The organism is Neobacillus fumarioli NBRC 102428, from assembly GCF_001591485.1.
GTDB classification, from domain to species: domain Bacteria; phylum Bacillota; class Bacilli; order Bacillales; family Cytobacillaceae; genus Neobacillus; species Neobacillus fumarioli.
In genome coordinates, this window is sequence record NZ_BCUZ01000003.1 from 1 (window position 1) to 89,249 (window position 89,249).

Below are 89,249 nucleotides of genomic sequence, written 5' to 3' on the forward strand. Positions count from 1 at the left end.
CCCCTTTTGTTTTCCTATTGAATTAAGTTGACCCCATGATACACAAAGCGAAATCTAATTTTGTTAAAATCGCTCCTAGCAACACCTATTTTTTGAATTTTGTGCTGAGAATTATTAAGGGTTACGGCTTGTCCTGTCACATAAAATCATACGGGCTAACGTTTTCCATCCCAATCATCGGATCAACCAACATCAGTTCTTCCTCGTAAGAAAGCCCGCTTTCGGTTATTTCTGCTTTAAAGGCTGCTGTTTGTGGCGGAATGGCTGCTTGAAGTTTTTCACATAATGTGGTTTGTCTTGAAAGCTCGTCCGCTCTTTCAACCCCCATCCTCAAGGCATCTTCTTCGCCGCATAGGATTAAGGATTGTTTACTTCTTGTGATGGCCGTATAAATTAAGTTCCTCCTTAGCATCCGATAATAGCTTCTCGTGACGGGAAAGAGCACGATCGGGAATTCGCTACCCTGGGATTTATGAACAGAACAACAATATGCATGGGTAATTTGATTTAAATCCTGTCTTGTATACTCGACCTCATTACCTTCAAAGGAAATATAAATCATATCTTGCTTTTCTGTATTTTCCTTCGCATAGATGATGGAGATGATTTCACCGATATCACCGTTAAATACGTTGTTTTCCGGCTGATTTACGAGCTGAAGCACTTTATCACCGATGCGGTATTTTACATCACCAAACGTAATTTCTTTTCTCTTGCCGTCTGGATTCGGATTAAAAATTTCCTGAAGCAAGACATTTAACCGGTCAATTCCGGCAGGACCCCTGTACATCGGTGCCAGTACCTGAAAATCCTTGGCGGAATAACCTTTGTTCTTCGCGTTTAAGGCAATTTTCTCCACCACTTCCGCAACTTGTGCCGTCGTACATCGGATAAAAGAACGATCAGCCTGCTTCTTTGTAACATCCGCCGGCAGCTTTCCGTGTTTAATTTCATGTGCCAAATCAATGATAGAAGATCCTTCTGCCTGCCGGTAAATATCGGTCAGTCGGACAGTTGGTATCCGTTCCGACCTCAGCAAGTCTTTCAGCACCTGTCCGGGACCGACAGATGGAAGCTGGTCCTCATCTCCAACCAGAATGACTTGTATCTCTTCCGGCAAAGCTTTAAACAGTTGATTGGCAAGCCAAATATCCAGCATTGATGTTTCATCGACAATTAAAATTTTCCCTTCTAATGGACTGGCATCATCCCGCTCGAAGCCCTCTGTGCCATTAAATCCAAGCAGGCGGTGGATCGTCACAGCCGGCAGCCCGGTAGATTCGCTCATTCGTTTAGCTGCCCTTCCTGTAGGAGCCGCCAGCAAAATTGGAAAAGGCTCATCTTTTTTTCGATAGTCTTGCGGATTTAAAGAGCAGCCATGAAGTTCAGCATAAAGCTCAACAATCCCTTTGATAACAGTTGTTTTTCCGGTACCAGGCCCTCCTGTTAAAATCAGCATTGGCGACATTAATGCCGTCTGAATCGCTTCTCTTTGGGTAGGGGCGTATTGAACGCCAAGCCGTTCCTCAAGACTTCCCAGGGCAAGAAGAAATTCCGACTCAGGAAATTGTTCCTGATACTGCGTCTGTTTCAAGATCCGCTGGATACTTGTTACAAGCCCTTTTTCAGCAAAAAATAACGACGGCAAATAAATCCGCTGTTCCTCTCCGATTATTTTTCCCTCTTCTTCAAGCTTGATAAGTTCATTCGATATATCTGTATACTCAATGACATCCCGCTTATTTTCTTCAAGAAGTGCTTTTACCTGTTCAAGTAAATCTTTCGCCTGCAAAAAAACATGCCCTGTTTGCAAACATTCATTCTCCAATGTATAAAGGCAGGCTGCTTTAATCCGGTCAGGATGATTTCCTGTGATCCCAAGCTGATATCCAAGCTCATCCGCCCGGACAAAGCCAATTCCTTCAATATCTTCAACAAGCTGGTACGGATTTTTTTGAATAATATCCAACGTTTCTTCTTTATATACTTGATAAATCCGCATTGACAGCTGCGGGCCGAAACCATATTGATTTAAGGCAATCATTACCTGCTCAAGGCCCTGGTGCTCCATTAATGTATCATAAAGGAGCTTTGCTTTATCAGGAGGGAGCTTCGGAACAGAATCAAGCAGTGACGGCTGATTGAGAATTTTGGAAATCGCATTTTCCCCCAGCGTTTCCACAATGCTTTCAGCTGTTTTCTTGCCGATTCCTTTAAACATTTCACCAGATAAATAAGCAATGATCCCCTGCTTGGTTTGCGGCATATCCTTGCGAAAATGATCTGCCTGAAATTGCATGCCGAACTTTGGATGTTCCGTAAAGCGGCCATAAAATATGTATGTTTCTTGTTCATGAATCCGCGGAAAATAACCTGTTATGACCGCTTCTTTATCTTGAAACTGATCATTCGTTTCATCCACCCGAAGTTTTAACACGGTATAAAGGTTTTGTTCATTATGGAAAATCGTCACAATCGGCCTACCTTTGATAAACTTGCCCTGTTCGGAAAATAAATCAAGTGATTCTTGTTTTTCCATCTTGCCCCCTCCTTTCATCTAATAAAATGAAAATCCTATTGTTTCGTTTCGATTAATTGTTTCGCATGTCCGGCTAATAAATGATCCGGCTGAATATCCAATGCTTTTTGAAACATTTCGAGTGCTTTTTCTGCATTTTCTTTGAACGCATAGGAAACGCCCAAATTATAATAGGCATCTGCGTGATTTGGCTCAATTTCCAGGCATTTTTCCAATTGGACCATTGCTTCATCAATGAAGTCAAGCTGGGCAAGAACTAAGCCATATTGAAACCGGGCTTCCGCATCCTTCTCGTTCAGTTCCACACTGCGCTGTAAATAGGGAAGAGCCAATTTACCCTGACCAAGGTTGACGAAGGTCATTGCCAGCATAAAATAATTGTCGCTGGTATCCAGTCCTTTTTTCATCGCAGTTTCAAACATTGTTTTAGCATTCTCGTAATCCTCACTTTTGTAATAAAGGTTCCCAGCGCTATAATAAGCTGCCGCTGCGTTCTCATCTAGCTCCATTGCTTTCTTATAGAATTTTAATGCTTTCTCATGATCTCCAAGCGCGGCAAGCACATTACCAAAATTGATAAAGCCAACCGAATCATTCGGATTTTCATTTATCGCATCATGAAAAGCCTTTGCCGCCTCTTCCAGATTCCCTTCCTGCATATATTGAATACCTATTTGGTTTTTATCCATCATTTCAACTCCGATCTACTAAAAATTATACCATATTTGTACAAAAATCCCCGACTCCGAAAGCGGAATCAGGGATAAAATCATCCGACATATGTCAAACGTTCGCCATTTTTATACACTTCATCAATCGTGCCGCCGCCAAGGCATTCTTCGCCATTGTAAAAAACAGCGGACTGGCCTGGCGTGACAGCGCGGATTGGTTCGTGGAAAAACACTTGGCATCGTTCGCCTTCCAAAAGACGAACCGTTACTTTATGGTCTTCCTGACGGTAGCGGAATTTTGCCGTACAATCAAATTCCGTCGGTTTCGGCCGGTTGGAAACCCAGCTGACATTCGTGGCAATAATTGCATCAGAATAGAGTTTCTCATTATGGAACCCTTGGCCGACATATAGAACGTTTCGTTTTAAATCCTTGCCGATGGCAAACCAAGGTTCACCGGCTCCGCCGATTCCAAGTCCATGGCGCTGGCCGATCGTATGATACATTAATCCTTCATGGCGGCCTTTTATCTCTCCTTCAAATGTTTCCATATTGCCCGGCTGAGCCGGCAGGTATTGACTTAAGAATTCCTTGAAATTTCGCTCTCCGATAAAGCAAATTCCTGTACTGTCTTTCTTTCCTGCCGTTGCAAGGTTTGCCTGTTTGGCAATTTCCCTAACCTTTGCTTTTTCCAAGTGGCCGATCGGGAACATGACTTTACTTAACTGCTCCTGGGTTAATTGGTTTAAGAAATAGGTTTGGTCCTTGTTTTCATCAATGCCGCGGAGCATTTTATATTCCCCGTCACGATACACAACTCTGGCATAATGACCAGTCGCCAAGTAATCTGCTCCCAAACTCATCGCATGCTCCAAAAAAGCCTTGAACTTGATTTCTTTGTTACACATCACATCCGGATTTGGCGTCCTACCTGCTTTATATTCTTCCAAAAAGTAAGTAAACACCTTGTCCCAATATTGCTTTTCAAAATTCACTGCATAATAAGGGATGCCGATTTGGTTACAGACACGAATGACATCATTATAATCCTCCGTCGCGGTGCAAACACCATTGTCATCTGTATCATCCCAGTTTTTCATGAAAATGCCGATGACATCGTAACCTTGCTGCTTCAACAACAGCGCTGCAACAGATGAATCCACCCCGCCGGACATGCCGACAACAACGCGCGTATTTTTAGGATCTTTTTGTTCCATTTGTTTCACCTCTCTTTTTTCAAGGATCATGAATTTATTTTTTCAGACGCGAGACAACTTTTGCTGTCTCCTCTGCTGTTTTTATAATTTCTTCAGCTGTTGTGCTGAAGCCAAAGCTTAAGCGAATGGAATTCGTCAACCGCTCTGATTCTTTGCCAAACATTGCCACAAGAACATGGGAAGGCTCAATCGAACCTGCTGTACAGGCCGATCCGCTTGATACAGCAATTCCTCCCAAATCAAGATTCACAAGCATTGCTTCTACGTTTGTTCCTGGGAAACTTAAGTTTAATATATGCGGCAAGGAATTTTCAAGCGATCCGTTTATCGCAAACTCTACGCTTAGCTCCTGCAGCCTTTGTACCATCATCTTTTTAAAGTTGATGAATTTTTCTCTTTTTTCATCCCGTTCTTTGTTGGCAATTACTACTGCTTCGTGAAATCCAGCAATGGAAGCAACGTTTTCAGTTCCGGCCCGGCGCTTTCTCTCCTGCTCGCCGCCAAATAAACGCGGTGCAAGTTTAACGTCGGATCGTACATAAAGAAAGCCTGTCCCTTTTGGACCGTTAATTTTGTGAGCTGAAACGGATAACAGATCAATGAAGCATTCATCCACATCCATGTTTTCAATCCCATATGCTTGTACTGCATCCGTATGGAATTTCGCCTGATGATTTTTAAGGAGCTCGCCAATTTCTTTAATCGGTTGCAAAGTTCCAACTTCATTATTGCCATACATGACCGATACAAGAATGGTGTCGTCTCTTAATGCTGCCTCAAGGTCACTGACAGAAATTCTCCCCGTTTCGTCAACCGGCAAATACGTCACTTCAAAGCCGAGCTGTTCTAATTTTTGACAAGCATGAAGGACAGCATGGTGCTCGACTGCCGTTGTGATCACATGCTTTCCAAATTGCTGATAGTTTTCGGCCACGCCGAATAACGCCATATTATCCGCTTCTGTTCCGCCGCTGGTAAAAATAATCTCGTTAACCTTCGCCCCAATGCTTTTCGCCATTACTTCCCTGGCCAAATCAAGCTCGCGGCGTGCTTCCCTGCCAAAGGAATGAATGCTGGAAGGATTTCCAGGGACGGAACGCATAACTTCGAGCATCCTTTCAATAACCTTTGGATGCATCGGAGAGGTTGCAGCGTGGTCGAGATAGATTCTTTCCATCATGACACCTCTAGTCCAAAAAATTCTCTATTAATACCTTTAACATTAAATATAAAACATATAACCTTCCGGCTTAGTGTCTTCACTGTGGCTTGCTAAATCCTCTAATGTTGTATTATCCAGCACATCCTTAATAGCATCTCGGATACGGATCCACAGCTCCCGTTTTGCCGGCTCTTCATCCTCTATCCCTTCAACAGGAGTAATCGGCCCTTCAAGCACACGAATTACATCCCCGGCGGTAATTTTTGAAGGGTCATTTGATAAAATATAACCGCCGTATGCACCCCTGATGCTTTTTACTAATCCAGCATTTCTTAAAGGTGAGATTAATTGCTCCAAATAATGTTCTGATAAATCATTGGCTTGGGCAATTGCTTTTAGCGAAGTTGGACCTTCACCATAATTTTTTGCAAGCTCAATCATAATCGTCAGGCCATAACGGCCTTTTGTCGATATTTTCAAACTGATGCACCTCTATTCATTCAATCCTTTTATTATACCAAACATTGAAATGTCGTTCCACAATCCTTTTACGGCCGCTTTGTTCTTTATAAATTCTCAGTAATTTGATAGGCGTTGTTATTATACCATATTGCCATGAACCTGATATGATAAACCATTAAAAAGGGAAGGTAATCAGTCCTTCCCTTCTAATCTTATTCGCTTATAATGATCACAGATGAAACAGCATCAGCGGTCTTCTTATTATTTTGAATTAATTCCGCTGTAACATATGCAGTCCGTTTTCCCATTCTTTCTACTCTTGCCTCAACCATAACTTCTCCTTGCATAACAGGCCGATGAAAGGTTATATGTAAATCAATTGTCGTAAAGGATTGTTTATTGCTTATTTTTGAAGCAATTGCATAAGCCATCATAATATCAGCAGCTGACGAAACAAAACCGCCCATAGCAACTCCAATCCCATTTATAAATTGATCGTCAACCTTCCAGATTCCCCTGGCTGTCCCATCATAAGCTTCTATTACTTTGATCTGCATCGTTAGATCACAATTTGGCGGATTGGCCCCTTTTGTCACAACTTCCATTAAGTCGAATTTCTTGTTCTTATTCTCCATTTAACAAAATCCCTTCATTAAGACTTTTCAGACGGCCATGTAAAAACATGTAATCGCTCCTTCATAACTGTCAGGGCATCATTCATCATGCCATCCAGTAATTCCTTCACAGATGGCAAATCGTCTATCAGACCGGCAATTTGACCGCTGTTCATAAAACCATTATTTTCATCTCCAAGCAAAGCCCCGTTTATATGATAATCCTCCGATGTCATCTGACGATATTGCTCGGCAGATAAACCTTGTTGTTCTAAATCGATAATTTGCTTAGCATAGGGTGATTTTAATACCCGCCGTACTTGACCTACAGAGCGTCCCAAAATAACGGTCTCGTTATCTCCTGCCTCTATCAATCTATTTTTATACACTGAATGAAAAGGAGCTTCCTTGGTAGCAATTAATCGCGTCCCCAATTGTACCCCTGATGCTCCAAGCATCAAGGCAGCTGCCAAACCGTGCCCGTCCCCAATTCCCCCTGCGGCTACAACGGGAATTGAGACATGTTTACAAATTTGCGGGATCAACGTAAATGTAGTCAACTCTAAATTTGAGTTAATACCTGCTGCTTCAAATCCTTCCGCTACTAAAATATCTGCCCCCGCCTCCTCTGCCTTTTTGGCATGTTTGACGGATGCGACGATTGCGATTACTTTTATGCTATGTTCATGAAGCAAATCAATATAAGGTGCTGGGTTACCTGCAGACAGTGATACGACCGGAACCTTATGCCGAATCACGAGTTGAATCAATTCTTCAGTGTATGGGCTTACATTAATAGGTATATTAATCGCAAAAGGATATACAGTCATTTCTTTTGTTTCTGTTATAATAGTTTCTACCTGGTTTGGGCTCATGGTTCCGCACCCAATGGTTCCTAGTCCGCCCGCATTTGATACTGCAGCAGCCAGCTGGGCATTGCTGATATTTCCCATTCCCCCTTGGATGATCGGATATTTGATTGAAAGCAATTCATTTACTAAGCTCATTCTTAGCTTCCCCTTTCAAGGATTCTGCACAACATCCATTTACAACAAAGCAGCTCTTCTCATACCAGAAGAAAAGCTGCTTCATTTTACTGAACCATAAACGGATGGTACTGGGCATCGTATGTTTCATCTTTTTTGCAAATATCATTGTCTTCCTTAAAAATACTTTCAAAGAATCGGCTGGCGGGTTCAGCAAGAACACGGTAGTATTGGTTAAATAAGCTGGCTGCCAGAGTACCGTTCCAGTTATCCGGCAGAAAATCTTTAGGAAGACCAGGATCTATAAACAGAAATTTCCGATATTCATGGACAAGCTTTGTGCGCTCAACAAAACACTCTGCATCAGACATTTCACCGCGGCGGATAATTTCTTGGTTCGCAATGAACTGCTTAGAGTATTTGATAATAAATTCCTCATATTTCTCCACAACTTCATCCAGCTGCCAGCTTTTCTTAACCAAGGTTTGATGATCTTTAGGACCTATATATTCAGATACAAAATAGTCAACATAATCGCTTATATTGTATTTTTCAATCAGCAGTTCCATTTCTTTCTCCAAATTATTTGGCGAAATCCAGCATGCATTTGAAAAGCTGCCGAAGCCACTCCACAACAGTTCCTTTCTCAGCTCATCCCGAATGGATCTTTTTTCTTCTGGAATGGTATACATTAAAATTCGCCATTTGCCGTCCCATTCATTTGGATTTAATTTAAAAATACGTTTTCCCGCTTCTTCAATCCGGCTGACTCCAAGTTTCGTAAGATAATAATAACTGCGGTTTTCTTTCTTTTCAGATTGTAGCCATCCTTGTTTTACCATTCGGGAAACAGCGACCCGAACAGCCTGCTCATTATGTCCAAATTCCTTTAACAGACGAATTAAACTGCCAATCCAAATTTTATTACCATAATGATAGATATAATCTCCGTAAATGGTAAAAATCATGGAGCGCGTATTTCCAGCCATGATATTCACCTCCATTCCACCTTCATATTACACAATTTGTACGAACGTCTTTTTTATTATATCGATTATTTTAAAAAAGGCAATGTTATTTTCCTTTAAATTGCGGGGCTCTCCGTTCACTGAACGCCTCTAATGCTTCTAACCGATCCTCCGTCGGAATCGTTAGTTCATAAGCTTTTGCTTCAATTTCAAGTCCTGTTTGCAGGTCCGTGTTCATTCCTCTTGTAATGGCATATTTAGCCTGCCTAATGGCTACCGGCCCATTTTTCATCATCTTTGCTGCAAATTCTTGGCAAGCTATTAACAATTGTTCACGAGGGACAACCTTAAGAACGATTCCTAGCTTACATGCTTCTTCAGCAGATATTTTTTCCGCTGTAAAAATTAGCTCCTTTGCTTTTGTTTCTCCAATTAATCGCGGCAGACGCTGTGTTCCGCCAGCACCTGGAATAATAGCCCAGCTTGTTTCAGTTAATCCCATCATGACTCCCTCAGCGGCAATTGCAAAATCACACGCTAAAAGCCATTCAAAGCCTCCTCCAAGAGCGTAACCATTAACAGCTGCAATCGTCGGCTGCGGAAGCAAAGCAATACTGTTAAACACCTCGCGAATTGCTTTTACATTTCTTCTAACCTCTGTTTCATTCAGTGTTCTTCTTTCTTTTAAATCCGCACCTGCGCTGAATGCCTTTTCACCGGCACCGGTAAAAATGACGACATGAACATCAGAATGTAAGGAAATGTTGTTTACAACCTCTTGAAGTTCACACAGTGTTTCATAATTAAAACAATTTAGGACCTCCGGACGGTTGACCGTCACATATCCGATATGATTTTCTATATGAAATAACACATTTGCCATCTAACATCATCCCCCATATTTGTTTAGAAAAGCTCAAGTGCCTTGGTCAGCCTGCTTGCTTCTCCGAATAATCCTTGTAGGCATGCGACGAGCTGGAGCAGGAGCACATAACGTAAGGCTAGGCCGCTTGCGCTGGACAATTCTCGAAGCCAAAATTTACTTTACTTTTAAAAAACCCCTAAATAGCAAGCTATTTAGGGCTTTTATGCTAATTGTCAATATTTTCGATGATTGCAGCTATTCCCTGCCCGACACCAATACACATGGTCGCAAGCCCGTATTGAACATTTCGTTTTTTCATTTCGTGAACAAGGGTGGTTAAAATTCTTGCTCCGCTGGCACCGAGCGGATGTCCAAAGGCAATTGCCCCGCCGTTTACGTTTACCTTTTCTTGGTCCATCCCAAGTTGTTTGATACATTCAATGGACTGAGATGCAAAGGCTTCATTTAATTCAACTAATCCGATTTTCTCAATCGTGAGATTTGCTCTTGTAAACGCTTTTCTTGTTGCGTAAATCGGACCAAGACCCATAACAGAAGGTTCCAAGCCGGCAACTGCACCAACAACATATTTTGCCATCGGCTTTAATCCAAGCTCATTAGCTTTATCGGAACTCATTAATAACAATGCGGAAGCCCCGTCATTAACTCCCGAAGCATTTCCGGCCGTAACCGTACCGCCTTCAAAAATCGGTTTTAGTTTTGCCAGCTTTTCCAAAGTAGTATCCGGGCGTGGGTGCTCATCCTTTGTTACCACAATCTCATTCCCTTTCCGGTCATTAAAACGGACAGGAACCATTTCATTGGCAAATCGTTCATTCTCTATTGCTTTTTTTGCCCGCATTTGACTCTGGAACGCGAACAAGTCTTGTTCTTCGCGTGTAATTGAATAACGCTTAGCAACATTCTCGGCCGTTTGCGGCATCGATTCTGCCCCAAACATGGCTTCCAATTTCTTATTGGTAAAGCGCCAGCCGATTGTTGTATCATGAAGTTCCATTGAACCTCTGGGAAAATCAACTTCAGGCTTGGCCATAACGTAAGGAGCCCTTGTCATGCTCTCGGTTCCGCCTGCGATATAAATATCACCTTCACCAACTGCTATCGCTCTTGCGGCATAAATCACCGCATCAAGACCGGAACCGCACAGGCGGTTAATCGTTGTTCCGCTCACTGTAACAGGCAGGCCGGCAAGAAGTGCCGACATTCTGGCTACATTTCGATTATCCTCTCCCGCCTGGTTGGCATTGCCAAATACCACATCTTCAATTTGCTCCGGAGGCAATTGAGGATTGCGGTCAAGCAACGCTTTAATGACAATCGCACCCAGGTCATCAGGACGGACGCTTTTTAAAGCCCCTTTATACTTTCCAATAGGAGTTCGAACGGCATCAACTATTACTACTTCTCTCATTTTTTCACCAACTCTTCTTTTTTGCTATAATCATAGACTCCCTTGCCAACTTTGCGGCCTAATCTTCCTGCTCGGACATATTGCTCTAATAACGGTGCCGGCCGATATTTCTCTCCTAATTTTTCATGTAAATACCGTAAATTGTTTAAACGGGCATCCAGTCCAACTAGATCAACCAATTCAAACGGTCCCATTGGGAAATTTAAGCCAAGTTTAATTGCCTTATCAATATCTTCAGGCGTACCAAGACCTTCCTGCAACATATAAAAAGCTTCATTACCAATTAAGCAGCTAATCCGGCTTGTTACAAAACCAGGAAATTCATTGATGACCACTGTTTCTTTCCCCATTTTCCGGGCCACATTTGTAATGGTTTCCGCGGTTTCATCACTCGTTTCCAAACCACGAACAATTTCCACAAGCGGCATCTTATGAACCGGATTAAAGAAGTGCATCGCAATGGTACGATCAGCCCGATGACCGTAAGAGGCAATTTCTGTAGGACTCATCGTCGATGTATTCGTTGCAAAAATGCAATGCGCCGGCGCATACTTCTCCATTGTTTCAAATACTTGCTTTTTGATTTCAGCCTTTTCCGGTACGGCCTCAATAATCAAATCGGCATCTGCACAAGCTTTCGGTAGATCCGTTAAATAGCATAAATTGTCTTTTGCCTGCCGGAGTTGCTCAGGCGAAATTTTCCCCCGCTCAAGCCCTTTGGCAAAAAGGGAATTCAGTTCGTTTCTTGCACTCTCCAGTGCTGTTTCATTTACATCTACCAATGTAACTGAAAATCCGCCAATTACCCCGACATACGCAATTCCACGTCCCATTACCCCGGAACCGACAACAACGATATTTCTCATTTATATACCATTCCTTTCCAGTATAAAGAAGTACGAATGAGAAAGCTTTGTCTCATTCGCACAAATGGGATTTTAAACTCCTAGTGGATTTAATGGACGACTTCCATAGTAAGAAATAATACTCTTCGTTTCCGTATAAAGATCCAAGGTTTCAATGCAAAGTTCACGGCCGAAACCAGATTGTTTATAGCCCCCGAATGGTGTACCCGGGAAAGCTGAAAACGGACAGTTCACCATTACAATCCCTGCTTGAATTTGGTTGGCAATACGAGTGGCACGGGCTCCGTCCTTCGTCCATACAGCCGACCCCAAGCCATACTCAGTATCATTTGCAAGTTGAATCGCTTCTTTTTCATCCTTAAATTTCATGACTACTACAACTGGGCCAAAGATTTCTTCCTTTACAACGGTCATGTTATGATGAACATCAGCAATAACAGTCGGCTCATACCAGAATCCACCTTCGTAGCCATCTACTTTAGCAGGCTTGCCTCCCGTTAAAATGGTAGCACCTTCCTCGATGGCTGATTTTACATAACCGTCGATGACATCCAACTGGGCTTGGTCAATAATTGCCCCTACATGGGTACCCTTATCAAAAGGATTGCCGAGAACAAGCTTTTTCGTCTTTTCAACAAATTTGCTGACGAATTCATCATAAATATCTTCGTGTACATATAAACGAGAACGTGCTTCACAAGATTGTCCGCTATTGTAGAAAATGCCGAATAACGAGCCATCAATTGCTGCATCAATATCTGCATCTTCAAATACAAGGTTAGGTGACTTACCGCCAAGTTCAAGTGTTACCCGCTTCAAAGTATCAGATGCTTTTCTCATAATATCTTTGCCGATCGGGGTGGAACCAGTGAAGGCAACTTTATCTACCTTCGGATGCTCCACGAGGTAATTCCCAACTTCAGAACCGGAACCTGGAACAATATTGACAACCCCGGCAGGAACACCTGCTTCTAAGCAGATTTCCCCTAGAATGATAGCAGTTAAAGGGGTCAGACTGGCAGGTTTCACAACAACCGAGCAGCCGGCAGCAATGGCAGGCGCAATTTTCCAGGCTGCCATCATAAGCGGATAGTTCCATGGTATGATTTGTGCACAGACACCGACAGCTTCTTTTTCCGTATAATTGTGGAACTGGCCAGGCACATTGTTTACAACACCCCGGTGTCCGACAATTGCAGCAGCATAAAATTCAAAATCCTCAATTGCTTGTGTCACTTGTCCTTGGGCTGCCGCTAATGTTTTTCCAGTATCCAAGATTTCAAGTTCTACAAGTTCGTTAAAACGGGAGCGCATAATAGCCGCGATTTTATTTAATACTTGTGAACGGCGGCCAACAGGATATTTGCGCCATTTACCATGATCAAATGATGCGCGTGCAGCAAGTACAGCTTTTTCAGCATCTTCTTGAGATGCTTTAGCCACTTCTGCCACCAATTCTCCAGTAGCGGGATTATAGGTTTTAATGGTTTGCCCATTTGAACTTTCTACTTTTTCGCCATTAATGATTAAATGATAGAAATCTCTTTTTAATGAAATTGGATTGCTCGTTTGTACTGTCATCCCATGAACCTCCTATTATTTTCCGATAAATATAGGTTTTCTTTTTTCTATAAATGCCTGAACACCTTCACGGTGATCTCTTGAGAGCCCGGCAATTCTTTGCCCCTGAGCTTCTTCTTCTAAATAATCGGTGAAGGATAAGTTTCTGGCTGCTTTCATCGTCCGTTTTATTAACCCAACAGCTTTTGTTGGCATGGCGGCAATCCGATCAACGAATTGTTGAACTTCCGTCTCAAAGTGATCGGCCGGATACACTTTGGTTGCCAATCCAAGAGATAATGCTTGATCAGCAGGAATTTTTTCGCCTAATACAGATATTTCCAGCGCTTTTGCTTCTCCTACTAATCTAGTAAGAAAATAACTGTTACCCGAATCCGGAATTAACCCGATGTGGACAAAAGCATTAAGAAAGCTTGCTCGGTCTGATAACAGACGAAAATCACAGGCTAGCGCAAGACTAAACCCGGCACCGGCAGCTACCCCATTGACAGCAGCGATAATCGGTTTCTCACACTGATAAATTTGCTTCATCATCGGTGCATATTGTTTTCTTAATACTTCACCATGATCCATACTTTCATCTACTTCAGAAAGGTTCTGGCCGGAACAGAATCCTCTCCCGGCCCCCGTAATCACAATTGCTCTTACATCTTCAGATAAGGATGCATTTTTAATCGCATGAGTTATTTCATGATTCATTTGGGAAATGAAGGCATTTAAGGTATCGGGCCTGTTTAGAGTAATCCAGGCAGCACCGTTTTTTATCGAATAAATGATTGTTTCATACATATGGTTATCTCCCTTTAAATTCCGGCTTGCGTTTTTCGATAAATGCGGTCATTCCTTCTTTTTGGTCTTCAGATGCAAACAATAAGTAGAAGTTTTTCCGTTCATATTGCATTCCTTCATAAAGCGAATAATCAACGGCTTTATTAACTGCATCTTTAATTAAGCGAATCGCAAGCGGTGCTTGACGAGCAATTTGTTTTGCCATCTTCAGTGTTTCTTCCATTAGAAGTTCTGGTGAAACAATCCGGCTGATCAAGCCGTGCTGTATCGCTGTTTCAGCTGGAATCCGGCTACCGCTCCATAACCATTCAAGTGCTTTTGTCCTGCCGACAATTTTGGTCAATCTCTGCGTGCCGCCGGCTCCCGGCATTACCCCAAGATTCACCTCGGGAAAGGCAAATTCTGTACCGCTAGCTGCAATAAGCAAGTCACAATTTAGGGCCAATTCAAATCCGCCGCCAAAAACGAATCCTTTCACAGCACCAATCAATGGCTTTTTAATCAGTGACAAACGATCCCAATCGGCAAATTGATTTAACAGTTCTAGTCTGATGGGGTTATCTGCAGCCATTTCATCAATATCAGCTCCTGCCGAGAAGGCACGCCCTTTACCGGATAAGACAATGACCCGCACCTCTTCATTCCGGTCAAAAGATTCTGCTACATCAACGATTTCCCCTACCATTTGGCGGTTCAATGCATTGTATTGGGCGGGTCTGTTTAACTCAATTAAAGCAACCCCGTCATCATGGGAAACTTCAATAAATTCATACGATTTCATTCATCGTCTTCCCCGATCATTAAGGTTACAAGCTTTCCGGCAAATTTCATTAAATCTTTTCCAGAAGCCTTTCCTTCTTCGGATCGCATCCCTTTTTGTAAATCTTCAAGGCTGTCATAACGCATTTCACACATTAAATAGTATGGAGGTTCTGTACCCATTGGTGTTCCTGTGAATTTTGTAACTTTTATTTCACGCAATCCAGGGATTTTTTTCGTAATCGGTACATGAACGTTATAATAGTGTTCGTCAAATGCCGCCTTGTCTTCCGGTTGTTTATATAATGCGATTAATTTAGCCATTGTTTACTCTCCTCACTTTTTTACATTAATGTTGAAATAGGTTTCATTGCTTCAAATGGATTTTTACAGTTTTTACAATATAAAATACTCCGGCATGCTGTAGGTCCAAAAATATTTTCCATTGTCACATATGTTGAACCGCAGTAAGGGCAATCCACATGCCAGGATCCATCTGTGTCCATTAAACGGGGAGGCGGAGCAATACCAAATGCCTTCAATCCGCTTCTGCCTGCTTCAGATATACGATCTGATGTCCATGACGGATGATAGATGAATTCTACCTTGACCTCTTCTACTTCTTTAATGGCCTCGACTGTTGTTTCGATATTTTTCTTAATAAGGTCAAGAGCAGGGCAGCCAAGAAAGGTTGGAAGAATTTTAATATTCACTACCCTTCCTTGAACGTTGATTTCCTCAACCATTCCAAGGTCGATAATACTCACTGTATTTATTTCGGGATCGTGAACTTCTTTTAAAACCTCTAACACTTTCTCTTCTAGTGAATGGATCGTCATTTGCATGATGTCACCCCTTTCGTGTTATTACCAAGTAGCTGCCGGATCCAGACGATAGACTTCAGAAAGAGTTGCGATGGCTGATTCTAAATCTTCCGTATGTTCAAAGTTACGTCCATTTGCTTCTGTTCTAGAGGGAATCTCTGGAATTGGCAGATGAATAGATTCAAAAACCGGCTTCATCTGAGCTTTCCATCTTTGAACAAGAACTTTTTCTTCTTCGATTAAACCCAACCTGACAATCTGTTCCCCATCAGCGCCTAATGAGAACACATCACCGAAATCTTTCATCACTCGGTCAACAGCTGACTGCATTCTTTCTCTTGCTTCTTCTGTCGAATTAAACAGTTGGATAAACCATGTTTTCCAATGAAGTAAATGGTAATATAATTCGATATTTATTTTTAAAGCTACTTTTGCAAGCGGGTCATACGAACTGTTTTTCAATGATTCAATTTTTACTTTCTTTGCTGCTGTGTAAAAATAATTTCTAACAACGGCATAGGCCCAATCAAATTTCGGAACATTCATATAATCGCCTTCACCATTCGGCCTCTCTACTAAAATACAATTCTTTCGTTCCTTTGCCGGACGTAAATGGGCTAATGAATCAGCACTGCCTAATCCTAATTCCTCCAACAATTGATAGAACATCGCAGCATGACCCATGCTGTCCTGACTAATGGATGATGAAGCAACATCCTCTTCAATATGTGGTGCCAACCCAAGCCATTCAGACCCTCTAAAGGAATAAAGAAAGTCATCGTCAGCCAATTGAAATAATAAACTTACGACCGCTTCTTTATTTTCAGGGGCGGTTGTTAGATTTAATTCAGTCATGTTTGGTGCCTCCTGACCATGAAAGGATTTCTTTTTCATCAAACATTTTCTGCTGGTAATAACGCCATTTCTTCTTCAAATAACCGTAACCTTTTGTTTCCCGATATTCTTTATTATCCAACCGCTTTAGCATTACCTTCTCTTCTCTCGTCAACCCTTGAATGTGCTCCCGCTGAACTACCCAAATATCTGCTACCGGCTCTCGGCGCATGAAGTTTTCTTGTGCCATAATCATAGCCATCTCAGCATTTGGTGCCAACAAACTAAATTGATGCTGAAAGGGTGAAGAAGGTGTCCGTTTACTGAAAACTTCAAATTCATGGTAAAAAGTTTTCTTCTGTTCCATTTTAAACCTTCTCCTTTTCGTTAAATTGCTGCCGCACTTAAGGCTTCACGTACCCATGCATTCGTTTCGTATGATACTCTGCGCAGGTTTAAGCGTGCTTGTGAACGTGGCCCATTGTTCATGATAATTTGTTTGAATTTACTCCAATCCGGCTGCTGATAAATCCATACTTTTTGTTCTTCGTCAAACCGTAATGTCGGGTCAGGAATCGTTAAACCTAATGACAAGATGCGCGGAACATATTTAGTAAAAAAGCTTTGTCTTAACTCTTCATTCGTACTGGTCCGGATCTTGTACTTAATCGTTATGTCCTGTTTACTTGAACCGGTTGTGTCACTGTTTGCTGGACCAAAAAACATCAGAAGAGCTTCCCACCATTCATTCAAGGATTCTTGAAGCATTTGTCTTTGTTCTTCTGTACCTTCTGCAAGTGCCATAATAATCGATTCTCCGTGATGCGCGTGGAAAACTTCTTCAGCACATATCCGGTGTAGTGCTCTTGAATATGGTCCATAAGAGCTATTTAGCATATTTGTCTGTGTGATAATTGCTGCACCATCGACAAGCCAGCCGATTAATCCAGCATCTGCCCAAGTTTTGGCAGGCATATGGAATACATTATGAAACTTTAATTTTCCGGTAAATAAGTCTTGCATAAGATCATCACGATCTTTCCCATACGGCTTTAACAAATCCTCTGCAACGCGAAGGAGCAATTGACCATGGCCCATTTCATCCTGAACTTTTGCCATGATTCCGAGTTTCCGTCTTAATGATGGAGCTTTCGGCACCCATTCTTTTTCAGGCAGTGCACCCATTATTTCACTGATGCCATGCATAGAGATTAATTTGATCAACGCTATACGATATTCCTCTGGCATCCAATCATCTGCTTCAATCTTGTCACCGGCTTCGATTCTTGCCATAAATTGTTCTAACTGTTCATGTTCTTCTAACTCTTTTTCAAGAATGCTCATATTGATACCACCTTTACATAATATAACGTTTATTTAACGTTATTATATTTCATTGTTATATTGATAGCAAGAATATTCTCTCATTTCCTTTTATAAGCAATTTTACCTATGTCTTGCATTACTCATTAATGTATAACAAAAATCGTAGCGCTTACATTTTAAACGACTGTTTCAGCATTTCTTCTATCAACAATACGTTTGGCTTTTCCCTCAGAACGGGGAAGGCTGCCTGGTTGATTAATAATCGTATCCATTGTCACCAAACAGTTTGATTTCATTTGGTGTTGGATGTTTCGTTTTAATTTCTGGATCATTGGATGCCCTAAATCTTGGGCAATTTCTCGATAAAGCAGATTGTCAATTTCAACATGAAGTTCAACATTGTCCAGGCTTCCCTTTTTTGTCAAGTGTATTTGATAATTTGGCACTAGTCCTTCAATTTGTAATAGGACCCGTTCAATTTCTGAAGGGAAAACGTTTACACCACGAATAATAAGCATATCATCTGTGCGCCCTTTCAAGCGCGACATTCTAGTATGTGTCCTGCCACACACGCACTTTTCACGAGTAATAGAAGCTATATCTCCTGTCCGGTAACGAATGATTGGTAGCGCTTCCTTCGTTAAGCTTGTAAATACCAGTTCACCATCCTGACCTTCTTCAACAGGCTCTAAGGTATCAGGGTTCAAAACTTCTACGTAAAAGTGATCCTCTGCAATATGCAAACCGTTTTGGGCTTCATGGCACTCTATGGCAACACCTGGTCCCATCACTTCGCTTAAACCATAAATGTCAATTGCTTTTATATCCAGTTTCCGTTCTAAAGTTGCCCTCATTTCCTCCGTCCATGGTTCAGCCCCAAAAATTCCGTATTCAAGGCTTGTTTCCCTTGGATCCATCCCCATCTTTTCCATCTGTTCAATAATATTCAAAATATAGGATGGAGTTCCGCATATGCCTCTTGGCTTAAAATCATTGATGATCGTGATTTGTCTTTCTGTATTGCCTCCTGAAATTGGAACAGTCACTACCCCCAGTTCCTCTGCCCCGTAATGAAGACCGAGCCCGCCGGTAAATAAACCATAACCATAAGCATTGTGGAATATATCCCCTTTCCTTCCACCTGCTGTGACAATGCCGCGTGCCACGATCTTTGCCCAATTTTTTATATCGTTTTTGGTATAGCCGACTACTGTTGGTTTGCCGCTTGTTCCCGATGACCCATGAACTCTGTTTACTTCATCCATTGGAACCGCAAATAAGCCAAATGGATATTGGTCACGCAAATCCTTTTTCTTTGTAAAAGGAAGTTTTCTTACATCATCTAATGATTGGATATCATCTGGTGTTATGCCTTGTTCAGCAAATTTTTCTTTATAAAACGGCACCTTTTCATACACTCTTTTTACCGTCTGCTGCAATCGAGCCAATTGTAGTTTTTCAAGCTCGGGCCGGCTCATTGTTTCTATTTCCGGATGGTACATTTTCTTCTACCTCCTTATATATAACATTAATTTAACGATTGTTTTAATTTAGTAATACAATTATAGATTAATACCACCTATTCTCTATGTCAATATTGTTGGTTGAATTTTTTTATAATTCAAAGAAAAAAAGCCAGGTAAAAAGCCTGGCAAAAATTATATTATTTAAATTGCACTTTTGTGATCGGTCTTCGTATCAAGTTTCACAACATCTTTAAATTTTATAACAGAAATCGTTATTAATAATGCTAAAACAAGCAGGCATGCTAAAATACTTACACGGTTTTGGCCGTCAAGAACAAAAGCAGTTAAAATAATGATTAAAAATACTAACGTAGCTCCGGTCACATACGGGAATCCCCATAGTTTAAAGCTAGGTTTTTTTGTATAGGAATGGCGGAGCTTTAACTGTGCAGAGCATATGCCAGTCCAAACTAATGAGACAACAAATCCAGGTACAGCCATTAGGACTCGAAACACTTGATCTTGTGCAATAAAGGCAACCATTGATCCGAGAGTAAGTATAACTGCGGTTAATAATAAACTTGTTGTTGGGACACCTTTTTTTGATACATACCCGAATGATTTTGGTGCCTCCCCTTCTGTGGCTAAAGAATGAAGCATTCTTGTACATCCATAAATACCTGAGTTTGCTGCTGATAAAACCGCTGTTATCAGTATAAAATTCATGATATGGGCAGATCCATGCAGACCGACCGTTGATAATACCTGAACAAATGGGCTTGCTTGATTGCTGATCTCGTTCCAAGGAATTAAACCACAAATAATAAAGATTGGGAGTGTGTAGAAAAGAACGATCCTTAGAATGAAGCTTTTAATTACTTTTGGCAAAATACTCTCAGCATTTTCTGTTTCAGTCACGGTGATCCCAATTAATTCTGAGCCTCCATATGAAAACATGACAATTAATAAAGCTGGAAAGATTGACAACCAACCTTTTGGAAAAATCCCACCATGATTTATATAGTTTTGCAGATATCCGGATTTTTCCGATGGGATGATCCCAAACAGAATACACGCCCCCAATACGATAAATACGATAATCATCAAAATTTTCACGCCTGCAAACCAAAACTCAAATTCCCCATAATTTTTGACATTCAAGATGTTAATACCGATAACAAACGCCGCGCACGCTAAACTAAGCACCCACAGCGGAACAGACGGGAGCCAGTACTGTAAAAAACTCCCGGCGACAACCACCTCTATAACACATACAGAAAGCCACATAAAGCAATACATCCAACCCATTACAAATGAGGCCCGTCTGCCGAACGCCTTTTGCACAAAGCCTTTTATATTTGTGTTCGGATAGACACTTGCCATCTCGGCAATTGCCCCCATCACAACTAGAAGGAATAATCCAGCCAATATATACGAGAAAATGACACCTGGTCCGGCTATTGAAACCGTTTCCGCACTTCCTTTAAAAATTCCTGTGCCAATCGCTCCCCCCATTGCCATCAAACTGATATGCCTTGGGAGCAGTCTCTTTTGCAGCCGTGTATTATTTGAATTCATCCATTCCACCCGCATTCGTATCATTTATGGAACATACTTTGACATCATACTATTTTGATTCCTAATTAGATGATTGCTGGTATTAAGCAAGTTCAATTGGCCATAATTTTGGGTTTTCAATTAGCTTTTTGAAATAGTTTGTAAAGGCAACAGCAGTTGCTCCGTCGGCTACACGATGATCAAAGGACATTGACATTGTCATGATGGAGCGGATACAAATCTCATCATTTTCCATTACGACAGGTATTTTTTTCGTTTTATGAAAGGCAATCAACCCCGTTTCCGGATAATTGATGATCGGAGTTGCGCCGATGCTGCCCAATGGACCGACGTTGCTAATCGTAAATGTTCCGTGTCTCATTTCATTCGGCTCCAATTTGCCTTCTTGTGCCTTTTTCGTCAGCATTTTGAGCTTTGCATGAATTTGGCGCACAGATAATCGATCCGCTTGATGGATTACGGGAACTATTAATCCTTCTTCTGTATCAACAGCGATGCCAATATTGTATTCCTTCTCTAAATAAATAACTTCATTTTCTTCATCAAGTTTTGCATTAAATACAGGGAACTGCTTTAATGCAAGTGTAATCGCCTTAATAAAGAAAGCTGCTGCCGAAATATGAATATCCATTTCTTTCAACTCATTTCGATAGGCTAATAGTTCTGTTAAATCGGCTTCTTCAAAATGAGTCACATGTGGAATGGTATAAAGAGACTGTGTCATCTTTTTAGCAATCTGCTTACGTCTTCCCCTGAAAGGAATGACCTCCGGCTTTTGGTGCTCCTGTATTAACTCATTTCGTCCCTTTCTCGGTCTGCGCTCCAGTTCAAATTCTGCTGTTTCTTTAGGACTGCTACTCTTGGATTCAGACGGTTCCGCTGGAAGCTCAGTCTGGTCTCGATTTTTCACATAATCGTATACATCTTTTACTGTTATTCTTCCATGGGGACCTGTACCGGTAATTTTCTCGATGTCCACAGCAAATTCACGTGCAATTTTCCGGGTATAAGGGGCCGCCATGATGAAGCGTTTTTCTCTAGGTTGTATTTCAGCAGCCATTTGTTCAGGTTCTTTATTCCCTATTTGACTAGTGATTTCTTGGGCGGGTTCAAATACGGGCTCTTCCGCTTTGTCATCACTTGTTTCCAATACAAGCAATGTGGTACCAACAGACACCATGCTGCCGTGATCAACCACAATATCCTTGACTTTTCCAGAAACAGGAGAAGGAATTTCTGCTACCATTTTATCAGTTTGTATTTCAACAAGTGGTTGATCGACCTGAACCACATCCCCCTCCTTGACAAAATAATGGATGACTTCTCCTTCTGTCATGCCTTCGCCAATATCATGCAATTTAACCTCAACCATTAGGATCCCCCCTAAAAATGGACTACTTTTTCAATTGCTTTCATGACCCTCTCCGGTGTCGGAAGGTATTGCTCCTCCAATGAGAAAAATGGGACAGGAACATCAAAACCTGTTACACGTTCAATTGGAGATTTCAAATATAAAAATGACGTATCGTTAATGATCGAAATAATGTCATTTCCTAATCCACCTGTTTGATGAGCTTCATGGACAATAACGGCGCGTCCTGTTTTTTGAACAGATTCGGTAATTATATCTTTATCAATCGGATACAATGTCCTTAAATCAATCACATCACATGTGATCCCCTGTTTCTTGGCCTGCTCAGCTGCCCGCAATGCTACTGAAACCATTGCCCCCCATGCAATCAAGGTCACATCATTTCCATCTTGCAGTTTCTTCCCTTTTCCGATTTCTACTGTGTATTTTCCTTCCGGAACCGCTTCCCGGCTTGCACGGTAAATTCTCATTGACTCCATAAATAAAACAGGATCCGGGTCTTCAATAGCCGCAATCAAGAGACCTTTGGCATCGTAAGCAGAAGACGGACAAACAACTTTTATTCCCGGCATATGGGTAAACAATGCTTCTACACTGTCTGAATGTATTTCTGGCGCACGAATGCCTGCGCCATATGGTGCCCGGATCACCATCGGAACAGTGAAACTACCCATCGTTCTCATCCGGATCCGGGATACATGGGTCATAATTTGTTCATATGCAGGATAGATAAACCCTAAAAATTGAATTTCAACCACCGGTTTGAAACCATTTACTGCCAGACCAATTGATGTGCCGACAATCCCAGCCTCACTTAACGGTGTATCGATGACCCGGTCTTCCCCAAATTGTTTCTGTAGACCTTCAGTCGCTCGGAATACACCGCCGTTTTTGCCAACATCTTCACCCAGCACTAGAACGCGCTCATCCTCTTCCAGCATTGTCCGCAGTCCATCCGTTACAGCCTGCACAAGCGTTAATTGATTTGTTTTGGTGGAGTTAACGATTGCTTTTTCTATCATCATCTGGCTTCCCTCCCAATTAATTGAAGGTATTGTTCCTTTTGCTGGGAAATTGTCCAAGTTGGTTTTTCAAATACATGATCAAATAAATCGTTCACATTTGGTTTAGGGTAATTTTCCATTTCCTTAACTGCTTGTTCTACCTCAGCGGCAATTTCATTTGTTATTTTCTGAACCCATTCTTCCTTCCAAATTCCGTTTGATTTCATATACCTTTCAACTCGAAGAAGAGGATCCCTTGTTTCTCTAATTACCTCACTTTCCGATTGATCACGGTATTTAGTGGGGTCATCTGATGTTGTATGTGCACCATATCTCCATGTCACGGCCTCAATTAATGTCGATCCTCCTCCGTGACGCGCGAATTTAAGCGCCTCCAACACTTGAAAATAAACAGCAAATATATCATTTCCATCAATTCGAAAGCCTGGCATATTATAGGCAAGAGCCTTTTGTGCTATTGTTTCAGAATTCATTTGTTTTTCAATCGGCACAGAAATCGCAAAACGATTATTTTGATTGAAGTAGACTACCGGGGCTTTAAATACACTGGCAAAATTTAAACCTTCGTGGAAATCGCCCTCTGATGTCGCACCATCACCAAAATAGGCAATGGCTGCATTTTTTGTACCTTTTCTCTTTTCTGCCAGTGCCGCTCCTGCCGCATGTGGTATTTGCGTGGCAATAGGAACAGCAGGTGGAAAAATCTTTTTCCCTTTCTCCGGTACACATCCTTCTAGACGTCCATTCCAATAAAGAAATATTCTCGACATGCCTGCTCCAAATGTTAAAGCAGCACCATGGTCGCGATAGGTGGGAAAGAGCCAATCATCCTTTTCAAGCGCTAGGGCACTTCCTACCTGTGACGCCTCCTGTCCCTCAAATGGCGCATATGTCCCGAGTCTTCCCTGCCTCTGTAAACTAATTGCTTTACGGTCAAACGTCCGAATCCGAATCATGTGATAATAAAATTTCTTAACCAATTCCTCCGTTATTGCCTTTCTATAATTCTCGTTTACTAGATTTCCGTTCTCATCAACAATTTGCAAAATTGGAAATTCAAGTTTCATACCATTCACCTCATCTATTGGAAGTCGGATTCATTTTAATGACCAATATCCCATTTAGGACGTTTCGCATGGGAGAAAAAACTATTTAACCTTTTACCATCCTCTATCCGTTTTTCACATAAACGATTAGCAGCCTGAACAGTTGTAATATCATCTAACTCTGCCTGTCTATAAACCTCTAATAAGGAGAAATAAATAGATTCAGTCTTCTTCAACACCCGCTCTTTGTTATAGCCGTAAAGTTCATCCGCTACTTGGATTAACCCGCCGGCATTTACAATATAGTCAGGGGCGTATAAAATTCCTTTTTGCTTCAACATTTCCCCGTGCTTTTCTGTAAGCAACTGATTATTAGCTGAACCAACGATTGCTTTTACCTTTAATTGTTCGATCGTTACATCATTGATGATTCCGCCTAAAGCACATGGAACAAAGACATCAGCTTTTACGGTATATACATCATCCCCGGATACAACCTTTACATTTCTTCCTAATTGTTTGGCTCGTTCTTGAATGAAGGCAATAGATTGCGGATTGATATCGTTTACAAAAAGATCAGCACCTGATTCAAGTAATTGTTCGGCTACTTTAAAACCTACTTTCCCTAACCCTTGGATGATATACGTTTTACCTGCCAACTCTTCACTTCCGAAAATTGTTTTATTGGTTGCTTTTAATCCATAAATGACGCCAAGTGCAGTTGGAATCGATGAATCTCCGCTGCCGCCGTAAGCTTCTGGAATTCCTACGATACATTTTGTTTCCCTTGACGCATGGACAAAGTCTTCAGTTGAAGTCCCCATATCTGTGCCAGTATAAAAACGGCCATTTAGAGAATCAACAAATTGACCAAAAGCTCTGAACATAGCTTGAGTTTTGTCTGTTAAAGGATTGCCGATGATGACCGCTTTTCCACCGCCAAAGTCGACATCGGCTGCGGCACATTTGTATGTCATGCCCTTCGAAAGTCTTAATACATCTTCCAACGCCTCATCGAATGAAGCATATGGATACATTCTGCAACCGCCCAACGCAGGACCAAGGGTAGTATTATGAATAGCAATAATTGATTTAAGTCCTGTATTGGGATCATTACAAAAAACGATTTGTTCATGTTCATGTATTTTTTCCAAAATAGTTGTTTGTATAGAAGTAGCTTTTTCCTTTAATGTGTTCATCACTAAGCCTCCGCTTCATTATTTTAGATAGCGCTTTCACGATCATCAGCCGTTCATATGCATAGCCAGATGATTTCTTGAATACAAAAAAATAATAACTATAACACTTATTGAACTAGCGTGAAAATTATGTTTATAATAGTATGATAGTAAAAAATGAAAGCGATTTATATACCATATTGCATAATTTTTAAGTTCCAATTATACATTTTGAATAAGTTTCAAATGAAAAAACTTCATTTTTTATAGGAGGTCATTCAATGGATCAAATTGATATTTGTCTTCTGAAACTCCTTCAAGAGAATGCCCGTATGACCATCAGCGAATTGTCTAAGAGATTATCGCTTAGCCGTCCAAGTGTTACGGAGCGATTAAACAGACTGCAGGAAAAAGGAATTATTGATGGGTTTAGTGCACGGATTTGCCCGAAGAAAATTGGCCGGGATGTGGTCGTTTATATCCAATTAAGTGAAATCAAAATGTGTTCTTATACGGATTTTGAGGAGTGGATTAAAAAAGACCCGGATATAGTGGAGTGTCATCGGTTAACTGGGCCTGTCAGTTACTTGCTAAAAGCTGCCGTTGCCGGTATGGATCATTTAAGCAGCCTGATTGATCGACTGACACCATACGGGAATGTCAATACGTCCATTGTTTTATCATCCCCCATTTCGTTTCGCTGTATTACGCCGCATACCAATGAACCTTGCCTAAAGGCTATGGAATAAGACATGCTACTAATTGGAAAACTCTTGTGCCATTGGAACCTCACGCTTAGCTTTCGTATAAGTCGTCCGTTACTTATGTTGCCAAGACATTTTATAGTCTAAATTTCTAATAAAATATTCAAAATAATAGAATGGTAGAAATGAGACCTATTGTTCTTAAGTGTGTTTTTGCTGGCATAAATGATATGATAGAAAACAGATATTTCTTTGGAGGATTGTTTATGCAGCAAAAACCATTGGCCTATCGGATGCGTCCGCGTACAATAGAAGAGATCGTCGGTCAAGAGCATCTTGTCGGTGAAGGAAAAATTATTTCCAGAATGGTCAAGGCGTGTCAACTGACTTCCATGATTCTCTATGGCCCTCCCGGCATTGGCAAAACATCCATCGCCAGTGCGATTGCCGGAAGCACCAAATATGCATTTAGAACCCTTAATGCCGTCACCCATAATAAGAAGGATATGGAAATTGTCGCCGCTGAAGCGAAAATGTCAGGAAAAGTGATTCTTCTCCTGGATGAGGTCCACCGATTAGATAAAGCCAAGCAGGATTTTTTATTACCATATCTCGAAAATGGAATGATCGTGTTAATCGGAGCGACAACGAGCAACCCTTATCACGCTATCAATCCCGCTATCCGCAGCCGCTGTCAAATTTTCGAACTAAAACCATTAACGCCTGAGGAGGTTACGCAAGCTCTAAAACGCGCTTTGAAGGATGAGGAACGGGGTTTAGGAAAGTTAAAAATTGAGATTTCCCAAGAGGCTTTACTTCACTTTGCACGAGGGGCAGGTGGTGATGTGAGGAGTTCTTTAAACGCCCTGGAGCTGGCGGTATTGTCAACCGATCCCGATAAAGAAGGAGTTATTCATATTACTTTAGCAGCGGCGGAAGAATGCATGCAAAAGAAAAGTATACCTGCTGACAAGGATGGCGATGCTCATTATGATGTGATATCAGCCTTCCAAAAATCAATCCGGGGTAGCGATGTAAATGCAGCCCTGCACTATTTGGCGAGGCTCATCGAAGCAGGAGATTTGCCAAGTATTAGCCGCCGCCTGATTGTCATTGCCTATGAAGACATCGGACTAGCCAACCCTCAGGCAGGACCACGAACATTGGCGGCGATCGAAACAGCGGAACGGCTTGGCTTTCCGGAAGGACGTATCCCACTCGCAAATGCCGTGATTGAATTATGTCTCTCGCCTAAATCGAATTCCGCCATTACTGCCATCGACGCGGCTCTCGCCGACATCCAAAAAGGAATCATTGGAGAAGTGCCGGATCACTTGAAAGACGCCCATTATAAAGGAGCCAAAGAGCTTGGGAGGGGAATCGGATATTTGTATCCCCACAATTACGAAAACGGCTGGGTACCGCAAGACTATTTGCCAAACAAACTGAAACACAAACAATACTACCAGCCGAAAAAAACCGGGAAATTCGAGCAGGCACTCGCAGCCGTATATGAGAAACTAACACGGAAACATTAAAAAACGGTGTCAGGCACCATGTGAAAAATTCACATGGTGCCTGACACCGTTAAGTTTTATGCCGCAACATCCCGTTTCTTGAAAACAATGTAAGAAAGAGTTTGAAAAGTAACAAAATATATGACAAGCATGGCAATAGAAAACGGCAGTGTCATTCCATCAACAAGTGGTGTTCCTTCGATATACTGCTTTAAATCCGTATTGGCAAACAAACTATATTTTGCCCAGGAATATTTTAAAGCGAGCAACGCTGTGAACTGATCTCCGGTGAATAGTAAGAACAGCGAGAGTCCAATCGCCAGTGAGCTATTCCGGAAAACGGTTGAAATCATGAACGCCATTGTTACCAACATAATCATTTTAATCGAGTTCAACCCATAATAGATAAGGAGATGAACGACAATATTTTGCTCGGTAACCTTGCCATTATAATAATCTAAGTATGGAACAGTCCTTTCCGGCGGTCCAAAAAGGATCATTCCCAAGACAGTTGAACAAACAAACAGCACCGCCAGCATAAAGAAGGCACATAATAAAACTGTTAAATATTTTGATGTCAGGATCTTTGTCCGGCTGATCGGCCGAATCAAAAGCAGCTTAACGGTCCCCCAATTAAATTCACTGGCAACAATTCCAGCCGCAATAATGATCGTGAATAATCCTGTTAATATAATTAATTCCGATGCATCTTTTACAAATGACCAAACATGGTATTTCGTTTCTTTAGGTGGTAAATTGTGTTGAATTCGATAGTTATTAATGGCCATTTCTTTTTTAAAAAATTGTTTTTCTACTTTGGAATGACTTTGCTGCAATTGCCTATTTAACGCGTCATTTTCTTCCTTCAGTGTTTCTGTCCAATTTTTCTCAACCGTTATCGTTCCGCTTGTCTGATATTTTGTAAAAATGCCAAGCACCGTCACCCCTATAACTAGGATGGTAATCATTACATACGTTCCCGGGCGTTTGAAAATTTTTATCCATTCATTTTTGATTAAGTTAACCATGTGCTGCCCCCCTTTGAATATTCAGACATAATGATATAATTTAAGTGCTACAACTTTCGCCATTGATGCAAAAAAAGGTTTTCATTCCCCTTTCATCTTACGGGCAATAAAATCTTAATTACCAGAGTGATTTTATCTCTCCTAATGTAATAAAACCCCATCCAAGTATAGATGAGGTCTTATCCTAACTAGTTTTCATCCTTCACACGAGTAATCTTAATATCCTTCAACAATTCCCGAACAACATAGCTTGCCATGATTAGGCCGCATGTTGATGGGACGAATGCATTGGATGAAGGCGGCATTTTTGCTTTTCGAATCTCAGCCTGTTCATTACCAACTACTTTGCGGACATCCTCGCGAATCACAATCGGGCTTTCATCAGAAAAGACGACCGGAATACCTTTTCTAATTCCATCTTTTCGAAGTTTAGCTCGGATGACCTTTGCAATCGGGTCTGTATGTGTTTTTGAAATATCGGCGATTTGGAAGCGGGTCGGGTCCATTTTATTGGCCGCTCCCATACTTGAAATAATCGGGATATTTCTTTTCAAACATTCTTTCATCAAATGAACTTTATAAATAATCGTATCAGAGGCGTCAACAAAGAAATCGATTTTGTGGCTGAAAATTTCTTCATAGGTTTCTTCCGTGTAAAACATTTTAAGCGGAATTACTTCACAATCGGGATTAATATCTTTAATCCGCGCTGCCATAATATCGACTTTTGGCTGGCCAATAGTTGAGAGCAGTGCAACAAGTTGCCGATTCACATTGGTAATATCAACATCGTCTTTATCAATCAAGATCAACCGTCCGACTCCAGAGCGGGCAAGAGCTTCCGCAGCAAATGAGCCGACACCGCCAATCCCTAAAACAGCGACCGTGCTGTTTTTCATGATATCAAGACCTTCTTTCCCTATTGCAAGCTCATTACGAGAAAATTGATGCAGCATTGATGTTCCTCCAAATTTAAATTTCACATAGTACTATCATATCACGTTAAAAAATATATCATACTTTGACCTTTAATATATAAGAAAAACCCCCAACCAGGGGGCAATGAATGCAAAAATATAGAGAGTCCCAATGATGCCGTCGCTTTTTAATCCCTTGTTTTGATCCCGCATTCAGCAGGTGGGTGTCCTATTTCGGATGTTGTAAGTCCCCGGGCTCGTCAAAGAGCAGGGCATTTACGCAATCAGAAAACTCCGGACTCCCGAGTAAATAATGTTCGGTCAAAACTTAAGGTGATTCAACGTACATCTCAGGACTCTCTTTAACTTACGTTCATCATAGCATATTTGGAAAACGGCTTCAAGGTGAAAGGACTATTTTCTATTATTTCGTAACCTTTAATGACAAATGCAATTCTTCCAATTGAGCATCCGAAACTTCACCTGGTGCATCCGTTAACAGACAGCTAGCACTTGCTGTTTTTGGAAAAGCAATCGTATCTCTCAGGTTAGAACTTCCGGCTAAAAGCATGACTAAACGGTCAAGGCCGATGGCGATACCGCCATGTGGCGGTGTGCCATATTCAAATGCATTCATCAGAAATCCAAATTGCTCCCTAGCCTGTTCTGGTGTGAATCCAAGAACGTTGAACATTTTCTCTTGAATATTACGTTCGAATATCCTTAAGGAGCCGCCGCCAAGCTCATACCCATTCAACACGATGTCATAGGCTTGGGCCCGTACTTTTGACGGATCCGAATCGAGCAGCGGTAAATCTTCCCGAACCGGCATTGTAAATGGATGATGGGCAGCATAATAACGACCTTCTTCTTCATCGTATTCAAGGAGCGGCCAGTCTGTAATCCATAAGAAATGGAATAAGCTTTGGTCAATCAAATTCAATTCTTTACCAAGTTTAAGCCTAAGAGCTCCTAAGGAATCGGCAACAACACTCTTCTTGTCAGCGACAAACAGCAACAAGTCCCCTTCTGTCGCTTCAAGGGTTGCTTTTATTGCTGCGCCTTCCTCTTCTGAGAAGAATTTCGCGATCGGGCCTTTTAAGCCGTCTGTCTCCACTTTTAACCATGCAAGACCTTTAGCGCCGTATCGTGCAGCAAACTCACCCAGAGCATCAATATCCTTGCGGGAGTACTTATCCGCACTGCCTTTCACATTAATGGCTTTTACTTGGCCTCCGTTTGCAACTGCACTTGAAAAAACCTTAAAGCCTGAATCTTTTACAATTTCGGAAACATCGACGAGTTCCAGTCCGAAGCGGGTATCCGGCTTATCTGAACCGAAGCGGCTTATAGCTTCATCATAGCTCATCCGCGGGAACGGAGTGGTAATTTCTAATCCTTTTACATCCTTCATCAATTTGGACATCATTCTTTCGAGCATGTCCATGATGTCCTCTTGACTTAGGAAACTAGTTTCAATATCAACTTGTGTAAATTCCGGCTGCCGGTCAGCCCGTAAGTCTTCATCGCGGAAGCAGCGGGCAATTTGATAGTAGCGTTCAATACCTCCCACCATTAAAAGCTGCTTGAACAGCTGCGGTGATTGCGGCAGTGCATAAAATTCACCCGGATGTACACGGCTTGGGACTAAATAGTCACGGGCACCTTCTGGGGTACTTTTCGTTAAAATTGGTGTCTCGATATCGATAAATCCTTCTGAATCAAGGAAATTTCGAATGGTTTGCGTCACTTGATGGCGCATTTTTAATGTTTCAAACATAACCGGGCGGCGAAAATCTAAATAACGGTATTTTAACCTTACATCCTCCGATGCATCTGTTTTATCGGAAATTGTAAACGGTGGTGTTTTCGCCTCATTAATGATCGTTACGGTTTCAGCTTGGACTTCTATTTTTCCAGTTTTTATGTTCTGATTAATGGTTTCCGGATCACGGGCAACAACGGTCCCGACAACATCTAATACATATTCATTGCGGATTTTCTCCGCCGTTTGTAATGCTTCCTGCGATACTTCCGGATTAAAAACAACTTGAATAATTCCGGAGCGGTCGCGGAGATCGATAAAAATTAATCCTCCCAAGTCACGCCGCCGCTGTACCCAGCCTTTTAATGTCACCTTTTCCCCTATTGCCCTTTCTGGTACATCTCCACAAAAATATGATCTGCCAAACATGTTTATCCTCCTTTAACCATGAAGCTTAAGGAATTGCTCAACAAAAGCATCCAAAGCCAGTTCTGTTTGTTCTCCTGTCGCCATATTTTTCACACTAATTTTGTTGTTTTTTAACTCTTCTTCACCTAAAGTGGCAACATACTTCGCTTTCAAGCGGTCAGCTGCCTTAAATTGTGCTTTTATTTTGCGGTCTAAGTAATCTCGTTCTGCAGAAAAACCAGCCAGACGAAGCTGCTGCAGCAGTCCAACCGTATAATCTTTTGCCTCTTGGCCAATTGCTGCCAGATAACAGTCAATGCCTTCCCCAACATTTGGCTCAATTCCTTCTGCTTTCAATGCAGCGATAAACCGCTCGATACTGAGTGCAAAACCTATTCCGGCTGTATTCGGCCCGCCGATTTCCTCTACTAAGCCGTTATAGCGGCCGCCGCCGCAAAGGGTAGAAATCGCGCCAAAGCCCTCAACATCACTCATGATTTCAAACGTTGTATGATTATAGTAATCTAAACCTCTTACTAATTTGGCATCCACTTCAAATGGGATATCAAGCTGTGTTAAATACTGTTTGACCTTCTCAAAATAGGCTTTCGATTCATCATTAAGATAATCCAGGATGGATGGAGCTGTTTTCATTAATTCGTGGTCACGGTCTTGTTTGCAATCCAGAATTCTCAGCGGATTCTTCTCAAGCCGTGTTTGGCAATCGTGGCAAAACTCCCCGATTCGTGGCTTGAAGTGATTCACTAATGCCTCACGATGGGCTTTGCGGCTTTCTTGATCCCCAAGACTATTTATGATGAGTTTCAGCTTTTTTAAGCCCATTTCTTTATAAAGATTCATGGCAAGAGAAATCACTTCGGCGTCAATAGCTGGATCGGTTGAGCCAAGCGCCTCGATACCAAATTGAACAAACTGGCGGAAACGGCCTGCCTGCGGACGTTCATATCGGAACATCGGCCCCATATAATAAAGCTTCACAGGCTGTTGAGCTTGCCCAAACATTTTCTTCTCGACAAATGCTCTCACGACCGGAGCCGTTCCTTCCGGCCTTAGTGTAATACTTCGCCCTCCGCGGTCTTCGAATGTATACATTTCCTTTTGAACGATATCGGTAGTATCGCCGACACCTCTTAAAAAAAGCTCGGTATGTTCAAAAATCGGCGTGCGAATTTCTTGATATTGATAATTTCGGCAAAGCTCTCTTGCTTTTGTTTCAATTTGCTGCCACAGTTCAACTTCTTCAGGCAATATGTCCTGAGTCCCTCTTGGGATGCTGATTGACATAGCGAAAACCTCCTCTTAAAATGACTTAATCATTATGTATGGATTTCCATTTCCAAATAAAAAAACTTCCACCCCCTGTATAAAAACAAGGGACGGAAGTTTAATCCGCGGTGCCACCCTAGTTGAAGTGCATGAAATTCATGCCTTCCTCTCAAACAGTTAACGCCTGTAACGTTCATCTCCTAGTAGAGCATCATGCTTTTTCAGAGCGAAACCTACGGAGTGTTCATTCATTAAGATTCATGCAGAAATGCTTTCAGCCCTGGGCATTTCCTCTCTGTTCATGGAATGGCTTAATTACTATTCTCCATCATCGGTTATGTCGAAATTTCAATTATATTTATTTATCTTACGGACCATTGCAGATTATGTCAAGTACGATTTAGGTTCTTTCTAAATATTTTTTTAACTTTCTGACATCCCGTGATGTTAATCCGAATTCCGATGCAAGCTCAAACGGAGCGTCATGTTGTTCTTTTTGAAAAACATCATGGAAATCCGCACCAAACATACGGCCTTCCAATGATTGAATCATTATTCCTTTTTCACTTGATCTCAAGCCTATTCACCCCTGATTTTTCATTCGTAAACATTATTATTTCCAAACAATGTATAAAAATATCAGGGGAAATTTCCTTTTTGAGAATAAACAAAAGGCCTGGAACCACAAAAGTCCAGGTCTTACTCTTTACTGTCTACAATTAATGTTACAGGGCCATCATTGATTAAAGCAACATCCATCATGGCTCCAAATACACCGGTTTCAACATGAATTCCTTTCTGCCGGAGCAGCTGGTTAAAGGTCCTATATATTTCAATGGCATGTTCTGGTCTTGCTGCCGCCAAAAAATTAGGCCTTCTGCCTTTACGGCAATCTCCATAAAGAGTGAATTGCGATACAGAAAGAATTTCACCGCCTACATCCAGCAGCGATAAATTCATTTTCCCGTTTTCGTCTTCGAATATTCTAAGGTTGGCTATTTTATCAGCCAGAAAGCGGGCATCCTCTTCTACATCATCATGCGTAACGCCAACAAGAAGAACAAGACCCTTGGTGATTTGGCCGGTCACTTCACCGTTTACAGTAACACTGGCCGCTTTACTGCGCTGTACAACAATTCGCATGCTAAATACTCCTTAATTCATCATTCGACGGACCGAGTAAATATCAGGAATTTGTTTGATCCGGTCCACAACTTTTCGTAAATGGGCGACATTATGAATCGAAATCGACATATTAATCGCAGCCATTTTATTACGGTCGGTTTTACCTGTTACAGCCGAAATATTCGTTTTAGTCTCATTCACCGCTTGAAGAACTTCATTTAACAAACCACTGCGGTCAAAACCGCTAATTTCAATATCAACATTGTATTCTTTGCGATCGTTTAAAGATGATTCCCACTCGACAGGGATTAATCTTGGTTGTGCTTCCTCTTTATCAAGATTGGTACAATCTGCCCGATGAACGGAAACTCCACGGCCTTTCGTAATATAACCGACAATTTCATCACCTGGAATCGGATTACAGCACCGGGACAGGCGGATTAACAAGTTATCAATTCCTTGAACTCGGACACCGGATTCCCGTTTTTTCGAGGAAGGAAACGTCTTTAGGTCAGAAATCGCCTTCGTGAGGTCTGCGGATTGTTCCTGATCGCGTTTTTTCCTCCATTTTTCTGTCAGTCGGTTGGCTACCTGCAAGGCCGTGACCCCATTATAACCAACAGCTGCATACATATCTTCTTCATTAGAAAAATTAAATTTCTCCGCAACCTTTTTTAAATTTTCTGGAGTTAAAATCTCCTTCACATCAAATTCCATATTGCGGATTTCTTTTTCGACCAATTCCTTGCCTTTTATGATATTTTCTTCGCGGCGCTGCTTTTTAAAGAAAGCGCGGATTTTATTTTTCGCCTGTGAAGTTTGTGCAAGCTTAAGCCAATCCTGACTTGGTCCGTAAGAATGCTTGGAAGTCAAAATTTCAACAATATCGCCTGTTTTCAGCTTATAATCCAATGTAACCATCTTGCCATTAACTTTGGCTCCAATCGTCTTATTGCCGATTTCCGAGTGAATTCGATAGGCAAAGTCGATCGGTACAGAACCGGACGGCAATTCGATGACATCCCCTTTTGGTGTAAAGACAAACACCATGTCGGAAAACAGGTCGATCTTTAATGATTCCATGAATTCTTCAGCATTGGCAATATCATTTTGAAACTCAAGAATTTCTCTGAACCATGTCAGCTTTTGATCAAAGGATGTGCTTTCGTTTACAGCCTTCCCCTCTTTATATGCCCAGTGGGCCGCGATCCCGAATTCCGCGATCCGATGCATTTCAAATGTGCGGATCTGCACTTCCAAAGGATCACCTTTAGGACCAATCACAGTGGTATGCAAAGACTGATACATATTCGGCTTTGGCATCGCAATATAGTCTTTGAAGCGTCCTGGCATCGGTTTCCAACATGTATGAATAATTCCCAATACCGCATAGCAATCTTTTATACTACTTACGACAATGCGCACTGCCAGCAAATCATAAATTTCATTGAACTGCTTATTTTGCAGGGCCATTTTGCGATAAATGCTGTAAATATGCTTAGGCCTTCCGGAAAGCTCGGCTTTGATTGAAACTTCTTTCAGCCGATCCTGAACCTCTTTCATAACATCTTCAAGGTATTGCTCCCGTTCCGCCCTCTTCTTCTTCATTAAATTCACAATCCGATAGTATTGCTGCGGATTTAAATAGCGCAAAGCCGTATCCTCAAGCTCCCACTTAATCTTTGAGATTCCAAGCCTATGGGCCAATGGTGCAAAAATCTCCAATGTTTCGTTTGAAATCCTACGCTGTTTTTCAGCAGGAAGATGTTTAAGTGTCCGCATATTGTGAAGCCGGTCGGCAAGCTTAATCAAAATCACCCTGATATCCTGCGCCATAGCAACAAACATTTTCCTGTGATTTTCTGCCTGTTGCTCTTCGTGCGATTTATATTTAATTTTCCCTAATTTGGTAACCCCGTCGACAAGCATAGCTATTTCCGGATTAAAAGCATCCTCTATATCTTGTAAAGATACATTCGTATCTTCCACAACATCATGAAGAAAACCGGCAGCGACCGTATCCGGATCCATCTGCAGATCTGCCAAGATTCCCGCAACTTGAATCGGATGAATAATGTACGGTTCACCAGATTTGCGATATTGGTCACGATGAGCATATTTGGCAAATTCATATGCTTTTTTTACTAAAGCAACATGCTCCTCGTTTAAATATTTCCTAGTCTTGTCGATGACCTGGTCGGCTGTCAACACTTGATCATTCGCCATGAAATCACCTTTATTTTCATCACAGTTTATTAGTCCATAAGGCAAAAGTCACTCTACAAATAAATCGTTCTAAAATAGAATGATTGATACTCTTATCAATTAAAAATAACATAGATGTAAAGAGATTGAAACTATTTTCACGTAAATAATGAAATTTTTGTCGAATTTTTAAGAAAAGCGCAGGAGCACATAACGAGAGGCTAGACCGCTTGCGCTGGACAATGCTCGAAGTCAAAATTTATACTTATTTTATTTTTTTAAATAAAGAGAGCACTCTCTCTTCGAGTGCTCTCCATCTTTAATACTGCATTAATGTTAAAATATCATAGCCGTCAAGTTTACTTCTGCCATTTAAATAGGTTAGCTCAATTATGAAAGCAATACCAGCTACGATGCCTCCAAGCTGTTCTACTAATTTAATAGTGGCTTCAATGGTTCCGCCGGTTGCCAATAAATCATCTGTAATAAGAACGCGTTGTCCCGGTTTAATGGCGTCTTTGTGAATCGTTAATACGTCTTTTCCATATTCCAGCCCATAGCTGACTTTAATGGTTTCACGCGGCAATTTTCCTTCTTTGCGCACCGGCGCAAAGCCGACACCTAATGAATAGGCAACAGGGCAGCCGATGATAAACCCGCGCGCTTCCGGGCCTACAATCAAATCAATCTGTTTATCTTTTGCATAATGTACAATTTGATCAGTAGCATATTTATATGCTGCACCATCATTCATTAATGGTGTAATATCTTTGAAAACAATTCCCGGCTTTGGGTAGTCCGGTACGATTGCTACAAATTGAGTTAAGTCCACTTATTTACTGCCTCCTTAAATTTCAACTGACACTTCTATTACATCATCAAACCATACTTTTAACTCTCGATAGGATGAGAATAACAAGTCCTTTTCTAATGCAGATTGCTGCTGCTTTGCTTGAAAAGTTTGCGAATCAGTTAAATCTCGCTTCTGCGCTATCTTGTTTAATGAAATAAATCCATTGTCTATTGTAACAAATTCCAGTTCAGAAAACACCTTTGTCATGAAATAAATTGTTTCCCGCGACCATCCGCGCTGTTTCGCCACATGATCTGCGTAACGTTTCAAGTCAATCGGGCCATATTTGGCGAGAAAGGCATAATACCACTTGAAGTGATCTCGGGTCGGAATCATGCTGAAAAAATCACTGGTGTTTTTATAAAAATAAGCATAAATTCTTGCAGGTTGTTTCCCCTTCAACAGCTGAACAATCATGTCTTTTGAAGGGGGAAGGTCGAATAGCACAAGATTTGCAAGCCTGCAGTCGAAAGCCCGAGCCTCTGTCTCATTCTGAATTAGAATGGCTTCAAGGCTCGGGTTTGCCTTTATTTTTTCAAAATAATCCTTATGAAAGATAATGACTTTACGGTTTTCACTTGGAACAGCCTGCTCAATCTTCTTCGTCCGCCACTGGCCGCGAAAATCGAAGAGCTGCCATGAATGAACAGCTAGATCTTGAATCATGATTTGCGGTTTACGCAAATTATTCCATTCATTAATTGATAATTCACCTATTAGGGAGATTTTCGCCGCCGGTGAAATTTCGTCCGCTAAAGTGCCTAAACCAAAGCCAACTCCATCAAGAGTTTCCCCATTTTCTTGAACGATCATCTTTAGATGGTTATGTTCACTACCAATTTTTCTTATACTGGAAATTTCAACCTGATCTACTAATACCTTTGGCTTTGGATTATCTACACCAAACGGGGAAAGAAGTTTGACTTCTTCAAGTGCTGCTATCGTGATCGTTTCCAAATTTACTTTCTCATCAAGGGTTGTAATCGGAATAAAATCTTCTTCACTTAGGGTTTCAGCTGCCAACGTATTTAGACGAATGCGCAATTCATCGACATCATCAAGCTTCAATGTCATTCCTGCCGCCATCGGATGTCCGCCAAAATGGGGGAGAATATCTCGGCATGTTGAAAGGTTATGAAAAAGGTCAAAGCCTTGGATGCTTCGAGCCGATCCCTTCGCAAGTCCTTTATCACGATCAAAGCTTAAGACAATGACCGGCCGGTAAAATTTTTCAACAAGTCTTGACGCAACGATTCCGATTACACCGGCATTCCAGCCTTCTCTTCCAATCACAAGGACTTTATTTTCTGGGCCCGAATAGTGAGTTTCAACTTCTTCTATTGCCTCAGCGGTAATCGTATTCACAATTTCCTGCCTTGTTTTATTTAAGACTTCTATTTCAGTGGCGAAAATTTCGGCTTCTTCGGGGTCATCTGTCAAGAGAAGCCGAACTGCCAAATCTGCATCTTTTAGACGGCCTACAGCGTTAATCCTTGGTCCCAATGTAAAACCTATCGTCTCTTCATTGATGGTTAAGGGATCAATTCCCGCCGATTTAAAAATGGCTTTAAGGCCAATATTTTTCGTTGATCTCAATTGTTCAAGCCCTTTTTTGACAATTAAACGGTTCTCTCCTTTTAGAGAAACTAAATCAGCCACAGTGCCAATAACGGCAATTTCCAGCAAATGTTCCGGAGTTTTCCCATATAAGGCATGAGCTAATTTAAACGCTACCCCGACCCCTGCCAGTTCACGGAATGGATATGTGCTATCAGGGAGCTTTGGATGAATAATGGCCAAGGCTGTCGGTAGAACCGGCCCCGGTTCATGGTGATCCGTAATAATAAGGTCAAGCCCCAGTTCTTTGGCGACAGCTGCTTCGTGAACTGCTGCAATACCGTTATCAACGGTAATAATCAATGAAAATCCATTTTCCTTTGCTTGCCGAAAGGCTTGTTCATTTGGTCCATAGCCTTCGGTGAATCTGTTTGGAATATAAAAATCAACCATTGCTCCCAAGTCAAGCAGTGTCAACATTAATAGCGATGTGCTGCTGATCCCGTCAGCATCATAATCTCCATAAATAAGAATGCGCTCATGGTGCTCGATCGCCTGTCGAATCCGGTTAACCGCCAGATCCATCCCTTTTAGCAAAAAAGGATCGTGAAAGTCATCTTTTCCAAATAAAAAATACCGTGCAGCGTCTACGGTATCTAATCCACGATTGACAAGTAATGATGCAGTTAGAGGTGTAATTTTCAGTTCATTTGCCAGCATCTGTACCAGATGTTGATCCGGCTTTCGAACAACCCATCTTGTTTTTGACTTTAACATGCCTTTTCGTTCACCTCTTTTGACTTTCTTATTATACAGGAGCTTGTACAAGGTTTCAATTACAGGAATAAGAAAAACCGCAAGAATGTGCGGTTTTTCTCGCTACTACACTTGCGGCTGGTCGGAAATTTTTCGTTTTGTTTTTACCGTTTTGATTACACCTTTTTTCTTCAATTCTCTTCCTTTAAACACTACCCATAGACCGGAAGCGATAAAGACGGATGAATAGACACCCACCAATAAACCGATCAGTAAGGCAAAGGAGAAATTGCGAATGGCCGGGCTGCCGAAGATTAACAAGGAAACAACTGTAATTAAGACCATTAATACCGTGTTCAATGACCTTGTTAAAGTTTGGCGGATACTGATATTCACCACATCGACGATATCTTGGAATGTTTTCAGCCGTTTTTTCAAACGCATATTTTCACGGATCCGGTCAAATGTAACAATCGTATCATGGATCGAATATCCGACAATTGTTAAAACAGCCGCAATAAAGTTCAAATCAACTTCCAGCCTTGTGATACTGAAAACAGCAACCATAAAGAAAGCGTCATGCAACATTGCAATCACTGCGGCAAGCGCCATAAAGAGTTCAAACCGAAATGTCAAGTAAAGAATCATGCCAATAGAAGCAATTAAGACAGCTTTAATGGCATTTTTCGCTAGCTCCCTTCCAATCGTCGGGGAAACTGTACTTACGTTTGGCTCTGTGCCATATTCGTTTTTAAGAGCGGTTTTTAAGTCGGCAATCTCATTTTTCGATAATACCCCTTTTAACCGGGCGGCTGCCATTTCATTGTTCTTGCCTTCAAGTGTAATATCATCTGTTTGAATATGAAGTTTGTCAAATGAGCGTTTCACTTGTTCAGTTGTGAGCGGTGATTTTGCCATGACTTCAATTCGCGTACCACTTGAAAAATCAATTGCAAGATTCAAACGGAAAATAACGAGAACCGCTAATCCAATTGCCAACAAGATTCCGGAGAAGGCGAAAAACATCTTTCTCATTTTCACAAAATCAAATCTGTCAAATCGGGTAGGAAGACTTAGGGTATCCACATTTTCTTCCATCTTATGAATTCTGAATTTATGGACTCCAAACCATCCCGGTTTGTTTTTCAAGAAACCGCTTTTTACCCATAACCCGAGCAGGAAGCGGGAACCGTACACGGCTGTTAAAAAGCTCATGAATACACTTAAAATAAGCATGGTCGCAAATCCTTTAACAGAACTTGTCCCGAAATAGAATAATACTGCAGCCGCGATAATCGTATTCAAATTGGAATCAAGAATGGCCGTAAACGCATGTTTTTCACCGGCTTGGAAGGCAGCTTTAATCGATTTACCTAGCTTTATCTCTTCCTTGATCCGCTCATAGGTAATTATATTCGCATCCACCGCCATACCGACACCTAGGATCAGAGCCGCGATTCCCGGCAGTGTCAACACTGCATTCATCCAGTGGAAGACAAGCAAGACTAAATAGATATAGACGCTTAATGTGACAATGGCAATAAATCCCGGGAAGCGATAATACACAAGCATAAATAAATAAATAATTGCTATCCCGATAATGCCAGCAAAAATCGTATCATGCAGTGCCTGTTGTCCAAACTTTGCACCGACAGAAGTTGAGTATATTTCCTTAAGTTTCACAGGCAAGGATCCAGCATTCAAAAGAGAAGCTAAAGTTTGTGCTTCTTTCGTTGTGAAATTCCCAACAATCGATACCGTATTTTGATTAAATACTTGGTTTACCGTTGGAGCAGACAAGTATTTTGGATGCTTCTTGCCAGCTTCCTTCTTAAAGGAGTCTTTTCCCTCCTGGAAGTCAAGCCAAATAACCAAAAGATTGTTCGGATATGGTTTGCTAGAGATCTCTTTCGTAACTTTTGCAAACTTTGCGGCACTCTTTAATGTCAGGGTTACACTTGGCTTGCCATCCTGGTCAAATGTTTGCTTTGCCCCCCCTTGCTTTAAATCCGAACCATCCATCATAAGCTTATCATTGACATCACGGAAAGTAAGATTCGCCTGGGTCGATAAAATCTGCCGCGCTTGATTTTGGTCTTTAACACCGGCAAGCTGAACACGAATCCGATTATTTCCTTCAATTTGAATACTTGGTTCGCTTACCCCGAGAACATTGATCCGCTTATCGAGCGCTTCAGCTGTACTGGCCAAAACGGTTTTGTCAATTTTCTGCCCTTTCTTAGCAGGCTGGACCTGGTATAAAACCTCAAAACCACCTTGAAGGTCGAGTCCAAGATTAATATGTTTTAATATGTTCTGAGTCGTTCCCCCTATTGCCCCTCCCAAAAGCAGGACAATCAGGACAAACGCAATAATTCTGCTGCGCTTTACCATTATGTACTAAATTCCTCCTTAGTGCGCACTGCCGGCATTTTGCATACCAGCCTTATTAAAAAAGTCACTGCCTTCATTATGGAATAAGAGTGAAAGCCTGTCAATTTGCGAGGTAAATGAATCTTACTTCAATAGCTCTTTCCATTCATTTTCATCATCCATTGAAAACTCTGTCGATTTATATGACTCGATCGCCGCATAGCTAATGAAATCGCTTACCTTAATAGTTAGAATATCTTGGATAATTTGATGAAGTTTTGGCTCATCCTTTGCCTTTTTCCACTTTTTCTTAATTAAAAATTCCCAAAGTTCAGTTTCTGTTATCGAATCATAACCAAGCAAACGAAACTCTTCCAGTTTACTGGATAAAACTGGCTGTACTTGTAAGCGAAACGATTCATACACACTTTGTTCCACTTTAGCTCCCCCCTTTTTTTCTCGAAAAGCAATTACTGGTTGTCATGCTTTGTCCATTTCCATGCATATAGTTAATTGTATATGATATCGCCTAATTTGAGAAGGTGGGAAGGAGCATGTCGAAGTTTTTAAAAGGGACTTTCATCCTATTAATTGCAGGTTTTATTACAAGAATTCTTGGATTTATTAATCGGATTGTCATCGCGCGCTGTATTGGCGAGGAAGGGGTCGGCCTTTACATGATGGCATTTCCGACATTTATTCTAGTGGTAACGATCACACAAATGGGACTTCCGGTTGCCATTTCAAAAAATGTCGCTGAAGCTGAAGCAAAAGGAGATTTTGCGGAAATCAAAAAAATTTTGGTCGTTTCGCTGGCCTTGACCATTGGTTTATCGGTTATTTTTACACCAGCATTACTCTTACTTGCCCCTTTCCTTTCTACAACCCTTTTTACAGACCAAAGAATTTATTATCCTTTAATGGCAATTGCACCAGTGATCCCGGTTATTGCGGTTTCTTCTGTTTTAAGGGGCTACTTCCAAGGACGGCAAAATATGCGGCCGGCGGCGAACTCGCAAATACTGGAACAATTAGTGAGAATCACATTAATTGCAGTCATGACAAAAGCCTTTATTCCATATGGCATTGAATATGCTGCGGCAGCTGCCATGGTGTCTTCGGTCATTGGAGAACTTGTTTCACTTGCTTATTTAATGACAACCTTTAAATTAAAAAAACGTTTTAAACTTCGAAATAACTTTTTTCAATTTGTTCAGTCAGGAAAGGAAACATTCCATAATCTAATGGAAATTGCTATCCCTTCCATGGGCAGCAGGATGATCGGCTCTGTTTCCTGGTTTTTTGAACCGATTGTCGTTGCCCATAGTTTGGCGATTGCTGGTGTTATTGCCGCGGAGGCAACGAAACAATATGGTGCCTTAACTGGATACGCACTGCCGCTGTTAATGCTGCCGTCATTCGTCACCTTTTCACTCGCAACTTCGCTTGTCCCTGCGATCAGCGAAGCCAATTCGCGCAATAATCAAAAATTGATTGAGTACCGCCTTCAGGAAGCGTTAAGGTTTGTATTTTTAACCGGCGGACTGGCTGTGATTGTTCTATATGTTTTGGCTGACCCCTTGATGCAGATCATGTATGGTTCCACAAATGGTTCCTATTTTATCCGGGTGATGGCGCCATTCTTTTTATTTTATTATTATCAAGGCCCGCTGCAAGCCGTGCTGCAAGCATTAAATCTGGCAAGGGCTGCGATGATTAATAGTTTAATTGGTGCGGTTGTGAAAACGGCCGTCATCTTTTTACTTGCCTCCCAGGCTGCGTTTGGCATAACCGGTGCTGCATTGGGGATTGTTATTGGCTTCGTCGTCGTCACTGCCCTGCATTTTGCCACTGTCATCAAAAAAGTTTCTTTCACCTTTTACATCCGCGATTATGTAAAGGGATTTCTTGCGATGGGAGCTTCAGGTTATATAGGCTGGTGGCTGCTTGACAATATCCAGCTTGATGAGCCGTTGCTCACGAGATTATTCATTTCCCTGTGCGGCATGACGCTATCCTATACAGTGTTATTACTCATTTTGGGACTGATTAAGAAAGATGATTTAAAACGCATTCCATGGATCGGGAAATTTTTTTCTGCTGCTTAAAGGACGCGCCAATGGAGCGCGTCTATTCATCTTTCATATCGATAAAAAATTCACCGTTTTCATAACTGCAGAAGGATATCTTCTTTAAGTCGCGGTATCCACGTTTCTTTAGTTCCTGGCGCAGCCAGAAATTCGTTTTATGAATCGTCTTCAGATTTTCTTCTTCGATCACCCCATCAATAATTAAAGGGATCGTAATATCACCGCCCGAGGGATGTTGCTCATTTTGCTGTTTCTTCAGGACAGATAAGCTGCCGGATGATTCTAATATGGCAAACTCGACGTCTGTAATGCTGCGAACATCTTTCTCTCTTAATTGGGTCATTAAATCATCAAAGTTATAACGCTGTTTGCGCATCACTTCTTCATCTATTTTCCCCTTGTTGATAATAATGCTCGGTTTTCCGTCAACAAAATCACGGAATTTTTTGCTTTTAAGTGAAACAAGCGCCATTAAAATTTGAATAAACATTAATAAGACCATCGGCAAAATTGCGTGAAAAACTTTCACTTTTGGCCGCTCAATCGCGACAACTGCCAATTCGCCAATCATCACAAATACGACAAGATCAAGGATGCTTAATTCCCCTATTTCCCGTTTTCCCATCAGGCGGAAAATTCCCAAAATCAGAATATAAAAAATAAGTGTACGTAATGCAATTGTTATATATTCTTCCACACTCAACCGCTCCTTTAGTTCAATCACCTTTATTATTCGCAATTGGAAAGAAAAAAATTTAAAAAGTTTGCTTCTACTTTTATAGATAACCGAATACGCTTGTACTAGGAAAAAAACTGCCGTCAAGGCTCGTACTGTCAGGGAGTTAAAAAGGGGGAGAGAAACATCGAATCGAGAAGTTTTGGTACATCGGTTTTATACGGGTTAATTTTTATTTTTGCCTTCGCAGCCATTTGTAGTCTGATTATTTCCCTAATCCTTAAATTTACTTCAACAAGGGAATCATCGCTGCAATACATTATTACCGTCATTTCATTTATAGCTTTATTCGGAGGCGGTTTCCTATCCGGTGGGAAGCGAAAAGAGAAGGGCTGGCTGATCGGGGGGGCAACTGGGCTGATTTATTCACTTATCGTCTTTTTATTTCAATACCTGGGCTATGATAAGCTGTTTGATGCCGAACAGATCATCTATCACATTTGTTATATTTTGATCGCTATGATGGGAGGAATTCTAGGGGTTAATCTTTCATCCAATTCACGGTCAGCTTAATAGAAAAAAGGAAGCCGAATTTAACAAAACCGGCTTCCCTCTTTCATTACTCTTTTTCTAATTTAACTTCTTTTGTATCTTTTACTTCTTTGACTTCTTTTGATTCGGTTACTTCACGAATTGCACTTCGATCATAAGTCAGACGGCTGCCATCTCCGCATCTGATCACAACCTTTTTGTCATCAAGAGAGTCGATGATGCCATGCAATCCGCCAATGGTGACGATTTTATCACCTTTTTTCAATGAGCTTTGCATTTGCTGCACTGACTTTTGACGCTTTTGCTGCGGGCGAAGTAGTAAGAAATAAAACAATACAAACATTAAAATTAATGGAATGAGTGTACCAATTCCTTGCATTTTGTTCCCTCCTTTCAAATGTCTCTATTAGAAATTCTTCGCGTTTGGTTTATTAAATCCATAACGCTCGAAAAATTCTTCACGGAAATCACCAAGCCGATCTTCTCGAATAGCTTGTCTGACCTTCTCCATTAATCTTAACAGAAAATAGAGATTATGGTAAGTCGTTAAGCGAATACCAAATGTTTCATTGCAATGAATTAAATGACGAATATAAGCCCTCGAGTAATTTCGGCATGTATAGCAGTCACATTCTTCATCAATTGGGCGGAAATCCCGGGCATATTGGGCATTTTTGACAACAAGCCGGCCTGTGCTGGTCATCAACGTCCCATTTCTGGCAATCCGTGTCGGCAATACACAGTCAAACATATCAATGCCGCGGATTGAGCCATCAATAAGAGAGTCAGGAGAGCCAACTCCCATTAAATAACGCGGCTTATTAGACGGCAAGAGAGGTGTCGTAAATTCAAGTGTGCGGTTCATGACATCTTTCGGTTCTCCTACTGACAGTCCGCCAATCGCATATCCCGGGAAATCTAGGGATACAAGGTCTGCAGCACTTTGCCGGCGCAGTTCCTCAAATTCTCCCCCCTGAACGATTCCGAATAACCCTTGATCCTCAGGGCGCTTATGGGCCTTTAAGCAGCGTTCTGCCCATCTTGACGTCCGCTCCACCGATTTCCTCATATATTCAAAAGTTGCCGGATATGGCGGGCATTCATCAAATGCCATCATAATATCAGAACCGAGGGCATTTTGCACCTCCATTGCTTTTTCAGGAGATAAAAACAATTTTTCCCCGCTTAAATGATGGCGGAAATGAACTCCCTCTTCTTCAATTTTCCGGAATTCACTTAAACTGAATACCTGAAAGCCTCCAGAATCGGTTAGAATGGCCCGATCCCAATTCATAAATGCATGAAGCCCGCCTGCTTCCTTGATGATGTCAGAGCCGGGGCGAAGCCATAAATGGTATGTATTGCTTAAAATAATCCCGGCTCCCATTTCTTTTAATTCTTCCGGGGACATCGTTTTTACCGTGGCAAGCGTGCCAACCGGCATAAAGGCCGGGGTATCAAAAGAACCATGCGGCGTATGGACACGGCCAAGCCGTGCACCTGTCTGCCTGCATGTTTTAATTAATTCATATCGAATTGCAGTCAAATTTGCCTCTCCTTCCTTGACCTTTATTAATATGAAAAACACCTATATAATGAACATCGCATCGCCAAAGCTAAAGAAACGATATCGCTCTTTTACTGCCGTATTGTAGGCATGCAAGATATTCTCTCTGCCAGCTAATGCACTAACAAGCATAATTAACGTTGATTTTGGCAGATGGAAATTGGTAATCAAGCCGTCTATTGCTTTATATTCATAGCCTGGATAAATAAAAATATCGGTCCAGCCGCTTGCCTCAGTAAACATGCTGTGTTTTGCGGCAATGGTTTCCAGTGTTCTTGTCGAAGTCGTTCCAACAGCAATAATCCTTCCGCCCTTTTCCCTAACATTATTCAGCAATTTAGCCGTTTCCGCCGTCATTTGATAAAACTCGGCATGCATCTCGTGGCCTTCAATATCCTCTACATTTACAGGCCTGAATGTACCGAGCCCGACATGTAAGGTAATAAAGGCAATGTGAACACCCTTTGCTTTGATCTCTTCCAAAAGCTCTTCCGTAAAATGAAGGCCGGCTGTCGGCGCCGCTGCGGAACCAAGTTCGCGGGCGTAAACAGTCTGATAACGATCCCGGTCTTCGAGCTGTTCTTTAATATAAGGAGGCAGAGGCATTTCCCCGAGCTGGTCAAGCACTTCATAAAAGATACCATCATAAATAAATTTGAATGTTCTTCCTCCATGATCGGCAGTGCCTGTACAAACTGCTTTCAAAAGGCCATTTCCAAAATCAAGTTCAGTTCCTTCCTGAACTCTTTTTGCAGGTTTTACTAATGTTTCCCATTCGTCACCTTCGAGTTGTTTCAAGAGCAGAACTTCAATTTTCGCACCCGTATCTTTTTTGACACCAAAAAGGCGTGCAGGGAGAACCTTCGTGTCATTTAGAACAAGGCAATCCCCTTCACGCAAATATTCCGTAATATGTTTAAATACTTCATGTTTAATTTCGCCCGTTTCCTTATTTAAAATCATCAATCTGCTGTCAGAGCGGTTCTTTAACGGAACTTGGGCAATTAATTCTTCCGGTAAGTCAAAATCAAAAATATCTAGTTTCATCTTCCTACATCCTATCTTTAACGAAATCTTCCAATAAAGTGAAAAATAAGCGACAGTACAATGCTGATGATTATACAAGTGACAATCGGAAAGTAAAAGGTTGTATTTCCTTTTTTAACTAATATATCACCAGGAAGTTTTCCAAGATGGAAAATCGGCATCAACAAACCGATGAAAAAAATAATAGCACCAATAATCATGAGCGTTTTCGAAAAGGTTGTCAAGGTGCCGGCACCTCCATACCGAAATGATGATACGCGCTAGCTGTTACGATTCTTCCTCTAGGTGTCCGCTGCAAAAAGCCAATTTGCAGCAAATATGGCTCGTAAACATCCTCAATTGTCTCCGCTTCCTCTCCGATCGAGGCAGCAATTGTATCCAATCCGACAGGGCCCCCGCGAAATTTCTCCATGATACCTTTCAATAGTTTATGGTCAATATGATCAAGACCCAGCCGGTCCACTTGCAGCAGTTCCAGTGCTTCTTGTGCCAATGCAAGATGAATTGTCCCATCTCCCTTTACTTGAGCAAAATCTCTCACCCTTCGCAACAGTCGGTTGGCAATTCTTGGAGTCCCTCTTGCACGCCTGGCAATTTCTGCGGCAGATGCATCATCAATCTCTGTGTTGAACAATTCAGCTGTTCGCTCGACAATGCTTTTCAATTCTACTTCTTTATAATACTCGAGACGGCTCAAAACTCCAAATCGATCCCGAAGCGGAGCTGATAATGAGCCTGCTCTGGTTGTGGCACCGACTAATGTAAATGGCGGCAAATCAAGGCGCACTGATCTTGCCGTCGGCCCTTTACCGATGACGATATCAAGGCAAAAATCCTCCATCGCGGGATACAGTACTTCTTCGATCGTCCTTGCTAGCCTGTGTATTTCGTCAATAAACAGGACATCCCCTGGCTCAAGGGCCGTAAGAACGGCTGCTAAATCACCTGGCCGCTCAATGGCCGGTCCCGAAGTTGTGCGAATATTGACGCCCATTTCGTTCGCAATGATCATCGCAAGTGTTGTTTTACCCAAACCAGGGGGGCCGTAAAGCAGGACGTGGTCCAGTGTTTCGTTGCGGAGTTTCGCTGCTTTAATGAATATTTGTAAATTTTCCTTTACTTGATGCTGGCCGATATATTGCTTTAACGTCTGTGGTCTAAGACTTTGCTCAAAGCTTTGCTCCCCTTCATTAACCTCACTTGATATAATTCGGTCTTCCATGCGTCATCACCTATTTTAAAAGCATCTTTAAGGCCATTTTAATATATTGATCGGTCGTAAGCTTTTCTTTCTTAAGTTCCGGCGAAATTTTCTTAATTTCTTTTTCCGAATAGCCAAGCGCTTTTAATGCAAGAACCGCCTCTTCAAAATCCGTATTTTTTGTCTCTATTTTCAAAGTAATCTCATTAGCATTAAATAAATTCGGAAAATAGTCGGGAACAACGTCCTGAAGTTTTCCTTTTAAATCAAGAATCATTTGCCTTGCCGTTTTCTTGCCAACCCCCGGGAATTTAACAAGGAAGGATTCATCCTCATCTTCGATTGCCTGAACCACCTGTTCCACTTCACCGGAAGCAAGAACCGCCAATGCCCCTTTCGGACCGATTCCGGAAACATTTAATAATTTCGTAAACAGTTTCTTCTCTTCCCTTGTTTCAAAACCGTACAAAGCCATAAGGTCCTCGCGGACATAATGATATGTATAAACTGTTACCATTGTTTCCATTTTACTTGCATAAATAAACGGGTTTGGAGTCGTTATTTGATAGCCGATCCCATTATTTTCAATCACCAAATACTCGGGTCCGACAAATATAACAGTTCCTTTTATATAGTCAAACAAGCCTATTCTCTCCCCTGTTTTCTAGAGCGCACTAAATTTTATTTTATCACACAATATAAATGTATGAAAAAAATCAGCCTGAAAAAGATATCAAGCTGATTTTGCACAAAGCTTTTTATTCTTTTTTTATAGAGTAAGGCTTAAAAGTTTCTAATACTTGAACATACCGATCTTTTGTAAGAATCGGAATTCCCTGCATTAGTTCCTCCTGCTTCTTGCTCTCAAGCCTTTTCATATCGATTTGGAAAAAAGATTGAATGATCCGTGAATGATCCGGTCTTCCGTTAAAAATGGTTAAAACTCCGTCTTTCGTTATTCCAAAGAAACCGTTCGCTTTTAATAAAGGAGAAATATCATCAACCTGTTTTCTAAAAACCATCTTGGTCTTATCCCTGCTTACGAGTCGCCACTCTTCGTATTTCGCCCAAAAATCCTCCATCGACCAGCAGGTTTCTTTCACTACTTCCTGACTTACTTCACCATCAAGATAACTCCGCTCTAATATCACGGTTATGTGCAGAGGTTCCTTTTCCAGCTGATCATCTAATCTCGCGGCAATACCTACCCATGGGAATCCAATGAAACTTCCAATAGAAATGAAGCATATGACAGAAAATGTGGCTGCACGAACCCAAGGCACTGTCATCCAATTGAACCTCATGCAAATCACCTCTTTAGGTTGGAATTGAACACATTACTGTTCTAGTTTAACCTTATTTTGTCTTTTTATCCTGAGGAAAGCTGGTGCCGGTATTGGCTCTCGAAGCCGAGAGAAATTACAAGATTCATGTTCCAATCTATTGGATTGGCTCTTCAATTCGGCATTAAAACTCAACTTTCGGGTTCCAATCAGATCCTTTTACGTCATACTCATAAATTTGTTTGAAAAGGCATAAGTTTTTATGAAGAATATTAGCAATTTGCCTATTTCCACATACACTATATGGACTTATGCCATAGGAGGGAAATCAGAGTGAAGATCCATATCGTACAGAAAGGGGATACTCTTTGGAAGATCGCCAAGAAGTACGGCGTGAATTTTGAAGAGCTGAAGAAACTTAATTCACAGCTCAGTAACCCTGATATGATTATGCCCGGAATGAAAATAAAAGTTCCTACTTCTGGTGGAACGATCAAGAAAGAAACTTCACATAATCCAGGGCCGGGGGTTAAGAAAGAGATTCCGCTTGAGCACCCGTTTGCCAAAGAAAAGCCGATCAAAGAAGTACCTGTAAAAGAAGTGCCTGTTAAAGAAATACCGGTGAAAGAAATACCTAAAAAAGAAATACCGATTAAAGAAGTACCTATTAAGGAAGTTCCAAAAAAAGAACTGCCAATTCTTAAAGAAACACCAAAAGCGCCCTATACTCCGAAAATGCCCCTGCAAGTAGTCCCTGAAATAGATATTAATAATTACTACATGATGAATATGCAAAATATGAAAATTGAACAACCACAGCTGCCACCTAAACCTGCCAATATTCTTCCAGAAGTTAAAGAAGTTCCGAAGAAAGAAATACCTATCCCGGCACCGCCACCGGTGCAAGAAATTCCGTGCCAGCCGCAGGAATATTGTGTTCCGGTGACACCCATTTTGCCTGGTCCCGGATTTTGTCCGCCATATGGAGGTTTCGCACCGACGCCAGCGCCGACAATGCCATATATGCCTCACTCGGGCTATTTGGACCCGGGGGTGCCTATGAGCACTGACCCTGTATACGGCGTACCTCCAGGTGCTGTTGGGCCAGCGTATGTACCTGGGCACTACGATATGGAATCATCATCATTCATGCCACAGGTACCAGTTGTAAATCCGGCATATAACCCAGGATATCCGGGAGGAGGGGTACCAGGAGGAGTAATGGGAGCACCAGGCCAAACATCAGCTTATTCAGCTCCGCCGGGATACAGTCAAATTCCTGCATCCTATCCGGGGGGATATGAACAGCTGCCTCCAAGTTACCAAACAGGTTATCCGGCAGGATATGCGCCGATGCCACAAGGATATCCTGCAGGGTATGAACCAATGACACAAAGTTATCCGGCAGGTTATCACGGAGGATATGTTCCCGGAACTCCAGCAGGGCAATATACAGCCCAAGGTTATGCCCAGATTCCATATGGTTATCCGCCATTAAGGGAAAATGGAGAATTTGATATGCGGGAAACAGCAGCTGCCGAAGCCAACACGCCAATTCAAATCACACAACATTATCATCAAGAACAAGGATTGCCGGTTGGCACTGGTTCCATGGCAGACTGCGGCTGCGGCGATCCTGCACCAGGAGCAGTACCAGCAGGAACACAGCCAAACTTTGTGCCGCCGACACCGCCGATTTACAGTGCACCATATACGGGTTCTGCAGCCCAACCGCCGTTTATGAATCCATATGGTATGGGACCGGTTGGAACAGCTTACGGTATGCCGGGTTACCCTGATGAAAGTAGCTAATTCAAAGTCAAATCATAATGGAGACGATGCTTATTTTGATCGTCTCTTCTCTTATTTTCGTTCACAGTTTACTGAAAAAATTACCCGGTTTGTTCCAATCAAAAGTTCCGTTATTTTACTGGAAACAAAAAAACATACCTATATTGTGAAAGGATTCTCATCTGTAAAGCGGCTTAAGCTCCAAGAAGCGTTTACGGCTACATTAAGAAAAGAAGGGTTTTTGAATACGTATTTATTTTTAACCCCGCCTGTGAAAGAACCTCTTTTTTTCGAAGGAACGTATTTCGGCTGCATGGAGTATATTTCTCCACATAAAACAGCCTTCTCTTTTCATACGCAAAAGAATCGCCAGGAAGGATTAGATTTACTTGCCCAATTTCACCAAGCAACTAGGGCATTTGTACAGCGTTATCGAACACTGCTTCCATATGGAGACCTGAGGGGGAAATGGCTGGAAAGACTGCAAATGTTCTTAAATAATCTTCCCCTTCTCGAATATTTTATAAAAGAACCATTTATTTCAGAAATGACGGACTGGGCCAGTTGGTCACTTTCAGGGTTTGACCGACATCAGGGAAGTTTAAAAGAACCGCAAGTTATTCTTCATGGCGATGTTGCCCATCATAATTTTATACGCGACCAAGCCGGTGACTTAAGGCTTATTGATTTTGACTTGATGAATATCGGTCCACCGAGTTTTGACTATTTACAATACGCCAATCGGATCCTGCCATATATCGATTGGTCATTTGAAAAATTATTCAGCCATAAACAGTTTCATTCATATATGCATGATCCTGCCTTTTTATACGCCTTAGCCTATCCGGCTGATGTTTTTCGCGAATGGAACCGGATTATTAGAGAAAAATCTTATTCAAACCAAAAAATTTTTAAACAAGTAATGGATCTGTCCATTGGCCAGTTTTACGCAAGAAAAAAATTTGTTGAGAGGTTAAAGGACCGGTTGAACGAATCTTATGGTCATTAGTGGAAGAATGAAAAACCCCTTCAAGCAACACTCTAATAATGAGCATGTATAAATGCTCAAGGCTTATTTTGAGGGGGTTTTTCGCTTGAATAAAAGACAGTGGATGATCATTCCTCTTTCGGCCCTAATGATATTAGGCATTTCAGGCTGTTCGAATAACCGTACAGCTGTCAACGATACACGGGTTGGGTATTATACGAATGAAAATCACCCGGTCACTGAATATGAAATGTTACGTGACAATGACGGTCCCATTACGGAGTTTATGGATCATACTTTTGGAGATGAAGGTCGTCTTCAGCGTGAGCAAAAACAAAGAATGCTGAAGATTCGAGACGAAAATGGCAATCCGAAAAATCCCACCACTCCTTTAGCTGAAACAGATAAAAATTTTTTCCAGCGGGATAACCGCTTCAGTACAAGTGATTCTAATTACCATGGGCATCTAAATAGAAAAATTGGAAATGCCGGAACCGTCACTCATCCGGATTTTCAAGAAACCATCACTAATCGAATCAGAGCAAGAGTGTCTGGCATGGAGAATGTTCGCAGCATTCGCTCTGTCACTTACGGGAACATTGTGACAGTTTCTGTTGTGTTAAATGACAACCGAAGGGCTGCGCAAACTAAACAGGCTATTCGAGATGCTGTGAAACCGTATGTCCACGGTAAGACAGTAAATGTTGACATTGATGAAGGAACTATCGGCCGAGATCGCAATATCAATAACGAGATCCCGCAGCGGATTCCTTAAAATAGAGGGGCTGTCCAATAAATCGGCTTTTGAGCTATTGGATGGCCCTTTTATTTTGGAAAATTTTCCATTAAGACTATTCAGATAGCACTGCCAATCCTTCACTTGAAAAACCGATCTACTAAAATTATGTTAAAATGAAGTAATAATATGGTTTAGGAGGATTGCTATGACCGAAACAAAAAAGATCTTGGGAGAAGAAAGGAGGGCGTTTATATTACAGTTATTGAAAAACAGTGCGGAGCCGCTGACCGGGAGCGACCTTGCTTCGAGGACAAATGTTAGCAGACAGGTGATTGTCGGTGACATTACGCTGCTTAAAGCTAAGAATGAGCCGATATTAGCCACGAGCCAGGGCTATATATATTTAAAACAAGATAACGCCATTCCATCTTACGAAAGAACAATTGCCTGCCGCCACTCTCCTGAAGAAACAGAAAAAGAACTCAATCTCATCGTGGACCATGGAGTGACGGTGAAAGATGTAAAAATTGAACATGCTGTTTATGGAGATTTAACCGCTTCGATTATGGTGTCAAACCGGCAGGACGTAAAGCAGTTTATGGAAAAAATCCGCTCGACAAAAGCGTCTCTGCTGTCGGAATTAACCGGTGGCATACACCTTCACACGATTTCAGCCGAAAACACAGCCGCACTGGATCAAGTGGAAGCTGCGTTAAAAAAAGCAGGATTGTTAATGGAATAACAAAAGGACCCAGTTTACTTAAGCGGGTCCTTTCTTTACTTTAATCAGATTCCACCATTAGAGCAGGATAGCTTCCCAGTATTCTGACACTGCAGCCGAGGGCCTCCATTTCAGCAATGGCACCAGGTATCAGTACTTCGTCAAGCTTCATTTGGACATCAATAATGAAGAAATAATTGCCAATCCCTGTTTTCATTGGCCTTGATTCAATTTTTGAAAGATTTAGTTTTCTCCAGGCAAAAGCAGATAATACTTGATGCAATGCCCCAGCCTGATCTGAAGGAAGGGTCACCATCAGTGTCGTTTTATAATGCGATGAACCGCTGATTGTTTCAAAATCGATTTCTTTGTCCGATAAAATAACAAACCGGGTATGGTTATAGTCAAAATCATGAATGTTTCGCGCGACGAGCGCCAGTCCATATTCTTTCGCGGCATATTCATTCGCAATCGCTGCCGCATTGATTTCCGGTGTATTCATCACCATCAGCGCTGCTTGAGCTGTAGAAGAAACACTTTCCAATGGGACCCCTTTAAAATGCTTATGTAAAAATTGATAACACTGGGCAATAGCGTGAGAATGGCTGTATATCTTGCTAACTTCCTGCCATTTTTCCGCATTTGCCGGATGAACCATTAAATGCTGTTTAACCGGGATCGTAATTTCCCCGACAATCGGCAGCTGAACGACATGTGTTAAATAATCCAGTGTAATATTTACAGTACCCTCTAGGGCGTTTTCCAGCGGAACTACCACCAAATCCACTTCTTGATCGGCTGCAGCATCGATACATTCCGCAATCGTACGATACGGAACAGCTGCAAATTCCGAAAAAACCATCTTTACCGGCAATTCGCTGAATGTTGCCTTTGGTCCTAAATAACCCACTTTCACGACTCTCGTCTCCCTTTCCAAAGAAAGCTGGGCAGCGGTTATGCACCTGTTCCCAGCACTTCAACTTTTTGTACAAATTCCAGCTTTCTTAATTCAGAAAGCAGTCCATCCATCTCGGTCGTCATATTGGCTGTGTTTATTGACAGTGTGACATTTGCTCTTCCCTGAAGCGGAATGGTTTGATGGATGGTTAACACATTGCAGCCAGAAGCAGCCACAACCCCTAACAGCTTTGACAGGGTACCCCGCCGGTCCTCTAAATGGAAGAAAAGCGAAACAATTTTTTCTTTTGAAATCGTTGAAAAAGGAAATACAGTATCTCTATATTTATAAAAAGCACTTCTGCTTAAATCCACCTTTTGAACCGCTTCACCGATAGATTCCACTATGCCCCGTTCAAGCATATCCTTTGCTTCGATTGTTTTTTTCATTGCTTCCGGTAGTATATCTTCACGGACTAAATAAAATTTTTTACTGAAATCAGCCATTTTCACCTCTCCCTTAACCACAGAGGAGCCCATTCTTCTTATTCGATAAATTCGAATTCAAAGTCTAATAATCTGACGATATCCCCGTCTTTTGCGCCCCTTTGTCTTAAGGCATCATCCACACCAAGTCCGCGAAGCTGGCGTGCGAAACGGCGGACAGACTCGTCATGGGAAAAGTCGGTCATTTTAAACAACTTTTCTATTTTGGCTCCTGAAAGGACAAATGAGCCATCCGGATCTCTTGTAATTTTAAAGCTTTCTTGTTCAGGCTCGTGTTTATAAATGACACGATGGACACCTGTTACCTCTTCTTCATGTTCAAGCGGGAATTCAGGAGTTTCCTCAAGTTTATCGGCCACCGCATAAAGCAGGTCCCGCAATCCTTTTCGGGTAACTGCCGATATTGGAAAGATCGGATAATCCTCCTCGAGCTTTTCCTTGAATTTCCTTAAATTTTCTTCCGCTTCCGGCATGTCCATTTTATTGGCAACAATGATTTGCGGCCGCTCTGTCAGTCGTAGATTATACTCTTTTAATTCTCGATTAATCGTCAGGTAATCCTCAAAAGGATCTCTGCCTTCCACCGCCGCCATATCTATGACATGAACAATTACCCTTGTCCGTTCTATGTGACGCAAAAATTGATGCCCTAGGCCGACGCCGGCATGTGCCCCTTCAATCAGCCCTGGAAGATCAGCCATGACAAAGCTGCGCCCATCTTCTGTTTCCACCATGCCAAGATTCGGAACAATGGTGGTGAAATGATATTCGGCAATCTTCGGCTTTGCCGAAGAAACAACCGACAGCAGCGTTGACTTGCCAACACTTGGAAACCCGACAAGACCAACATCTGCCAGAAGTTTTAATTCCAATATGACATCCCGTTCCTCACCCGGTTCGCCATTTTCAGCAATTTCCGGCGCCGGATTGGCCGGAGTTGCAAAGCGGGTATTTCCTCGTCCGCCGCGGCCTCCTTTGGCGATTACTGCCGTTTGTCCATGTTCCGTTAAGTCAGCAATAACCTCTTTCGTTTCGGCATCCATCACAACGGTTCCAGGCGGCACCTTGACAATCATGTCTTTGGCGTTTTTCCCATGCTGATTCTTAGACATGCCGTGCTCGCCTCTTGGTGCTTTAAAATGGCGCTGATAACGGAAGTCCATTAACGTTCTTAGTCCCTCGTCTACTTTAAATACCACATCTGCGCCTTTCCCACCGTCTCCGCCGGCAGGACCGCCTTTTGGTACATATTTCTCACGGCGGAACGCCACCATTCCGTTACCGCCGTCACCGCCTTTGACATAAATTTTGACTTGATCGACAAACATCCTATTCCTCCTGCCTTAGCACATTCTACAAAAAAGGCATGAAAACCTCCAGTGCGAGTTCGTTTTCAAAAAATCCCCTAACGGTAACAATAACCATGTCTTTTTGTTCAGCCAGGAATTTCTCAATTGGTTTTTTATTTATTATTATCCCGTTAAAATCAAAAAAGAATCGGATTCCCTCTGCCTGAGGTGCAATCGTAATAAATAAATGATTTTCATGAAAAATTTCAATCGCTTGATTTAAGCTGATAAAAAAATTTTTTGTCCAATCAGCCAAGACTTCATCTTGAATGTTAAACGCTTCTTGGTCCTCTAATACTTCATATTCTAGTCTAAAAGCATTTTCATTCCAATTCGCTTTTAACAGTAATGAAGCGAATTGGGGCATGGGGAGATTTGACAGCTTTGTTTCTTGCAGTGCTTCAATCACAATTTCATCAATGACTGACTTGGCCCGGTCAATGCGGTCTAAATCCAAATTCCCCTTTATAAGCTGCAGCCTATTTAACCAATCATGGCGTGAATGCCTTAGTACCTCGATCATATCCCACTCTTTCTTCATACTTACGCTCCCAAATCAGTATCACTAAACTGTTTGCTGATAGTATATCAAAAAAATACTAGGGAGTAAGCATTTTTGCGTGAAGAAAACAGAGCATCACACAAATGAAGAAAAAATTTGGAAGAAAAAGAAAGCCCTAACCCGTTTTAGGTTAGAGCTTTCTAAAAATCCATTAAGCTTCTTGAGCTACTGGATAGACGCTTACTTTTTTACGGTCACGACCCATGCGTTCGAATTTCACGACACCGTCGATTTTTGCAAATAGAGTGTCATCTCCGCCGCGGCCAACGTTTTCACCTGGATAAATCTTTGTTCCGCGCTGACGGTAAAGGATCGAACCGCCAGTTACGAATTGACCGTCCGCACGCTTGGCACCAAGACGCTTTGCGATGGAATCACGGCCGTTCTTTGTCGAACCTACCCCTTTTTTAGAAGCGAAAAACTGAAGATCAAATCTTAACATTTGTTCCACCTCCTACGGTTTGAAAGAAATTTTTATGTGCTTACCGTAAGCTTTTTCAATCTCCTGCAATGACAGGACCATGGCTTCAAGAAGCAGCTGTACCTTCGCTGAAGTATCAACCGGAAGGTTTTCGGGAAATGCACAATGAAGATAACCCGATTCTCCCTGCTCCGCTTTTGCGGCAACACCCGTCAGCACTTCAATGGAATTAACCATGCCGAGTGTTACCGCAGATGCACCAGCACAGACAATATCCTCGCCATGCTCAGCAAAATCGGCATGCCCCATCATTGTAAAAGATTGAATGTTTCCGGATTCTGTACGATTAATCGTTACATAAATCATCTTAGTGCAGCCTTACGCGTTGATTTTTTCGATGACTACTTTAGTGTAAGGTTGACGATGACCTTGTTTCTTCCGTTGGTTTTTCTTTGCTTTGTACTTGAAGACAACGATTTTCTTCGCACGGCCTTGTTTTTCAACTTTTGCTGTAACAGTAGCGCCTGCAACTAATGGGCTGCCAACCTTTACAGTTTCACCGCCAACGAAAAGAACTTTGTCAAAAGTAACTGTGTCGCCAGCTTCTGCATTTAATTTCTCAATGTAGATTGCTTGGCCTTCTTCTACTTTCAATTGTTTACCGCCAGTTTCGATAATTGCGTACATGAACTGCACCTCCTTATAAACTCAGACTCGCCTTCATCAGGTGTTTTTCGTGATGCTCACAAAAAACTTAAAACCTGTTCAGTGCGGTTGTAGCACAGGTGCTACAAACATAACGTTAAAATAGTAACATAAATCTATTTCAAGTGTCAAATACTTTTGAAGCAATCTCGCTCTCTTTGCCAAATTGTTTAATAAGATAATAAGGTTCAAGCGATGGCTTGATCGAAAAGTAAATCGTAAAATGTAGCATCCCCTCCAATTCGGCGCGGAAGGCTTCATCCGGACCGAACAGGGCTTCCTTCACCTCATTCGTTGTTTCAACAAGGACAGCTTCAGCATCCGTATGACGGTGTTCAAGCAGCTCGCGTTCAAGACGAAAGGCTACTGTTTCTGCGCTCAAAATCCGTCCTGTTCCTTCACAGACTGGACATTTCACTTCTAAAGTTTGCGAAAGTGCCGCCTTCGTCCGCTTTCTTGTCAGCTGTAAAATTCCAAGCGGTGTAAAGCCGACAATATTTGTCCGTTTCTCATCTTTCACCACTTCTGCTTCGATCGTTTGTAAAAGGAGCTGACGATCCCGTTCACGGTGTATATCAATGAAATCAATTAAGACAATGCCGCCAATATCGCGAAGGCGGAGCTGACGGAAGATTTCTTTGACAGCCAGCTGATTCGTTTTAAATACTGTATCTTCGTAATCGGCCTTCCCAGAAAATTTTCCGGTATTTACATCAATGATCGTCAAAGCCTCTGTCTCATCGAAAACTAAATACGAACCATTTTCAAGCCAAACGATGCGTTTTAGGGCTTTATCGATTTCTGTTTCCATTTTATAGGCAGAAAAAATATTTTCCTTGCCATTATAGTAAGTAACCTTAATGTTAGGATGGTTCTCTTCCAGAAGTTTTTTGAGGATTACATCATCTACCACTATTTCTCCACTGGCCATTTTGGCTGCAAGTTCCTCTACCTGTCCGATAAACGGACTTTTTCGCAACATCATTCCCGGTTTTTTATAACTTTTCGCTTTGCGGAGAAGTTCCTGATATTGCCCGCGCAGTTCATCAAGTTCTTCCTTGATTTCATGCTCTTCGGTATTTATGTTCGATGTGCGGAAAATTAATCCCTCTTCCATTGTTTTCAAGCGGCTGCCTAGCTGTCTTAGGAAAGTCTTTCGTTCATCCGGGATTTTCTTTGACACACCAACATACCGGCCGAATGGCATATAAATCAGATGGTTTCCTTCTATTTCAATAATCCCGGACACTTTAGGTCCCTTTGTTCCGGACGCATCCTTGACCACCTGAACAAGTAATTTTTCTCCCTGATGGACAAAGGCAGTGATGTTTTTCGATTTTTCACCTGATGAAACAAATGCCGGAATCAGATCTCGATGCAGATAAGCATTTTTCTCTTCCCCAATATTAACAAAAGCTGCATTCATCCCTGGCAGAACCTTCGTTACGATCCCAAAATAAATATTGCCGACCAGTGATTGATGTTCCGGCCGATCGAAAACGAGCCGTTCCACTCGATGATCGCGCAAATAGGCAAATCGTTTTTCACGTGCTGCATAATTTATAATTAACCGTTCCAAACTAGCTATTCCTCACTTTTACTTTAATAGTCCTATTATACCTTTTTAATAAGAAAAGAGAAGATCGCTGAGTTTGTCGTTTAATCGATTCTCCTTGAAATACGCGTGCAATAATTCATTTTCATCCAATGTTCCTTTTTCCCTGCCGCCATCTTTTACAATGATCGGGTGCTTGCAGCCTCGCTGAAATTTCTCCAACACATCAATGACTAACTCTTGTTCATTTGCCTGAATTGGCCTTAATAACCTTAAGCTGGATTTATTGCCGTAATAGCGTTCCATTAAAAAGCGCATAAAGATAAAGCGGCGATGTTTCCATTCGTGATAGAGCGAGAAGATCAAAAAGGCGATGATAATCCAAACATTAATATGGGTTGGAGCAAAAATAATGATGACAAAAGCAAACAGGCATAAACTAATACCGGAAATCGTGAGGGTCAGCCTGTGAGCTTCGGAAAAAGAAATCCTGAGTGATAGCAGCAGAAAAATCAACTTACCGCCATCCAGCGGCCAAATAGGAAACAAATTAAACAGCAAGATCATGAAGTTGTAATCAATAAACAGCTGAAATAAATCTTCCGGTACAAGATGAAGAATAAAGCAACCGTAAGCTGCTGCCAACATCCACACGTGCTGCAGCGGCCCCGCCAGCACAACAATTGCTTCTTCTATTAATGGACGGTTCCCGTGTTCGTCCATTTCTGCTACACCGCCAAATGGGAGAAGGGTGATTTTTTGTATTCTCCATGAAAAAAAAGAAGCTGCCGCCGCATGCCCCATTTCATGAATAAATATAATCGCAAACAGTAAGCAGATTTCTTGAAAATGAGCTGTCACAATGGATAGAGCGATGACAATCCATAGTAAGGGATGGATACGGATCAGCCGAAACAATTGGATGACTTTACTCAAAACGAATCACCTTACTTGGATCAACAAAATGATCGTCTTTTTTGATGGCAAAATAATACTTGCCTTTTGTTGGATCCTCATCCGGGGAAGTAGAGACTGTTCCTACCACAGTTCGGTTTTTAATTTTTTGATATAAATTAACCTTAATATCAGCTAAATTTCCGTACCATGTTTCGGAACCATCAGAATGCTGAACAATGACTGTCTTTCCTAGGCCGTCTTTTACACCGGCAAAATTGACAAAGCCATCCTTTATGACTTGCACGGCTGCCCCCTTTTGAGTTTCAATCATAATTCCTTGACCATTTTTTTGAAAGTTTTCAAGAATTTTTCCCATTGCAGGGACAGCATATTCTGTTTGGACGACTTCTGTTTTCCCTTTCTGATCATCCTGTGAAAACGGCAATAAGGCAAGGGGTTTGCCGAATTTCTTTTCATACCAATCTGAAACCACCGCAAACTTGAAATCAGTATCCATGGATCTAGTGACAAAATCCCTTACTGGGGCGAGCGTAGCCGAGTGATTACGGAACAGAATAGCCACCGCTAAAAATAATAAAACAGAAGCTAAAAATTTAAAAAAGAACACTTCTTTTCTAAATAAAGGGTGATTTTCATCATTTGTGCCATTATCTGAAGTATACGTTGGAAATTCATACTCACTATCCCCCGGCCAAATAATATGCTGATCATGGCCGTTAACGGATGATTCTTTGCTTTTCTTTCGCTTGGCGATTCTTCGCCGAATTTCGTCTGCTGATGAGCGCGCCATACCTATCCACCCTTTTCCCGCTATTTTGTACAAATCTATGAAGGCTTGTTCAAGAGTATGACTTGGAAAAAAAATCTGTCCACAAATTCTGTGAACAGACTTTTATTAGCGCACACCAAAGAATTTTTTCAATTTGCTAAACATGCCCTTGTTGGTCTCCTCAAGCGGCTGAAGCGGGATCGATTCTCCTAAAATACGTCTTGCAATATTTCTGTAGGCAATCGAAGCCTTACTGTTTGGGTTCAAGGCAATAGGCTCGCCGTGGTTGGATGCTTTAATGACTTCTTCATCGTCCGCCACAATGCCTACTAATTCAATCGACAAATGTTGAGTAATTTCATCCAGACCCAGCATATCCCCGCTTTTCATCATATGATTTCGGATGCGGTTAACAATCAACCTTGGCGGCTCCATATGTTTTTCTTTCTCCAGCAAACCAATGATCCTGTCGGCATCACGAACCGCAGAAACCTCTGGGGTTACCACGACAATGGCCTGGTCTGCACCGGCGATGGCATTTTTAAAGCCCTGTTCAATGCCAGCAGGGCAGTCAATAATAATAAACTCATAATCTTGTTTTAATTCCTCAATCAATTCCTGCATCTGCTCCGCAGTAACGGCTGACTTATCAACAGTCTGTGCTGCAGGGAGCAAATATAATAGTCCATCAAAACGTTTATCTTTCACCAGAGCTTGATGAATTTTGCAACGCTTTTCCACGACATCAACAAGATCATAAATAATTCTATTTTCAAGTCCCATTACGACATCCAAGTTTCGAAGGCCGATGTCCGTATCTACTAAGCATACTTTTTTGCCTTGAAGGGCCAGTGCTGTACCGATATTCGCAGAAGTTGTTGTTTTGCCTACACCACCCTTGCCTGATGTAATTACAATTGCTTCTCCCACTTTAATGTCCCCCTTCTAATCTCGTTAAATTAGGCCTTAAATGAATCAAAGCTTGTAATCTATCAATGATAATCTGATGGTTTTCATTTATGTAAGCACATTCCATTTCATGCTTTTCATTGCTTGTTATGTGATCCGGCCCCCGGTTTAGGCAATCGCTGATGCGAAGCTGCGATGCCCTTAACTGGGAGGCGGCAATCACTGCATCATGATTCCCATAACATCCGGCATGGGCAAGGCCCCTTAAAGTTCCCATAATAAAAATATTGCCGCCGGCAATGACTTCTCCGCCAGGATTTACATCGCCAATTATCAGCAAATCTCCCGGGACTTTCAGAACCTGCCCCGACCGAATAATTCTGGAAACTGTCACAACCTCCGTTTCAGCCCTTAATGCTTTAGCTTCTTCCTTGGTTATGACATTTGATTCAATATCATCAACAACGAGATTCTTTTTTTGGCGGATTAACGTTTTTAACTCTTCCCGCTGATCCTCTGTTAAATATCTATTGCCTATTTCAACTTTAACAGCGATTATACGGCCTTCTTCTTGCGCCCTTAGCGTTTGGGAGAGTTTATCATCCAATTCCCGCTTCAGTTCCTGATAGGAACATGCATCATCAAGATGAAGGACAAGTCCATCCTTTGTACCTTTTATCGTAACATTTTGCCGTTTTTTCATGGAGAATATTTCACCTCAAAATATGAAAACAATTTCGGAATGGGCGATCTTTCAGTTTAGAATGGATTTTTTCCTATTCCGAATCGAACACACTCATCATAATAAAATTCGACACGAAGCGTCCATTCTCCTCTTTTTTATCATTCTCCACTCAATCGGGCGGCATATTTTTCAAAATATCGCTTTAACGGATATCCGAAGATGAGCAAAAAGATCGCATTTAATATTAGGGTAGGAAAGAGACGCAGATTAAGAAAATCAATAAAATCAAGATTTGCAATATGGATGATATGCTGAATCCCAAATGATCCGAGTTCAAGAAGCGTTGTTGCACAAATGGTTACAAAGAATGCAATCATGAAATTATCGTGCCATAAATGCATGATTTTCGAAACGAGGTAACAGATCAGTGGGAACAGAAACAAATAGATGCCGATAACTTCGACATAGACAACATCAAAAACAAGACCAAATATAGCAGCATATAGAATGCCTTGCTTCTTTCCGGTGTAAATTGTTAGAAAAATTAACGTCGAGAATAGAAAGCGGGGGACAAGGATCCAATTTTGGCCGAAAACTTGGTCAGGCAAATATTCAACGAATAAACTTTCTACAAGAAATAGACACATAAACAAAAGAGGAAGAAGGATTTTTTTCATAAGTCCTCCTCCTTCCCGCTTGACATTTGTGAAACTTGTGGCTGTGTCATTAATCTTTTTATCACAATCACATTTTGAATATCGTAAAAATCAGCTCCCGGCTTAACGTAGGCCGTTTGATTTAACCCGTATTGGTCCGGTTTCACATCTACGACTTTGCCGATCTCCAGTCCCTTAGGAAATATGCCGCCTAAACCGGAGGTAATCACATTTTGTCCTTTTGTAATGGTTGTTCCTGCCGGAATGGATTTTATCAGGAGTAATTTTTGTTTTTCATCGAAGCCTTGCACAAATCCATAGACATCTGACTTTCCTTGAATAAGAGCTGAGATGCGGTTTTTCGGATCCATGGCACTTAAAAGTTCAACCGTTGAACTGAATTGATTGACACTTTTTACCTTCCCAATCAAACCGGTCGCTGTTACAACTGCCATATTCTTCTTAATGCCATTTACATTGCCTTTGTCAATAATCAGCATTTCAGTCCAGCGGTCCGGATTTCTGCCAATGACAGTAGCCGGTAATGGATCATTATCACTTAAGGTCTGTTTTTCCCCTAGTGTATCACGAAGGCTTTGATTATCCTTCTTCAAAGTTTGTACTTCTGCTTCCAAGCTGGCAAGCTTATCAATCCGTGACTTTAACTCTTTATTCTCTTGATAGGTATTTTCTAACTCATGAAGACTCGAAAATAAGCCTGCAAAGTAATGGGTAGGTTTTGCCACCAGTGATTGCACCCAGCCGGTTGTGTCTTTGACAAATTGCTCCGGCCATGATGGCCTATTCCTCTCCCTTAAAGAAAATCCAATCAATGCCACGAGCACAATCATGCTGACAAGCAAGATAATCAGTCGTTTATTCGAGAAGAACTGTGGCATGATTATACACCTCTATTTATCTTTTGCTTTCGTTTTAAATAAATGAATATGCTCTAACGCCTTTCCTGTACCGATGGCAACGCAGTCAAGCGGATTTTCGGCAATAAGAACCGGCATTTTCGTTTCTTCGCTGATCACTCGATCAAGGTTGCGAAGCAGTGCTCCACCGCCTGTCAGAACAATTCCGCGGTCCATGATATCAGCTGCAAGCTCGGGCGGTGTCTTTTCCAATGTATTTTTAACTGCTTCTACGATCGCTGACACTGTATCGCTAAGGGCAGCTGCGATTTCTTTTGGGGTAATTTCAATCGTTTTTGGCAAGCCTGTTAACAAATCACGGCCGCGGATTTCCATATTGTCAATGCCTTCAGGTGTTCCCGCTGAACCGATTTCCACCTTGATCGTTTCTGCCGTCCGGTCACCGATCATGAGATTGTAATGTTTGCGGATGTAAGCAATTATCGCATCATCCATTTCATCACCGGCAATGCGAATGGACTGGCTTGTCACAATTCCGCCCAAGGAAATGATCGCGACTTCCGTTGTTCCACCGCCAATATCAACGACCATACTGCCAGTAGGTTCCCAAACAGGAAGATTGGCGCCAATTGCTGCAGCAAACGGCTCTTCAATCGTATAAGCATCCTTTGCCCCTGCCTGCCTAGTAGCATCAATCACCGCTCTTTCTTCAACAGCCGTAATTCCAGATGGGACGCACACCATCACATGGGCTTTTGAAAAGAAACCTTTGTTCTTTTGGGCTTGTCGGATATAATGTTTCATCATCGCCGCAGTGGTTTCGAAATCAGCAATGACTCCATCCTTCATCGGCCTTAAAGCGACAACATTCCCCGGTGTCCGTCCAATCATATTCTTGGCATCATTGCCGACAGCGACAATTTGTTTTGTATCAGTCTGCATGGATACAACTGATGGCTCTCTAAGAACAATTCCTTTTCCTTTTACATATACAAGCGTATTGGCAGTCCCTAAGTCTATTCCAAGATCTTTTGTTCCAAATCCAAACATAATCTAGTATCTCCCTTTCAGATCGAAATGCAAATTTCTGGTAAAGGTTCATCAGACTGTTCTCTGTCTATTTTGACTATTTTTCCAGTCCGTTAAAGCAGTCCTAAAAAATCATAAACAATATTATAGCTGATCGTCAAATAAAAACATAGTCTTAAAAGTATCCTTTTTCCTTAAGACTGACAAACTTATTGTCCCCGATGATTAAATGATCAAGAAGGTCAATTCCGATAATTTTGCCGCACTCTGCGAGCCTCTTTGTTACCTCAATGTCCTCCCTGCTTGGTGTGGGGTCGCCGCTTGGGTGGTTATGAACCGCGATGATCGAGGCGGCTGATCGTTTTAATGCTTCACGATAGACTTCCCTTGGATGGACAATGGAAGCGTTTAAGCTGCCAATAAATACCGCTTGCTTATGGATCACCTGATTCTTCGTATTTAAATACAGGCAAACAAAATGTTCCTGTGGTAAAAAGCGCATGTCATTCATTACATACTTGGCCCCGTCTTCCGGGGAACGGATTACATATCGGTCATTAAACGTTGAATTGGCAATTCTTCTGCCAATTTCCACAGCTGCTAATATTTGAATCGCCTTAGCAGAACCAATTCCTTTAATTTCCGTTATCTCTTCTAATGTAGCGTTTTTTAACTGCCGCAGTCCCTCAAAATGGCTCAAAAGGCGGTTTGCTAATTGTAAAACGGACTCATCCTTCGTCCCCGTCCTTAGTAAAATGGCGATTAATTCATGATTGGACAGACTTTGCGGACCATGATGGATAAAGCGTTCCCTCGGACGTTCATCCAGAGGGAAGTCGCGGATCATTAATGAATTGGTCGACAACTTTTTTCCTCCCTTACGTTTGGGAGTGAACGTCAAATGGGGAACTGATAGCCTAAACGCCGCAATTCCCTGAGGGTCCTTGCAACCGGCAGGCCGACAACCGTAAAATAATCCCCATTTATTTTCTTGACAAGCATGCTTCCGAGCTCCTGAATGCCGTATGCCCCTGCTTTATCAAACGGTTCACCGCTTTTGACGTAAAACCGTATCTCGTCATCCGTTAACTCCCAAAACCATACTTCCGTTTTTTCATAAAACTTTACAGAACCCATTGGAGAGATGATACAGACCCCCGTATACACTTCGTGCTTATTGCCTGAAAGTACTTTTAACATTTGAACTGCTTCGGCCTCATCAGCCGGCTTTCCCAAGATGCGAGATTGAAGAGCAACAATCGTGTCTGCACCAATCACAAAAGCATCACTGTTTTGTTTGAAAACAGCCTGTGCTTTGCGCTCGGCTAATTCCATTACAACTTCCTCCGGTGCCAGCTCCGTATGAAAACTTTCATCAACATTGCTGCTTGAAATCGCGAATGATAAGCGGAGATTTTCTAGAAGTTCCTTTCGCCGTGGAGATGAAGAGGCTAATATGAGGTTTTGCATGTCATCACCTTACCTTCATAATCTAAAAGGGAGATACACTTTTATCGTATCAGAAATGCTTTGTGCAAACAATTTTTATATGATTAATTTTTGAAGAATAATGTAAAATTATGCGGAATTTTTCTATTATTTAATACTAATTAAGAAAAGCGCAAGTTAGCCCGCCTAGCGGCTTGTGACCTCGAGCCGCTGGCTCCTGGAACTGGACAAAAAAGCCTGTCTCGGACGGACAGGCTTCATTTCCCGGAAAATAGCTTGTTCGGCTAATTTGTCAAGTTATTTCAGGGAATAATATATAGATAAATAATTTAATAGATGCTGCTCGGCATCCAGCAAATTCTTAGAGTCTTTTGTTTTTTGAAAGTCTTTGATTCGATCGGCCGCACCGATTAATTCTTTTTGGAGTTTCTGTATATTGCTGTTTTTGATACTTTTGGCTGCTAACTGTTTTTCCGCCGATGATAGTGCTTTTCTAGCATCTTGCGATATTTCGTTTGATACTAGGGCATCTCCTGCTGTATTCACAAAGGTTTTAAAGACAGCAGGCATTACTCCGATGAACGCTTTTTCTTGATCAGAAAGTCCGGAAAACTTCTTGCCATCTACTAACAACGGCTTGGCGAATGCGTCTTGGGCTCCGTTTTGTTTCAAATGCTGACTGATCGCTTTCGCTGTTTCAATCGAATCGGCAACTCCAAGGAATATAAACGTCTTATCATTCATCGTAACAATCTGCGAGGGAATTCCTTTCGCCAAAAGCTCCTTCACCGTTTCCTTGGCACCACCCTCCGTAGAATAAATCCCCCCTTGAATAATATATGTAGCCATTTGTTCGATCGACGCAGATGTTGTCTTGGTTCTGCCAGAATCTCCATGGGCACTTCCTGCTGTTTCCATTGTATTTGGCTCTGCCTCAGCCTTCTTCTCAGGATTACTGATCACTAGTTTAAGCATGAAAACTCCGATCGCACTGCCAATTACAATCGCAAAGACAGCGGAAATAAATATTCGTACGAAAGGTTGCGATCCATTTTTCTTTTTATTGTTTTTTGTCGAAAATGAGGCAATCTTTATATTTCCACTTTTTTTTGGGGCATGTTCATTTTTAAATTGGAATTCTTCTATTTCATCATCAGCTGATTCAGGGATGATCCAATCGAAGCTTTCATCGGTCGATTCCTGGGCTGCAGCAGTCTCAGAGAATACTTTCGCTGAATTTGATGGAATCTGATGGATGTCAGCTTCTTTATAGACGGCATCTTCCGGATGGTCTTTTGGGAGTTCTTCCTGAAATGTCTTTTGCTCTCCATTTATTTTAATCGTGATCGTACTGCCTTTGTTAGGCTTGTCCACAGTTTGATCTCCTTTCTCTTAGGTTGGATAATTTCTTCCATCCTATCATAATCGAAAAAAAAAATAACAAGACTTTTGTCGTCTTGTTATCTTTGTCTTTCGTCAAAATTTTCGTTTCTTCAAAATGCCAGTTACGGTTTCTTCACATTAGGGAACTGAGCTAGCGGATTGTTCTTGCCTGCCGGCGGGGGAGCATCGATTTTTGGCAGCTGTGCCTTCAATGCTTCGAGATTCGGCATATAATAGGCAGAAACTGTCAAGTTGTAGAAAAAAGGCTGACTTGTTTGCTCAAGATTGGTCATTTCCTCTTCTCCTGTATAATTGATCGCCTCTACCACGACAATCCGTTGTAAAGATTCTAGTGTTGAAACAAAAGTTTCAAACTGTTCATAGGAAGGTGATTCTACTGATAACTGGACCGTCAGCTTTTTGATAGAAGCCGGAATAGCCGACTGCTGAATGGATATAGCTTTAGTTGTATTTTGACTCGTTGCACCATTAACATTATTAGCTTGATTTTGCGAATTGCCCGCTGCTAGATTATCATTTGAGAAACTCATGGACTTGATCGTACTATTCGAAATGATTTCGGCTTTTTCTAAGTCCAAGATAAACTGATCTTGCATCGGTTTAACGGGAACCTTCTGCTGCAATTCAGTCGTATTGGCAATAGTGACTGTCTTAACCGAATTGTTTCGCGTTAATGCATCGAAAACTTTCTGTTCCGATTGTAAGGTCTGTTGTTTTTGGTTCAAATCATTTTTTAATGGAACTAAGTAAAAAAACTCAGCATAAATGATGAATAATATGAAAAAGACAAAGCATACGGATATGGTCAGCAATTTAGAATAATGAAACTTCATGACCCTTTCGCTCCCTGCCCGGCGTCACCAACGTTTTGTCCTGCATTCATCAGCTTTTTAGCCTCATCTTTATTTAAAGTAATTGTAAATTGCCCCGTATATCGCGGCATATATTGATTAGTATCAGCGTTTGTCCCTGTAATAGCAGAAGCAGGTCTGCTGCTCCCCGCTATAGGCTTTCTGTTTGGACTGCTTGGTTGCGAAACAGTCGAACCTCTGCCTGATGAAGTTTTTCCAGCAGAAGTACTATTTGACTGGTTTGATGCTTGTGTACCAGATGCAGTCTGACTGTTCTGAGGCGTACTGGAAGTATTTGTCTTACTATTTATCGCGGCAGCAGATGAAGATGTACTGCCAGAAGCGGTGCCGCCATTTGCCGTATTCGAATCACTGGCCGTCAGGGAAGAAAGAGCTGCTTCCTTAACCCATTTTGCTGAATTAAGATTGTCCAAAAAATAAGCGGCATCATTAGGTGTATCAAATTGCACACTGATCTTAATATCCCCGGAATCTGAATAAGTGAAAGACCGAATAAAACCACGTTCAGGCAAGAGTGCTGTAAGATGGTTCATCACAGGGATTGTTTGGATCGGATAATTCTTCGCCCAATCAACAGCAGCCTTCAATTGACTGGCAGCAGTATGATCAGCAGAATTGGCTGATTGGCTGCCCGCAGTTGCTTCCAATTTTTTAATGATTGAAATCTGTTTTTCAACAGACTCAATGCTTGTCTGGACAGAATGGGCTTGAATGTAAAAGTACACACCGAAAAGCAGGAAAAGGGCAGCAAATCCAGAAGCAAGGAGCCATAAGCGAACCTTTTTCGGTTCCTTCTCCGGGAGCAGGTTAATTTCTACTAACATGATGACACCCCTTTTAAAGCGAGTCCCAGCACTAATAATAGATTGTTAGAAATGCCCCCTGTCTTCCCTTTTGAATGGGCCTCTTTATAAAGATTCGACACAGGAATTTCAAAACGTTCTCCTACTTGCTCCTCAATAATTTTCAGCATTGGATGGTCACCGTAAAGAAGAAACTTCGTGATCTCCTTCTGTTTCTCTTTCAGTGAGTATTTATAAAAATCTAGCAATTTACTGATTTCTCGGTAGATTTCTTCTAACGATAAGAACAATTCTTCTTCTCCGCCAACAAAGTTATATTCTATTACGCCTAAAGAATTGGTTCTCATCTCCCAATCTTCTAACATAAAGGGTAATGAAAATTGCCGCATGACAAGTGGAACGGTTCCTTCGAAAATGCAAAGATTAACACTGGATACATCAAACTGAACAGTAAAGAGTGCTTCGTCCTGTTCTGTCACGCCAAGCTGGTGATAGATCCGATATAAGGCAAGCGGTGAAATATCGGCTGCAACAGGATGAAGCTTAACACGATGAAATAATTGAACATATTCTAATACTTGCTCTTCTGGTGCTGCAAACAACAGAATATCCTTTGTGTTATCGTTTGTTCCCATCAAATGAATGTCAAACACCGGTTCCTCATATGGCAAGTGAATGGTCGAGCCTAATTCCAAATATAAATATCCTTTTATTTCATCGTCCTCGATTTCAGCTGGAATCGATACTTTACGAATGATCACGAGCGGATCGGGAACGACAAATCGAATCGAGCGGCGAGATATTTTCCACTCATCCATACATTCTTCAAGGATATTCACCAAGTTTTCCTGATCAGCGATTTTTCCATCATGGATAATCCCCGGCGGCAATGGATGTTCGCCCCACTTTAGTACAGTAAGGGGCTGCGGTTGCTTCAATTCTACATAGCGAATCGAATGGTCATTTAAAATAATGTTGATGATTCGTTTTTTCGGTGTAAGCAGGGAAAAGGCCATGTTAGAAAACCCCTTAGTTAATACATGATAAAAGTTCTTATATACAGTTGAATGAGGTCTGTTCCCCAAAAGTATCCTGTGAGTGTTCCCGCAGCAATAAACGGTCCGAAGGGGATGGGCTGACGCCGCTTGACGATTCTAAATAAGAGTGCCAATCCCCCAAATATAGCACCATATAAGGTGGAAAGAAAAAAGGAGAGAAGGACCAGTTTACATCCTAACACAAACCCAAGCAATCCATAAAGTTTAATATCGCCGCCTCCCATACCGCCTTTCGTAACAACAGCGATCGATAGCAGCAGAACAAAGCCGACAGCAGCCCCTAAAGGGGAATCCCACCAAGGAGTAAGCGGCCAAATCATCCGCTCCAATAAAAAAATCCCTGCAAACCAAATAAGAATTTTATCAGGGATGATCATATATTGAATATCGGAGACCATGATCATTATGAACATGGAAATAAGTGTTAAAGTAACAAATAACTCCCCTGACCATCCAATGAAAATAGGAGTAACAGCAAACAAACATCCAGTCAGCAATTCCATAATCGGATAAATAGGAGAAATCCGCGACTGACACCCGCGGCATTTCCCCCCTTGAATAAGATATGAAACTACTGGTATTAATTCATATGCTTTTAACTGATGCCCGCAGGTTGGGCATGCAGACCGTGGTTTTACAATAGATTTCTTCACTGGAACCCGAAGGCCGACGACGTTGAAGAAGGAGCCTAGGGTGATGCCGTAAAGAAAAAATAGACATAAAAATACGCTATACATAACTCTATTATACTTATCTTACATTATCTCTAGATAATTGATCTTCAGGAACTGGATTTCCACTAGCATCCTTTATAGATCTTGTACCATTAGTAAGATATACAGAGTAGGAAAGTTTTCCACTTGTTGAACTGATCATAACATATGATCCACTTTCAGGTTTCGATGTCCCCGCAGATCCATCCCCAGCAGAATATCCTTTTCCATCGGGATCTTTGACCGTTTCTATATAGCCTTTATCTTGTAAATACTTTAATGTTACATATACTGGAGTTTTGTCATCAGGCGGTTGTAATGATGAATCCCCTGTCACCGCCAATTTTGCCGAGTTGATCATTTGCCGTGCATTAGCAACGTGTGCATCCTTTTTACTGTTGTCAATCAATCCTAAAATACTTGGAATAGCAATGGCAGAAATAATCCCTAAAATCACAATAACTGCCAGCAATTCGATTAAGGTCATCCCCTTTTGCTCTTTCAGCCTTTTCTTTACTAATTGTAACAATTTGTTCATCTCCTTTTAGTTCTTTTAACCTAGTAAAATAGTTTATTTTATTATACTGGAAACTTTTTGTTCAGGAAATAGAATTTTGATGATTTTAACTAATTTTATCCATTTATATCTATAAAACCATAAAATTCTAATGACTTAACACAATCATGTTTAATGAATGCTTTCACGGGATAAAGCGGATTCTGCAACAGGTAGATGGTTTGCTGTCTGAATCCCTCTTGTGGCATTTACGAGCCGTACATAATAGGTTAATTCCCCATTTGTTGGATTGACAATTAACACATAGGAATCATCTGAAGGTGCTTTCGAAATATCAGTTCCCGACAAATCAGATATCGCCGTATTTGTAGTTTTATAACTGCTGTTACCATCAGGATCTTTAACCGTGTTTAAATAGCCGCCATTTTCCAAATATCCAAGAGGGATGATTTTACTGTTGCCTGAAGATGGCATGGCTGAACTTTCAGATGAAAGGACTCTTTTCCCGCCATCAATCATCTGCCTGGCATTGGCAATATGGGCATCTTTTTTCGAGTTATCGATTAATCCTAATATCGATGGGATGGCAATGGCAGAGATGATCCCAAGAATGACGACGACTGCCAGCAATTCAATCAAGGTCATCCCTGATTGGTCCCTAAGCTTATGTAACACATTGACACCTCCCTCATGAACCATTAATCTTAATTGGTTATTTATTGACTTGCTGGAATTGGTTGAAGATATCGAACATTGGAATCATAATGGCAGCTACAATAATCCCGACAATGCCGGCCAGTACGACAATCATCAGCGGCTCAATTAAGGATTTTAGCCGGTCCGTTCCAATCTCAACTTCCTTTTCATAAAACTCGGCAATTTTTGATAGCATGGCATCGAGCGCACCGGTCTCCTCGCCAATTTTAATCATTTGCGTCACAAGTGGTGGGAAGGCCCAATGCGTTTTCATTGGCTCTGCCATCGACTGCCCTTTTTCAAGGGAATCACGTGAACTTCGCACCACTTGGGCAATGACTTCATTCTCGACAACCTTTTCAACAATTCCCATTGCTTGCAGAATCGGAACAGAACTTGAAAACAACGAACTCAGCGTTCGCATCATTCTTGCCAAGGCTGCTTTTTGCACTAATGTTCCAAATATCGGCATTCGTAATGCCGCATAATCTAAATAATATTTTGTTTGCGTATTTTTCTTCAAATAGAAGAATATTCCCCCGAACAGCACCACGATCAGAGCAATCAGCCACCAATATGATTGCGCAAAAGCACTTGACGATAAAACAAATTTCGTAATGATCGGTAGTTTTCCATGCAAATCATTAAACATCGATACGAAGGTGGGAACAACCGTAACAAGCAAGAAAATGACAACGGCAATGGCTACAACCCCAACAACAGCCGGATAGGAGAGGGCCGAAATGATTTTTTGTCTCGTATAATGCTGCTTCTCAAAGTGATCTGCTAATCGTTCAAGTGTTACATCTAAATTCCCGCTTACTTCTCCGGATTTCACCATATTGATAAACATCGAGTTAAAGATTTTTCTATGTTTAGAAACAGCATCTGATAACGCTTTTCCTTTTCTTAATTCTACCTCAACATCTAGCAATGCCCTCTTTAAACCTTTACTTTCCGTTTGTTCTGCCAGAATGGATGTGGATTCTACAACCGTAACTCCTGCCTTTAACAAAGTGGCAAACTGCCTTAAATAAATAACAAAGTGCTGTAGTTTCACAGGACTTCCAAAGGAAATATCTTTTGTCAAAAAGGTTTCGGGTATTTCCGTCATTTCTATGACTCTTATTCCATCTTCTCTTAGCTTCAAAAGGGCTTCTCTTTTGGATGCAGCCTGGATTTTTCCTTGCTTTTTTCCTTTCCGGTCGCGGCCTTGATATTTAAATCTAGCCATTTTGCATCATCTTTTCATGTAAATATTGAATGGCTGCTTCTTTTTCAATTACGCCGCGTTCGATCAATTCACGAATACTCATCTCAAGGGTGTGCATTCCTTGAGCTTTAGAGGTTTGCAATGTACTTTGAATTTGAGGAACCTTTTCATTTCTAATCAAATTGGCTATAGCAGGATTATTCACCAAAATTTCCGTTGCCGCTCTTCTTCCCTTTTGATCTGCTGTCGGGAAAAGCCTTTGTGAAATGATGCCGACTAATACAGAAGCGAGCTGGGTTCGGACTTGCGGCTGCTGTCCTGATGGAAAGACGTCAATAATTCGGTTAATAGTCGTCGGAGCACTCGAGGTATGTAATGTTCCCAAGACAAGATGGCCTGTTTCCGCAGCCGTAATCGCGGTAGAAATGGTTTCTAAATCCCGCATTTCTCCTAACAGAATGACATCGGGGTCCTGCCTGAGTGCTGCCTTGAGCCCGCTGGCAAAGGTCATCGTATCATAACCGACTTCACGCTGGTCAATAATCGAATTTCCATGTTTGTGAAGGTACTCAATTGGATCCTCAAGGGTGATAATATGTTTGCGCATGGTCCGGTTCATGTAATCAATCATCGATGCCAAGGTGGTCGATTTACCGCTTCCGGTCGGACCGGTAACTAATATAAGGCCATGGGGTGACTCCACCAGTTTCTTGATAATTTCCGGCAGATCCAACTCTTCAATTGTTGGAGTTTTGGCCGATACCGTACGAAAAGCGAGTGAGATGCTTTTTCGCTGATGAAAGGCGTTAACCCTGAATCTGGATATGCCCGGTGCCCCGTAAGAAAAATCTAATTCCCCTTTCTCTTTAAACACATGCCACTTCTCTTCCGGGATCACCGCCTTTGCGATTTTCTCTGTATCTGCTGGCAGCAATTTCTCTGTACCGTATCGTTTTAACTCGCCATTAATACGCATGATCGGCGGGACTCCAACCGTTATATGCACATCAGAAGCTTTATACTCCACAGCTGCATTTAAGATTGCATTGATTTTTTCCTTCATCATATGACTCTCCTACTCCAACATGCTTACACGTAATACTTCTTCTGTCGTGGTTAATCCCTGCTTGACCTTTAACAGTCCGTCATCAAGCAAAAAAACAGTCTTATTCTTGATAGCAAGTTCTTTCAGCCGTTGAAACGATTCGCCATTCATGATGGAACGCCGGATCTCTTCATTGATGACTAGTACTTCGTGTAAAGCAATTCTTCCTTTATATCCGCTCATATTGCAGGAGGAACAGCCTTTCCCCCGATGTATTCTCTCAATCTTCAAACCTCGTTTAGCGAAAATTTCTATTTCCCTTTTCGATGGTTCCTGCACTTCCATACAGTCGCGGCATACTCTCCGGACAAGGCGCTGGGCGACAATCCCGGTTAATGAGGAGGCCAGCATGAATGGCTCAATTCCCATGTCAAGCAGTCGGGTAACAGTGCCAATGGAATCATTTGTATGTAATGTACTTAAAACTAAATGTCCTGTTAATGATGCACGAATCGCGACTTCTGCCGTTTCTGTATCGCGAATTTCTCCGACCATGATAATATCGGGATCTTGGCGGAGAATGGAGCGCAGGCCGGCAGCGAACGTCATCCCGATATTTTGGTTGACTCGAACTTGACTGATTCCTTCCAACTGGAATTCTACCGGGTCTTCGATGGTAATGATATTGACCTCATCACTATTTATTTTATTAAGAGCCGCATAAAGGGTGGAAGATTTCCCGGAACCAGTCGGGCCCGTAATGAGGACAATCCCTGTCGGTTTCTCAATCAATTCCGTAAACCGCTTTAAATTATGGGCGTTAAAACCTAGCTTTTGAATATCACTTAACACGGAGCTCATGTCGAGAAGTCTCATGACAATTTTCTCACCGTAAATGGTCGGAAGGGTAGAAATCCGAAGATCAATCGGATGAAATTCAAGATTTAACTTAATCCGTCCATCTTGCGGAATTCGATGTTCTGTTATATCAAGATTGGCCATAATTTTAATTCTTGCCGTTAACATATTTTGCATACTTTGCGGTAAGATTCGCTCCACTCTTAATACACCATCAATTCGATAGCGGACGACTATCTTTGTTTCTTGAGGGTCGATATGAATATCACTTGCCCGCTGAATCACCGCATTCGTAAGGATCTGGTTGACTAGTTTCACAATCGGTGAATCTTGGTCATTCACATCATCGAGTCTGCCCCGTTCATTTTGCGGTAATTCTCCGAGTAACTCATCCAGGCCGTCATCGACATTATAATATTTATGAATGGTCCGTAAAATATCGGCCCTTGTGGCAATGGCAGGCTCAATTCGAAATCCTGTCAAAAGGCGCAGATCATCGATTACAATGAAATCCATTGGATCCCACATCGCTAGATACAGCTTGTTGGCTTCCCGTTTCAGCGGAACAATTAATTTTCTTCGCGCCGTTTCTTTTGGAATAAGGGAAAACAACGTTGTATCAAACGGATACTGAAACAAACTAATATGCGGAATACCAAGCTGAAATTCAAGCACTTCGATTAGCTGCTGTTCCGTTATATAGCCTCTTTCCAATAATGCTTCCCCAAGCTTTTGATTTTTGGTTTTCTCTTTTAATGTAGATTGAAGCTGATCTTCTGTTATAAGACCAGCTTCCACTAATAAATCTCCAAGGCGCTTACGGGTTTGGATCATTGTCATCACACCTTCAATTAACAACTATCGTTTTGTATTTGATACAGATGATGAATTGGTGTTCGTGTTTTTTGTTTGAGCTTGTGAGGTCGAGTTTTTAGAGTTTGGTTGATTGGCAGACTCTCCGTTACTGGTTTCATTCACAGGATCACCATTTGTATTGGCAGGATCCCCTGCATTCGTTTCATTTACGGCGTTACTGTTTGTATTGACAGATTCCCCGTTACTTGCCTGATTAGGCTGGTTCAAGTCAGCAGAACTGCCATTTTCCACCAGCGGATGAATTTCTACTTTTGGAACGGGCGGATAGAAGTCTTCGGAAATTAGATCATTATGTACGAGCAGCCCATTTTGATACTCTTTACGATAAATCTTGATTAAAAATCCTTTCGCTCCGCTATTTTGGACCTTTATTTGCCCGGGATTCACAATGGGGCTATATTGAACGATTGTTCTTGGCGGGAAATATTGTATAGTACTATTATCAATCTTGTAAGTATGTGTAAACTTTGGCCCGAATAATGTGACATGCATGCCGTCGGATAGCCATTCTAATTCAATTCGATATGAATTTGGATTTGGATTGGCAAACACAAAATCATTATTTTTCTGGTAATCTACCTTCGCCTCAAACCCTGGTAATGTGTATTTCGGCACTGTTTGGCTTGTATGTTTCTCTAGAATGGAGAAGTTAGATGGCAATATTACCTGATAAATTCCTGATGCGATCATACTCATAGCATCAGATGATACTTCATTCATGTTCATCTGATTCATATATGCCAAGAGTGAAAAGGTAGATTGCCCTTTCACCTCAAATGATTTAAGTTTTCCGATTGCAAATAGTAAATCATTAGGGATATCAGGTGGATTCATTTTGATTTCATTAATGACTACCGGTTTTAACGCAGCATATTCATCTAACTTTATGACAAAATTTCCGGGATGCAGGAGGGCAGCAAAACTGGCAATCTGATTTTTAAGTTTTTGCATATCTACTTGATTTTTTGCCAAATCAGGCGAGAATGCATTTAATGCATTTGCCAATGCATCTTCACGAATATTTGGGCTTACTAAATTTTTTTTGCCGGGTTTTACGTTCAGTATCGCCGTTTTTGTATGAAATTGAAAAGCTCCAGTATCTAATGGAACTGATTTGTTCTTATATTGTAGAACGATTTTCGTATTCTTCATCCAATCAGCTATTTTCGCATCGATTTGTTTTATGGCTTCATCTTCTGTTTCTCCAGCAATATTAACTGATGCCACTGAAGTACCTGCCGGAAAAACAGAATGATCTCCGCGGAAAAAGCTATATGCCTGCGCCCCTATTTGGGAGAACCCAAACACGTAGGCCGTGCAAAGAATTAGGACAAAAAACAGCTTTAAGCTTTGAGTTTTTTCTTTCACACGAACCGGCTCCTTGTTTCCTATTCTTCAACATTCATGGATAATTCCACTAGCACTTCAGGACCTTTTTGCTGAGCTTTTATGATATCTTGCTCTGTAAGAATGGTCCCCTTAGAAAACAGAAGAATGCCGTCCCCATCCACAATGTCACTTACCAGTCTTTTTCCTTTAAGCAACTCAATTTGTTTTAATTTCAATTCCTGTAAATCTTGATTTGCTAAATCCATTTCTTCGTTTGTATGTGGTTCTGCTGTATTTTCTACAAGTAATTCAGCAGAGTCAAGAAATTGCGAAGAAGCATCCTCCTTGACGACGATAATGTCCTTTCCAAAAGTAACAACCTGATCCGCCGCTAACACGACTTCGTTGTTTGCTACATTCAGCAGGATGCCAAGGATATGACCAGTATCTTGATCAACAAAGAATTCTTGAACATCTCCAAGAAGTTCTCCTTTTCTGGTCAATACTTTTGTATTGGTTATTTTGATCTTTTTATTCACTAATTGATTGGCTACAGGTATTTCGTTTAAATCAATGACGGCACTTGCCGCTTCAATGGTAACGGCATATTCACCGATTCCGACTATTTTTTTAAATGGAATTGCTTTCATGCTGACCTGCCAATCATCATGTTCTATTGTTAAAAAATCAACAGAACCTTTTTCCGGGTTGATTACGAGTGATTTTACTTTCCCCAACTGACTTCCTTCAGAAATATTGATAATCGGCAACCCTATTATTTGCGTACTTTTCTTCATTCTGTTCACCACACCTAGTTCGATTTGTAACGAATCTTTTTATTATGCATTTCATTGAAATATTAATGGTTCTTTCGGCAATAATGTCCATGAATAAATTCCACTTGCTGTTCAAGAATCGGATATCCCGCTATTTTCTCCTTGATACGGTCGATCAGCGATTCAAGCTTCCCGAAATCTTTTATAGCAATATAATGTTCCATTAACATACTGGCAAATGTGAAATGTTCATGGACAGACAATTGAACATTCATCTGTTTCAGAATCAGCTGTTCATAATCCTCAGGATTCATTGTCTTACGGACAATTTTCAGTTGCGTAACAATGGTATGTATGATCTTTCTTTGTAAAATTGGTGTCCCTGATGGAGGATTCGGCATAGATTGTTTATTTGTTTCATCTTCAGCATCCTGTTCACTTACCAGCTTCAGAACATCTGGCTGGCTGGCTGTGACCGTTGGAATAACTTCTTCATAGGATGGAATATGCTCGGAAACGAGACCAGCCTCATCCATACTTTCAATTTCCTCATTAGTGTTTGCAGCGGATTCTTCATAGCCTGGAAACAGGTCGATATTCTGCTCATCCACTAACTGATCCAATTCACTTAAAGACTGCCCATCATTCTTTAATTCTTCACTAGCAATTGTTGCAGATTCTTCAAAGGAAAGAAGCTGACCGTTACTCAGGTCATCCTCAAGCTGTTCCAAAGTGCCTAAATGAAGACCATCCATTTCCTCATGATCTTCCACAGGTTTCTCCTGTTCATTGACCGCTTCTAATGGATCCAATTCAGCCAAAACTAGACTTGCTTCATGGTTAAAGAAAGAATTTTCCACTGTTTGGTTATGTTCTAATTCTTCGGTTAACATATTATGCAATGGTTCCTCAGGTTCTGCAGGTATAGCTTCGTTTACCATATCTTCTAATTCAGCTAAATAATCCTCTGTAACAGCAACTTCCAGCTGATCTTTATTTATCTGATCAGCGATCGGCTGAAATTCATTTTCCATGTCAAAGGGTTTATGTATTTCCCAATCTTCAAGCATAGTTTTCATCTCTAATGATTTTTCTTTAGAAATGATATCATTAGCATCAGATGTTTGCGCCTGAACTGTTGTATTTTCAATAATCGGAATTTCCTTTAGATGATGATCTCGGCTGTGCATTTCGATGTCTGTCATTGTTCGTTCTTCAGAATCTATTCTTCCAGGAACGTCATCATTCATTTGATCGAAGAATAATGGCTCTTCTTCAATGGACTGTATCGGCACATATAAAACCTTGCCTACTTTTCGGTCGAGAATATACGCAATAAGACCAATAAGAACGAATAGTAAAATAACGAACTCCCAAAGTGGCAAAACAGTTTGAGCAAAAAGACCTATAACACCAAATAAAAAAGAAAGAGAAATGATCATCCATTTTCCGATTTTAGATATGCCGATCGGCAAAAAATATATTACCGGAACAAGGATCACAAGAGATCCAATAGCCCAAAGAAAATGCTCCATTTCACCCCTCCCTTTCAAAATGGCATCTCTAATCAAAAAGTTTTATCGTATTAAAAGCAACAATTTTCTTATTTAACGGACTTATAAAACCTTTTCATCTTAAATTATTGTATAATAAAATTAGGTATTTTGAAAGATAACAATGGTATAATTTTGATTTTTTCCTATTGAACTTGTCAAAAATACTCGAAATTTACCATTCTTAATTCTTCATTTTTGGAGGTGCGGTACATCGAATGTCCCATCGCTTACAAAATAGCCGAGGCTTAACCCTCATTGAAGTATTAGTCTCTATTACCATTTTAGGGATTATTACAACTGCTTTCCTTTCCTATTTTACCCAAGCGTATTCCTATACGAAAAAAAATCAAGATCAAACTGTAGGGATCAACATTGCCCGCAATGTTTTGTATTATATGGAACAGCAAAACTATCAATCCATTAAAAATCAATATTTCCCTTCGGACACTAACCCTAAAGAGGTCAAATTAACGATTGACAATTGTAAGGATTCTGTATTTGATACACCCGTCTGCAGAGATTTTTTCTCCACAGAAATCAACAATGTTGACTATTCAACAACCGTTACGTTATCAAGAGATGTCACTAATGGCAGCCAAACAGCAAGTCCTAATTTAAGCAATTATCTGATCGGTGTTGAAGTGCAAGTTACTTGGGGGAATCAATCGAGAACAGTAAGGGGTTTAATACAAAAATGAAGAAACAGCTTGCAAATGAAGGTGGCCTTACGTTAATTGAAGTACTTGCCACTTTAGTGATTGCGACCATTCTTTCAGGTGTCATTTATAGTGTCTTTCTTACCGGGATTAAACTTTATCAGAAGATCGGGATTGAAAGCCAGCTTAGGGATGATGCCGATTATGTTGCGACCATGATCTTGAACGAAATGTATAACAGTCCACCGAATACGGTATCGGATTATGCAAATCCCGCTACAGGTGCAAAAGGAATTGAAATGATTCGATATAAACCGAAGAATGTAGATGGATTTTTGGTCGAGGATTCAACTGAAATTGAGGATCATACCTTGATTTATAAAGAAAACGAAAGCTTCTATATCGAAAAATTAGATGCTCAAAACAAGACGATCTCGAAGGAAAAAATTGATCCGCCCAACTCCATTCATACAGTTATCGAAGATGGAACAAATACTGAAACTTCTAACCTCTCTCTTGGTTCTTGCACAAGAGAAGACACAAGCGGCAAATGCGAACATGGCCGGATTTCACTCAATCTGGTTCTCCAAAGCCGCCAATCAGGAGGTAATCGTTTACTAAATACGAAGCCATTAATCTTAAAAAGTTCATTCGGCTTCTAACCTGAGGTGATACGATGCTAAAAGAGGAAAAAGGCTATACACTTCTAACTGTTATGCTCGTCCTGCTTGTCTTTACTGTCCTCGGGCTGGCCATTCTTTCCGTCAGCATTAACGGGGCGCGCCGGACACAGATCCGGCAAGAAAATATTGAGGATAATTTAGACGCGATTCGTAATCTAAATGAAGCCGTCGCCTATATAAAAGCATCCGTCAGAAATACATACAATCCGGGAATGACAGTTAATGATTTCAGCCAATTCGTTTCGAACAATTTGTTAAATAACGCATATGGTTATCAAATAACGGATGCCAGACCGGATTTAAAAGAATTTACAAGAGTTCTAACCGTAACAAGTAAAGTTAGAAAAAGCGCCGTCTACCAGCAAACTGTTTACATTACACCAATGCCAAGCTTTCTTAAATATGCAATCGGTTCAAGAGATACCTTAACGATTAATGGCTCTCTTTATTTAAAAGAAGGGAATATCTATGCGAAAAACGGCTTGGAAATCAGCAATCAAGCAAAATATATTTATAATAATTCCCAAAGGGAAGTGGCAACAACATTTCCATCCGTGCTTAGTCATTCGGAAAATTATCTATATCTTAATGATCAGAATGTCACCTTTTGTGATGACAGAAACGGGAAATGCTATGTGAATGGAATAAAGCAAACCTTTCTCCCGCTAAAGTCTGATCAATTGGACAGTGTCTTTGACCCAAATGCACCAACTATCGCCAAAGATGATACGGATTTCATTGATGTAGATATCGTCAAAACATTCATTGATAAATTAAAGGATTGCGGTATTATCGATCCCGCTTTCGATATTTCGAATTTATCAAGCGATCGTCTAATTCAACAAGCTAAAAGTTCGATCAATGCTGCGACAACTAACTCCAATGTACAGGTTATTTCGACTTTTAATCATTTGAATAACATCGATCAGGCCAAGAAAAGCTTCGTCTATAATGGAGATGCTAATATTGATACGAATAATCTGTCCATAGATCACACCCAATGGCTTGTCATTAATGGAAATGCCTATTTCGAAAACAGTGGAAATGATACGATGAATGTTTCTGGCAATATTCTTGTAACAGGAGATGTTTCCATTAAGGGCAAGGTGGCTTTTAATTCCACGATGTATGTGTTAGGCAGGACATCGATCGATAATGTCAATATTTCCGGACTGGACAACGGAGAATTGATCCTAATGTCAGAAGGTACACTTGAAATTGCGAAGTTGAATAAATTTGTTAATCCTGATAATTCAGACTTGAATCAAGTAAACTCGATCAAAGCCTTCTTGTACACCAATTCGGATGCGGTTGTCTATGCAATTGGCTCCTATATTAATATCGATGGCGGACTATTTGCCAACGGCAACCTGGAAGTAAATGCGTTTCGCGGAAAAACCTATGATCAACAAACAGATTTACGTTTTGAACCGAATCCAGATAAACAAGCTTCACGTTTCATCATTCAAAACAACAAAAAACTGTTCCTCGATCACGCAGAAGGCTTGCCAAAGGTTGATCAACTTGAGATTGTAACTGATTTGATGAAACAAAATTAGAGGCTGACAAAAAGTGTTCAGCCTCTTTGCAATAGTTTAATGATATCTTCGTGTTTCCAATGCAAGGCATAATCCAATGCCGTTTTTCCTTCTTTGCTTTTCAGCGCCGGATTGGCCCCATTTTGAAGAAGAATCATGACAATATCCGTAAAGCCATATTCTGCCGAGATCATTAAAGCCGTCTTTCCATCACGATTCTGATCATTTATTCCCGATTTGTCTTGCTGAAGAAGATATTGGAGGACCTCGCTTTGGTGATCCATTGCAGCACTAGAGATCAAACCATTTCCATTATAATCTCTATCTAATTTACGGTTATGATAGGGATATAATAGTTTGACTGCCTCTAATTGACCAGCCTTCACTGCAATTAATAATGGTGTTTCCTGATATCTATTTGTCACGTTCGGATCACTTCCAAGTTGAAGCAAGTAGCGAATGATGTCCGGATGTCCCGACATTGCGGCAATTTGCAAGGCCGTATTCCCCATATCATTTTTGGCATTAATGTTGTTTGCCTTATCTTGACTGGCCAGCTTTAACAAGTTTTTTATTTCTTTAATTTGTTTAGGATATTTGGGATCTCCAATTGACTCACGGTAATCCTCTAATACCGATACAATTTGAACGAATAATGGCATAGGCACTTTCTTATTTGTTTTTGCACCATTTTTTAATAGAATAGCTGCAGTTTCCAACGAGTGATCATTTAAAGCTGTTTCTAGCGGTGTCAGCCCATCCTTGGTAAGAAAATTAAGCGGGTAGTTTTGTTCAACCATTTTTTTGATTTGAGTTATATTATTTTGCTGAATGGCATTTACCAGTTCTTTTTGCTTGTCTTCTTGCGATTTTCCCGAAAAAACAAAGATGAGTATGGATACCATTATTGAAATCGTTATGATGGAAATGATAAGACTTATTGTTTTTGTCTTGTTCATCCTTATAGTCCTTCCTATAGTCTTCTGCATAATGAGAAGCCATAACAATTGTCATGGCTTCTTATTTGTTATTTTAATATTTGTCGTTATCGTCATTTCCGGAAGTTTGATCAACGACATTGACTTTTAAGATCGCAGTGTATGCTTTGCCGGCCTCATCTTGGACTGTAATGAAAATATTTGCACTTCCTAAACGATTCGCTAAGATTTGACCGTTTGGCATGACGGATAAAATATAATTATTAGAGGATTGGTACGTAACACCATCTTTAATATTCGTTGCATCACCGGGAATATAGACAATGAAGTTTCCGGCATTTTTACTGTTGTCGCCTTTTTGAATATTGATTTCCGGAGGGTTTGTACTAATGCCTTTTAATGGTGATCCAACTGTAACATTTACAGAAGTTTGCGCATTGCCATCTTCCGAAGTGATGATGACCTTGGTTGTTCCGGTAGATTCTCCTTTAATCCTTCCATTTTCTAGTACACTTACAATGGACGGATCTAATGATTTCCAAATTAAATTTTTATTCGTGGCATTGTCCGGCTGGATTTTTACCATAAAGTTACTGAATTCGTCCAACTTATTTAACTTAATATCGCCAGGCTGCACTAAAATACTATTTACAAGCACATTATTAATCATTAATTTCGCCTTTTGGGTGATGACATTTCCATTTGCATCTATCCCGCTAACGACCAAGTTTGTCGTACCTGCCTTGAGTGCAGTAATCGTAAATTTGTCCTTATCAATAGCAGCCAAGCCTGGATCTTCAAGCGAAACAGTGATTCCATATTTTGCATCCTGTGGTGTTATGGTGATTGGCAGATTTTTCGTATCACCAACATTCATTGTAAGATCGGATACATCTATTTTCTGTACCGGTACCCTTACCGTCACATAGGTAGATGCCTCTTTTACATTGCCAAAAACATCTGTTACTTTTACTTTAATATAACCATCTCCGATAGCATTGGCTGTTACGACGCCCGAATCCGGGTCAATCGACATAATTGAATTATTCGTTGTTTCCGACCATTTAATTTCTTTAATTCCAGCATTTTCTGGTTTGATTTTCAATTCTAAGGCAAAGTTTTTCGGAATTCCTTTATTTAAGACGATGCTGTCTGGTAACTGAATATCGGTGAGCGCATAATCCGACCTTGCTGTTAGGGCATTAAATTGTGCGGATTTTGTGCTGTTATCAATGTCCTGATAACTAATTTTCGCATTATTTAAGGTGAATTGATTCTTCGTTCTTGGAATTACCGTAATAGTAAAGTTAACCGGTGAGGCAGAATACTTATCACCTGTTTTCTTGTAAGTAATCGATGGAAGAGTTCCCTGAACAGTATATCCTGTCGATAAACTTCCTGTTTTCGTGAACCCAGCAGGAACAACAACATCCATATTCGCTGGAAAGCTTTCCGAATATTGAATTCCGGATATAACGGCACTATCGCCCAGTTTCTGTGTGACTGCCCCTGTAAGATCTTGAGGATTTATTAAATAATTTAACGTAATTTCTTTATTTACAGGCACAATATCGCTTGTTGATGCTGTCCGGCTAACTTGCAGCGGAGCATTTACTTTTTGAATCGTCAGATTTAAGACCTTCTCGGATTTCGCTCCACTCTTGTCCATTGCATCAATTCTTAAAACGGCAGTTCCGCCATTTGGCATTCCATGGTCAATGGATTTTACGATCGTGGAACCATTTGCCATATTATCTTCGGAATAAACTAATTTGTCATTTAAATACACTTGCGTTGAAACACTTTTATCTTTCAGATCAAAATCCTGGATATTATAAGCTAGCTCAATTTTTTGATGTGCTGGTATCACATCTCCATCAGACGGGGTCATCACAGTAAGGACCGGTGCGTGATTCGAACCAAGGAAAGCTCGATACATCGTATTGACAAATAGCCTTTGCTCATCATCTGGAAACCTTGAAGAAGTGTGACCAGTTCCTGAATAAGTCACATTCCCCTTAGAATACGTATAATAATGGTTCCAGCTGTCAGTTGGATCACGATTGCTGCCAATGATATTGTACCAAGGCGTAATATTAGAATCTTCTAGATTTAACGTGTAATACTGATTATGGGTTAACGCAATTTGAATATTATTCCCTAGTTTAAAAGGATACTTCGTCATCATTCCATCATTTACTTTATTCGTTTGAGTTGACGTGTTGGGCGCTTGAAATCCCAAATTTGTTTGCGGAGCAATTTGTCCCGTATCATCCATAAAGTTACTTACCCACAGGTTATTATCTGTAGCGCTTTTTCTGTAAATCGTATCGTGGGTGAACATCACACTTTGATTCGTTTTAATAAAATTTTCAATGGAATTGGCTGAATTTTGGTTAAGAATGGCTCCCTCATTATATATATCGGAAAATCCAAAAATCAGCATATCATACTTCCCATTTACCGTTTCATGCGAATACGGTGCTGTAGGTCCGGCACTTTTGTTAAATTCATCAAAACTCGTTACATCTATATTAATCTTATATTCTCCCGAAGATGGATTTAAGTAAGATTGATTCATATTAACAGGGCTTAATAAACTGGAGCCGTCGCTAGGATACCGTTTAACCTGGAGTACATTTATATCTACTCTTTTATCCACAAAATAAATGGTTCCTTTTTGGTAGTCTTTAAGATTTGTCCCCATATCAATGACTTCAAGCTTCCAATTGCGAATTCCGCTGTATCCTCTAGGCAGTACATAGCTGATGGATGTACTTGCGCTTGTAATTGGCTGTTCTAGCACAATTTCTGACGGGTCATATTGATCATTGAAGTCGGAATCTATGTAGAGTCTTACCCTTAAATCTTTTGACTGAATATTTGACGGTTTTAGGATATTTAAATTGAACTCCAGCTTATCACCGGGTTTATATTTTTGATTTAGTTCGGATGGACCGGATGTCAATTCAAATCTTGGTCTGGAAATATAATTTGAACTATTAAGGAAATTTGACAGTAAATTGGCTGCTTTCTGTTGATTGCCGTTATAATGAAGAACATTTGCTTTATTAAAGTAATTAATGAAATTCTGCAACTTTCCATTATTCTTTACGCTATTCTCTCCAAGTAAAACAGGCTGCCCTTTATTAATAAAATCATTGATGATTTCCTGCTGCCGTAAATTGGTAATATCATTTAAAATATTCGTTGTATTATGTGCCAAGGCCCGAATATCTAGATCAGCCTTATATGGATATTGCTTCTTTAAATCATTGATATAGTCTGTAACTGTTTTGGTTGAATATATTCCACCATCCGGAATGGCAATGATATCGTATTCTCCGTCCAGTTCATCCCTTGAGGCAACGAATTGTTTCATGGTAATCGTCGTAACCGAATATTTATTACTGTCTAAAACATTGGCCAATTTTGAAGAACCTGTATCCACGATCTCTAAAACCTTCAATTTAGGGGTCGTGGTGGTATCTGCTTTTGCTTTATCATTTGTTATTTGGATGACTAAGCTAAATAGAAGCAATATCACAACAAAGATTGTTACAATTTTCTTCATCCCTTCCCTCACTCCCTTCTAGTTCTTTCTGATTATCTTAAAATGCCAAATTTTTATTGCTTTTGTATTATTATAGCAAAATCTTAGGTTATAACTAGATACATTGTCGTGCTATTATTTGATTTTTTTTAATAAAAAAAAGGGG

General features: G+C 41.1%; 86 protein-coding genes, 1 other RNA gene, 2 pseudogenes and 2 other annotated features. Of the genes and pseudogenes, 11 read left to right on the top strand and 78 right to left on the bottom strand.

The genetic code is table 11. The features are described 5' to 3' along the window. Window positions 1-136 precede the first annotated feature (136 nt). The 25 genes from recD2 to BFU02S_RS01170 all read right to left on the bottom strand — a co-directional run bounded on the left by recD2 (window position 137) and on the right by BFU02S_RS01170 (window position 25,581). On the bottom strand, window positions 137-2,539 hold the full coding sequence (gene recD2, locus BFU02S_RS01050; protein ID WP_066365391.1) for an SF1B family DNA helicase RecD2: 2,403 nt from the start codon (window positions 2,537-2,539) through the stop codon (window positions 137-139). 35 nt (window positions 2,540-2,574) lie between these two features. Further along, on the bottom strand, window positions 2,575-3,228 hold the full coding sequence (locus BFU02S_RS01055) for a tetratricopeptide repeat protein (protein ID WP_066365392.1): 654 nt from the start codon (window positions 3,226-3,228) through the stop codon (window positions 2,575-2,577). An 80-nt stretch (window positions 3,229-3,308) separates the two neighbouring features. Beyond that, entirely contained in the window at window positions 3,309-4,427 is a 1,119-nt protein-coding gene (gene mnmA / locus BFU02S_RS01060; RefSeq protein WP_066365394.1) for a tRNA 2-thiouridine(34) synthase MnmA, read from the bottom strand. A gap of 34 nt (window positions 4,428-4,461) precedes the next feature. Then, window positions 4,462-5,604, bottom strand: a complete 1,143-nt coding sequence (locus BFU02S_RS01065) for a cysteine desulfurase family protein (RefSeq protein WP_066365397.1) — start codon at window positions 5,602-5,604, stop codon at window positions 4,462-4,464. Between the two features lie 45 nt (window positions 5,605-5,649). Further along, on the bottom strand, window positions 5,650-6,069 hold the full coding sequence (gene cymR, locus BFU02S_RS01070; RefSeq protein ID WP_066365400.1) for a cysteine metabolism transcriptional regulator CymR: 420 nt from the start codon (window positions 6,067-6,069) through the stop codon (window positions 5,650-5,652). A gap of 194 nt (window positions 6,070-6,263) precedes the next feature. Next, window positions 6,264-6,686 (bottom strand): PaaI family thioesterase, encoded by a 423-nt coding sequence (locus tag BFU02S_RS01075; RefSeq protein ID WP_066365403.1) that lies wholly within the window; start codon window positions 6,684-6,686, stop codon window positions 6,264-6,266. 17 nt (window positions 6,687-6,703) lie between these two features. Further along, window positions 6,704-7,672, bottom strand: a complete 969-nt coding sequence (locus BFU02S_RS01080; protein WP_066365405.1) for an NAD(P)H-dependent flavin oxidoreductase — start codon at window positions 7,670-7,672, stop codon at window positions 6,704-6,706. A gap of 86 nt (window positions 7,673-7,758) precedes the next feature. Continuing rightward, a complete protein-coding gene (paaX, locus tag BFU02S_RS01085; protein WP_066365407.1) occupies window positions 7,759-8,640 on the bottom strand; it encodes a phenylacetic acid degradation operon negative regulatory protein PaaX in 882 nt (293 codons plus the stop codon). Between the two features lie 85 nt (window positions 8,641-8,725). Next, window positions 8,726-9,502: an enoyl-CoA hydratase-related protein gene (locus tag BFU02S_RS01090; RefSeq protein WP_066365408.1), complete on the bottom strand. Its 777-nt coding sequence runs from the start codon at window positions 9,500-9,502 to the stop codon at window positions 8,726-8,728. Window positions 9,503-9,710: 208 nt separating this feature from the next. Beyond that, the gene (locus tag BFU02S_RS01095; RefSeq protein WP_066365418.1) at window positions 9,711-10,916 is read right to left on the bottom strand and encodes an acetyl-CoA C-acyltransferase; all 1,206 of its coding nucleotides are present in this window, start codon (window positions 10,914-10,916) and stop codon (window positions 9,711-9,713) included. Beyond that, window positions 10,913-11,782: a 3-hydroxyacyl-CoA dehydrogenase gene (locus BFU02S_RS01100; protein WP_066365420.1), complete on the bottom strand. Its 870-nt coding sequence runs from the start codon at window positions 11,780-11,782 to the stop codon at window positions 10,913-10,915. The genes BFU02S_RS01095 and BFU02S_RS01100 overlap by 4 nt, the downstream gene beginning before the upstream one ends. A 72-nt stretch (window positions 11,783-11,854) precedes the next feature. Beyond that, entirely contained in the window at window positions 11,855-13,363 is a 1,509-nt protein-coding gene (locus tag BFU02S_RS01105; RefSeq protein WP_066365422.1) for an aldehyde dehydrogenase family protein, read from the bottom strand. Window positions 13,364-13,378: 15 nt separating this feature from the next. After that, entirely contained in the window at window positions 13,379-14,152 is a 774-nt protein-coding gene (locus BFU02S_RS01110; RefSeq protein WP_066365424.1) for an enoyl-CoA hydratase-related protein, read from the bottom strand. Window positions 14,153-14,156: 4 nt separating this feature from the next. Then, window positions 14,157-14,933, bottom strand: coding sequence for an enoyl-CoA hydratase/isomerase family protein (locus BFU02S_RS01115; RefSeq protein ID WP_066365426.1), 777 nt, complete (start codon window positions 14,931-14,933; stop codon window positions 14,157-14,159). Then, window positions 14,930-15,235 carry an EthD family reductase gene (locus tag BFU02S_RS01120; protein ID WP_066365428.1) on the bottom strand — a complete coding sequence of 102 codons (306 nt, stop codon included), beginning with the start codon at window positions 15,233-15,235 and terminating at the stop codon, window positions 14,930-14,932. Before BFU02S_RS01120 ends, BFU02S_RS01115 begins: the two co-directional genes overlap by 4 nt. Before the next feature lie 20 nt (window positions 15,236-15,255). After that, window positions 15,256-15,756, bottom strand: coding sequence for a 1,2-phenylacetyl-CoA epoxidase subunit PaaD (paaD, locus tag BFU02S_RS01125; protein WP_066365429.1), 501 nt, complete (start codon window positions 15,754-15,756; stop codon window positions 15,256-15,258). Between the two features lie 21 nt (window positions 15,757-15,777). Beyond that, the gene (gene paaC / locus BFU02S_RS01130) at window positions 15,778-16,590 is read right to left on the bottom strand and encodes a 1,2-phenylacetyl-CoA epoxidase subunit PaaC (RefSeq protein WP_066365431.1); all 813 of its coding nucleotides are present in this window, start codon (window positions 16,588-16,590) and stop codon (window positions 15,778-15,780) included. Then, a complete protein-coding gene (gene paaB / locus BFU02S_RS01135; RefSeq protein ID WP_066365435.1) occupies window positions 16,583-16,936 on the bottom strand; it encodes a 1,2-phenylacetyl-CoA epoxidase subunit PaaB in 354 nt (117 codons plus the stop codon). Before paaB ends, paaC begins: the two co-directional genes overlap by 8 nt. A gap of 20 nt (window positions 16,937-16,956) precedes the next feature. Continuing rightward, window positions 16,957-17,913, bottom strand: coding sequence for a 1,2-phenylacetyl-CoA epoxidase subunit PaaA (gene paaA / locus BFU02S_RS01140; RefSeq protein ID WP_066365438.1), 957 nt, complete (start codon window positions 17,911-17,913; stop codon window positions 16,957-16,959). 158 nt (window positions 17,914-18,071) lie between these two features. Further along, complete coding sequence (gene paaK, locus BFU02S_RS01145; protein WP_066365440.1) at window positions 18,072-19,397, bottom strand: phenylacetate--CoA ligase PaaK; 1,326 nt, start codon at window positions 19,395-19,397, stop codon at window positions 18,072-18,074. Window positions 19,398-19,562: 165 nt separating this feature from the next. Then, a complete protein-coding gene (locus BFU02S_RS01150) occupies window positions 19,563-20,939 on the bottom strand; it encodes an amino acid permease (RefSeq protein WP_066365442.1) in 1,377 nt (458 codons plus the stop codon). Window positions 20,940-21,021: 82 nt separating this feature from the next. Then, on the bottom strand, window positions 21,022-22,311 hold the full coding sequence (locus tag BFU02S_RS01155; protein WP_066365444.1) for a dihydrolipoamide acetyltransferase family protein: 1,290 nt from the start codon (window positions 22,309-22,311) through the stop codon (window positions 21,022-21,024). Between the two features lie 11 nt (window positions 22,312-22,322). Continuing rightward, on the bottom strand, window positions 22,323-23,336 hold the full coding sequence (locus BFU02S_RS01160) for an alpha-ketoacid dehydrogenase subunit beta (RefSeq protein ID WP_066365446.1): 1,014 nt from the start codon (window positions 23,334-23,336) through the stop codon (window positions 22,323-22,325). Then, a complete protein-coding gene (gene pdhA, locus BFU02S_RS01165; RefSeq protein ID WP_066365448.1) occupies window positions 23,333-24,403 on the bottom strand; it encodes a pyruvate dehydrogenase (acetyl-transferring) E1 component subunit alpha in 1,071 nt (356 codons plus the stop codon). The genes BFU02S_RS01160 and pdhA overlap by 4 nt, the downstream gene beginning before the upstream one ends. Before the next feature lie 35 nt (window positions 24,404-24,438). Beyond that, window positions 24,439-25,581: a Leu/Phe/Val dehydrogenase gene (locus BFU02S_RS01170; RefSeq protein ID WP_066365451.1), complete on the bottom strand. Its 1,143-nt coding sequence runs from the start codon at window positions 25,579-25,581 to the stop codon at window positions 24,439-24,441. 260 nt (window positions 25,582-25,841) lie between these two features. Here BFU02S_RS01170 and BFU02S_RS01175 point away from each other — a divergent pair, with 260 nt between their 5' ends. Next, a complete protein-coding gene (locus BFU02S_RS01175) occupies window positions 25,842-26,309 on the top strand; it encodes an Lrp/AsnC family transcriptional regulator (protein ID WP_066365454.1) in 468 nt (155 codons plus the stop codon). 221 nt (window positions 26,310-26,530) lie between these two features. Further along, window positions 26,531-27,802, top strand: coding sequence for a replication-associated recombination protein A (locus tag BFU02S_RS01180; RefSeq protein ID WP_066365458.1), 1,272 nt, complete (start codon window positions 26,531-26,533; stop codon window positions 27,800-27,802). A 56-nt stretch (window positions 27,803-27,858) separates the two neighbouring features. On the opposite strand, the gene BFU02S_RS01185 is transcribed toward BFU02S_RS01180, so the two are convergent. The 12 genes from BFU02S_RS01185 to BFU02S_RS01235 all read right to left on the bottom strand — a co-directional run bounded on the left by BFU02S_RS01185 (window position 27,859) and on the right by BFU02S_RS01235 (window position 42,493). After that, on the bottom strand, window positions 27,859-28,809 hold the full coding sequence (locus BFU02S_RS01185; protein ID WP_066365465.1) for an ABC transporter permease: 951 nt from the start codon (window positions 28,807-28,809) through the stop codon (window positions 27,859-27,861). Window positions 28,810-28,997: 188 nt separating this feature from the next. Further along, window positions 28,998-29,765: a tRNA threonylcarbamoyladenosine dehydratase gene (locus BFU02S_RS01190; protein ID WP_066365468.1), complete on the bottom strand. Its 768-nt coding sequence runs from the start codon at window positions 29,763-29,765 to the stop codon at window positions 28,998-29,000. A gap of 123 nt (window positions 29,766-29,888) precedes the next feature. Beyond that, window positions 29,889-30,086, bottom strand: a non-coding RNA gene (gene ssrS, locus BFU02S_RS01195) — 6S RNA. A gap of 64 nt (window positions 30,087-30,150) precedes the next feature. Further along, a complete protein-coding gene (gene aspS, locus BFU02S_RS01200; RefSeq protein WP_066365470.1) occupies window positions 30,151-31,920 on the bottom strand; it encodes an aspartate--tRNA ligase in 1,770 nt (589 codons plus the stop codon). A gap of 12 nt (window positions 31,921-31,932) precedes the next feature. Next, complete coding sequence (gene hisS, locus BFU02S_RS01205; RefSeq protein ID WP_066365473.1) at window positions 31,933-33,204, bottom strand: histidine--tRNA ligase; 1,272 nt, start codon at window positions 33,202-33,204, stop codon at window positions 31,933-31,935. Window positions 33,205-33,289: 85 nt separating this feature from the next. Beyond that, window positions 33,290-33,527, bottom strand: a binding site (T-box leader). A 59-nt stretch (window positions 33,528-33,586) separates the two neighbouring features. Continuing rightward, complete coding sequence (locus BFU02S_RS16945; protein ID WP_169797565.1) at window positions 33,587-33,763, bottom strand: hypothetical protein; 177 nt, start codon at window positions 33,761-33,763, stop codon at window positions 33,587-33,589. Window positions 33,764-33,885: 122 nt separating this feature from the next. Then, a complete protein-coding gene (gene dtd / locus BFU02S_RS01210; protein ID WP_066365476.1) occupies window positions 33,886-34,329 on the bottom strand; it encodes a D-aminoacyl-tRNA deacylase in 444 nt (147 codons plus the stop codon). Between the two features lie 12 nt (window positions 34,330-34,341). Then, on the bottom strand, window positions 34,342-36,537 hold the full coding sequence (locus BFU02S_RS01215; protein ID WP_066365477.1) for a RelA/SpoT family protein: 2,196 nt from the start codon (window positions 36,535-36,537) through the stop codon (window positions 34,342-34,344). Window positions 36,538-36,835: 298 nt separating this feature from the next. Continuing rightward, entirely contained in the window at window positions 36,836-37,348 is a 513-nt protein-coding gene (locus BFU02S_RS01220; RefSeq protein WP_066365479.1) for an adenine phosphoribosyltransferase, read from the bottom strand. Between the two features lie 15 nt (window positions 37,349-37,363). Beyond that, window positions 37,364-39,703: a single-stranded-DNA-specific exonuclease RecJ gene (gene recJ / locus BFU02S_RS01225; RefSeq protein WP_066365481.1), complete on the bottom strand. Its 2,340-nt coding sequence runs from the start codon at window positions 39,701-39,703 to the stop codon at window positions 37,364-37,366. 105 nt (window positions 39,704-39,808) lie between these two features. Continuing rightward, window positions 39,809-42,076 (bottom strand): protein translocase subunit SecDF, encoded by a 2,268-nt coding sequence (secDF, locus tag BFU02S_RS01230; RefSeq protein ID WP_066365484.1) that lies wholly within the window; start codon window positions 42,074-42,076, stop codon window positions 39,809-39,811. A gap of 123 nt (window positions 42,077-42,199) precedes the next feature. After that, a complete protein-coding gene (locus BFU02S_RS01235) occupies window positions 42,200-42,493 on the bottom strand; it encodes a post-transcriptional regulator (RefSeq protein WP_066365486.1) in 294 nt (97 codons plus the stop codon). A 116-nt stretch (window positions 42,494-42,609) separates the two neighbouring features. On the opposite strand from BFU02S_RS01235, the gene spoVB reads away from it, so the two are divergent. Then, window positions 42,610-44,163, top strand: coding sequence for a stage V sporulation protein B (gene spoVB / locus BFU02S_RS01240; RefSeq protein ID WP_066365488.1), 1,554 nt, complete (start codon window positions 42,610-42,612; stop codon window positions 44,161-44,163). Between the two features lie 22 nt (window positions 44,164-44,185). Here the strand turns inward: spoVB and BFU02S_RS01245 are convergent, their stop codons facing one another. Beyond that, window positions 44,186-44,842: a DUF421 domain-containing protein gene (locus tag BFU02S_RS01245; RefSeq protein WP_066365490.1), complete on the bottom strand. Its 657-nt coding sequence runs from the start codon at window positions 44,840-44,842 to the stop codon at window positions 44,186-44,188. Between the two features lie 165 nt (window positions 44,843-45,007). On the opposite strand from BFU02S_RS01245, the gene BFU02S_RS16200 reads away from it, so the two are divergent. Next, window positions 45,008-45,394 carry a TIGR04086 family membrane protein gene (locus BFU02S_RS16200; RefSeq protein ID WP_084360952.1) on the top strand — a complete coding sequence of 129 codons (387 nt, stop codon included), beginning with the start codon at window positions 45,008-45,010 and terminating at the stop codon, window positions 45,392-45,394. A 46-nt stretch (window positions 45,395-45,440) separates the two neighbouring features. Here the strand turns inward: BFU02S_RS16200 and yajC are convergent, their stop codons facing one another. From yajC to BFU02S_RS01280, 7 genes are all read right to left on the bottom strand, one after another. Then, complete coding sequence (gene yajC, locus BFU02S_RS01250) at window positions 45,441-45,752, bottom strand: preprotein translocase subunit YajC (RefSeq protein ID WP_066365492.1); 312 nt, start codon at window positions 45,750-45,752, stop codon at window positions 45,441-45,443. 27 nt (window positions 45,753-45,779) lie between these two features. Beyond that, a complete protein-coding gene (gene tgt, locus BFU02S_RS01255) occupies window positions 45,780-46,919 on the bottom strand; it encodes a tRNA guanosine(34) transglycosylase Tgt (RefSeq protein WP_066365494.1) in 1,140 nt (379 codons plus the stop codon). Window positions 46,920-46,961: 42 nt separating this feature from the next. Then, window positions 46,962-47,987 carry a tRNA preQ1(34) S-adenosylmethionine ribosyltransferase-isomerase QueA gene (gene queA / locus BFU02S_RS01260; protein ID WP_066365496.1) on the bottom strand — a complete coding sequence of 342 codons (1,026 nt, stop codon included), beginning with the start codon at window positions 47,985-47,987 and terminating at the stop codon, window positions 46,962-46,964. Window positions 47,988-48,004: 17 nt separating this feature from the next. Further along, window positions 48,005-48,211 (bottom strand): DUF2905 domain-containing protein, encoded by a 207-nt coding sequence (locus BFU02S_RS01265; protein WP_066365498.1) that lies wholly within the window; start codon window positions 48,209-48,211, stop codon window positions 48,005-48,007. Then, entirely contained in the window at window positions 48,208-49,209 is a 1,002-nt protein-coding gene (gene ruvB, locus BFU02S_RS01270; protein ID WP_066365500.1) for a Holliday junction branch migration DNA helicase RuvB, read from the bottom strand. The genes BFU02S_RS01265 and ruvB overlap by 4 nt, the downstream gene beginning before the upstream one ends. 10 nt (window positions 49,210-49,219) lie before the next feature. Next, window positions 49,220-49,831, bottom strand: coding sequence for a Holliday junction branch migration protein RuvA (gene ruvA, locus BFU02S_RS01275; protein ID WP_066365502.1), 612 nt, complete (start codon window positions 49,829-49,831; stop codon window positions 49,220-49,222). Between the two features lie 115 nt (window positions 49,832-49,946). After that, window positions 49,947-50,492: an intercompartmental signaling factor BofC gene (locus BFU02S_RS01280; protein ID WP_066365504.1), complete on the bottom strand. Its 546-nt coding sequence runs from the start codon at window positions 50,490-50,492 to the stop codon at window positions 49,947-49,949. Window positions 50,493-50,774: 282 nt separating this feature from the next. Between BFU02S_RS01280 and safA the strand changes: the two are divergent. Continuing rightward, window positions 50,775-50,939, top strand: a pseudogene (gene safA, locus BFU02S_RS17610) (SafA/ExsA family spore coat assembly protein); the annotation flags it as partial. Between the two features lie 161 nt (window positions 50,940-51,100). Here safA and BFU02S_RS17615 read toward each other — a convergent pair. Next, window positions 51,101-51,169, bottom strand: a pseudogene (locus BFU02S_RS17615) (hypothetical protein); the annotation flags it as partial. 1,100 nt (window positions 51,170-52,269) lie between these two features. Between BFU02S_RS17615 and BFU02S_RS01290 the strand changes: the two are divergent. The 3 genes from BFU02S_RS01290 to BFU02S_RS01300 all read left to right on the top strand — a co-directional run bounded on the left by BFU02S_RS01290 (window position 52,270) and on the right by BFU02S_RS01300 (window position 54,731). Continuing rightward, window positions 52,270-53,271 carry a phosphotransferase gene (locus BFU02S_RS01290; protein ID WP_066365510.1) on the top strand — a complete coding sequence of 334 codons (1,002 nt, stop codon included), beginning with the start codon at window positions 52,270-52,272 and terminating at the stop codon, window positions 53,269-53,271. Window positions 53,272-53,356: 85 nt separating this feature from the next. Further along, the gene (locus BFU02S_RS01295) at window positions 53,357-54,025 is read left to right on the top strand and encodes a YhcN/YlaJ family sporulation lipoprotein (protein ID WP_169797566.1); all 669 of its coding nucleotides are present in this window, start codon (window positions 53,357-53,359) and stop codon (window positions 54,023-54,025) included. Between the two features lie 169 nt (window positions 54,026-54,194). After that, complete coding sequence (locus BFU02S_RS01300) at window positions 54,195-54,731, top strand: transcription repressor NadR (protein ID WP_066365523.1); 537 nt, start codon at window positions 54,195-54,197, stop codon at window positions 54,729-54,731. A gap of 40 nt (window positions 54,732-54,771) precedes the next feature. Here the strand turns inward: BFU02S_RS01300 and pheA are convergent, their stop codons facing one another. The 30 genes from pheA to BFU02S_RS01450 all read right to left on the bottom strand — a co-directional run bounded on the left by pheA (window position 54,772) and on the right by BFU02S_RS01450 (window position 81,694). Further along, on the bottom strand, window positions 54,772-55,626 hold the full coding sequence (gene pheA / locus BFU02S_RS01305) for a prephenate dehydratase (RefSeq protein ID WP_066365524.1): 855 nt from the start codon (window positions 55,624-55,626) through the stop codon (window positions 54,772-54,774). A 38-nt stretch (window positions 55,627-55,664) separates the two neighbouring features. After that, window positions 55,665-56,114: a transcriptional regulator ThrR gene (gene thrR / locus BFU02S_RS01310; protein ID WP_157075831.1), complete on the bottom strand. Its 450-nt coding sequence runs from the start codon at window positions 56,112-56,114 to the stop codon at window positions 55,665-55,667. A gap of 38 nt (window positions 56,115-56,152) precedes the next feature. Beyond that, window positions 56,153-57,442 (bottom strand): GTPase ObgE, encoded by a 1,290-nt coding sequence (gene obgE, locus BFU02S_RS01315; RefSeq protein ID WP_066365525.1) that lies wholly within the window; start codon window positions 57,440-57,442, stop codon window positions 56,153-56,155. 25 nt (window positions 57,443-57,467) lie between these two features. Then, complete coding sequence (locus tag BFU02S_RS01320) at window positions 57,468-58,004, bottom strand: Spo0B C-terminal domain-containing protein (protein ID WP_066365526.1); 537 nt, start codon at window positions 58,002-58,004, stop codon at window positions 57,468-57,470. A 172-nt stretch (window positions 58,005-58,176) separates the two neighbouring features. Continuing rightward, a complete protein-coding gene (gene rpmA / locus BFU02S_RS01325) occupies window positions 58,177-58,467 on the bottom strand; it encodes a 50S ribosomal protein L27 (RefSeq protein WP_066365528.1) in 291 nt (96 codons plus the stop codon). Window positions 58,468-58,479: 12 nt separating this feature from the next. Continuing rightward, on the bottom strand, window positions 58,480-58,812 hold the full coding sequence (locus BFU02S_RS01330) for a ribosomal-processing cysteine protease Prp (protein ID WP_066365531.1): 333 nt from the start codon (window positions 58,810-58,812) through the stop codon (window positions 58,480-58,482). 12 nt (window positions 58,813-58,824) lie between these two features. After that, window positions 58,825-59,133: a 50S ribosomal protein L21 gene (gene rplU, locus BFU02S_RS01335; RefSeq protein ID WP_066365541.1), complete on the bottom strand. Its 309-nt coding sequence runs from the start codon at window positions 59,131-59,133 to the stop codon at window positions 58,825-58,827. A 13-nt stretch (window positions 59,134-59,146) separates the two neighbouring features. Beyond that, window positions 59,147-59,232, bottom strand: a sequence feature (ribosomal protein L21 leader region). A 40-nt stretch (window positions 59,233-59,272) separates the two neighbouring features. After that, the gene (locus BFU02S_RS01340; protein ID WP_066365543.1) at window positions 59,273-60,730 is read right to left on the bottom strand and encodes an Rne/Rng family ribonuclease; all 1,458 of its coding nucleotides are present in this window, start codon (window positions 60,728-60,730) and stop codon (window positions 59,273-59,275) included. A gap of 45 nt (window positions 60,731-60,775) precedes the next feature. Continuing rightward, window positions 60,776-61,642 (bottom strand): M50 family metallopeptidase, encoded by an 867-nt coding sequence (locus BFU02S_RS01345; protein ID WP_066365545.1) that lies wholly within the window; start codon window positions 61,640-61,642, stop codon window positions 60,776-60,778. Next, the gene (locus BFU02S_RS01350) at window positions 61,635-62,414 is read right to left on the bottom strand and encodes a peptidoglycan DD-metalloendopeptidase family protein (protein ID WP_066365547.1); all 780 of its coding nucleotides are present in this window, start codon (window positions 62,412-62,414) and stop codon (window positions 61,635-61,637) included. Before BFU02S_RS01350 ends, BFU02S_RS01345 begins: the two co-directional genes overlap by 8 nt. A 105-nt stretch (window positions 62,415-62,519) precedes the next feature. After that, complete coding sequence (gene minD, locus BFU02S_RS01355; RefSeq protein ID WP_066365550.1) at window positions 62,520-63,323, bottom strand: septum site-determining protein MinD; 804 nt, start codon at window positions 63,321-63,323, stop codon at window positions 62,520-62,522. 1 nt (window position 63,324) lies between these two features. Then, the gene (gene minC / locus BFU02S_RS01360; protein ID WP_066365552.1) at window positions 63,325-64,005 is read right to left on the bottom strand and encodes a septum site-determining protein MinC; all 681 of its coding nucleotides are present in this window, start codon (window positions 64,003-64,005) and stop codon (window positions 63,325-63,327) included. A 140-nt stretch (window positions 64,006-64,145) separates the two neighbouring features. Continuing rightward, window positions 64,146-64,664, bottom strand: coding sequence for a rod shape-determining protein MreD (gene mreD / locus BFU02S_RS01365; RefSeq protein ID WP_066365555.1), 519 nt, complete (start codon window positions 64,662-64,664; stop codon window positions 64,146-64,148). Beyond that, window positions 64,661-65,542 carry a rod shape-determining protein MreC gene (gene mreC / locus BFU02S_RS01370; RefSeq protein ID WP_066365558.1) on the bottom strand — a complete coding sequence of 294 codons (882 nt, stop codon included), beginning with the start codon at window positions 65,540-65,542 and terminating at the stop codon, window positions 64,661-64,663. The genes mreD and mreC overlap by 4 nt, the downstream gene beginning before the upstream one ends. Before the next feature lie 12 nt (window positions 65,543-65,554). Next, window positions 65,555-66,571 (bottom strand): rod shape-determining protein, encoded by a 1,017-nt coding sequence (locus tag BFU02S_RS01375; protein WP_066365564.1) that lies wholly within the window; start codon window positions 66,569-66,571, stop codon window positions 65,555-65,557. Between the two features lie 154 nt (window positions 66,572-66,725). Further along, entirely contained in the window at window positions 66,726-67,397 is a 672-nt protein-coding gene (gene radC, locus BFU02S_RS01380) for a RadC family protein (RefSeq protein WP_174520320.1), read from the bottom strand. A 50-nt stretch (window positions 67,398-67,447) separates the two neighbouring features. Next, on the bottom strand, window positions 67,448-68,020 hold the full coding sequence (locus tag BFU02S_RS01385; RefSeq protein ID WP_066365570.1) for a Maf family protein: 573 nt from the start codon (window positions 68,018-68,020) through the stop codon (window positions 67,448-67,450). Window positions 68,021-68,296: 276 nt separating this feature from the next. Further along, window positions 68,297-69,373 (bottom strand): SPOR domain-containing protein, encoded by a 1,077-nt coding sequence (locus BFU02S_RS01390; protein ID WP_066365573.1) that lies wholly within the window; start codon window positions 69,371-69,373, stop codon window positions 68,297-68,299. Window positions 69,374-69,504: 131 nt separating this feature from the next. Next, the gene (locus BFU02S_RS01395; protein ID WP_066365576.1) at window positions 69,505-70,236 is read right to left on the bottom strand and encodes a type 4a pilus biogenesis protein PilO; all 732 of its coding nucleotides are present in this window, start codon (window positions 70,234-70,236) and stop codon (window positions 69,505-69,507) included. Further along, window positions 70,233-71,099, bottom strand: a complete 867-nt coding sequence (locus tag BFU02S_RS01400; RefSeq protein ID WP_066365578.1) for a PilN domain-containing protein — start codon at window positions 71,097-71,099, stop codon at window positions 70,233-70,235. Before BFU02S_RS01400 ends, BFU02S_RS01395 begins: the two co-directional genes overlap by 4 nt. After that, window positions 71,093-72,094, bottom strand: coding sequence for a type IV pilus biogenesis protein PilM (pilM, locus tag BFU02S_RS01405; RefSeq protein ID WP_066365581.1), 1,002 nt, complete (start codon window positions 72,092-72,094; stop codon window positions 71,093-71,095). Before pilM ends, BFU02S_RS01400 begins: the two co-directional genes overlap by 7 nt. 17 nt (window positions 72,095-72,111) lie before the next feature. Next, the gene (locus tag BFU02S_RS01410) at window positions 72,112-72,873 is read right to left on the bottom strand and encodes a prepilin peptidase (protein WP_066365588.1); all 762 of its coding nucleotides are present in this window, start codon (window positions 72,871-72,873) and stop codon (window positions 72,112-72,114) included. Window positions 72,874-72,886: 13 nt separating this feature from the next. Next, a complete protein-coding gene (locus BFU02S_RS01415; RefSeq protein WP_066365589.1) occupies window positions 72,887-73,387 on the bottom strand; it encodes a type II secretion system protein in 501 nt (166 codons plus the stop codon). 150 nt (window positions 73,388-73,537) lie between these two features. Then, window positions 73,538-74,041: a type II secretion system protein gene (locus BFU02S_RS01420; RefSeq protein WP_235841961.1), complete on the bottom strand. Its 504-nt coding sequence runs from the start codon at window positions 74,039-74,041 to the stop codon at window positions 73,538-73,540. Between the two features lie 37 nt (window positions 74,042-74,078). Continuing rightward, the gene (locus tag BFU02S_RS01425; RefSeq protein ID WP_066365591.1) at window positions 74,079-75,296 is read right to left on the bottom strand and encodes a type II secretion system F family protein; all 1,218 of its coding nucleotides are present in this window, start codon (window positions 75,294-75,296) and stop codon (window positions 74,079-74,081) included. Then, on the bottom strand, window positions 75,289-76,338 hold the full coding sequence (locus BFU02S_RS01430; RefSeq protein WP_066365592.1) for a type IV pilus twitching motility protein PilT: 1,050 nt from the start codon (window positions 76,336-76,338) through the stop codon (window positions 75,289-75,291). The genes BFU02S_RS01425 and BFU02S_RS01430 overlap by 8 nt, the downstream gene beginning before the upstream one ends. A 12-nt stretch (window positions 76,339-76,350) precedes the next feature. Further along, window positions 76,351-78,012 (bottom strand): GspE/PulE family protein, encoded by a 1,662-nt coding sequence (locus BFU02S_RS01435; protein ID WP_066365593.1) that lies wholly within the window; start codon window positions 78,010-78,012, stop codon window positions 76,351-76,353. Between the two features lie 24 nt (window positions 78,013-78,036). Continuing rightward, entirely contained in the window at window positions 78,037-79,422 is a 1,386-nt protein-coding gene (locus BFU02S_RS01440; protein ID WP_066365598.1) for a G5 domain-containing protein, read from the bottom strand. A 20-nt stretch (window positions 79,423-79,442) separates the two neighbouring features. Beyond that, the gene (locus BFU02S_RS01445) at window positions 79,443-80,180 is read right to left on the bottom strand and encodes a PRC-barrel domain-containing protein (protein ID WP_066365601.1); all 738 of its coding nucleotides are present in this window, start codon (window positions 80,178-80,180) and stop codon (window positions 79,443-79,445) included. A 62-nt stretch (window positions 80,181-80,242) separates the two neighbouring features. Then, window positions 80,243-81,694, bottom strand: coding sequence for a YbaN family protein (locus BFU02S_RS01450; RefSeq protein ID WP_066365605.1), 1,452 nt, complete (start codon window positions 81,692-81,694; stop codon window positions 80,243-80,245). 236 nt (window positions 81,695-81,930) lie between these two features. Between BFU02S_RS01450 and BFU02S_RS01455 the strand changes: the two genes are divergently transcribed. The 3 genes from BFU02S_RS01455 to BFU02S_RS01465 are packed head-to-tail and all read left to right on the top strand — an operon-like array spanning window position 81,931 to window position 84,613. After that, the gene (locus tag BFU02S_RS01455; RefSeq protein WP_066365608.1) at window positions 81,931-82,413 is read left to right on the top strand and encodes a prepilin-type N-terminal cleavage/methylation domain-containing protein; all 483 of its coding nucleotides are present in this window, start codon (window positions 81,931-81,933) and stop codon (window positions 82,411-82,413) included. Next, window positions 82,410-83,033, top strand: coding sequence for a PilW family protein (locus BFU02S_RS01460; RefSeq protein WP_066365610.1), 624 nt, complete (start codon window positions 82,410-82,412; stop codon window positions 83,031-83,033). Before BFU02S_RS01455 ends, BFU02S_RS01460 begins: the two co-directional genes overlap by 4 nt. Before the next feature lie 14 nt (window positions 83,034-83,047). Continuing rightward, window positions 83,048-84,613: a hypothetical protein gene (locus BFU02S_RS01465; protein ID WP_066365613.1), complete on the top strand. Its 1,566-nt coding sequence runs from the start codon at window positions 83,048-83,050 to the stop codon at window positions 84,611-84,613. A 17-nt stretch (window positions 84,614-84,630) separates the two neighbouring features. On the opposite strand, the gene BFU02S_RS01470 is transcribed toward BFU02S_RS01465, so the two are convergent. Beyond that, window positions 84,631-85,551, bottom strand: a complete 921-nt coding sequence (locus BFU02S_RS01470; RefSeq protein ID WP_066365617.1) for an ankyrin repeat domain-containing protein — start codon at window positions 85,549-85,551, stop codon at window positions 84,631-84,633. A gap of 73 nt (window positions 85,552-85,624) precedes the next feature. Further along, a complete protein-coding gene (locus tag BFU02S_RS01475) occupies window positions 85,625-89,104 on the bottom strand; it encodes an Ig-like domain-containing protein (protein WP_066365624.1) in 3,480 nt (1,159 codons plus the stop codon). Between the last annotated feature and the right edge of the window lie 145 nt (window positions 89,105-89,249).

Excerpts from the sequence above, each read along its gene's own strand:
- BFU02S_RS01090 (WP_066365408.1), bottom strand. The coding sequence starts at position 9,502 with ATGGCAAATGTGTTATTTCATATAGAAAATCATATCGGATATGTGACG.
- recD2 (WP_066365391.1), bottom strand. The coding sequence starts at position 2,539 with ATGGAAAAACAAGAATCACTTGATTTATTTTCCGAACAGGGCAAGTTT.
- BFU02S_RS01415 (WP_066365589.1), bottom strand. The coding sequence starts at position 73,387 with ATGAACAAATTGTTACAATTAGTAAAGAAAAGGCTGAAAGAGCAAAAG.
- BFU02S_RS01385 (WP_066365570.1), bottom strand. The coding sequence starts at position 68,020 with ATGCAAAACCTCATATTAGCCTCTTCATCTCCACGGCGAAAGGAACTT.
- BFU02S_RS01330 (WP_066365531.1), bottom strand. The coding sequence starts at position 58,812 with ATGATTTATGTAACGATTAATCGTACAGAATCCGGAAACATTCAATCT.
- BFU02S_RS01450 (WP_066365605.1), bottom strand. The coding sequence starts at position 81,694 with ATGGAGCATTTTCTTTGGGCTATTGGATCTCTTGTGATCCTTGTTCCG.
- BFU02S_RS01215 (WP_066365477.1), bottom strand. The coding sequence starts at position 36,537 with ATGGCGAATGATCAAGTGTTGACAGCCGACCAGGTCATCGACAAGACT.
- thrR (WP_157075831.1), bottom strand. The coding sequence starts at position 56,114 with ATGGCTGATTTCAGTAAAAAATTTTATTTAGTCCGTGAAGATATACTA.
- BFU02S_RS01400 (WP_066365578.1), bottom strand. The coding sequence starts at position 71,099 with ATGTTAGTAGAAATTAACCTGCTCCCGGAGAAGGAACCGAAAAAGGTT.
- BFU02S_RS01155 (WP_066365444.1), bottom strand. The coding sequence starts at position 22,311 with ATGGTTGAGGTTAAATTGCATGATATTGGCGAAGGCATGACAGAAGGA.
- BFU02S_RS01455 (WP_066365608.1), top strand. The coding sequence starts at position 81,931 with ATGTCCCATCGCTTACAAAATAGCCGAGGCTTAACCCTCATTGAAGTA.
- pdhA (WP_066365448.1), bottom strand. The coding sequence starts at position 24,403 with ATGAAACTTGAATTTCCAATTTTGCAAATTGTTGATGAGAACGGAAAT.
- BFU02S_RS01410 (WP_066365588.1), bottom strand. The coding sequence starts at position 72,873 with ATGTATAGCGTATTTTTATGTCTATTTTTTCTTTACGGCATCACCCTA.
- mreC (WP_066365558.1), bottom strand. The coding sequence starts at position 65,542 with ATGCCACAGTTCTTCTCGAATAAACGACTGATTATCTTGCTTGTCAGC.
- BFU02S_RS01320 (WP_066365526.1), bottom strand. The coding sequence starts at position 58,004 with ATGAAGAAAGAGTGGGATATGATCGAGGTACTAAGGCATTCACGCCAT.
- BFU02S_RS01430 (WP_066365592.1), bottom strand. The coding sequence starts at position 76,338 with ATGAAGGAAAAAATCAATGCAATCTTAAATGCAGCTGTGGAGTATAAA.
- radC (WP_174520320.1), bottom strand. The coding sequence starts at position 67,397 with ATGATCCGCGACTTCCCTCTGGATGAACGTCCGAGGGAACGCTTTATC.
- BFU02S_RS01395 (WP_066365576.1), bottom strand. The coding sequence starts at position 70,236 with ATGAAGTTTCATTATTCTAAATTGCTGACCATATCCGTATGCTTTGTC.
- BFU02S_RS01100 (WP_066365420.1), bottom strand. The coding sequence starts at position 11,782 with ATGAGAAATATCGTTGTTGTCGGTTCCGGGGTAATGGGACGTGGAATT.
- BFU02S_RS01475 (WP_066365624.1), bottom strand. The coding sequence starts at position 89,104 with ATGAAGAAAATTGTAACAATCTTTGTTGTGATATTGCTTCTATTTAGC.
- BFU02S_RS01055 (WP_066365392.1), bottom strand. The coding sequence starts at position 3,228 with ATGGATAAAAACCAAATAGGTATTCAATATATGCAGGAAGGGAATCTG.
- obgE (WP_066365525.1), bottom strand. The coding sequence starts at position 57,442 with ATGTTTGTCGATCAAGTCAAAATTTATGTCAAAGGCGGTGACGGCGGT.
- BFU02S_RS01300 (WP_066365523.1), top strand. The coding sequence starts at position 54,195 with ATGACCGAAACAAAAAAGATCTTGGGAGAAGAAAGGAGGGCGTTTATA.
- spoVB (WP_066365488.1), top strand. The coding sequence starts at position 42,610 with ATGTCGAAGTTTTTAAAAGGGACTTTCATCCTATTAATTGCAGGTTTT.
- rplU (WP_066365541.1), bottom strand. The coding sequence starts at position 59,133 with ATGTACGCAATTATCGAAACTGGCGGTAAACAATTGAAAGTAGAAGAA.
- BFU02S_RS01080 (WP_066365405.1), bottom strand. The coding sequence starts at position 7,672 with ATGAGCTTAGTAAATGAATTGCTTTCAATCAAATATCCGATCATCCAA.
- paaX (WP_066365407.1), bottom strand. The coding sequence starts at position 8,640 with ATGGCTGGAAATACGCGCTCCATGATTTTTACCATTTACGGAGATTAT.
- paaA (WP_066365438.1), bottom strand. The coding sequence starts at position 17,913 with ATGAGCATTCTTGAAAAAGAGTTAGAAGAACATGAACAGTTAGAACAA.
- BFU02S_RS01470 (WP_066365617.1), bottom strand. The coding sequence starts at position 85,551 with ATGAACAAGACAAAAACAATAAGTCTTATCATTTCCATCATAACGATT.
- hisS (WP_066365473.1), bottom strand. The coding sequence starts at position 33,204 with ATGTCAATCAGCATCCCAAGAGGGACTCAGGACATATTGCCTGAAGAA.
- dtd (WP_066365476.1), bottom strand. The coding sequence starts at position 34,329 with ATGCGAATTGTTGTACAGCGCAGTAAAGCGGCCAGTGTTACTGTAAAC.
- ruvB (WP_066365500.1), bottom strand. The coding sequence starts at position 49,209 with ATGGAAGACCGAATTATATCAAGTGAGGTTAATGAAGGGGAGCAAAGC.
- aspS (WP_066365470.1), bottom strand. The coding sequence starts at position 31,920 with ATGTTTGGCAGATCATATTTTTGTGGAGATGTACCAGAAAGGGCAATA.
- queA (WP_066365496.1), bottom strand. The coding sequence starts at position 47,987 with ATGAAACTAGATATTTTTGATTTTGACTTACCGGAAGAATTAATTGCC.
- paaK (WP_066365440.1), bottom strand. The coding sequence starts at position 19,397 with ATGTACCATCCGGAAATAGAAACAATGAGCCGGCCCGAGCTTGAAAAA.
- paaD (WP_066365429.1), bottom strand. The coding sequence starts at position 15,756 with ATGCAAATGACGATCCATTCACTAGAAGAGAAAGTGTTAGAGGTTTTA.
- BFU02S_RS01445 (WP_066365601.1), bottom strand. The coding sequence starts at position 80,180 with ATGAAGAAAAGTACGCAAATAATAGGGTTGCCGATTATCAATATTTCT.
- BFU02S_RS01105 (WP_066365422.1), bottom strand. The coding sequence starts at position 13,363 with ATGACAGTACAAACGAGCAATCCAATTTCATTAAAAAGAGATTTCTAT.
- BFU02S_RS01190 (WP_066365468.1), bottom strand. The coding sequence starts at position 29,765 with ATGCTGCATCAATTTTCTCGTAATGAGCTTGCAATAGGGAAAGAAGGT.
- BFU02S_RS01290 (WP_066365510.1), top strand. The coding sequence starts at position 52,270 with ATGAAAGTAGCTAATTCAAAGTCAAATCATAATGGAGACGATGCTTAT.
- BFU02S_RS01065 (WP_066365397.1), bottom strand. The coding sequence starts at position 5,604 with ATGGAAAGAATCTATCTCGACCACGCTGCAACCTCTCCGATGCATCCA.
- BFU02S_RS01160 (WP_066365446.1), bottom strand. The coding sequence starts at position 23,336 with ATGATGATAGAAAAAGCAATCGTTAACTCCACCAAAACAAATCAATTA.
- BFU02S_RS01435 (WP_066365593.1), bottom strand. The coding sequence starts at position 78,012 with ATGATCCAAACCCGTAAGCGCCTTGGAGATTTATTAGTGGAAGCTGGT.
- secDF (WP_066365484.1), bottom strand. The coding sequence starts at position 42,076 with ATGGTAAAGCGCAGCAGAATTATTGCGTTTGTCCTGATTGTCCTGCTT.
- BFU02S_RS01150 (WP_066365442.1), bottom strand. The coding sequence starts at position 20,939 with ATGAATTCAAATAATACACGGCTGCAAAAGAGACTGCTCCCAAGGCAT.
- BFU02S_RS01185 (WP_066365465.1), bottom strand. The coding sequence starts at position 28,809 with ATGGTTAACTTAATCAAAAATGAATGGATAAAAATTTTCAAACGCCCG.
- BFU02S_RS01425 (WP_066365591.1), bottom strand. The coding sequence starts at position 75,296 with ATGGCTAGATTTAAATATCAAGGCCGCGACCGGAAAGGAAAAAAGCAA.
- mreD (WP_066365555.1), bottom strand. The coding sequence starts at position 64,664 with ATGAAAAAAATCCTTCTTCCTCTTTTGTTTATGTGTCTATTTCTTGTA.
- BFU02S_RS01115 (WP_066365426.1), bottom strand. The coding sequence starts at position 14,933 with ATGAAATCGTATGAATTTATTGAAGTTTCCCATGATGACGGGGTTGCT.
- mnmA (WP_066365394.1), bottom strand. The coding sequence starts at position 4,427 with ATGGAACAAAAAGATCCTAAAAATACGCGCGTTGTTGTCGGCATGTCC.
- BFU02S_RS01075 (WP_066365403.1), bottom strand. The coding sequence starts at position 6,686 with ATGGAGAATAAGAACAAGAAATTCGACTTAATGGAAGTTGTGACAAAA.
- BFU02S_RS01175 (WP_066365454.1), top strand. The coding sequence starts at position 25,842 with ATGGATCAAATTGATATTTGTCTTCTGAAACTCCTTCAAGAGAATGCC.
- BFU02S_RS01095 (WP_066365418.1), bottom strand. The coding sequence starts at position 10,916 with ATGAGAGAAGTAGTAATAGTTGATGCCGTTCGAACTCCTATTGGAAAG.
- BFU02S_RS01120 (WP_066365428.1), bottom strand. The coding sequence starts at position 15,235 with ATGGCTAAATTAATCGCATTATATAAACAACCGGAAGACAAGGCGGCA.
- BFU02S_RS01280 (WP_066365504.1), bottom strand. The coding sequence starts at position 50,492 with ATGAGGTTCAATTGGATGACAGTGCCTTGGGTTCGTGCAGCCACATTT.
- BFU02S_RS01350 (WP_066365547.1), bottom strand. The coding sequence starts at position 62,414 with ATGGCGCGCTCATCAGCAGACGAAATTCGGCGAAGAATCGCCAAGCGA.
- BFU02S_RS01110 (WP_066365424.1), bottom strand. The coding sequence starts at position 14,152 with ATGTATGAAACAATCATTTATTCGATAAAAAACGGTGCTGCCTGGATT.
- BFU02S_RS01170 (WP_066365451.1), bottom strand. The coding sequence starts at position 25,581 with ATGAACACATTAAAGGAAAAAGCTACTTCTATACAAACAACTATTTTG.
- minC (WP_066365552.1), bottom strand. The coding sequence starts at position 64,005 with ATGAAAAAACGGCAAAATGTTACGATAAAAGGTACAAAGGATGGACTT.
- paaC (WP_066365431.1), bottom strand. The coding sequence starts at position 16,590 with ATGACTGAATTAAATCTAACAACCGCCCCTGAAAATAAAGAAGCGGTC.
- BFU02S_RS01180 (WP_066365458.1), top strand. The coding sequence starts at position 26,531 with ATGCAGCAAAAACCATTGGCCTATCGGATGCGTCCGCGTACAATAGAA.
- BFU02S_RS01375 (WP_066365564.1), bottom strand. The coding sequence starts at position 66,571 with ATGTTTGGATTTGGAACAAAAGATCTTGGAATAGACTTAGGGACTGCC.
- pilM (WP_066365581.1), bottom strand. The coding sequence starts at position 72,094 with ATGGCCTTTTCCCTGCTTACACCGAAAAAACGAATCATCAACATTATT.
- yajC (WP_066365492.1), bottom strand. The coding sequence starts at position 45,752 with ATGCAAGGAATTGGTACACTCATTCCATTAATTTTAATGTTTGTATTG.
- BFU02S_RS01460 (WP_066365610.1), top strand. The coding sequence starts at position 82,410 with ATGAAGAAACAGCTTGCAAATGAAGGTGGCCTTACGTTAATTGAAGTA.
- recJ (WP_066365481.1), bottom strand. The coding sequence starts at position 39,703 with ATGTTAAAGTCAAAAACAAGATGGGTTGTTCGAAAGCCGGATCAACAT.
- paaB (WP_066365435.1), bottom strand. The coding sequence starts at position 16,936 with ATGGAACAGAAGAAAACTTTTTACCATGAATTTGAAGTTTTCAGTAAA.
- rpmA (WP_066365528.1), bottom strand. The coding sequence starts at position 58,467 with ATGTTAAGATTTGATCTTCAGTTTTTCGCTTCTAAAAAAGGGGTAGGT.
- BFU02S_RS01465 (WP_066365613.1), top strand. The coding sequence starts at position 83,048 with ATGCTAAAAGAGGAAAAAGGCTATACACTTCTAACTGTTATGCTCGTC.